This window comes from Xanthomonas melonis (assembly GCF_020783655.1).
In the GTDB taxonomy this organism is placed as follows: domain Bacteria; phylum Pseudomonadota; class Gammaproteobacteria; order Xanthomonadales; family Xanthomonadaceae; genus Xanthomonas; species Xanthomonas melonis.
Genome location: NZ_JAJGQH010000017.1, coordinates 1 through 115,343 on the forward strand (window position 1 = coordinate 1; position 115,343 = coordinate 115,343).

89 protein-coding genes, 2 other RNA genes and 1 riboswitch (1 of these 92 running past the window's edge) are annotated in these 115,343 nt (G+C 65.7%); of the genes, 59 read left to right on the forward strand and 32 right to left on the reverse strand.

Going from position 1 to position 115,343, the window contains the following annotated elements; genetic code table 11:
• The first annotated feature begins 269 nt into the window (after positions 1–269).
• The 3 genes from mutM to LL964_RS16595 all read left to right on the forward strand — a co-directional run bounded on the left by mutM (position 270) and on the right by LL964_RS16595 (position 4,208).
• Complete coding sequence (gene mutM / locus LL964_RS16585) at positions 270–1,085, forward strand: bifunctional DNA-formamidopyrimidine glycosylase/DNA-(apurinic or apyrimidinic site) lyase (protein ID WP_104588449.1); 816 nt, start codon at positions 270–272, stop codon at positions 1,083–1,085.
• Between the two features lie 348 nt (positions 1,086–1,433).
• The gene (locus LL964_RS16590) at positions 1,434–2,537 is read left to right on the forward strand and encodes a DUF4380 domain-containing protein (protein ID WP_425478193.1); all 1,104 of its coding nucleotides are present in this window, start codon (positions 1,434–1,436) and stop codon (positions 2,535–2,537) included.
• Between the two features lie 69 nt (positions 2,538–2,606).
• Positions 2,607–4,208, forward strand: coding sequence for an OpgD/OpgG family glucan biosynthesis protein (locus LL964_RS16595; RefSeq protein WP_104588468.1), 1,602 nt, complete (start codon positions 2,607–2,609; stop codon positions 4,206–4,208).
• Positions 4,209–4,268: 60 nt separating this feature from the next.
• Here LL964_RS16595 and LL964_RS16600 read toward each other — a convergent pair whose 3' ends face one another.
• Positions 4,269–5,513, reverse strand: coding sequence for a GAF domain-containing sensor histidine kinase (locus tag LL964_RS16600; protein ID WP_104588448.1), 1,245 nt, complete (start codon positions 5,511–5,513; stop codon positions 4,269–4,271).
• A gap of 349 nt (positions 5,514–5,862) precedes the next feature.
• Positions 5,863–6,498: a thymidine kinase gene (locus tag LL964_RS16605; RefSeq protein ID WP_104588447.1), complete on the reverse strand. Its 636-nt coding sequence runs from the start codon at positions 6,496–6,498 to the stop codon at positions 5,863–5,865.
• 166 nt (positions 6,499–6,664) lie between these two features.
• Here LL964_RS16605 and LL964_RS16610 point away from each other — a divergent pair, with 166 nt between their 5' ends.
• From LL964_RS16610 to LL964_RS16640, 7 genes are all read left to right on the forward strand, one after another.
• A complete protein-coding gene (locus LL964_RS16610) occupies positions 6,665–8,641 on the forward strand; it encodes a UvrD-helicase domain-containing protein (protein ID WP_104588446.1) in 1,977 nt (658 codons plus the stop codon).
• A gap of 310 nt (positions 8,642–8,951) precedes the next feature.
• Complete coding sequence (locus tag LL964_RS16615; protein WP_104588445.1) at positions 8,952–9,488, forward strand: GNAT family N-acetyltransferase; 537 nt, start codon at positions 8,952–8,954, stop codon at positions 9,486–9,488.
• Positions 9,489–9,654: 166 nt separating this feature from the next.
• Positions 9,655–10,566 carry an STM4015 family protein gene (locus tag LL964_RS16620; protein ID WP_104588444.1) on the forward strand — a complete coding sequence of 304 codons (912 nt, stop codon included), beginning with the start codon at positions 9,655–9,657 and terminating at the stop codon, positions 10,564–10,566.
• 19 nt (positions 10,567–10,585) lie between these two features.
• The gene (locus LL964_RS16625) at positions 10,586–11,692 is read left to right on the forward strand and encodes an STM4014 family protein (RefSeq protein ID WP_104588467.1); all 1,107 of its coding nucleotides are present in this window, start codon (positions 10,586–10,588) and stop codon (positions 11,690–11,692) included.
• Entirely contained in the window at positions 11,685–12,503 is an 819-nt protein-coding gene (locus LL964_RS16630; RefSeq protein WP_208621477.1) for an STM4013/SEN3800 family hydrolase, read from the forward strand. Before LL964_RS16625 ends, LL964_RS16630 begins: the two co-directional genes overlap by 8 nt.
• Entirely contained in the window at positions 12,500–13,861 is a 1,362-nt protein-coding gene (locus LL964_RS16635) for an STM4012 family radical SAM protein (protein ID WP_104588442.1), read from the forward strand. Before LL964_RS16630 ends, LL964_RS16635 begins: the two co-directional genes overlap by 4 nt.
• A gap of 7 nt (positions 13,862–13,868) precedes the next feature.
• Complete coding sequence (locus LL964_RS16640) at positions 13,869–14,720, forward strand: STM4011 family radical SAM protein (RefSeq protein ID WP_104588441.1); 852 nt, start codon at positions 13,869–13,871, stop codon at positions 14,718–14,720.
• A 13-nt stretch (positions 14,721–14,733) separates the two neighbouring features.
• Here the strand turns inward: LL964_RS16640 and LL964_RS16645 are convergent, their stop codons facing one another.
• Positions 14,734–15,393, reverse strand: a complete 660-nt coding sequence (locus tag LL964_RS16645) for a YceH family protein (RefSeq protein WP_104588440.1) — start codon at positions 15,391–15,393, stop codon at positions 14,734–14,736.
• A 186-nt stretch (positions 15,394–15,579) separates the two neighbouring features.
• Between LL964_RS16645 and LL964_RS16650 the strand changes: the two genes are divergently transcribed.
• Positions 15,580–16,545, forward strand: a complete 966-nt coding sequence (locus LL964_RS16650; protein ID WP_104588439.1) for a 5'-nucleotidase, lipoprotein e(P4) family — start codon at positions 15,580–15,582, stop codon at positions 16,543–16,545.
• Complete coding sequence (pyrF, locus tag LL964_RS16655) at positions 16,542–17,273, forward strand: orotidine-5'-phosphate decarboxylase (RefSeq protein WP_104588438.1); 732 nt, start codon at positions 16,542–16,544, stop codon at positions 17,271–17,273. The genes LL964_RS16650 and pyrF overlap by 4 nt, the downstream gene beginning before the upstream one ends.
• Positions 17,274–17,580: 307 nt before the next feature.
• Here the strand turns inward: pyrF and LL964_RS16660 are convergent, their stop codons facing one another.
• Together LL964_RS16660 and LL964_RS16665 are read right to left on the reverse strand one after the other, a co-directional pair.
• Positions 17,581–20,616, reverse strand: coding sequence for a TonB-dependent receptor (locus tag LL964_RS16660; protein ID WP_104588437.1), 3,036 nt, complete (start codon positions 20,614–20,616; stop codon positions 17,581–17,583).
• 168 nt (positions 20,617–20,784) lie between these two features.
• Positions 20,785–21,837 (reverse strand): LacI family DNA-binding transcriptional regulator, encoded by a 1,053-nt coding sequence (locus LL964_RS16665; RefSeq protein WP_104588436.1) that lies wholly within the window; start codon positions 21,835–21,837, stop codon positions 20,785–20,787.
• 404 nt (positions 21,838–22,241) lie between these two features.
• Between LL964_RS16665 and LL964_RS16670 the strand changes: the two genes are divergently transcribed.
• From LL964_RS16670 to LL964_RS16680, 3 genes are all read left to right on the forward strand, one after another.
• The gene (locus tag LL964_RS16670; RefSeq protein ID WP_104588466.1) at positions 22,242–23,207 is read left to right on the forward strand and encodes a hypothetical protein; all 966 of its coding nucleotides are present in this window, start codon (positions 22,242–22,244) and stop codon (positions 23,205–23,207) included.
• Positions 23,207–25,885 carry a glycerol-3-phosphate 1-O-acyltransferase PlsB gene (gene plsB, locus LL964_RS16675; RefSeq protein ID WP_104588435.1) on the forward strand — a complete coding sequence of 893 codons (2,679 nt, stop codon included), beginning with the start codon at positions 23,207–23,209 and terminating at the stop codon, positions 25,883–25,885. Before LL964_RS16670 ends, plsB begins: the two co-directional genes overlap by 1 nt.
• Positions 25,886–26,187: 302 nt before the next feature.
• Entirely contained in the window at positions 26,188–27,168 is a 981-nt protein-coding gene (locus tag LL964_RS16680; RefSeq protein ID WP_104588434.1) for a zinc-binding dehydrogenase, read from the forward strand.
• A 99-nt stretch (positions 27,169–27,267) separates the two neighbouring features.
• On the opposite strand, the gene LL964_RS16685 is transcribed toward LL964_RS16680, so the two are convergent.
• Both LL964_RS16685 and LL964_RS16690 read right to left on the reverse strand, forming a co-directional pair.
• Positions 27,268–28,170: an IS110 family transposase gene (locus tag LL964_RS16685; RefSeq protein WP_104588465.1), complete on the reverse strand. Its 903-nt coding sequence runs from the start codon at positions 28,168–28,170 to the stop codon at positions 27,268–27,270.
• 777 nt (positions 28,171–28,947) lie between these two features.
• Entirely contained in the window at positions 28,948–29,151 is a 204-nt protein-coding gene (locus tag LL964_RS16690) for a YdcH family protein (RefSeq protein ID WP_167395412.1), read from the reverse strand.
• A gap of 156 nt (positions 29,152–29,307) precedes the next feature.
• Between LL964_RS16690 and LL964_RS16695 the strand changes: the two genes are divergently transcribed.
• The 5 genes from LL964_RS16695 (at position 29,308) to LL964_RS16715 (ending at position 31,992) form a co-directional block, all read left to right on the forward strand.
• Positions 29,308–29,880: a hypothetical protein gene (locus LL964_RS16695; protein WP_104588464.1), complete on the forward strand. Its 573-nt coding sequence runs from the start codon at positions 29,308–29,310 to the stop codon at positions 29,878–29,880.
• Positions 29,881–30,012: 132 nt separating this feature from the next.
• Positions 30,013–30,297: a DUF5076 domain-containing protein gene (locus tag LL964_RS16700; RefSeq protein ID WP_244181110.1), complete on the forward strand. Its 285-nt coding sequence runs from the start codon at positions 30,013–30,015 to the stop codon at positions 30,295–30,297.
• A 210-nt stretch (positions 30,298–30,507) separates the two neighbouring features.
• Positions 30,508–30,846 (forward strand): ribonuclease E inhibitor RraB, encoded by a 339-nt coding sequence (locus LL964_RS16705; protein ID WP_104588463.1) that lies wholly within the window; start codon positions 30,508–30,510, stop codon positions 30,844–30,846.
• 306 nt (positions 30,847–31,152) lie between these two features.
• Positions 31,153–31,536, forward strand: coding sequence for a YbjQ family protein (locus tag LL964_RS16710; protein ID WP_104588431.1), 384 nt, complete (start codon positions 31,153–31,155; stop codon positions 31,534–31,536).
• A gap of 87 nt (positions 31,537–31,623) precedes the next feature.
• Positions 31,624–31,992, forward strand: a complete 369-nt coding sequence (locus tag LL964_RS16715) for a hypothetical protein (RefSeq protein WP_146092420.1) — start codon at positions 31,624–31,626, stop codon at positions 31,990–31,992.
• Between the two features lie 18 nt (positions 31,993–32,010).
• On the opposite strand, the gene LL964_RS16720 is transcribed toward LL964_RS16715, so the two are convergent.
• The 4 genes from LL964_RS16720 to LL964_RS16735 form a co-directional block, all read right to left on the reverse strand.
• Positions 32,011–33,045 carry a glycoside hydrolase family 43 protein gene (locus LL964_RS16720; protein WP_104588429.1) on the reverse strand — a complete coding sequence of 345 codons (1,035 nt, stop codon included), beginning with the start codon at positions 33,043–33,045 and terminating at the stop codon, positions 32,011–32,013.
• A gap of 30 nt (positions 33,046–33,075) precedes the next feature.
• Positions 33,076–34,566, reverse strand: coding sequence for an MFS transporter (locus LL964_RS16725; protein WP_104588428.1), 1,491 nt, complete (start codon positions 34,564–34,566; stop codon positions 33,076–33,078).
• A gap of 102 nt (positions 34,567–34,668) precedes the next feature.
• A non-coding RNA gene (locus LL964_RS16730) (sX9 sRNA) lies at positions 34,669–34,745 on the reverse strand.
• A gap of 62 nt (positions 34,746–34,807) precedes the next feature.
• Positions 34,808–37,735, reverse strand: coding sequence for a TonB-dependent receptor (locus tag LL964_RS16735; RefSeq protein ID WP_167395411.1), 2,928 nt, complete (start codon positions 37,733–37,735; stop codon positions 34,808–34,810).
• Between the two features lie 459 nt (positions 37,736–38,194).
• Between LL964_RS16735 and LL964_RS16740 the strand changes: the two genes are divergently transcribed.
• The 6 genes from LL964_RS16740 to LL964_RS16765 all read left to right on the forward strand — a co-directional run bounded on the left by LL964_RS16740 (position 38,195) and on the right by LL964_RS16765 (position 47,422).
• Entirely contained in the window at positions 38,195–39,511 is a 1,317-nt protein-coding gene (locus tag LL964_RS16740; RefSeq protein WP_104588461.1) for an MFS transporter, read from the forward strand.
• A gap of 10 nt (positions 39,512–39,521) precedes the next feature.
• Positions 39,522–40,514: an endo-1,4-beta-xylanase gene (locus LL964_RS16745; protein ID WP_104588427.1), complete on the forward strand. Its 993-nt coding sequence runs from the start codon at positions 39,522–39,524 to the stop codon at positions 40,512–40,514.
• A 51-nt stretch (positions 40,515–40,565) separates the two neighbouring features.
• Entirely contained in the window at positions 40,566–41,987 is a 1,422-nt protein-coding gene (uxaC, locus tag LL964_RS16750) for a glucuronate isomerase (RefSeq protein WP_104588426.1), read from the forward strand.
• Positions 41,988–42,129: 142 nt separating this feature from the next.
• The gene (gene galB / locus LL964_RS16755) at positions 42,130–44,844 is read left to right on the forward strand and encodes a beta-galactosidase GalB (RefSeq protein ID WP_104588425.1); all 2,715 of its coding nucleotides are present in this window, start codon (positions 42,130–42,132) and stop codon (positions 44,842–44,844) included.
• 288 nt (positions 44,845–45,132) lie between these two features.
• Positions 45,133–46,305: an endo-1,4-beta-xylanase gene (locus LL964_RS16760; RefSeq protein ID WP_167395410.1), complete on the forward strand. Its 1,173-nt coding sequence runs from the start codon at positions 45,133–45,135 to the stop codon at positions 46,303–46,305.
• 79 nt (positions 46,306–46,384) lie between these two features.
• Positions 46,385–47,422, forward strand: coding sequence for an SMP-30/gluconolactonase/LRE family protein (locus tag LL964_RS16765; protein ID WP_104588423.1), 1,038 nt, complete (start codon positions 46,385–46,387; stop codon positions 47,420–47,422).
• Positions 47,423–47,526: 104 nt separating this feature from the next.
• Here LL964_RS16765 and LL964_RS16770 read toward each other — a convergent pair whose 3' ends face one another.
• Both LL964_RS16770 and LL964_RS16775 read right to left on the reverse strand, forming a co-directional pair.
• Complete coding sequence (locus tag LL964_RS16770; RefSeq protein ID WP_104588422.1) at positions 47,527–47,898, reverse strand: hypothetical protein; 372 nt, start codon at positions 47,896–47,898, stop codon at positions 47,527–47,529.
• A gap of 91 nt (positions 47,899–47,989) precedes the next feature.
• On the reverse strand, positions 47,990–49,036 hold the full coding sequence (locus LL964_RS16775; protein WP_104588421.1) for a Kelch repeat-containing protein: 1,047 nt from the start codon (positions 49,034–49,036) through the stop codon (positions 47,990–47,992).
• A 230-nt stretch (positions 49,037–49,266) separates the two neighbouring features.
• On the opposite strand from LL964_RS16775, the gene LL964_RS16780 reads away from it, so the two are divergent.
• A complete protein-coding gene (locus LL964_RS16780) occupies positions 49,267–50,235 on the forward strand; it encodes a DNA-binding protein (protein ID WP_228329471.1) in 969 nt (322 codons plus the stop codon).
• 87 nt (positions 50,236–50,322) lie between these two features.
• On the opposite strand, the gene LL964_RS16785 is transcribed toward LL964_RS16780, so the two are convergent.
• A complete protein-coding gene (locus LL964_RS16785) occupies positions 50,323–50,481 on the reverse strand; it encodes a DUF2256 domain-containing protein (RefSeq protein WP_104588420.1) in 159 nt (52 codons plus the stop codon).
• Between the two features lie 229 nt (positions 50,482–50,710).
• On the opposite strand from LL964_RS16785, the gene LL964_RS16790 reads away from it, so the two are divergent.
• The 3 genes from LL964_RS16790 to LL964_RS16800 all read left to right on the forward strand — a co-directional run bounded on the left by LL964_RS16790 (position 50,711) and on the right by LL964_RS16800 (position 51,714).
• Complete coding sequence (locus LL964_RS16790) at positions 50,711–51,112, forward strand: hypothetical protein (RefSeq protein WP_208621479.1); 402 nt, start codon at positions 50,711–50,713, stop codon at positions 51,110–51,112.
• A 52-nt stretch (positions 51,113–51,164) separates the two neighbouring features.
• A non-coding RNA gene (locus tag LL964_RS16795) (sX9 sRNA) lies at positions 51,165–51,240 on the forward strand.
• A gap of 87 nt (positions 51,241–51,327) precedes the next feature.
• A complete protein-coding gene (locus LL964_RS16800; protein WP_104588418.1) occupies positions 51,328–51,714 on the forward strand; it encodes a bleomycin resistance protein in 387 nt (128 codons plus the stop codon).
• A gap of 176 nt (positions 51,715–51,890) precedes the next feature.
• Here the strand turns inward: LL964_RS16800 and LL964_RS16805 are convergent, their stop codons facing one another.
• The 6 genes from LL964_RS16805 to LL964_RS16830 all read right to left on the reverse strand — a co-directional run bounded on the left by LL964_RS16805 (position 51,891) and on the right by LL964_RS16830 (position 63,237).
• Complete coding sequence (locus LL964_RS16805; protein ID WP_104588417.1) at positions 51,891–53,363, reverse strand: mannitol dehydrogenase family protein; 1,473 nt, start codon at positions 53,361–53,363, stop codon at positions 51,891–51,893.
• Positions 53,364–53,485: 122 nt separating this feature from the next.
• A complete protein-coding gene (locus LL964_RS16810) occupies positions 53,486–56,161 on the reverse strand; it encodes a glycoside hydrolase family 3 protein (RefSeq protein ID WP_104588416.1) in 2,676 nt (891 codons plus the stop codon).
• Between the two features lie 2 nt (positions 56,162–56,163).
• A complete protein-coding gene (locus tag LL964_RS16815) occupies positions 56,164–57,822 on the reverse strand; it encodes a glycoside hydrolase family 43 protein (RefSeq protein ID WP_146092422.1) in 1,659 nt (552 codons plus the stop codon).
• A gap of 29 nt (positions 57,823–57,851) precedes the next feature.
• Positions 57,852–59,111, reverse strand: coding sequence for a D-mannonate dehydratase ManD (gene manD / locus LL964_RS16820; protein ID WP_104588414.1), 1,260 nt, complete (start codon positions 59,109–59,111; stop codon positions 57,852–57,854).
• A gap of 11 nt (positions 59,112–59,122) precedes the next feature.
• Complete coding sequence (locus LL964_RS16825; RefSeq protein WP_104588413.1) at positions 59,123–61,075, reverse strand: sialate O-acetylesterase; 1,953 nt, start codon at positions 61,073–61,075, stop codon at positions 59,123–59,125.
• Complete coding sequence (locus LL964_RS16830; protein WP_146092423.1) at positions 61,072–63,237, reverse strand: alpha-glucuronidase family glycosyl hydrolase; 2,166 nt, start codon at positions 63,235–63,237, stop codon at positions 61,072–61,074. The genes LL964_RS16825 and LL964_RS16830 overlap by 4 nt, the downstream gene beginning before the upstream one ends.
• 197 nt (positions 63,238–63,434) lie before the next feature.
• Between LL964_RS16830 and LL964_RS16835 the strand changes: the two genes are divergently transcribed.
• On the forward strand, positions 63,435–64,502 hold the full coding sequence (locus tag LL964_RS16835) for a LacI family DNA-binding transcriptional regulator (protein ID WP_146092419.1): 1,068 nt from the start codon (positions 63,435–63,437) through the stop codon (positions 64,500–64,502).
• Positions 64,503–64,712: 210 nt separating this feature from the next.
• Here the strand turns inward: LL964_RS16835 and xylA are convergent, their stop codons facing one another.
• Positions 64,713–66,050: a xylose isomerase gene (xylA, locus tag LL964_RS16840; RefSeq protein WP_228329472.1), complete on the reverse strand. Its 1,338-nt coding sequence runs from the start codon at positions 66,048–66,050 to the stop codon at positions 64,713–64,715.
• A gap of 747 nt (positions 66,051–66,797) precedes the next feature.
• On the opposite strand from xylA, the gene ttcA reads away from it, so the two are divergent.
• From ttcA to LL964_RS16855, 3 genes are all read left to right on the forward strand, one after another.
• Positions 66,798–67,694, forward strand: a complete 897-nt coding sequence (ttcA, locus tag LL964_RS16845; RefSeq protein ID WP_104588410.1) for a tRNA 2-thiocytidine(32) synthetase TtcA — start codon at positions 66,798–66,800, stop codon at positions 67,692–67,694.
• Between the two features lie 60 nt (positions 67,695–67,754).
• On the forward strand, positions 67,755–68,660 hold the full coding sequence (locus LL964_RS16850) for a recombination-associated protein RdgC (protein ID WP_104588409.1): 906 nt from the start codon (positions 67,755–67,757) through the stop codon (positions 68,658–68,660).
• Between the two features lie 334 nt (positions 68,661–68,994).
• Entirely contained in the window at positions 68,995–69,780 is a 786-nt protein-coding gene (locus LL964_RS16855; RefSeq protein WP_167395409.1) for a YgjP family zinc-dependent metalloprotease, read from the forward strand.
• A 38-nt stretch (positions 69,781–69,818) separates the two neighbouring features.
• Here LL964_RS16855 and LL964_RS16860 read toward each other — a convergent pair whose 3' ends face one another.
• Positions 69,819–70,685, reverse strand: coding sequence for an alpha/beta fold hydrolase (locus tag LL964_RS16860; protein WP_167395415.1), 867 nt, complete (start codon positions 70,683–70,685; stop codon positions 69,819–69,821).
• Between the two features lie 2 nt (positions 70,686–70,687).
• On the reverse strand, positions 70,688–71,653 hold the full coding sequence (gene hemH / locus LL964_RS16865; protein ID WP_104588406.1) for a ferrochelatase: 966 nt from the start codon (positions 71,651–71,653) through the stop codon (positions 70,688–70,690).
• 144 nt (positions 71,654–71,797) lie between these two features.
• Between hemH and LL964_RS16870 the strand changes: the two genes are divergently transcribed.
• The 5 genes from LL964_RS16870 (at position 71,798) to LL964_RS16890 (ending at position 74,991) form a co-directional block, all read left to right on the forward strand.
• Positions 71,798–72,703, forward strand: a complete 906-nt coding sequence (locus tag LL964_RS16870; protein WP_167395408.1) for a lipid-binding SYLF domain-containing protein — start codon at positions 71,798–71,800, stop codon at positions 72,701–72,703.
• 72 nt (positions 72,704–72,775) lie between these two features.
• Positions 72,776–73,003 (forward strand): Sec-independent protein translocase subunit TatA, encoded by a 228-nt coding sequence (gene tatA, locus LL964_RS16875; RefSeq protein ID WP_104588404.1) that lies wholly within the window; start codon positions 72,776–72,778, stop codon positions 73,001–73,003.
• Positions 73,004–73,018: 15 nt separating this feature from the next.
• A complete protein-coding gene (tatB, locus tag LL964_RS16880; RefSeq protein ID WP_104588403.1) occupies positions 73,019–73,633 on the forward strand; it encodes a Sec-independent protein translocase protein TatB in 615 nt (204 codons plus the stop codon).
• Positions 73,630–74,367, forward strand: a complete 738-nt coding sequence (gene tatC / locus LL964_RS16885; RefSeq protein ID WP_104588402.1) for a twin-arginine translocase subunit TatC — start codon at positions 73,630–73,632, stop codon at positions 74,365–74,367. Before tatB ends, tatC begins: the two co-directional genes overlap by 4 nt.
• 30 nt (positions 74,368–74,397) lie before the next feature.
• Positions 74,398–74,991: a hypothetical protein gene (locus LL964_RS16890; protein ID WP_228329473.1), complete on the forward strand. Its 594-nt coding sequence runs from the start codon at positions 74,398–74,400 to the stop codon at positions 74,989–74,991.
• 102 nt (positions 74,992–75,093) lie between these two features.
• On the opposite strand, the gene LL964_RS16895 is transcribed toward LL964_RS16890, so the two are convergent.
• From LL964_RS16895 to LL964_RS16905, 3 genes are all read right to left on the reverse strand, one after another.
• On the reverse strand, positions 75,094–75,993 hold the full coding sequence (locus LL964_RS16895) for a BPSS1780 family membrane protein (protein WP_104588401.1): 900 nt from the start codon (positions 75,991–75,993) through the stop codon (positions 75,094–75,096).
• Between the two features lie 59 nt (positions 75,994–76,052).
• Entirely contained in the window at positions 76,053–76,805 is a 753-nt protein-coding gene (locus LL964_RS16900) for a glutamine amidotransferase (protein WP_104588400.1), read from the reverse strand.
• Between the two features lie 311 nt (positions 76,806–77,116).
• Complete coding sequence (locus LL964_RS16905; protein ID WP_104588399.1) at positions 77,117–78,931, reverse strand: GspE/PulE family protein; 1,815 nt, start codon at positions 78,929–78,931, stop codon at positions 77,117–77,119.
• Between the two features lie 89 nt (positions 78,932–79,020).
• Between LL964_RS16905 and glyQ the strand changes: the two genes are divergently transcribed.
• From glyQ to LL964_RS16960, 11 genes are all read left to right on the forward strand, one after another.
• The gene (gene glyQ / locus LL964_RS16910) at positions 79,021–79,929 is read left to right on the forward strand and encodes a glycine--tRNA ligase subunit alpha (RefSeq protein WP_104588398.1); all 909 of its coding nucleotides are present in this window, start codon (positions 79,021–79,023) and stop codon (positions 79,927–79,929) included.
• 293 nt (positions 79,930–80,222) lie between these two features.
• Positions 80,223–82,439, forward strand: a complete 2,217-nt coding sequence (gene glyS, locus LL964_RS16915) for a glycine--tRNA ligase subunit beta (RefSeq protein ID WP_104588397.1) — start codon at positions 80,223–80,225, stop codon at positions 82,437–82,439.
• 342 nt (positions 82,440–82,781) lie between these two features.
• Complete coding sequence (locus LL964_RS16920; protein WP_104588396.1) at positions 82,782–84,566, forward strand: autotransporter assembly complex protein TamA; 1,785 nt, start codon at positions 82,782–82,784, stop codon at positions 84,564–84,566.
• The gene (locus LL964_RS16925) at positions 84,563–88,417 is read left to right on the forward strand and encodes a translocation/assembly module TamB domain-containing protein (RefSeq protein WP_104588395.1); all 3,855 of its coding nucleotides are present in this window, start codon (positions 84,563–84,565) and stop codon (positions 88,415–88,417) included. The genes LL964_RS16920 and LL964_RS16925 overlap by 4 nt, the downstream gene beginning before the upstream one ends.
• Positions 88,418–88,636: 219 nt before the next feature.
• Positions 88,637–88,906: a hypothetical protein gene (locus tag LL964_RS16930; protein ID WP_146092418.1), complete on the forward strand. Its 270-nt coding sequence runs from the start codon at positions 88,637–88,639 to the stop codon at positions 88,904–88,906.
• A 260-nt stretch (positions 88,907–89,166) separates the two neighbouring features.
• Positions 89,167–89,490, forward strand: coding sequence for a hypothetical protein (locus tag LL964_RS16935; protein WP_104588393.1), 324 nt, complete (start codon positions 89,167–89,169; stop codon positions 89,488–89,490).
• Between the two features lie 195 nt (positions 89,491–89,685).
• Complete coding sequence (locus tag LL964_RS16940) at positions 89,686–92,214, forward strand: RHS repeat domain-containing protein (RefSeq protein WP_104588392.1); 2,529 nt, start codon at positions 89,686–89,688, stop codon at positions 92,212–92,214.
• A 6-nt stretch (positions 92,215–92,220) separates the two neighbouring features.
• Positions 92,221–92,619: a hypothetical protein gene (locus LL964_RS16945; RefSeq protein WP_146092417.1), complete on the forward strand. Its 399-nt coding sequence runs from the start codon at positions 92,221–92,223 to the stop codon at positions 92,617–92,619.
• A 419-nt stretch (positions 92,620–93,038) separates the two neighbouring features.
• Positions 93,039–93,947, forward strand: coding sequence for an RHS repeat-associated core domain-containing protein (locus tag LL964_RS16950; RefSeq protein ID WP_104588391.1), 909 nt, complete (start codon positions 93,039–93,041; stop codon positions 93,945–93,947).
• Entirely contained in the window at positions 93,944–94,531 is a 588-nt protein-coding gene (locus LL964_RS16955; RefSeq protein ID WP_146092416.1) for a hypothetical protein, read from the forward strand. The genes LL964_RS16950 and LL964_RS16955 overlap by 4 nt, the downstream gene beginning before the upstream one ends.
• Positions 94,532–94,630: 99 nt before the next feature.
• Complete coding sequence (locus tag LL964_RS16960) at positions 94,631–96,559, forward strand: hypothetical protein (protein ID WP_146092415.1); 1,929 nt, start codon at positions 94,631–94,633, stop codon at positions 96,557–96,559.
• A 1,196-nt stretch (positions 96,560–97,755) separates the two neighbouring features.
• On the opposite strand, the gene LL964_RS16965 is transcribed toward LL964_RS16960, so the two are convergent.
• The gene (locus tag LL964_RS16965; RefSeq protein WP_146092414.1) at positions 97,756–98,082 is read right to left on the reverse strand and encodes a hypothetical protein; all 327 of its coding nucleotides are present in this window, start codon (positions 98,080–98,082) and stop codon (positions 97,756–97,758) included.
• A 323-nt stretch (positions 98,083–98,405) separates the two neighbouring features.
• Between LL964_RS16965 and LL964_RS16970 the strand changes: the two genes are divergently transcribed.
• From LL964_RS16970 to LL964_RS16980, 3 genes are read left to right on the forward strand one after another with little or no spacing between them, the layout of a single operon-like run.
• Complete coding sequence (locus LL964_RS16970) at positions 98,406–98,831, forward strand: hypothetical protein (protein ID WP_104588390.1); 426 nt, start codon at positions 98,406–98,408, stop codon at positions 98,829–98,831.
• A 10-nt stretch (positions 98,832–98,841) separates the two neighbouring features.
• On the forward strand, positions 98,842–99,291 hold the full coding sequence (locus LL964_RS16975; protein ID WP_167395407.1) for a 3-dehydroquinate dehydratase: 450 nt from the start codon (positions 98,842–98,844) through the stop codon (positions 99,289–99,291).
• Complete coding sequence (locus LL964_RS16980; protein WP_167395406.1) at positions 99,272–99,496, forward strand: hypothetical protein; 225 nt, start codon at positions 99,272–99,274, stop codon at positions 99,494–99,496. Before LL964_RS16975 ends, LL964_RS16980 begins: the two co-directional genes overlap by 20 nt.
• 190 nt (positions 99,497–99,686) lie before the next feature.
• Here LL964_RS16980 and LL964_RS16985 read toward each other — a convergent pair whose 3' ends face one another.
• Positions 99,687–101,426 carry an outer membrane protein assembly factor BamB family protein gene (locus tag LL964_RS16985; protein WP_146092413.1) on the reverse strand — a complete coding sequence of 580 codons (1,740 nt, stop codon included), beginning with the start codon at positions 101,424–101,426 and terminating at the stop codon, positions 99,687–99,689.
• Positions 101,427–101,498: 72 nt separating this feature from the next.
• Between LL964_RS16985 and LL964_RS16990 the strand changes: the two genes are divergently transcribed.
• On the forward strand, positions 101,499–101,702 hold the full coding sequence (locus tag LL964_RS16990; protein ID WP_208621476.1) for a hypothetical protein: 204 nt from the start codon (positions 101,499–101,501) through the stop codon (positions 101,700–101,702).
• 283 nt (positions 101,703–101,985) lie between these two features.
• On the opposite strand, the gene LL964_RS16995 is transcribed toward LL964_RS16990, so the two are convergent.
• On the reverse strand, positions 101,986–102,570 hold the full coding sequence (locus LL964_RS16995) for a gluconokinase (RefSeq protein WP_104588388.1): 585 nt from the start codon (positions 102,568–102,570) through the stop codon (positions 101,986–101,988).
• 157 nt (positions 102,571–102,727) lie between these two features.
• Between LL964_RS16995 and LL964_RS17000 the strand changes: the two genes are divergently transcribed.
• The 3 genes from LL964_RS17000 to LL964_RS17010 all read left to right on the forward strand — a co-directional run bounded on the left by LL964_RS17000 (position 102,728) and on the right by LL964_RS17010 (position 110,222).
• Positions 102,728–104,110: an MFS transporter gene (locus LL964_RS17000; RefSeq protein WP_104588387.1), complete on the forward strand. Its 1,383-nt coding sequence runs from the start codon at positions 102,728–102,730 to the stop codon at positions 104,108–104,110.
• A gap of 2 nt (positions 104,111–104,112) precedes the next feature.
• Positions 104,113–106,512 carry a GH36-type glycosyl hydrolase domain-containing protein gene (locus tag LL964_RS17005; RefSeq protein ID WP_104588386.1) on the forward strand — a complete coding sequence of 800 codons (2,400 nt, stop codon included), beginning with the start codon at positions 104,113–104,115 and terminating at the stop codon, positions 106,510–106,512.
• 260 nt (positions 106,513–106,772) lie between these two features.
• Positions 106,773–110,222 (forward strand): hybrid sensor histidine kinase/response regulator, encoded by a 3,450-nt coding sequence (locus LL964_RS17010; RefSeq protein ID WP_104588385.1) that lies wholly within the window; start codon positions 106,773–106,775, stop codon positions 110,220–110,222.
• Positions 110,223–110,319: 97 nt separating this feature from the next.
• Here the strand turns inward: LL964_RS17010 and LL964_RS17015 are convergent, their stop codons facing one another.
• Together LL964_RS17015 and LL964_RS17020 are read right to left on the reverse strand one after the other, a co-directional pair.
• Positions 110,320–110,901, reverse strand: a complete 582-nt coding sequence (locus LL964_RS17015; protein WP_104588384.1) for a manganese efflux pump MntP — start codon at positions 110,899–110,901, stop codon at positions 110,320–110,322.
• A 6-nt stretch (positions 110,902–110,907) separates the two neighbouring features.
• Positions 110,908–111,076: riboswitch (yybP-ykoY riboswitch) on the reverse strand.
• A gap of 297 nt (positions 111,077–111,373) precedes the next feature.
• Positions 111,374–112,150, reverse strand: coding sequence for an IclR family transcriptional regulator (locus LL964_RS17020; protein ID WP_104588383.1), 777 nt, complete (start codon positions 112,148–112,150; stop codon positions 111,374–111,376).
• 178 nt (positions 112,151–112,328) lie between these two features.
• On the opposite strand from LL964_RS17020, the gene fucP reads away from it, so the two are divergent.
• The gene (gene fucP / locus LL964_RS17025; RefSeq protein ID WP_104588382.1) at positions 112,329–113,630 is read left to right on the forward strand and encodes an L-fucose:H+ symporter permease; all 1,302 of its coding nucleotides are present in this window, start codon (positions 112,329–112,331) and stop codon (positions 113,628–113,630) included.
• A 2-nt stretch (positions 113,631–113,632) separates the two neighbouring features.
• Entirely contained in the window at positions 113,633–113,992 is a 360-nt protein-coding gene (locus LL964_RS17030) for an L-fucose mutarotase (RefSeq protein WP_167395405.1), read from the forward strand.
• A 228-nt stretch (positions 113,993–114,220) separates the two neighbouring features.
• On the opposite strand, the gene LL964_RS17035 is transcribed toward LL964_RS17030, so the two are convergent.
• Positions 114,221–115,343, reverse strand: the 3' portion of a protein-coding gene (locus tag LL964_RS17035; RefSeq protein ID WP_104588381.1) for an L-fuconate dehydratase. The gene runs 200 nt beyond the window's last position; only the last 1,123 of its 1,323 coding nucleotides appear in the window; the start codon falls outside the window, past its right edge; its stop codon occupies positions 114,221–114,223.

The following is a 115,343-nucleotide window of genomic DNA, read 5'->3' on the forward strand; positions in this document are numbered from 1 at the left end:
GCCATGATGCGGACCTGGCGCAGGTAACGGCACGCAGCGACCACAAGCCGGCTCACTGCCGCACTCACACCTCTACGCGCGCCACGCACACACAGCCGCGCACTCCAGCCGCGCGGCCGAGCTCTCGTCACGGCAGGAGTGTCCGCAGGGCATGCCGCCGGACGATCGAGCCTGCGACAGTGCGGTAACACCGTGCGGATTGTTTTTGTCCGTCAGGTCTCCATCTTGATGGTTTGCCGGTGCACGACCGGCGCTATTGGATACCCCCAGTGCCGGAGTTGCCTGAAGTCGAAACCACCATGCGTGGCCTGGCCCCGCATCTGATCGGACAGCGTATCCATGGCGTGATCCTGCGCCGTCCCGATCTGCGTTGGCCGATTGCCGAGCAGATCGAAGGCCTGTTGCCCGGGGCGACCATCACGCAGGTGCGCCGCCGTGCCAAGTATCTGCTGATCGACACCGACGTCGGTGGCAGCGCCCTGCTCCACCTTGGAATGTCCGGCAGCCTGCGCGTGTTGCCCGGCGACACACCGCCACGTGCACACGATCATGTGGACATCAGCCTGCAGAATGGCCGCGTTCTGCGTTTCAACGATCCGCGTCGGTTCGGGTGCCTGCTGTGGCAATCGGATACGCAGATGCACGAATTACTTGCAGCGCTCGGCCCGGAACCCCTGTCGGATGCATTTACCGGCAACTATCTGCATGCGCTGTCGCGTGGTCGCCGCGCAGCGGTCAAGACGTTCCTGATGGATCAGGCAGTGGTTGTCGGTGTCGGCAACATCTACGCGGCCGAGAGTCTGCATCGTGCGGGACTCAGCCCGTTGCGCGAAGCCGGCAAGGTTTCGCTGGACCGGTATCGGCGGCTGGCCGAGGCGGTGAAGGAGATACTCGGCTATGCGATACAGCGTGGCGGCACCACATTGCGCGACTTCATCAGCCCGGACGGCGCACCCGGTTATTTCGAGCAGGAGCTGATGGTGTACGGCCGCGAAGGCGAGGCGTGCAAGCAATGCGGACGCGTGCTCAAACACGCCACGATCGGCCAGCGTGCCACCGTCTGGTGTGCCGCCTGTCAGCGTTGATCGATGCTGTCGGATGCGCGCGCAGTGTCGCGTGGGTCATGGGCAGGGCGGTACGACATGCGACAGGGCAACGACAGAGCCCGTACCGGCGCCTGGGTTGGATGACGTTCGCTGCCGCCAATAGCGGCCCTGCGGATGGCGTCAGGCATCCACGAGCGTTCTCGCCAAGCCAGGGCGCCGCGCGTGCGTGGAATCTGCATTCCGGTCGCGCCCGATTCGCCATACGGTTGGCGCTGCGTCCGGGCCTGCCTGCGCAGAGGACGGCGGTGGTGTCTTCTGCGCTATACCTGGTGACTTGCGTGCTGGCGAGCCACAATCGCCCGACCCCGTAGAGCGGAACCGTGCATGATGGATGTTTCACGTTGGTTGCTGCCCATGGCCATGATCGGCGTGCTGGGCCTGCCGATGCCGGCAATGTGCGCACAAACGCAGACGGCACCCCGCGCCGTGCCCGACGCCGTCGAGCGGGTCAGGCTTTCCAACGACGTGATCGCGTTGACCGCCACGCCCGCGTTTGGCGGTCGGATCCTGGCGTTCCAGCTGGCGGGTCAGCCCAGCGTACTCAAGGTTGGCACAGCGGTCGATCGGCAACCGGATCCGCAGGTATCGGCCAGTGCCGGCGATATCCCTTATCTCGGTCACGATGTGTGGGTTGGACCACAAAGCCAGTGGTGGCTGCATCAGACCGTCAATCCGCAACGCAAGGCGGATGGCGCAGTGTGGCCGCCCGATCCCTATCTGTCGCTGGCAGCCACGCGTATCGAAGCGCGCACTGCACGGGAGTTGAGCCTGGATGGCGTGCCCAGCCCGGTGAGCGGCGTGCAACTCCGCAAGCGCATCGCGCTGTCCTCCGTGCGAGCGGATAGCGTCGATGTGCACGCCAGTGCGCGCAATATCCGTGATCGACCGGTGGCCTGGGACCTGTGGTTCAACACGCGGGTCGCGGCGGATACGCGCGTCTTCGTGCCGGTGGCGCAGGCAACGGATATTCGCGTGCAGCCGCCCAGCGACGCTGGCACCGAAGCGCCGCGCTATCTGCTGCACGATGGCCTGTTCGCCTTGCGCGCCGAGCCGCGCGCCGACGGCGCGACTCAGCGCGGCAAGCTGCTGTTGCAGCCGTCGGCCGGCTGGATGGCGGGTTTTGCAGGGGCGCAGGTGCTGGTGATCCGCTTCGAGCATCAGCCACAGGCGCGCATCCATCCCGAGCAAGGGCAGGTGGAATTGTATCTGGATGCTCCCTTCCCCTCTCCGGAGCGTGGCTTGCTGGAGATGGAAGTCCATGCGCCCTATCGAACGCTTGCGCCCGGTGCGCAGATGCAGGCGCAGGAGCGGTGGACCTTGTTGCGCTACGACGGTGCGGATACGCTCCAGGCGCAACGGGACTTCCTGTGCAGCAAGGCGAGCGAGCTGGAGTTGGAACACGCCTGCATGGCTTCGCCCGCGTCGCGCTGAGTTCCGCATTCACGCGCATACCGGGGTGTGGCTATGATGTCGCCCACTCCACCAATCAGATCGATGCGCATGCAACGACGCCACTTCCTGAAGAATGCCGCCGCCGCCCTGGCCGCGATCGGTCTGCCGGCGCTGCCGCAATGGGCATTGGCAGCCAAGGCGGTGGGGCTGCGGCGGCTCGGTCAGCCGCAGCCCTTCGACTACGGATGGCTCAAAGGCCAGGCACGGGCGTTGGCGGCTGCGCCGTACAAGAGCCACAAGCAGACGCTGCCGGGCCCGCTGGAATCGTTGAACTGGGATCAGTACCAGTCGATCCGCTATCGCCAGGACCACGCGCTGTGGGCCGATGGTAACGGGAAGTTCCAGGCCAAGTTCTTCCATCTGGGGCTGTATTTCCATACGCCGGTACACATCTACGACATCGTCGACGGCAAGGCGCAGCAGCTGGCCTACGACCCGGCCGCGTTCGACTACGGCAGCAGCGGACTGGGCGGCAAGCAGCTGCCCAAGGACCTGGGGTTTGCGGGCTTCCGGCTCAATACGCGCAAGGACACCGAGCGCGATTTCTCGGCGTTCCTGGGAGCGAGCTACTTTCGCGCGGTGGGCAAGGAAGGCCAGTACGGGCAGTCTGCGCGCGGCCTGGCCATCGATACCGGTACCGGTGGGCCGGAAGAGTTTCCGGATTTCATTGCCTACTACCTGGAACAGCCGGCTGACGATTCGGACACGGTGGTGGTCTATGGCCTGCTGGATTCACCCAGCGTCGCCGGCGCCTATCGCTTCGCCATCACCAATGGCGAGGTGCTGGTGATGGAGATCGACAGTGCGCTGTATCCGCGCAAGACGATCGAACGGCTGGGGATCGGCCCGTGCACCAGCATGTACCAGGTCGGCGAAAACGACCGCCGCATGGACTGGGACTGGCGACCGGAAATCCACGACACCGACGGCCTGGCGATGTGGACCGGCGGCGGCGAATGGATCTGGCGGCCGTTGTGCAACCCGCCGCAACTGCGCTTCAACATGTTCGTGGACGAGAACCCACGCGGGTTCGGACTGCTGCAGCGGGATCGCAACTTCGACCATTACCAGGACGACGGCGTGTTCTACGAGAAGCGGCCCTGCCTGTGGGTGGAACCGAAAGGCAGTTGGGGCAAAGGCTCGGTGCAGCTGGTCGAGATTCCGACCGTCGACGAAACCTTCGACAACATCGTGGCGTTCTGGAATCCGCAGGCCAAGCCGCAGCCGGGCCAGGAGCTGCTGATGGGATATCGCCTGTACTGGGGCGCGCGCCCGCCGGCAAGTTCGCCGCTGGCGCACTGCGTGGCGACCCGTACCGGGTTGGGCGGTATCGTGGGGCAGAAGCGCAAGCATTTCTCGTGGCGTTTCGCAGTGGATTTCGCCGGGGGGCCGCTGGCGGCATTGAGCAAGGACCCCAAGACGAAGGTGGAAGCGGTGCTGCAGGTCTCGCGCGGCACCACCGAGATCGTGTCGGCGCGGCCCTTGCACGAACTCCAGGGCTACCGGGCGATGTTCGACCTGGTGCCGCCGGACGAGGGCACCCAACAGATCGACATTCGCCTGTATCTGCGCGCCAACGGCAAGCCACTGACCGAGACCTGGCTGTACCAGTGGACGCCGCCGCCGGGCAGCGAACGCAAGCTGTATTGAGGCCGGTCGTGCTGGCGGCCGCTACGGCCGGCCAGCACCACACCCGCGCAACGGCCGGCGTCAGTGCGAGGCGGCTTCCTTGACCAGCTGCATCCGCGCGCGCGGACGCTGGCAGGCCAGCTCGACGCGAAAGCAGGTACCGCTGGTGCCGCTGGTGATGCGCAGCTCGCCCTGATGGGCGTGCGCGATCTGCGCGGCCATGTGCAGCCCGAGGTCGACTTCCGGCAGGGCCTGCCCGGGCGTGTGGACGTGGGTGGAGGCCTGCAGCACGTCCAGCCGACGCGGATCGATGCCATCCAGGTTGCAGACTTCCAGCCGCAGGTGGCCTTGTTCGGTGACGGCGACCGCCTTGATCAGCGAACTCTGCTGGCCCTGCACCACCGCGTTGATCAGCATGCTGCCGAACATCTGCGCCAGCCGTACCGCATCGCCATGCACCGGCTCGTCGATGTCCACGTGAGTAGACAGCACCTGGTTCGGATAGGCGGCGCGCGTCTCGTCGACGACCTGGGAAAGCGCATCGGATAGATCGCTGCCGTTGCCGTAGTCCAGCTGCAGCCAGTCGCGTTCGATACCGCGGGCGAAATCGCAGGCGAAATCGATCAGTTCTTCCATGCGCTGCAGGCTGCGCTGCAAGGAGCGGATGGCCCCGCCATGGCGTTGGCTGAGCTGGTCGATGGACAGCATGTCCACCACCGCATGCATGGACTGCAGCGGGTTGCGCAGATCGTGGCCGAGAATGCCGATGAATTCCTCGCGCAAGCGCGCCGATGCGCCCGCCCGCCCGAGTTCGCTGCGTGCGCGGCGCGACTCCTGCGCGCTTTCTTCGGCGCGCTGTTCTGCCTGGATCTGTGCAGCCAGCAGCTGGGCGAGCAATTCGACCTTCTCCACCAGTTGGTGGTCCATCACCCGCGGCAGCGGATCCAGCGCGCACAGGGTGCCGAACACGCTGCCGTCCTCGAAGCGGATCGGCACCGAGACATAGCTCTCGAAGCCATACAGCTGCGGCACGGGATGGTCGCGGTAGACCGGGTCTTCCGAAGCGTGGCCGAACCACACCGCAGTGCCGCGAAGCCGGACGCTGTCGCAAAAAGTGGTGGCCAGCGGCAGCTCGTCGCCGGGTTGCAGGCCGAAGGACAGGTCGTCGCGGACCTGGCAGGTGACCCAGCGGCTATCGGTCACGCGCGCGACGGCGGCAAAGCCCATGCCGGTCAGACGGGTCAGGATGCGCAGTACATCGGGAACCGACGAGAGTCGGCCAACCCGCGCCACGTCGGCGCGGAGTTCAACAGGCAGCGGACCCATGAGTTGCCCCGTCCATTGGATGATCGTCAGTTTACAGGAGCCTTGTCGGGTCTGGTTGCAGGCCTTGCAGGCGTACCCGCGCTTGCGCGCCGCCGCAGGCATGGCAGCGTCTGCATCAGGCATAGGTGACCATCGGAGAGCTGGATGCCCGAGATCGATGAAGCTGAGGCGACAGCCCGCACTTACCGGGTCGACCCGTGCACACAGCACCGCTGCCGGCGTACCGTCAGGCAGACGCGCGTGCGGTGGATTGCAGTTGCGTTACAACCGCGCATTCGCACAGCCATCTCACGGCTGGCCTGCCTGCCGCGGCGCGATGGCGATGCTTGCGGCGACCGCGATGGCCGCCTCAGCTCTGCGCCGATGGCAACGGCAAGGCAATCTGCAGCGGGTCGATCCGACCCTCGCCACGCATGATCTTCTTGAACTCGGCGCGGCTGACCGACACGTAGCGCTCGTTGCCGCCGATCTCCACCTGCGGGCCGTCCTGCACCGCGTGGCCGTGCGCATCCACGCGCACCGTCATGGTGGCCTTGCTGCCGCTGTGGCAGATGGTCTTGATCTCTTCCAGTTCGTCGGCCCAGGCCAGCAGGAACTGGCTGCCCTCGAAAAGCTCGCCGCGAAAATCGGTGCGCAGGCCATAGCACAGCACCGGGATACGCAACCGGTCGACCACCTCGCTCAACTGCCAGACCTGCGCGCGACCGAGAAACTGCGCCTCATCGACCAGCACGCAATGCAGCGGCCCGTTGGTGGCGATGTCGCGTTCGACCAGCTGCTGCAGTTCGGTGCTGCGATCGAAGGTGCACCCGTCTGCCCGCAGGCCGATCCGCGAGGCGACCACGCCGCTGCCGGCGCGATGGTCGAGCTTGGGGGTCAGGATCAGCGTGCGCATGCCGCGCTCGCGGTAGTTGTGCGCCGACTGCAGCAAGGTGGTGGTCTTGCCGGCATTCATCGCCGAATAATAGAAATAGAGCTTGGCCATGGCGCGATTTTACCGGGCCGGGCGGCGGGATGCGGCGTACGCGCGGCTGGGCCGGCCGACAAAGCGGCGCGGCGGATGCAGGTGCGGGCGCTGTGCCACATGAACCTGCTGCGCCGGCCAGCGGCCGGCCGCCCCGGTACAATGGCGCGCTCTGTCGGAAGCCTCTATGCACGGTCTCAATCCCCCGCAAAGCGCGGCAGTGCTGCACTGCGAAGGTCCCTTGTTGGTGCTGGCCGGCGCCGGCAGCGGCAAGACGCGCGTGATCGTGGAGAAGATCGCGCATCTGATCGCCACCGGGCGCTACCCGGCCAAGCGCATCGCCGCGATCACCTTCACCAACAAGTCGGCCAAGGAAATGCGCGAGCGTGTGGCCAAACGCATCCGTGGCGATGGCGCCGACGGCCTGACCATCTGCACCTTCCATGCGCTGGGATTGAAGTTCCTGCAGATCGAGCATGCCGCGGCCGGCCTGAAGCGCGGATTTTCGATCTTCGATTCCGACGATGCCGCCGCGCAGATCAAGGACCTGATGCATGGCGCCAAGCCCGATGCGATCGAGGACGCCAAGAACCTGATCTCGCGCGCCAAGAATGCCGGGCTGTCGCCGGAGCAGGCCATGGCCGCAGCACGCAGCAATCGCGAGAAAGAGGCCGCCAGCCTGTACGAGCGCTATCAGGCGCGGCTGACCACCTTCAACGCGGTGGACTTCGATGACCTGATCCGCCTGCCGGTGCAGATCCTGGAAGCCAACGAAGAGATCGTGCTGGGCTGGCGCGAGCGCATCGGCTATCTGCTGGTGGACGAATGCCAGGACACCAACGATGCGCAGTACCGGCTGCTGAAGATGCTGGCCGGGCCACGCGGCAACTTCACCTGCGTGGGTGACGACGACCAGAGCATCTACGCCTGGCGCGGTGCCAACCCGGAAAACCTGCAGCAGATGGGGCGCGACTACCCGGCGCTGGAAATCATCAAGCTGGAGCAGAACTACCGCTGTTCCAACCGAGTGCTGCGTGCGGCCAATGCGTTGATCGCGCACAACCCGCACGAACACCTGAAGACCTTGTGGAGCGACCAGGCCGACGGCGAGCGGATTCGTGTGTGGGAATGCCGCGATAGCGAACACGAAGCGGAGAAAGTGGCCGCCGAGATCTCGTTTCTGGGTACCGCCAAGCAGGTGCCGTGGAGCGATTTCTGCATCCTGTTCCGCGGCAATTTCCAATCGCGGCCGCTGGAAAAGGCGCTACAACTGCTGCGCGTGCCATACCACCTGACCGGTGGTACCGCGTTTCTGGAGCGGCAGGAGGTCAAGGATGTGTTGTCGTGGCTGCGGCTGATCGTCAACCCGGACGACGATGCGGCATTTCTGCGTGCGGTGCAGTCGCCCAAGCGTGAAGTGGGCGCGACCTCGCTGGCGCGGCTGGCCGAACTGGCCAGCGGCAAGTCGGTGCCGATGTCGCGTGCGGCCGAGTCGATGGGTGCATTGCAGCAGCTACCGCCGCGTGCAGCCAATGGACTGAGCGCGTTCACCGACATCCTGCGCGAAATGCGTCAGCACGCGATGAGCATGCCGGCGGGCGAGCTGGTGCGCATGCTGGCCGACAAGTCCGGCCTGCTCAACGATCTGCGCAACCAGTCCAAGGACGAAGCCGGCTTTCAGCGGCGCAAGCGCAACCTGGACGAGCTGGCCGAATGGTTCGAAGGCGGCCCGCGCGGCGCCAGCGCCAGCGATCTGGCCGCGCAGCTGGCGCTGCTGTCGCGCAACGACAAGGACGATGGTGGCAACCAGGTGCGCATGATGACCATGCACGCCTCCAAGGGGCTGGAATTCCGCTACGTGTTCATCGTCGGCTGCGAGGATGGCGTGCTGCCGCACGAAGTGAGCCTGGAAGAGGGCAATCTGCAGGAAGAACGCCGCCTGCTGTATGTCGGCATCACCCGCGCCAAGCAGCAGCTGTGGATGAGCTACAGCAAGCTGACGCGCAAGTTCGGCGAGCACGTGCGGCTCAAGCCGAGCCGGTTCTTCGACGAGATCCCGGCGGCGGAACTGCAGCGCGATGGCGCCGACCCGGTGGCCGATGCCGAGCGCAAGAAGGAACGTGCAAGCGCGGGATTGGCGGCGATCCAGGCCTTGTTCGACTGAGTTCCCCTGAGCCGCGCGGGCAGCGTTGTGCCACGTGCATCAAGAGGCGAGCTTGGCATGCAGGCCCGGTATCATCGCTTGCGCCGTCGTTGGCACGGCCCAAGCCCGGAGCGCCGCTGGCCAGCCAAGCCAGCCGGTGACACGCCGATGGCCGGAAAGACGCACCGGTGGTGCGCGCCAGTTGCACTATCCCAACCGAAGTGACATCGCCAACCGTGCGCGTCATGCAGCGTGGCCATGCCTGCTGTCGTCAGGCTTGTCAGTGCCACTGCCGCACGGCAGTCTGAGGTTCCCGCCAACGGAGTGCGCCGTGACCGTCATCCTCGAAACCGCACGGGTGCGCTTGCGTCTGCTCGATCCCGAGCGCGATGCCGAGGCGATGCTGGCGCTGGTCAACGATCCTGCGTTCATCGCCGGCATCAACGACCGCGGTATCCGCACCCGCGAGCAGGCACGCGAGCATGTGCGCGAATGGGCGCAGGCGCATCAGCAACAACACGGTTTCGCGCACTGGGCGCTGGAAACGCGCGACGGGAGCACCTTCATGGGCACCTTGGGCCTGTTGTGCCGCGAGACCTTGCCGGTGCCGCATATCGGCTTTGCGCTGTTGCCCGCGTATCGCGGCAAGGGCTATGTGACCGAAGCCGGGCGTGCGGTGCTGGAGCATGCACGCCAGGGACTTGGGTTGACGCAGGTGTGCGCGATCGTTTCGCCAGGCAATGCGGAGTCGATCCGCGCGCTGGAAGCGCTGGGGCTGCGCTATGAGGGCCTGCGGGTGCTGAGTCCCGGCACCGAGGCCGTGGCGTATTACACGATCGACCTCGGCCCTGGCGGCGTGGACCGCTGAGCGCAGCCCTGCGGTCCTGCGCAGGCGGCCGTCGGTCCTTCGAGAAAACGCGCGACTTGCCGGTGAGTGCGGTCGATCGGTGGCAATGGAACGGCAGCCGCGATTAACGAGGCTGCCATGGACTTGCGGGTATCCTGCTCGCTCACAGGGCCAGGGAGGCAATGCAATGACGATCAGTCAGTATTCGGAATTCTATCGTGGCAAGCGGGTGGTGGACTTCAGTGTCGATCAGCCGGCCAGCGGCGGCGATGTGGTGTACCGGCTGCGCCAGGAGTACGAAGGCGAGGACACCCAGGCGGCGCTGCTCGACAGCCTGCTGGCGCAGGTGGATCCGGCCAGCATCCAGGCGCTGATCATCGGCCCGTGGCGCGAATCGCACGAGGACGGCCCCAGCGGTTATCTGCAGCGGTTGGTCGAACGCCGCGACGAATTGCCGGCGCTGCGCGCGCTGTTCGTCGGCGACATGACCTACGAAGACTGCGAGATCTCCTGGATCATCCAGACCGACTACACCCCGCTGCTGGCAGCGTTCCCGGCGCTGGAATCGCTGCGCATCCGCGGTTCCTCGAACCTGGTGCTCACTCCGTTCACGCATGCGCGGCTGCAGGAACTGGCGATCGAATGCGGCGGCCTGCCGTCGGCGCTCGTGCAGGCCATCGCCGCCTCCACGCTGCCGGCCCTGCAGCATCTGGAACTGTGGCTGGGCGTGGAGGATTACGGCTACGACGGCGATCTGGGCACCTACCAGCACCTGCTGGCGGCGATCGGCCCGGAGCGGCTGCGGTACTTGGGCCTGCGTAACGCGGCCAACACCGATGAACTGGCCAGCTGGCTGGCCACCCAGCCGTGGCTGGGTAGCCTGGACACGCTGGACCTGTCGCTGGGCACCATCGGCGATGCCGGTGCGCGCGCGCTGGTCGAAAGCACCCAGCTGGGCCAGCTGCAGCGGATCGATCTCAGCCATCACTACATCTCTGCCGATTGGCAGGCCCGCCTGGCGACCCTGTCGGCGACGGTGGTGCTGGACGATCCCGAAGAGGAAGACGAAGGCGAACGCTACGTCGCCGTGTCCGAATGACGTGAGCGTGTCTTGGGTGCTGGTGGGGCCGCGGGACAGCCGCAGGATCGCTGCCCTGCAGCAGGCGCTGCAGGCGCAGGGGCAGCCTGCGGCGACGGTGTTCGATTACCTGCAGGTATTGGAAACCCAGGCCCCGCTGCAGGACTGGCTGGCCCGCCACCCGGCTGCGCGGGTCAAGCTCGAATCGCCTGGCGAGGCGCCCGAGCTGCACCGGGCGCTCATCCTGCGCGGCTGGCGCACGCTGGGGGCGCGCGGCCCGGTGCCGGCGCCGCTGGCACACGGCGAACTGGCGCATCAGCAGCTGTGGTTCGCCGGCTTTGCCGACCTGCTCGCAGGCCTGCCGGCGGCGCAGTATCTGAACTCACCCGCCGGCCTGCTGGCGATGACCGACAAGCTCGTCTGCCAGCAGCGCCTGGCTGCCGCGGGCGTGGCGGTGCCGGCAATGCTGGGCAGCGTGGGCAGTTACGCCGAGCTGCGCGCCTGCCTGCAGGCCTCGGGTTGCACCCAGGCGTTCCTCAAGCCGCGCTACGGGTCCTCCGGTGCCGGCGTGCTGGCGTATCGCTGGCACCGCGACGGGCGCGAAGTCGCCAGCGGCTCGGCCGAGCTGGTGCTGCACGCAGGCGGCACACGCGTGTTCAATGCGCTGCGCCAGCGCCGCTACACCCGCCGCGACGAGATCGCGCCGCTGGTGGATGCGATCGCCGCGCAGGGCGCGTATCTGGAGCGTTGGATTCCCAAGCCGCGCGCCCCCGGGCTGCCCGGCCATCACTACGACCTGCGCGTGGTCGCGCTGGATGGCGTGGCGCGGCAACGCGTGGCACGCGCCAGCCGCGGGGCGCTGACCAATCTGCATCTGGGCAATCGGCGCCTGCCGGCGCAGGCGTGGCAGAACACGGCGGTGGACGCGCTGGTGTCCGGCACGGTGGCGCAGGCCGCGCGCGTGTTCGCCGACTGCCGCATGATCGGTTTCGATCTGATCCAGCGCGACGGGCGTTGCCACGTGCTCGAAGCCAACGGCTTCGGCGACCTGCTGCCGGAGCTGCGCTGGCAGGGGCGCACGACGTATGAAGATCAGGCGGCGCTGGACAGTGTTGCCCACATCGACGAGGGACGCCGGCATGGCTGAGCAATTGCCGGACATGCACACCATCGTCGGTACCCGCGACATCGTGCTGATCACCCTGGACACCTTGCGTTACGACGCTGCGCAACGCTGTTTCGCGCGCGGCGAATTGCCGGTGCTGGCGCCGTATCTGCCGGCCGGAGGCTGGGAACGGCGACACACGCCGGGCAGCTTCACCTATGCGGCGCATATGGCGTTCTTTGCCGGTTTCCTGCCGACGCCGGCGCGGCAGGGCCCGCATCCGCGCCTGTTCGCGCTGGCCTTCGATGGCAGCGAGACCATCGTGGCGCAGACCCGGGTCTTTGCCGACAGCGGCGACATCGTCGACGGGCTGGCGCGCTGCGGTTACCACACGCTGTGCATCGGCGGCACCGGCTTCTTCAACAAGCGCAATGCGCTCGGCGCGCAGTTGCCCGGGCTGTTCCGCGAAAGCCACTGGACGCCGGCGTTCGGGGTCACTGCGCCCGACTCCACCGAGCAGCAGGTTGCGCTGGCCTGCGCGCGCCTGGGCGACCCTGCGCTACGCGACACGCGCTGCTTCTTGTTCATCAACGTCTCGGCGCTGCATCAGCCCAATCGCCACTATGTGCCGGGTGCCACCGGCGACGATTTCGACAGCCACTGCGCCGCGTTGCGCTATGTCGATGCGGCACTGGCGCCGCTGTTGGCCGCGCTACGCGCGCGCGGTGGTGCGTTCGCCATCGTCTGTTCCGATCACGGCACCGCCTACGGCGAGGATGGCTACCATGGCCATCGCCTGGCCCACGAGGTGGTGATGACCGTGCCTTACGCCCACTTTCTGGTGACCCCATGAGCCTGCCCGCGCTGGCCGACCTGCTGGCCCTGCCGCCGTATCAGGCCTATTCGTACTCGTATCCGCACAAGACCAGCTACCGGCCGCTGCAGCCGGCCGTGCCGTTGCAACAGGTCTGGGCCGAGGAACCGCGGCAGGCATTGTTCCTGTACCTGCATATCCCGTTCTGCTCGTACCGTTGCGGGTTCTGCAATCTGTTCGCGCTGGCACGCCCGGCGCCGGCGCAAGTGGAGGCGTACCTGGCGCAGATGGAACGGCAACTGCAGGCCACCGTGCAGGCGCTGGGCGAGCACCGTTTCGTGCGCTTTGCCATGGGCGGCGGGACGCCGAGCTATCTGGATGCGGCGCAGTTGCAGCGCGTGTTCGACATGCTGGCGCGCCACGCGAACATTGCGCTGGATGCGATCCCGGCCGGCATCGAGGTCTCGCCGGAAACCGTGGATGCCGACCGGCTGCGCGTCTGCCGGAAGGCCGGCATCGACCGCGTCAGCATGGGCATCCAGAGTTTCAGCGCCGCCGAGGTGAGCGCGCTGGTGCGGCCGCAGCAGCGCGAGACGGTGGAGCGGGCGATCGCCATCATTCGCGAGCAGGGCATCGCCACGCTGAATCTGGACCTGATCTACGGCATCGCCGGGCAGAGCGTGGACAGCTTCCTGGCATCGATCGACAGCGCGCTGGCCTTCGCGCCGGAGGAGCTGTATCTGTACCCGCTGTACGTGCGGCCGATGACCGGGTTGGGCCGGATCCAGGCCAGGCCGGATGGACGCCGCAGCTTCGTGCTGCAGCCCGAACCACTGGACGAACGCCTGGCGTTGTACCGGGCCGGCCGCGACCGGCTGCTGGCGGCCGGCTACACCCAGGTCTCGATGCGCATGTTCCGCGCCCCGCACGCAGTCGATGCCGAGGCACCGGTGTACTGCTGCCAGAGCGACGGCATGGTCGGCATCGGGTGCGGTGCGCGTTCGTATACCCGCGGCCTGCATTATTCCAGCGAATACGGGGTGAGCCGGCGTTCGGTGGCGGAGATACTCGAACACTATCTGCAGCGCGATCCGGCCAGTTTCGCGTTCGCCGATTACGGCATCGCGCTGGACGCCGACGATGCGCGCAGGCGGCATGCGATCCAGTCGCTGCTGGTGGTGCCGGGGCTGGATGGCGAGGACTTCCGGCAGCGGTTCGGCATGGACTGCCTGCAGGCCTTGCCGCAGTTGCACGAATTGCTGGCGCTGGGACTGGCGCAGCACCAGGGCAGCCTGCTGTCGCTCACCGCCGCGGGCATGGAGCGCGCCGACACCATCGGCCCATGGCTGACCTCGGCGCCGATCGCCGAACGCATGCAGCAGTACCAGGTCGGGTAAGCCGCCGATGCATCTGTCCTTGCTCTATCGCGGCCGGCTCAGCAGCTGCAACTACAGCTGCGATTACTGCCCGTTCGCCAAGACCTACGACAGTGCCGCCGCATTGCGCCGTGACGCGCAGGATCTGGCGCGTTTCGTCGCCTGGGCGCGGGTACAGACGCGGCCGTTGTCGATCCTGTTCACGCCCTGGGGCGAAGGCCTGGTGCGGCGGCATTACCGCGAGGCGATGGTGCAGCTGAGCCAGCTGCCGCAGCTGCGCCGCGTGGCGATCCAGACCAACCTGTGCGTGGGCCTGCGCTGGCTGGAGCACGCCAATCTCGATCGCCTGGCGCTGTGGTGCACCTACCATCCCGGCCAGGTCACGCGCGCGGCCTTCCTGCAGCGGTGCCAGGCACTGCACCAGCGCGGCGTGCGCCACAGCGTGGGCATGGTGGCCGCGCATGCGCATCTGGACGAGATCGACGCGCTGCGCGCCGCGTTGCCGGACACGACGCCGATGTGGCTCAACGCCTTCGATCCGCGCCCGGCGGACTACTACACGCCCGAGCAGGTGCGCCGCCTGACCCGGATCGATCCGCACTTCGTCTACAACCTCGACCCGCCGCCCAGTTTCGGCCAGCCCTGCCTGACCGGCGAATCGGTGGTGTCGGTGGATGGCGACGGCAACGTGCGGCGCTGCCATTTCGTCGCCACGCCGCTGGGCAATCTCTATGACGGCAGCTTCGCCGCGCAGTTGCGCCCACGCAGTTGCCCGAACGCCCGCTGCGACTGTTACATCGGCTACGCGCATCGCCCGGACCTGCCGATCCAGGCCGACTTCGCCGGCGGCGTGCTGGAGCGGGTTCCGGCGCTCTACTGAGCCACCTGCACGCTCACTCGCCCAGGCGCGTGTGCAATTCGGCCACTTGCGTGCGCAGTTCCTGCAACTGCTCTTCCAGGCTCTGCACCCGCGCTTCCAGTTCGCTGGTGTCGCTGCCCGTGCGCGCGCTCGGCGCGGCGCGCGCTACAGCGGCCTGCAAGGCTTCCACATCGAGCGCGCCGCTGAGCAGGTGCGCATAGCGATCCTCGCGCTGGCCGCTGGCGCGGGGCAGCTGCGCGGCCAGGCCGCGCTGGATCAACCGTTCCAGATGATGGCGCACATCGTCGGCGTCGTTGAAGCGCGCCAGCCGCTCGCTGCGCGCGTACAGCTCGCCCAGCGTCTGCGGGCCGCGCAATAGCAGCAGGCCGAGCAACGCCACCTGTTGACGGGTCAGGTCCAGGGCGCTGCCCAGCTTGTGTTCGTAACGCTCGGCGCGCGAAGAGAACTGCTGGCGCACCAGGCCCAGGGTTTCCAGCTGGCGCAGCGCGTGATGCACCACGCCGGTCTGCAGGGTCAGCACCGGCTCGCGCGCGGTCTTCTGGTTGGCGGCCACCTGCGCTGCGTTGACGGTGAGCGGGTAGGCATCCGGGGTGGTGGCCTCCTTCTCGATCAGGCAGCCGAGCACGCGGGCCTGGGCGGCGTCGAGGACGGGCGGGGGCGAGGTCTCTGTCATGGATGGCTCCGGGGCAATCGGCGCACAAGGATATGCCGATCCGCCGCCCGGGTTGTGCCGTTGCGGCGATCACGCAGAGGGGCTGGCGGTACGCGCTCGCCACATCCAGCGGTGCTGCCATCAGCCGCGCGGGCGGCGCGGCGCGAACCCGCTAAAATCGCGGTCTTCATTGCCGCTCCTGCTCTGGTGGATGCCATGCGCCCCTCGCTTCACGCACCCTTGTCCTTGTTCGTCTGCACTGCGCTGGCCCTGGGCGGCTGCAAACCCGGCGACCCGCCGCCAGCCGCGCAGGCGCAGGATGCCGCCATGAAGGCCGCTGCCGATGCCAGCGCCGCGGTCACCAAGGCGGCGACGTCCACGAACACGGCCGCTGCACCGGCCGGCGACGACAACCTCAATGCGGTGCTGTGGATGCAGCGTTCGCAGGAATACCGCGCCGTGGCCGAACAGACCTACCGCGCCGCGGCCGCCACGCTCGATGGCGCGCTCAAGCAAGCCAACTGGGACGCCTTGGTGCCGGAAGAACGCGGCAACGCCGCCACCGGCCTGAAGCCGGCCGTGGTGCTGGATGTGGACGAGACCGTGCTGGACAACTCGCCGTACCAGGCGCGCCTGCTGCGCGACGGCAAGGAGTACGACGAGCGGAGTTGGGACCAATGGGTGGCCGAAAAGAAGGCCAGGCCGATTCCTGGCGTGGTGGACTTCGCCAAGGCGGCCACCGCCCGCGGCGTCACCCTGATCTACATCTCCAACCGCGCCGTGCACCTGAAGGACGCCACCCTGGCCAATCTGCGCAGCGCAGGGCTGCCGGTCGCCGACGACAGCGTGTTCCTGGGCCTGGGCACGGTGGTGCCCGGCTGCGAGCAGCACGGCAGCGAGAAGAACTGCCGCCGCCAGCTGGCGGGGCAGAAGTACCGCGTGCTGATGCAGTTCGGCGACCAGCTGGGCGACTTCGTGCAGGTCAGCGCCAACACCGGCCAGGCCCGCGATGCGTTGTTGCAGCAGTACCACGACTGGTTCGGCGAGCGCTGGTGGATGCTGCCCAACCCCAGCTACGGCGGTTGGGAGCCGGCGCAGTTCAACAACGATTATGCGCAACCCTGGCAGGCCCGCCACGACGCCAAGCGCGCCGCACTGGAACTGGCACGATGAGCCGCCCGCCGCTGCCGCTGGCCGCGCACGAGCGGCTGATCTTCGCGCTGGATGTGCCGGGCCACGACGAGGCCATCGCCTGGGTGGACCGCCTGGGCGAGTCGGTGTCCTTCTACAAGATCGGCATGGAACTGCTGGCCTCCGGCGAGTACTTCCATGTCCTCGATGCGCTGGCCAAGCGCGACAAGCGCGTATTCGTGGACCTGAAGTTCTTCGACATTCCCGCCACCGTGGCCGGCACCATCCGCCGCCTGGCGCAGTGGCCGGTGAGTTATTGCACCGTGCACGGCTGGCACGCCGGCATGCTGCAGGCCGCCGCCGAGGCCAACCAGGGCGATATGCGCCTGCTTGCAGTGACCGTGCTGACCTCGATGGGGCGGCCGGACCTGGCCGCGATGGGCATCGACCGCGAACCGGTCGAGGTGGTGGTGGAGCGCGCGCTGGCCGCGCAGGCCGCCGGCATCGACGGAGTGATCGCCTCCGGCCAGGAAGCCGGCCCGATCCGTCGCGCCACCGGCCCGGCGTTTTCGATCGTCTGCCCCGGTATCCGCCCCGGCGGCCCGGTCGGTGACGACCAGCAACGCACCGTGGGCGTGGCCGAGGCCTTTGCCGACGGCGCCGATGCGATCGTGGTCGGTCGCCCGATCCGTCTGGCCAGCGATCCCGCCGCCGCCGCCGCCGCCATCCAGGCCGAGATCCGCGCTGCGGTCGTGCAGCACCGCGACTGACGCGACAGCGCCTCGCGCTTCAATAAAATCAAACAGTTAAATCGGAATAATTAAAGTGTTGCCTTAAAGTTAAAGTCTGGTTAGGATGCCGCGTCCGATGTCAGTCGGACGCTGTGCCACACAGTGTCTACCGGGTTGTCCCGGTTTTTGTTGGGATCGGTCCTGGTGGCCGATCCTTTTTTTTTCACGCCCAAATGCCGCCGCTCGAAGCCTGGGCGGTGCCTGCCGTTGCTTGGCTTGCCGGCCCCACCGGCCGGCCACCCCGGGCGGACCCGGGATGGCGGACCGTCGAAGGGCCCGGCGCCGGTTACCAGATGATGCGCGCGCTCAGGAACAGGCTGCGCGGCGGGGTGGACATGGCCCCGTACTGGTTGATGCTCACGCGCGGGTTGTAGACGCCGCCCTGGCCCCAGTCGATCGCGTACTGGTCGTAGTTGCGGAAGTTCAGCGCATTGATCAGGTCGCCACGCACCTGCACGGTCACCGCATCGGTGACCTGCATGTCCTTGGACAGCGACAGATCCAGCTGGCGGGTACCGAAGATGTCGCCGCCGGCCAGGAACTTGCCGCCGGGGGCATCCACCGACACCACACGGATGTTGTTCGACGGCGAGGCGCCATACAGGTCGTAGGACACCGCTTCGTTGCGCGGCGGCACCGTGGCCAGGGTCAGCTTGGCCGAGGCGCTGATGCCCCAGAACAGATCGTAGATGCCGGTGACCACCAGGCGGTGGCGCGGGACCGAGTTCAGATCCAGGAACGGGTAGTCGGCGATGGTGGCCGCGTCGAAGCCGTACTGCTCGTCGTTGCCGCGGTTGCCGCGTGCGCGCGAGAACGTATAGGCCGCCGTCAGGCCCCAGCCGCTTTCCTTGGTGTAGGCCTTGTCGGTGGACAGCAGCAGCTGCGTGGTCTTGGTCTCCACCCCGTTGTTGCCGATGATCAGCGCACCGAAGCCGGGCGGGGTCTGGCCCCACGGCTGGCCGCCGTTCTGGAAGAAGTCGCCATTCGGGTAGCGGTTGCCCAGGGTCAGGATCAGGCCGTCCTTGCTGTGGATGTAGGACACCGTGGCCGAATTGCTCCACTCGCCCACGCGGGTACGCAGGCCCAGCGAATACTGGTCCGAGTAGGGCGTCTTCAGGTCGTTGTTGAGCAGGTCGACCTCGCCGTTGCGCACGCGCGCATCGACCAGCCCGGACAGGCTGTCCGGGTTGCTGAGATAGGCTGGATTGAAGCTGGTGCAGGTGCCCGGTGCCGGCGTGCAGCCTGAGGATTCGGCGAAGCGGATGGTGTACTGCGCCAGCGCCGACTTGACCTGCTCAAGGCCCATCACATCGAACAGGTTGCGGTCGAAGCTGCGCCCGGCGCCGCCGAACAGCACCAGTGATTCGTCGCCGCGGAAGTCGTAGGAGAAGCCCAGGCGCGGGGCGAAGTTGTTGTTGTCCTGCTTGCGATTGCGCCCGTTGCTGATGTAGTCGTTGATGTCCACGCCGCCCTTGGCCAGCTGCTCGGCATAGGTGGCGCTGACCGCCGGATTGGTGCCGGGGCCGTTCAACGCCGCCACCACTTCCGGCGGCGTCACGTTGTCCAGGTAGGACGGAATCTTCTCCCCGTCCCAGCGCACGCCCAGGTTCAACTGCAGCTTGTCGTTGACGTCCCAATCGTCCTGGATGTACAGGCCCAGTTGCTTGCTGGTGGTGGTCACCGACGGGGCGGCGCCGGCGAACGGCAGGTTGAAGCGCACCTGATACGGAATCGCGCCCGTGCCCTGGCCATCGTTGACCGCGTAGAAGAACGACGGATTGACGGTGGAATTCTCGCTCTGCGTCAGCTCCACCTCCTTGTACTTCACGCCCATCTTGATCACGTGGCTGCCGTGCCAGTCGATGCTGTTGAAGGTCAGATCGTTCTGGAAACTGGGACCTTTCTGGCCCTTGCGCTGGATCGCCAGCCCGCTGGTGGCGCCGTCGTTGATCAGCACGTCGTTCTCGGCGATGCCGCGCGTATACACGCTCTGGCTGCCGATGGTGTAGGCGCTGGGATTGAACAGCACGTCCTCGTAGGAGATGCGCGCCTCGTTGACGTAGGTTTCGCCGAAATGTTGCCAGCGCAGGTCGTAGCGCTCTTCGGAATTGAGATTGATCTTGGCGGCGATGGCGGTGTTGCGGTCGCCCACGCTGTCGCGGCTTTCCTCGTCGCGGACCTTGGCGGTCAGCTCGAGGCGATCGTTCTCGCCGATATCCCAATCGATCTTGCCGAAATACAGGTCTTCGTTGAACGGGCGCGTCACCGAGCCCAGGCGGCTCTGCACACCGACCGGCAGATCGTCGCTCAGCACGCTGAAGTTGTCCGGCACCGAGACCGGGTTGGCCGAGACCTCGAAGCCCTTGCCTTCATAGCTCAAGAAGAAGTGCGCCTTGTCCTTGACGATCGGGCCGCTGAGCGCGAAGCCGTATTCGTCCTGGTGGGTCTTGCGCTTGCTGCCGTCGGCATTGGGCGCGCCGGCGCGCTCGTCGGCCTGGCGTGCGCGAAAATCGGTATTGGTGGTGCGCCCGAAGATCTCGCCGTGGAACTCGTTGCCGCCGGACTTGGTGGAGGCCACGATCGCCGCCGAACCGACCTGGTCGAACTCGGCCTTGTAGTTGGAGGTGATGACCTTGTATTCGCCGATCGCCAGCTGCGGGAACGGGTTGCCCGCGCTCTGCTGCTGGCCGGAAACGCCGCCGAACAGATAGCTCTTCTGGCCCACGCCGTCGATGTACACATTGACCGCCGAGCTGGCCTGCGCGCCGCCGCGGATCCGGCTATTGCCGTTGGCATCGGTCTCGAACTGCATACCCGGCACGGTGTCGGCGAACTCCAGGAAGTTGCGCGTCAGCTGCGGCACGGTGCTGATCTGCTTGAGCGAGATGTTGGTGCCCACCTCGGAGGTCTTGACCTCCTGCAAGGCGGTGGCGGTGACCCGCACCGCGTCCAGGGTGGTGGCATCGCCCGCGGGCGCGGTGGCCGGCGCTGCGCCGCCGCCCAGGTCCAGGCTGACCGACGAGGCCACCGACAGGGTCACGGTCTTCTCGGTGCCCGGGCCGGCATCGACCTTGTAAGTGCCCGGCGGCAGGCCGACCAGCGCATAGGTGCCATCCGCGCCGGTAGCGACCCGCCGCACCGCGCCGCTGGCGACATTGGTGGCGGTCACGGTGGTACCGGCCTGCGCGGCGGCGACCTGGCCGCGCAGGGTGGCGTTGCTGGACTGAGCCATGGCCGGAGCCGATGCCAGTAGCGAGGCGGCCAGGGCGCAGCACAGCAGGCTGCGCGCCGGCAGGGTGGACACGGTGCGATAGGTCTTCATGACAATCCCCCTCCCAGGGGTAAGGCGCGTACCGGCGAAGGGGTCGGCATGGCGCAGGTGGTGCGTTGCTTCAAAGGCGATACAACGACGGCAGGCAGGCAAATAGGAGTTATAAAAAACACAAGAAACCGCAAAGAATCCGTGAAGATGCGACGCCGCGCATGGTCTTCAACCGCTGGGCGCCGCGCGCGGCCCACTGGATGCGCGCACGATCAGCTCCGGAACCATCTCCGACAACGCCGGCGGCGCAGCAGCGGCCGGCGGTGGCGGCGCATCGATCAGTTGCTGGCCCAGCAACAGCCGCATCGCTCGCGCGCCCAGCCCGGCGATGTCCACCCGCATGGTGGTCAACGCCGGCAGCACGTAGCGCGCCATTGGCACATCGTCGAAACCGGCCAGCGCGATGTCCTGCGGCACCTGCAGCCCGGCGTGGCCAAGTGCGAACAGACAGCCCAGCGCCATCATGTCGTTGGCGGCGAACACCGCATCCGGGCGGTCGTGCTGCGCCAGCGCCTGGCCGGCGCGGTAGCCGGATTCCTCGTCGAAGTTGCCTGGCAGCACCCATGGCTGGGCGTGCGCATCCAGCGCCAGTTCGTCGCGATAGCCGCGCAGGCGCTCGTGCGCATCGAAGTTGTCGTCCGGGCCGGCGATAAAGGCGATGCGGCGGTGGCCGCTGTCGCGCAGATGGCGGGTCATCACCCGCGCGCCGCCGTAATTGTCCACATTGAGCACCGGCCGCTGGCTGCCGCTGCCGGCGCAGTTGAGCAGCACCGCCGGCAGCCCGCCGGGCAGGGCCTCGTCGTGCACGTCCGACTCGCCCAGCGACGGCGACATCACCACCACGCCATCCACGCGCCCGGGCAGGCGTTCCAGCGCCCGGCGCTGCGCCTGCGGGTCGCCGTGCGAGCTGGAGACCAGCAGGTGGTAGCCCTGCTCGCGCGCCACCTGATCGATGCCGCGAATCAATTCGGAAAAGAACTCGCCATGCAGATCCGGCAATACCACCCCGATGGTGTGGGTACGCCGGCTGCTCAGACTGCGCGCGGCATGGTGCGGGATGTAGTTCAGGCTGCGCGCCACCTGCAGCACGCGCTCGCGCACCGACTCGGCCACGTGCTGGTGGCCGTTCATGGTGCGCGACACCGTGGCGACCGACACCTGCGCCTGGCGTGCGACGTCCTTGATGGTGACGCTGGTGCTCTCCGAACGTGGTCGGCTCATGGCATGACCTTGTGCAAGACAACGCGCATCCTGCCGGGTGCCGGGGCAGGGCGCACGCGGCGCAGTCGCGGGACGTTCGTAGCGGACATGCGCATCAATGACATCGGCCCCGTCCAATGGCGACCTCGAAGCGAGATGGCGCGCACGCTAGCAGGAACTGCAAGCGCTTACATGATGCGTTGCACAAACGGCGGGACCACGCCGCGCAAGGCCTGCGCCGGTCGCGGCCGGACAATTTTGTCCGAACTGGACAGCAACAGACAGGGGTGGACATGGATGCGTCGCCACAATGGCCTGTGCATGTCGCCATTGCCGAACCGAGCCCGTTCTCACCGGCCGCGCGCCTTGCCGCCGGTGGCGCCAGCCAGCAAGATGCCCCGATCGCTCAGGGGAACATCGTGCGCATGCCGCCATTCACTGTCCGCGCAGGCCGGTTCCAGTCCACCGCCTGGGTGTCGCTCCTGGCCCTGTGCCTGGGTGGCTGCCAGCGCCAGGAAACGGCCATGGCGCTGCCTGGCGCCAAGGCCGAACCGGCTGCGGCGATGCAGTCGATGACCGTCCCGTTGCGGCGCAACGATCTGGTGGCCTATACCCGGATCCGGGTCACGCCCGCGCAGTACACCCAGCTGGAAGCGGCCTGGCGCAGCGGTGCCAGCCGGTGGCCGCTGACCGAGTTGCCATTGCCCAACGAGACGGGCGCCCTGCTGGGGTCGTTGTCGGCGCCGGATGCCGAACGCCGCCTGCAGCAGGCCTTCGACGCGCAACTGGCCGGGCAGGCACAGGGCATCGCGCAGGCCGCCCAGTCGCTGGGTCGCTTCGGCGTGCAGTACCTGCGCAGTCGCAACGACTATCAGCCCGAGCAGCGCGCCCACTACATGCAGCTGGTCGATGCCCTGAGCGCTTGGGCCGCCCGCGCGCCGCTGGCCGATCGCCCGCGCGCCAGGGCCAGTATCGCCGACCTGGTGGCGGCCGCCCGCGCCACCGGCATCACCTCCGACGCGGACCTGCAGCGCCTGGGCATGGAAGAGAGCCTGCGCCGGCTCGGGCCGTTCTGGGCGGCGTGCAAGAAGGTGCTGGAACGCTACGCGCTGTCGATCGATGGCAGCCTGGATGCGCTGCGCACCGGATTGATCTCGCAGGACGGCGACCGTGCCCAGGTGCGGCTGCGCTATCCGCTCGCTGCGCGCGACATCGATCTGACCGTGGCGCTGATCAAGCGCGACGGTCACTGGTACCAGCAGCAGACCCAGGAGGAAGTGACGGCACTGCTGCGCGCGCAGCCGCTGCCGGACCTACCCGCGGCGGCGGCAAGCCCCGACGCCACGCCGGCGCCGCCGGCAGACGCCGGGCAGCGCCCGGCTGGGCGATAATGACGGCGATGCCAGAACAGAATCCCCTGCCGTTCCCCAACGGCCAGCCCGCCCCGACCGCTGCCGACGCCGCCACCCCTGGCACGCCGACCGCCGCCTCGCCGTTGCCGACCGCCAGCCCCGTCCCGCCGGAGGCACCTGCCGCCACGCCGCCGTTGCCGCCGGCCAGCCCGCGGCCGAGCAAGCGCCCGTTGTGGGCGCGCCTGCTCGGGCGCCTGGCCGACCCCTGGTTGAGCCTGACCATCGAACCGGACCAGCCCGGCCGCTACGACGACGGCCGGCCGGTGGTATATGTGCTGGAAGACTACGGGCTGTCGAGCGCCCTGATCCTGGACAAGGCCTGCCGCGAGGCCGGGCTGCCATCGCCGCTGGTACCGCTGCCGGGCGATCCGCTGGAGCGCAAGCGCGCCTATCTGGCGCTGTCGCGGCGTAGCAGCAGCAATTCCCTGATCCCCGAGCAACGCGGCGGCAAGACCCATTCCGATTCGCTGGCCAAGCTGCTGCAGGCGCACCGCGTGCGCGCGGACCTGGACGTGCACCTGGTGCCGGTGTCGATCTTCGTGGGCCGTGCGCCGGACAAGCAGAGCGGCTGGTTCGCGGTGCTGTTCTCGGAGAACTGGGCGCTGGTGGGCCGTTTCCGCCGCCTGCTGTCGGTGCTGCTAAACGGCCGTACCACCATCGTGCGTTTCGCCCCGCCGATTTCGCTGCGCCAGACCATGGCCGAAGGGCTGCCGCCCGAGCGCACCCTGCGCAAGCTGCAACGCGTGCTGCGCACGCACTTCCGGCGCATCCGCGAAGCGGTGATCGGCCCGGACCTGTCCACCCGCCGCCTGCTGGTGGATCAGGTGCTGGCGGCCGACCCGGTGCGCGAGGCCATTGCCACCCAGGCCAAGCGCGACAACTCCAAGCCGGTCGATGCCTGGCGCAAGGCGCATGCCTATGCCTGGGAAATCGCCGCCGACTATTCCAGCCCGGTGGTGCGTTCGGCCAGCTTCCTGCTCACCCACGTATGGAACCGCATCTACGCCGGCGTGCTGGTGCACCATCTGGACAAGCTCAAGCAGGCGGCGCCCGGGCATGAAGTGGTCTACGTGCCCAGCCACCGCAGCCACATGGACTACCTGCTGCTGAGCTACCTGCTGTACGAGCGCGGCATCGTGCCGCCGCACATCGTGGCCGGCATCAACCTCAATCTGCCGGTGGTCGGCACGCTGCTGCGCAAGGGCGGCGCGTTCTTCATCCGCCGCTCGATCAAGGGCAACGCGCTGTATTCGGCGGTGCTGAGCGAATACGTCGCACAGCTGGTGGCCGGTGGGTATTCCATCGAGTACTTCGTCGAAGGCGGGCGCTCGCGTACCGGGCGCCTGCTGCAGCCCAAGGGCGGCATGATCGCGATGACACTGCGCGCCTACCTGCGTCAGCCGCGCAAGCCGGTGCTGTTCCAGCCGGTGTACATCGGTTACGAGAAGCTGATGGAAGGCAACAGCTACCTCGACGAACTCACCGGCCGGCCCAAGGAAAAGGAATCCATCTGGGGCCTGCTGTGGTCCATTCCCAAGGTGCTCAAGCAGAACTACGGCCAGGTGGTGGTGAACTTCGGCGAGCCGATCGCGCTCAACGATGTGCTGGCCAAGCACGCGCCCGATTGGGACGGCCAACCGGTGCCCGAGGACGAAAAGCCCACCTGGCTGGCGCCGGCGGTGGACACCTTGTCCATCCAGATCCAGACCCGCATCAACTGCGCCGCCGACGTCAATCCGATCAATCTGCTGGCGCTGGCGCTGCTATCCACGCCCAAGCACGCCATGGGCGAGGCCGATCTGATCGCGCAGATCGAGCTGTGCAAGAAACTGCTGGCGGAAATGCCGTATTCGGACCGTGTCACCGTCACCCCGCACACCCCGGCGCGCATCATCACCCACGCCGAAGAGATCAACGTGCTCACGCGCGTATCGCATCCGCTGGGCGACGTGCTCAGCGTCAGCGGCGATACCGCGGTGTTGCTGAGCTACTTCCGCAACAACGTGCTGCATCTGTTCACCGCTTCCTCGTGGGTGGCCTGCTGTTTCCAGAACAACCGCCGCATGAGCCGCGCCGGGCTGATCCGCCTGGGCCGCACGGTGTACCCGTTCCTGCAGGCCGAGCTGTTCCTGCCATGGAGCGAAGACCGCTTTGCCGAACGCATCGAACAGACCATCGAGATGTTCGTGCGCGAGGGCCTGCTGCTCAACGTCACCGACGACGATGGCGGCATCCTGGCGCGCAATACCGGGCAGACCGATGAGGTATTCCGCCTGCGCGCCATCGGCCATTCGTTGCAGCAGGCGTTCGAGCGCTACTACATCGCCATTTCGGTGCTGGTGAAGAATGGTCCCGGCGTACTCGGCGCTGGCGAACTGGAAAGCCTGTGCCAGCAGGCCGCGCAGCGTCTGAGCCTGCTGTACGCCCCGGCGGCGCCGGAGTTCTTCGACAAGACCCTGTTCCGTGGCTTCATCCAGAAGCTGCGCGAGCTGCGCCTGGTGTGGCCGGACGAGAACAGCAAACTGGTATTCGACGAACGCCTGGATGCGTGGGCCAAGGATGCCAAGTTCATTCTCGGCCGCGAGCTGCGCCACACCATCGAACGGGTGAGCCCCGAAGCGGTCAAGCCGGATGTGGTGCTGCCACCGGCTGAGTAACGCGGTTGCAGCGGGGCGGCAGCAGGGCAGCGGCGCAGCAAAGCGGCGCTTCCCGATGCGACGACGCTCCCTTCTCCCTTCGGGAGAAGGTGCCCGAAGGGTGGATGAGGGTCGGTCAGCATGCATGACCCAGCATTACGCTCAACCAGATCCACCGCCGGAGCGCTGCGCAAGTCTCACGAACTTCACACAATAGTTCTGCCCGCTTCATCCCCCTCTTGCAGCCCTGCCGCTAGCATCGCGCTACCTTTCATAGTGATCGGGCGCGTCGCACTGATGGGCGTGCCCGGCAGGAGACCTTCATGCGCGCAGCCATCCACACTCAGTTCGGCGACCCGGCCAAGGTGCTCGAACTCGCAGAACGCCCCACACCGCAGCCTGGCAAGGGCCAGGTCCGCATCGCGATGCGACGCTCGCCGATCCACAACCACGACCTGTGGACCGTGCGCGGCAACTACGGCTACAAGCCGGAGCTGCCGGCGATCGGCGGTAGCGAAGGCTCCGGCGTGATCGACGCACTGGGCGAGGGCGTGGAAGGCCTGCAGGTGGGGCAGCGCGTGGTCGCCGCCGGCGTGCACGAGAGCTGGGCCGAGTACTTCCTCGCTTCCGCCTCCGGCGTGGTGCCGCTTCCCGATGCGCTGGACGACGACCGCGGCTGCCAGCTGATCGCCATGCCGTTGAGCGCGCTGATGCTGATCGAATTCCTGCGCGTGGGTAAGGGCGACTGGATCGTGCAGAACACCGCCAATGGCGCCGTCGGCAAGACCGTCGCCATGCTGGCCGCCACACGCGGTATCAACGTGATCAATCTGGTGCGCCGCGACGCCGGCGTCGAAGAACTGAAGGCATTGGGCATCGGCAATGCCGTGTCCACCGCGAAGGAGGGCTGGCAGGAGCAGGCGCGCGCGCTGGCCGGCACTGCGCCGATCGTCCGCGGCATCGACTCGGTGGCCGGTACCGCCGCCGGCGACCTGCTCGGTTTGCTGGCCGAAGGCGGCGAGTTGGTGTCGTTCGGCTCGATGACTGGCGAGCCGCTGCAGATTTCCAGCGGCGATGTCATCTTCAAGCAGGCCACGGTGCGCGGCTTCTGGGGCAGCAAGGTGATGCAGGCCACCCCGCCCGAGGACAAGCGCCGCATGATCGGCGAACTGCTCAAGGCGGCCCTGGATGGCAGCCTGGCCCTGCCGGTGGAAGCGGTCTACGACCTTCAGGACGCCGCCAAGGCAGCCGCCGCCAGCGCCGAACCGGGACGTCGCGGCAAGATCCTGTTGCGCGCAGGCTGAGCCGCCGCCGCCGGGCTGACGGCCACAATCACACGCGGTATCAGGCAGGCAGCATCGTCGAAAGCCCGGCAGTCAACCCGATGTAGGAGCAACTGTCTTCTACCCGGCAACTTCGCGCCATGGAGTGCCGTCTCTGACCATGGCATTGAGGCGAACCAGGAGCACGCGCATGCAGGCGGTGATCGCGACCTTGGCGGGCTTTCCACGCGCGCGCAGCTGTTGATAGCGCTGTTTGAAGCAGGCCTGTGTGCGGACGGCACTCCAACAGGCCATGTACAGCACTCGCCGCATTGCTGCCCGCCCGCGGCGGATGCGGCGTTTGCCCTGATGCCGCCCGCTGTCCATGTTGTAGGGCGCCAGGCCGACCAGGGCAGCGATCTGGCGGCGGTCCAGGGTTCCCAACTCAGGCAGGTAGGCCATCAGGCTGGCGGTGGTGACCTCACCGATGCCGGGGACGGCGCTGAGCGAGCGCGCCAGCGCATCGTCGAGCTGGTGCTGGGTTTGTTTGATCGCCTGACTCATCCGTTGGATGCGGCGGCGCAGCTCGCCGATCTGCTCGATCAGGCACTGGCGCACCAAGGCCAGGGTTGTTTGAGACAGGCGTCGACGCTCGTCGTCGCGCTGCTGGACCAGTTGCTCACGACGTTGGACCAGCATGCGCAATTGCTCGCGCAGCGGGTCGGGAACTGCGGCAGGGGCTTGCACCAGTTCGGCCATGCGCGCCAGCAAGGCGGCATCCAGTGGATCGGTCTTGGCGGTGGTCCCCAAGGCGGTGGCAAAAGCCCGTGCCCGACGCGGATTGATCCGTGTCACCGGGATGCCGGCCGTGGCCAGGGCGATCATGACCGCCCGTTCGTAGCCGCCGGTGGCTTCCAGCGGGACATTGCCGACCTGCTGGCCGGCCAGGTGATCGCACAAGCGCTGGTGCCCCTGCGCGGTGTTGGGAAAGGACAGCAACTGGTCCATGGGGCGCACATGAACGGCCAAGGTGTCCTTGGCCACGTCCAAACCGATCCAAAGAGGCATAAGCGTTAGGCAACTCGGTAGACTGGGGGCAGGAGAGAGCCGCCTCGTCGCTGCCCACGCTTGTGAAGTTCGAGCGCAAGCTCGTTCAACTGTTCGGGCTGGGCGACGAGGTCGATGTGCGGCCGCCCTGGCTCCTACACGTGCTCCAACACTGCGACCGGTCGGCGTGCCGCACATCGCTCTCCACCCAAACTTTAGAGCAATGCGCAGACACAAGCGCGCCCGAGCGCGACGAAGCTTTCCCGAGACGGCCCGTCGCGCTAGGGCGCGCTCCTACGGAAGCCAGGACGCCAGCTACTCAAACGCCGCCAACCCACTCCCTTCCCCCGCGTGCGGGGGAAGGTGCCCGAAGGGCGGATGGGGGGGGAGCGCCGCGCCGGCTATGCGTGGCTTTTCCGAGACGGCCCGTCGCGCTCGGGCGTGCTCCTACGGGAGCCAGGACGCCAACTGCTCGAATGCCGCCAACCCACTTCCTTCCCCCGCATGCGGGGAAGGTGCCCGAAGGGCGGAAGGGGGGGGAGCGCCGCGCCGGCTATGCGTGGCTTACGAGACGGCCCGTCACGCTAGGGCGCGCTCCTACGGAAGCCAGGACGCCAGCTGCTCGAATGCCGCCAACCCACTTCCTTCCCCCGCATGCGGGGGAAGGTGCCCGAAGGGCGGATGGGGGGCGCGCCGCGCCGGCTATGCGTGGACCGCGCCGCCGCAACGAGTGCCCGCGCACCACAAAAAAGCAAACCCAACCGCAGGCGCGCGCTACGCCGGCTCGTCGGGCACAAGCTCCATCTCCAGTCGGATGATGTTGTCCTTGATCTGCAACTTGCGCTTCTTCAGGCGCTTCATCTGCAGCTCGTCTTCCGGATTGGCTGGCATGCGCTGGATCTCTTCGTCCAACGCGCGGTGCGCGCGTCGCAACGCGGCGATCTGCAGGGCGATCTCGGCGGGTGAGAGGGTATCCACGCCCCGAGCATACACAACCCCGGGCGACACGCGTCACCCGCGCTTGCCAAGCCAGCCCGGGCTGCCACAATGGCGCGCGCCGCCGCCGCAACCGGCCGCGTGCGCTATCCCATCATTGCCGCGCGGCCTTCGGCCGTCGAGAAAGGAGTCTTCCCGATGCGTTTGCGTTCTTCCCTGCTCGTCCTGAGCCTGATGGCAGCCCCCGGACTGGCCGCCGCGGCCGATGTCACCAAATACGACGGCTTTCTGTGCTGCAACCTGCGCACCGACGGCAGCTGGATCAGCGACAGCAACTACGCCGAAGACGGCAAGCGCATGCTTCCCGTAGGCACCCCGGTCAGCGTCACCGGTTTCGGCCGCAACCGCGTCAACCTGAAGATCGCCGGCGAAAAGCAGTCCATCGGCAACGACTACAGCCGCGACCTGGACAACACCGCGTTCGCTGCGCGCTATGTCGTGACTGCCGACCCCAAGCTCAAGCTGGCGACCTTTCCGCCCAAGATCCGCCAGGCCATCGCCGACGGCAAGCTCACCGGCGGCATGACGCGCGAACAGGTCCTCATGGCGGTCGGCTACCCGATCAGCAGCGAAAATCCGAACCTGGAAGCATCCCTGTGGCGCTACTGGCGCGACAGCTTCTCCGAATACCAGGTGCAGTTCGGTCCCAGCGGCAAGCTGGTCAAGGTCACTGCGGATCCGCAGCTGATGAATCTGGTCTGGGCACCCTGAGATACGAAGCGGACACTTAGCCCAGCCTAGCTGGCGTCCATCCGCGACACCGCAGGGGCAAGGCCATGGTGGGCAGCGTCTGCAGCGCTTCCCATCCACCACATGACGAGGTAGGCGATGCACGATGGAGAATTGATTGTTCCGCCCGATGCTTTGGCCGATCCGGATGCGTTCGAGTTGTTGCGCCTGTGGGCTGCGCACGAGCAGCTGCACGTGAGCATCAACAGCGATCTGGGCGGCGGGGCAGAGGACCTCGGCGAGCTGCTCGCCGATCTGTTCGAGCATGCCTCGCGGATGTTCGCCCAGCGCGATCGCATGCCACTGGCCCAATGCCGCACCTTGATGCTGGACGACTTCATGCGGCGCGTGGCCGACCCGAGCGGCGATCGGGAGGGCGGGCTGCCGGTGGAGCATTAGCGATAGCGCCGCGCGTCCACCCCTGGCAACCGATAGCGTCGGGCTCGCCGTCTCCGGCAGATTCCCACGCCCGTGCCGCGGTCGGCTGCAGACCGGATCCGAAGACCTCACTGTGATGCAATGGAGCGCCTGCCGGCACTGGCTTGCCGCCCCGGCAGCGTAGATCCGGGCACTACCGACCGTGCTGGCCGCCACCTTGAAGAGAGCGCCATGCAACGCGACCCAGTGCTATATCCGAACGACGACAACGGCGACACGCTGTGGCACATCGCCCGGCAAGGGGTGGATCTGACCAAGCCCCGCGAGATCGATTTCTCGGTGGTGTTTCCCACCAAGGAATCGGCACTGGAATTCTGCGTGGCCATGCTGCGCTGCGAGCAGAAGGTGCGTTGCCGTTACTACGAACAGAACACCGCTTTTCCGATGGACGTGACGGTGTACCCGACAATGGTGCCCAGCTACCGCGCGATCGTGGCCTTCGAACAGGAGCTGGCGCTGCATGCCACGCCGTTGGCTGGACATAATGATGGCTGGGAGTTCTCCGACTAGCGCGAAGGAACGCGCGGCCTTTGCGTGCAGTGGCCGATGCGTGTTCGGAATACGACATGGCCTGTACGGCATCCTGGCCTGCCGTTGCGTTGCGGCGCGGAGAGATTCAATCTGGGGCTCGGCGTCGTGCTGGGTGGCCTGTTCGTCGCTTACGGCCTCTACGCGGCGATCGCCATCCGGCATGCATTCGGAACCACGCGCTGACCGTGCAGCAGGCACACGATTCCTATCGGAGACCGCTCTGCATGGTGCGGTGTCCAGGCAACACGGTCGTCCTGTCGTTGCCTTATCCGGAGCAAGCGATCAATGAACAACCCCTACAACTCCTCGCCGGTTCCTGCGGTGATGCAGCATCTCAATGACACCATGGTGACCACGGCCCTGGAACTGCCGGGCCACCGCATCGTCCGCAGCCTGGGCCTGGTGCGCGGCATCACGGTGAGATCGCGTTCGATCGTGGGCAACTTCTTCGGCGGACTACAGACACTGCTGGGCGGCAACATCACCATTTACACACAGCTCTGCGAGCAGGCGCGCTCTGAAACCTATCGCGACATGGTGCAGCATGCCCGGCAGTTGGGCGCGAACGGGATCATCGCGGTGCGCTACGACGCCACCGAATTGATGGCCGGCCTCACCGAAGTGCTGTGCTATGGCACTGCGGTGGTGGTGGAGCCGCGTATCGCCTGAAGAGGCTGGCGGGCGATCGAGCGCTACATAGCAGATCTGAAGACTGACACGCCCTGTCTGGGCCCATCGCTGACTTGAAGGCGCTACATGATGGAGATCGTAATTCCCTTGGCGTTTGTCGCTGCGCTCTGTGGTGTACACGCCTACTTTCATTCCAGACGTGACAAACCGCCAAGCATGTGGGAACGGCTATTCGCAGGAATCTGGCTTGTCGTGCGGCGCGTCCTCTGCTTTGGCATGGCACTCTGCTTTTGGAGTGGAAGTTGCGCCTTGATCTACCAGATTGCCATCAAGGCAACGCCGCTTTCATCGCTGCTCTGGTTGGGATTTCTGGTGCCGCTGGGCTATCTCTTCGTGCATTGGGGACTGTACGGACGAGGCTACAAGAAAAACGATTTTACTGACGACCGGCGCGTCCACGAAGCGCGAAAGAAGCGCTATGGATGGCGCTGGTAAGGCCATACTTCAGCTCACTCACCAAGGCGACGCCGCGTCCTGCCCATACGGATAAATCGTTGCGATCCCGCCATCGGCGTCGTGCTGCAGCGGTGTCATCTTGATGCTGCGCAGATGCGTCTGGCCCTGGGACAGGCTGGCGTCGTGGTAGAACAGGTACCACTGGCCATCGACTGCACAGATGGAGTGGTGGGTGGTCCAGCCGATCACCGGTGCCAGAAGTACGCCTTGATAGGTGTACGGGCCGTAGGGCGAGTCGCTGGTGGCGTAGCAGATCAGGTGGGTGTCGCCGGTGGAATAGGACAGGTAATAGCGCCCGGCGTGTTGATGGACCCAGGGGCCTTCGAAGAAGCGGCGGGTGTGGTCGTCGGCGCGTAGTGGGGCACCGTGTTCGTCGAGGATCACCACTTCGCGGGTGGGTTCGGCCAGATGCAGCATGTCTGCGTGCAGGCGCCCGACCCGCGGGCCGAGCGCCGGTGCCGCGCCTTCGGGTTCCTGGTGGGTGTGCGCATAGACGTTGTCGCGATAGTGCTGCAGCTGGCCGCCCCAGATGCCGCCGAAGAACAGGTAGTGCTCGCCGTCGGTATCGGCGAACACCGCAGGGTCGATGGAGTAGCTGCCGGCGATCGGCTGCGGTTCTGCGGTGAACGGGCCTTGCGGGCCTTCGCTGACCGCGACCCCGATCTGGAAGATGCCGTCGGCACGCTTGGCCGGAAAATACAGATAGGTCTTGCCGTTGCGTTGCGCGGCATCCGGTGCCCACATCTGCCGTTGCGCCCAGGGCACATCGCGCACGTGCAGCACTTCGCCCAGGTCTTCGGCCGGCGCATCCGGGTGCGCCATGCGAAAGACGTGGTAGTCCTCCATGCAGAAGTGCGAGCCGTCGTCGCTGAACGCCACGCCGGCATCGATGTCGTGCGAGGGATAGATGTAGAGCGCGCCGTCGAACACGTGTGCGGAAGGGTCGGCGGTGTAGAGGTGGGTCACCAGCGGTGCGCAAATGGCGGTGCGCGCCAGCGCCTGCAGTGTGGCGGCTTGCAGTTCATCGGACATGCGCGTACCTGTGCATGAGGGGGAGGGAGGTCATTGGCCTGCAACCGCGAGTGCCGCCTGGCGACGTGCGCCAAGCTCGCGTTCGATGCGCGATTCCAGCGCCTTGTCGATCTCGTACAAGGCCAGCAGCGCGGTGCCGAGCAGGAACGGGAGCGAGGCGTAGACGCTGATGGCCAGGCGGATGCCGTCGCTCACTGCGGTGCTTTGCTGCGCCAGTGCGGCGTTGTAGCCATAGAACGCCAGGATGCCCGCGACCAGCGCGCCGCCGATGCTCAGGCCGATCTTCAGCCCGCACAACATCGCAGAGAAGATGATCGCGGTGGCGCGGCGGTGGTTCTTCCACTCCGAGTAGTCGGCTACGTCGGCGATCATCGCCCACAGCAATGGAATGGTGATGCCGTAGAAAAAGCCGTGCAGCACGTAGGAGGCGAACACCCACGCGATGGCGTTGGGCGGATACACGTAGAAGGCGAGCAGGAACAACGTGGAGACCAGCAGCGCGCCGCCGAAGACATTGCGCTTGCCATAACGGTCGGCCAGACGCTTGGAAAAGCCGATACCCACGATCATCGCCAGAATGCCGCCGGCACTGAATACGCTGAAGGCCGAGGTCGGCGCATCCTGCGGCCACTGCAGCGCCGTCATGCCGGCACCGGTGAGCATGGCGTTGATGCCGCCGATGAAACGGTTGAAACCTGCGCTGTCGAGAAACTGCGCCAGCGCGCCGGCGTCCAGGTAGTACTTGAAGTAGTAGATGTACATCCCGCCCTTCATGGCGAGATTGATGAAGACCAGGATGGTCAACGCCAACATCACCAGCCAGGGCTTGTTGCGGACCAGGTCGGCCAGGTCCTGGCGTACGCTGCTGCGTTGTTCGCTGATCGGCAGTACGCGCTCGCGGGTGGTGAGAAAGGTGATCAGGAAGCACAGCGTGCCGACTGCCGCGAACAGCGCCATGGTGTTGCGAAAACCCTGCGCCTTGTCGCCGTTGCCCAGGATCAGCACCAGCGGCAGCAACAGCACCTGGATCACGAACTGCGCCAGCGTCACCGCCAGGAAGCGATACGCCGACAGGCTGTTGCGCTGCTCCATGCTGCCGGTGAGCACCCCGCTCAGAGCCGAGTACGGCAGGTTGTTGGCCACGTACACCAGCATCAGCAAGGTATAGGTGGCGAACGCATAGGCGATCTTGCCCTGCTCGCCGAGCGCTGGCGTATTGAAGGTAGCCAGCGACAACGCACCGAACGGCAGCGCCGTCCAAAGGATCCAAGGGCGGAACTTGCCCCAGCGCGTGCGGGTGCGGTCGGCCAGGATGCCGATGATGGGAGTGAACACGAAGGCACCCAGCAGGCCGACCACGAAGATCAGTGTGGCCGCCGCGCTGGCAGGAATGCGGAACACATCGGTATAGAAGAACGCCAGAAACGTCACCAGCGTCTGGAAGATCAGGTTGGCGGCCAGGTCGCCCAGGCTGTAGCCGATCTTCTCGCGCAGGGACAGCGGATGGGACGCATCGTTCATGAGGTCGGGCGGGCTCGATGAGTGCTGCGGAAAACGCCGCGGCGCGCGCTGCTTCGCGCGCCGTGACGGGTGATCGCAGCGGGCAAGGACAGCACCTGGAGTGGCTTGCAAGACGTCGCGAGCAATCGCCAGGCGGGCACGGACGGCGCACTCTGGACCGGCGTGTACGAGGAGTACATGCCGGTCCAGAGTAGCGGCCGCGCCCGCCTGGCGGTGAGCGCAGTTGTTTCGATAGCCACTCCTAGAAGGTACCGCGGATGCCGAGCATGACGGTGCGCCCGGGTTGATACAGATCGTAGGTGGCGTTGGGCCAGGCGTAGGTCGTGCGCAAGGGCTCGTCGGTGATGTTGGTGACGTTGAGGGTGAGCTGCGGCTTGGACGGCAGCCAGTCCAGCGCATAGCTGGCCGACAGATCCAGCTGGCCGCGCGCATCGGCATTCAGGCGTGCGTACGGAATGCCGTTCTGGTTGGCGCCGGAGATCACCATGTCGTCGTTCCAGGTGTAGGACACGCGCACCGAGGCGGCGTTTTTCTCCCAGTACACCGTCCCGTTCCACAGGTTCGGCGCCACGCCCACCGCCACCGCCGGTACGCCCTCGCCTTCAGAAGACTGGGTGACGTGGGTGTAGTTGAGGCTGAAGCCCAGGCCATCGACCAGCCTGTCCAGCGGCTGCACCCAGATGGCTTCGGTACCGCGGATGTCGAGCACGCCATCGGCATTGACCTGGGTCTGCACGTCGACCGTGGCCGCATCCGGCCCACCGCGCTGCTGCAGGCCAGCCTGCTGGATCGGCAGCAGGCTGTCGTACGGCACGCCCAGCTGATTGAAGGGAATGCGCCGCACGCCATTGACGGTGAAGCCGCTGATGCGCTTGTTGAACAGGGTCAGGCCCACATACCCTTCGCCGCCGGTATACCACTCGCCGCCGAAATCGACATTGGTGGACAGGTACGGCGCCAGGTTGGGATTGCCTTGCGTTGCGGTCTGCGCGGAGGGATCGCTGAAATTGGTGTTGGGCAACATCGCGCTCGGGTCCGGGCGGGTGAGCGTGCGCGAGCTGGACAGCCGCAGTACCACATTGTCGGCCACGTCCCAGGCCGCATTGAACGAGGGCAGGGCTTCCTTGTAGTCGGAATCGAGCACCTGCACGCGGCGGATGCCGTTGATGGTGACCGGCCCGGTGATGGTCTGGTCGGTGGTGACGTAACGTACGCCGGCGTTGAGCCGAAGCGTGCGATTCCACACCTCGGTTTCCGCGTTGGTTTCGATGTAGAAGCCGAGGTTCTTCTCGCGGATGCCGCCGGTCGAGGCGCCGGTGTTGGCCGAGTTGGATTCCGGCGCTGCATCGCGCAGTGGGTAATAGTTGGTGTCGCGCAGGAAGCGATCGAAATCGGCGGTAATGAAGCCGTCCGGGCCGGGCCGCAGATATGTCGCCAGCACCGCGCTCGGCACGGCCGAGCCGGGCCCGCCGTTGCAGACGTTGCCGCCGCCGCCGCGGCAGACCACCTGTTCCCACGCCACGCTGTTGTCGAAGCCGCGAATGGTGCGCTCGGCCTGGTCGTAGGCCGCACCGATCTTGATGTTGCGTTTGTCTTCGCCGAACTGCAGGTCGGCGCGCGCGCCACGGGTTTGCGTCACGCGCTTTTCGTTCTGGATGTTGACCCGGCCACCGCTCCAGCCCCAGCCCAGGTTGGGATCGTTCAGATCCAGCGGGCTGCTGATGCTGGGACGATCACCGCCGGTGTTGCGGTAGTCCACGGTGGTGAAAGGCGAGGTCACCAGGATGCTGGGCGATTCGCGTGCCAGCCAGCTGCGCGTGGCATTGGCCTGCACGTTGAGCTTGATGTCCTGCTCGGCGCCGAACAGCAGCTCGGCACCGGGATTGACGCTCCAGAACTTGACGTTCTCCCGGTACGGGCGCGCTTCCAGAAAGTACTGCGCATTGGCGAAGGTGGCGCTGGTGACCACGTTGTTCTGATCCAGCTGCATGCCCAGCGGGATCATGTTGCCGTTGCGGCCGATCAGATTCATGCTGATGCGTTCGGTGGTGCGCTCGGCTTCGGAGTACAGCGTGTCCAGGTAGAAATGCAGGCTGTCGGAAGGCCGCCATTCCAGCGCCATCACCGCCGCGTCGCGGTCGCGATCGCCGCTCATGTGCACGCTGCGGCCCAGCCGCGGGATCAGCGCATCGCTGATCTGGGCGATGCTCAGGCCCGGATTGCGCGCCAGCAGCCAGGCCGCATCGATGGTTTCGCCGGTGGTCAGGCCGCTGCCGGCAGTGGCCGGCACCCGATCGGGAATGCGCCAGTTGCCGCCGCCGTTGACGTTGCAGGCGGCCGGCTGATTGGTCGCCGGCGTGCCTGCGGGCGGGGCGAGGCCGCATTGGGTGTAGGTGAGGCCGGGATTGGTCCAGCCCACGCTCTCGAAGCCGCGCACGCCCAGCTTGCTGCGCACCGAGGCCAGCCCGAACAATGCGCCGAAGGTGCCTTCCTCATTGGTCCAGCTGCCCATGAAGGCGCCACGCGGGGTGGTCTTCTCGCTGGTGCTGTTCCAGTCGGCCTGGGCCTGATAGGTGAAATGCACGCCGGCGCGGTCGAACGGGCGCGCGCTGCGCATGTCCACCACGCCGGAGACGCCGCCCTCGAGCATGCTCGCGGTGGGAGTCTTGCTGACGGTGAGCTGGGTGAAGAACTCGGTGGGGAACAGGTTCAGATCGACTTCGCGGTTCTGATTCTGCGCATTCAGGCCGATCGAGGCGGTGGCGATGCTGGAGCCGTTGAGCGTGGTCTTGGTGAAGCTGGTGCCCAGGCCGCGGATGGCGATATTCAGGCCCTCGCCGTTGACATCGCGCGCCAGCTGCACGCCGGGGATGCGGTTGAGCGACTCGGCGATATTCATGTCCGGAAACTTGCCGATGTCTTCGGCGAACACGGTGTCGGCGAAGCCGACCGCATCGCGCTTGGCATCGGTGGAGAACTGGATGCTGCGGCGGTAGCCGGAGACGGTGACGGTATCGAGCTGGGTCACTGCATCGTTGCCGCCCGCCGGATCCGGCGGGGATTGCGACGTAGTGGTGTCGGACTGGGCCCAGGCGACCGTGCTGGCCATGCCCAGCAGGACCGAGCCCAACGCGCAGGACAACGCGGTTCGTGCGTAGCTGTTCTTCACCGTAATCCCTTCCCTAACAGGTGAGCGGGTATCCCACGCATCGCCCCGGCGCAGGGAATGCCGCCGCCGGAATCGGCGCGGCGATGGTGCGGTGGGGAAGACGGGCGATCAGTGCCGTTGGATGTTAGCGCTACCAAATTCGCAACATCACGCTGCAGGGCAGCATAGGCCTGCGGGACCGGCAGGACCGCAGCATGCGAGCGGATCTCAGCATGGACGCAGCGTCCCGCGTGGCGTTCTCGTGCTGCACTGCGCGATGGATTCATCGCCACGGCGTGGTAATGGTAGCGCTATCACCCGTGGCGCAAGGCCACCTCCTGCAGGTGCGGCGGTCGATGAACTCCAGCGAAGAACGCGGCAGCGACACGCGTGACCGGCACCGGAGCCGTACGCGCTGCGGCTATGCCGCCAGGTCGGTTCGGGACCTGCGCGATGCGCTGCTCCACGCAGGCCATGCGCATGAGTGACACGCCCGCAGGCGTACCCGTCGCTGCGCCGGCGGGGCTGGGCCGCGTGCGCTGGCGCGTCTGCGCGCTGCTGCTGGCGGCCACCACCATCAACTACGTCGACCGCCAGGTGCTGGGCGTGCTGGCACCGTTCCTGCAGACCCGGATCGGCTGGAACGAGATCCAGTACGGCTATATCGTCACCGCCTTCCAGGCGGCGTACGCGGTGGGGCTGTTGTGCAGCGGTGCGGTGATCGACCGCTTCGGCACGCGCATCGGCTATGCGCTGGCGATCGGCGTCTGGAGCCTGGCGGCAATGGGGCATGCACTGGCGAGCAGCGTGGTCGGTTTTGCGATTGCGCGCTTTTTCCTGGGATTGGGCGAATCGGGCAATTTTCCTGCTGCGCTCAAGACGGTGGCCGAATGGTTTCCGCGCCGCGAGCGCGCGCTGGCCACCGGCATCTTCAATTCCGGATCCAACATCGGTGCCATCGTCGCGCCGTTGCTGGTGCCGGTGATCGCCACCGCCTGGGGCTGGCAGGCGGCGTTCCTGTTCACCGGCGTGCTCAGCGCCACCTGGCTTGGGGTGTGGTGGGTCAGTTACCACCCGCCCGAGCAACAGCCCGGCTTATCGGCGGCGGAACTGGCGCATATCCGCAGCGATGCGCACGAACCGGTACAGCGCCGGCTGTCGTGGGCGCAGGTGTTGCGGCACCGGCAGGCCTGGGCGTTCGTGCTGGGCAAGTTCATCACCGATCCGATCTGGTGGTTCTTTTTGTTCTGGCTGCCGAAGTTCCTGCATGCCCAATATGGTTTGAGCCTGCTGCAGCTTGGTGCGCCGTTGATCGTGATCTTCGTGCTGGCCGATGTCGGCAGTATTGCCGGGGGCTGGATCGCCGGGCGCTTCATCGCGCGCGGCTGGAGCGTCAACCGCGCGCGCAAGACCGCCATGCTGATCTGCGCCGTCTGCGTGGTGCCGATCGTGTTCGCCGCGCGGGCGGACCACCTGTGGCTGGCGGTGACGCTGATCGGGTTGGCGACCGCGGCGCATCAGGGCTGGTCGGCCAACCTGTTCACGCTGCCCTCGGACATGTTCCCACGCCATGCAGTGGCCACGGTGGTGGGCATCGGCGGATTCGCCGGCGCGGTGGGCGGGATGTTGATCGCCACCTTCATCGGGTTTTTGCTACAGGCGACCGGAAGTTATGTGCCGGTGTTCCTGATGGCCGGTTCTGCATATCTGCTGGCGTTGGCCGTCGTGCATCATTTAGTGCCGCGGCTGGAACCGGCGCACCTGCCTGCGGCCGATCCGGCGCCGCCATCTTCCTGAGGGACGCATCATGCATCTGCACAGAGTGGGACTGGGCGTGTTGCTCGCCGCAAGCATCGTTTCGGCCGCACAGGGCACGCCATTGGCAGCGGGCGCGTCCAAGTTTCTTGGCAGTGCCTACAGCCCGCAACAGGCACCGGAGTTCGCGCAGTACTGGAACAAGCTCACGCCGGAGAATGCCGGTAAGTGGGGCACGGTGGAAGCGGTACGCGACCGGATGGACTGGAGCGGGCTGGACACGGCCTACCGGTTCGCCAAGGCGAACGGCATGCCGTTCCAGATGCATGTGATGGTCTGGGGTAACCAGCAGCCGGAATGGATCAAATCGCTCCCGCCGGCCGAACAACGCCGCGAGATCGAACAATGGTTCGCTGCCGTCGCGCAGCGCTATCCGGACATCGACCTGCTGGAAGTGGTCAACGAACCGCTCAACGATCCGCCCAGCAAGGACGATGCCGGCGGCGGCAACTATCTGCAGGCACTCGGCGGCAGCGGCGCCAGCGGCTGGGAATGGGTGCTGCAGTCGTTCCGGCTGGCTCGCCAGCACTTTCCGCGCGCCCGGCTGATGATCAACGACTACAGCATCACCAACACTGCCAATGCCACGCAGCGCTATCTGCAGATCGTGCAGCTATTGCAACGCGAGCGTCTGCTGGATGCGATCGGCATCCAGGAGCATGCCTTCGAGACCACGCCGAATGTGGCGATGTCGGTGCACCGCGCCAATCTGGACGCACTGGCGGCCACCGGCCTGCCGATCTACATCACCGAGTTCGATCTGGATGGCCCCAGCGATGCGCAGCAACTGGCCGATTATCAACGGGTGTTCCCGACCTTCTGGGAGCATCCGGCGGTGCGCGGCATCACCCTGTGGGGATTCCGCCCCGGACTGTGGCGCGACAAGCAGGCGGCGTATCTGGTGCGCAGCGATGGCAGCGAGCGCCCCGCCCTGACCTGGTTGCGCGATTACGTGGCGACCCATCCCGGAACGCCCGCGCCATGACGCGGGCGGCCAACGGCATCCGCTTCCCGCATTCTTCGGCGTTCTGATTCCATGCCCACGTCCTTGCCATTGACCCTGCACGACGACCGCCTGCTGCCGGCAGATCCCGGCACCCGCGCCATCGCGCGCCGGCTGTATGCGCAGATTGCGCAGCTGCCGATCATCAGCCCGCACGGCCACACCGACCCGGCCTGGTTTGCGACCGATGCCGCCTTCGCCAACGCCACCGAACTGCTGCTGGTACCCGACCATTACGTGTTCCGCATGCTCTACAGCCAGGGCGTCGACCTGGATGCGCTGGGCATTCCGCGCGCCGATGGCACGCGCGCGGCGGTCGACCCGCGTGCGGCGTGGCGCGTATTTGCCGCCCACTTCGCGCTGCTGCGCGGCACGCCGTCGGCGTTGTGGCTCAACCATGTCTTCCATGACGTGTTCGATCTGCGTCTCCGGCTGGATGCCGGCACCGCCGATCACTACTACGAACACATCACCGCCGCGCTGCAGACGCCGGCATTCGCGCCACGTGCGCTGTTCGAGCGCTTCAACATCGAGGTGATCGCCACCACCGAATCGCCGCTGGACACGCTGCAGCACCACACGGCCATCGCCGGCAGCGGATGGAAGGGACGCGTGCTGACCGCCTATCGCCCGGACCCGGTGGTGGATCCGGAGCACGAACAGTTCGCCGATGCACTGCAGCGCTTCGGCGAACTCACCGGCGAAGACGTCTACACCTGGCCAGGCTATCTGCGTGCGCACCGCCAGCGCCGCGCCTTCTTCGCAGCGCACGGTGCCACCTCCACCGATCACGGCCACCCCAGTGCCGCTACCGCGGACCTGGCGCCGGCCGAGGCGCAACGCCTGTTCGAGACCGTGGTGCGCGGCGCGGCGACCCCGGCGCAGGCCGAATTGTTCCGCGCGCAGGTGCTGACCGAGATGGCGGGCATGAGCCTGGACGACGGCCTGGTGATGCAGCTGCATCCGGGCTGCTTCCGCAATCACAACCGGCCACTGTTCCAGCGCTATGGACGCGACAAGGGTGCCGACATTCCGATGCGCACCGACTACGTGCACGCGCTCAGGCCCTTGCTGGATCGCCATGGCAACGACCCGCGGCTGCGCCTGATCGTGTTCACCCTGGACGAGACCAGCTATAGCCGCGAACTGGCGCCATTGGCCGGGCATTACCCGGCGCTGCTGCTGGGCCCGGCATGGTGGTTCCATGACGCGCCCGAAGGCATGTGGCGCTTCCGCGAGCAGACCCTGGCCAGTGCCGGCTTCTACAATACGGTGGGCTTCAACGACGACACCCGCGCATTCCTGTCGATTCCCGCGCGGCACGATGTGGCACGGCGCGTGGACAGCGCGTTCCTGGCCACGCTGGTGGCCGAGCATCGGCTCGACGAAGACGAAGCTGCGCAGATCGCGGTGGACCTGGCCTACCGGCTGCCCAAGCAGGCCTACAAGCTGTGAGGCGATGGGGCGACGGACCCGTGCCGGCTGCCGTTTTGCCGTACGCGATATGCTGCCCGCATATGCAGGATCCGGTGCCATGACCCCGGGGTCGTGGGCATCGGCTGCGGCGGGCGGCCTGCGCCATCGCTGCGCGCGCTGGATGCCCTTGATCCTGCTCGTGATCTACGCGGCCCTGCCTGCACTGGGCGTCTCGGCGGAGCAGGCGGGTGATGCGCCGCGCGAGCGTGTAGTGCTCGACGCGCAATGGCGCTTCCAGCGCGGCGATCCGCCGGGCAACACCGTGGTGCTAGATTACGACGTGCGCCCGCAGGTGAGCGGCAGCGAGGATGGCAAGGCGGCCGATGCACGTCCGGAGCAGGCGCAGCGACTGCGTGCGTCGGCGACGAACGTCCTCAAGCCATGGATCCTGCCGACCGGCAATGCCTTGATCGCCAATCCCGCCCAGCGTCATCGGCGCCCACCCGGCCATCCCGGCAGCGATGTGGCCTATGTGCAGGCGGACTTCGACGACAGCCGCTGGCAACAGGTGGAGCTGCCGCACGACTGGGCCATCGCCGGGCCGTTCCTGGCCGATGGGCCTTATGGCGGCATGGGCCGTCTGCCGAGCTGGGGTGTGGGTTGGTATCGCAGGACGTTGGATATCCCCGCCAGCGACCGCGGCCGCTCGCTGTTTCTTGATCTCGATGGTGCGATGGCGTATGCCACGGTCTGGCTCAACGGCAAGCTGGTCGGCGGCTGGCCCTACGGTTACGGCTCCTGGAGGCTGGACCTGACCCCGTACGCGATCGTCGGCGGACGCAATCAGCTGGCGATCCGCCTGGACAATCCGCCCGACTCGGCGCGCTGGTATCCCGGTGGCGGGTTGTATCGCCACGTGTGGTTGACCAAGACCGCGCCGCTGCATGTCGCGCACTGGGGTACGCAGCTCACCACGCCGCAGGTCTCGGCGGCGTCGGCGCGGGTGGAGCTGTCCGTCACCCTGGACAACGCCGCGCACACGGCTGCGCAGGCGCAGGTCGACACCGCGATCTACCCGCTCGATGCCGACAGCGGCGCGCCCCGTGGTGCGGCGGTGGCGCAGATCGCACCGCTGCAGGTTTCGGTACCGGCCGGTGGCAGCGCCCGCGTGCAGGGCGCGGTGCGCATCGATCATCCCCAGTTGTGGGGTCCGCCACCGACCCAGCGTCCGCACCGCTATGTGGCAGTGACCGAGGTCCGCCAGAACGGGCGGGTGGTGGACCGCTACCACACCCCGTTCGGCATCCGCAGCATCGTGTTCACTGCCGACCGGGGCCTGCTGGTCAATGGCGAGCGCGTGCCCATTCGCGGTGTGAACAACCACCACGACCTCGGTGCATTGGGCGCCGCCTTCAACGCGCGCGCCGCCGAGCGCCAGCTGCAGTTGCTGCAGCAGATGGGCGCCAATGCGATCCGCATGAGCCACAACCCGCCCGCACCGGAACTGCTGGAACTCACCGACCGCATGGGCCTGCTGGTGGTGGACGAAATCTTCGACAGTTGGGAGATGAAGAAGACCCCGCTGGATTTCCACCTGGTGTTCCCGCAATGGCATGAGCCGGACCTGCGCGCGATGCTGCGCCGCGACCGCAACCATCCGTCGGTGATGCTGTGGAGCGTGGGCAACGAGGTCGGCGAGCAGTACACCGGCGAGCAGGGTGCCGCGATTGCGCGCGCCCTGCATGCCATCGTGCACGACGAAGATCCCAGCCGTCCGGCCACGGTGGCGATGAACTACGCTTCGCCGGACATGCCGCTGCCAGCCGCGCTGGATGTCATCAGCCTCAACTATCAGGGAGAAGGCATTCGCGATGCGCCTGAATTTGCGGGCACCGAGCGCATCCGCAAGCAACCGCAATACCCTGCATTCCATGCGCAGTTTCCGCACAAGGCGATCCTCAGCAGCGAAACCGCCTCGGCATTGAGCAGCCGCGGCGTGTACCTGTTCCCGGTGACGCCGCAGACCAGCGCACCGGTCCGCGAGGGACGCGGCGGCGATGCGGAGGCGCACCAGGTCAGTGCCTACGAACTGCATGCCGTGGACTTCGGTTCCAGTGCGGACAAGGTGTTCGCCGCGCTGGACCGGCACCCGTACGTCGCCGGTGAATTCGTCTGGACCGGTTTCGATTACCTGGGCGAACCCACGCCGTACTACAGCGCGCGCAGCGCGTACTCGGGCATCCTGGACCTGGCGGGATTTCCCAAGGACCGCTATTGGCTGTACCAATCGCGCTGGCGCCCGGAGCTGCCGATGGCGCATCTGCTGCCGCACTGGAGCTGGCCGGGGCGCGAGGGCCAGGTCACTCCGGTGCACGTGTTCACCTCCGGCGACGAGGCCGAACTGTTCGTCAACGGCGTCTCGCAGGGAAGCAAGCGCAAGGGCCCGCTGCAGTATCGCCTGCGTTGGGATGCGGTGGTGTACCAGCCTGGCGAGCTGCGTGTGCAGGCCTACCGTCATGGCAAACCGTGGGCGAGCGACCGCCTGCAGACCGCAGGCCGCGCCACACGCATACAGGCCATACCCGACCGCAGCCGCATCCGCGGCGATGGCAAGGATCTGAGCTTCATCACCGTGCGCCTGCTCGATCGCCAGGGACGCGCTGCACCGACTGCAGGCGACCGCCTGCGCTTCCGCATCGAGGGACCGGGTGAACTGGTGGCCACCGACAATGGCGACCCGACCAACCTGGAGTCGTTCGTCTCGACACAACGCAATGCCTTCAATGGCCTGTGCCTGGCCATCGTGCGTGCGCGCAACGGTGCGCGCGGTCCGATCACCCTGCATGTGGAATCAGACACGCTGCAGCCCACCAGCGTGCAGGTGCGGGCCGAATGAGCGGCCTGTTGCGCACCAGCGCTGTGGGTTGCTTGCACGGTGCGTTGCGGCCCTCGTCAGCCAGGGTTCGCCCAAGAAGAGGCACGCCCACATGTCGCAGGTGCATCGAACGCATGCAAGGCCGCATGTGTACCGGCGCTGCGGAGCACGTGCTCATGGCTGCGCATGCCGGACATCGTGGCGGTCCTGTCCAGCAATCGCGTGAAGTACAGCTACTGCATTCCTGCGCTCACCGGTATGCACACGCCGCATTCCCACCACACGCCCCTTTTGACTTGTGAGAACGCCATGCATCACCGACCCTGGCTGTTACGCTGCGGCTTGCTGCTCGGGCTGAGCGCAATCGCGGCATCCGCCACGGCAGCGCCGGCGTGCGCGCCCGGAGCGGTGACGCTCAAGTCGGCCTATTCCAAGGGGTTTTTGCTGGGGACGGCAGTCAATGCCGAGATCGTCTCCGGCAAGGACGCCGCCTCGGCGGCGCTGGTGGCCTGCCATTTCAATGCGGTCACGCCGGAGAACGTGATGAAGGCCGAGATCGTCGCCCCACGGCCGGGTGTGTTCGATTTCGCCGCCGCCGATGCATTCGTGGCCTACGCGCAGCGCCAGCACCTGTTCGTGGTCGGGCACACCCTGGTCTGGCACAACCAGACGCCGGACTGGTTCTTCGTGGATGCGCAGGGCGCGCCCAATACCTCGGCCGCGCAGATCGAGCGCATGCGCGCGCACATCGAACGGGTCGCAGGGCGCTATGTCGGCAAGGTGCAGGCCTGGGACGTGGTCAACGAGATCGTCGACGAAGACGGCAGCTACCGCGCCACCAACTGGGTACAACGCGTCGGCGATGGTGACACCGTGGTGCGCAATGCCTTCGCCTTCGCGCAGCGCTACGCACCAGATGCCGAGCTCTACTACAACGACTTCAATGCCTGGCGACCGGCCAAGCGCGACGGCATCGTGCGCATGGTCCGGATGCTGCAGCAGGCCGGAATCCGTATCGATGGGGTGGGCATGCAGGGACATTGGGGGCTGAACTACCCTAGCGTGCAGGACATCGAAGCGGCGATCGATGCCTATGCCGCGCTCGGCATCAAGGTGATGATCACCGAGCTGGACGTGGACGTGTTGCCGGTCACCAAGGAAGGGCAGGTGATCGGCACCGGACTGGCGCACAAGCAGTTTCAACTGCCGGAATTCAAGCGTTTTCTCGACCCGTATCGCGATGGCCTGCCACCGCAGGTACAGGCGCAGTTGCGCGAGCGCTATGCCGAGCTGTTCGCGCTGTTCTGGCGCAAGCGCGACAAGCTGGCGCGCGTCAGTGTCTGGGGCGTCAGCGACGGCATGTCGTGGAAGAACGATTACCCGGTGCCCGGCCGCACCAACCATCCGCTGCTGTTCGACCGTGAGCATCGGCCCAAGCCCGCCCTGGAGGCGGTACTGGCAGTGCCCGCGTCCGGGCGATAGTGCGCACTGCACGCCGTGTGCAAGGCGCCTGCATCGGCATGATGGCATGATGGGGCCACCTGGATCCCTGGATTTCCCGATGCGCGTGCCGCCCTACCTGCTGTTGGCCGTTCCGTTGCTGGCCATCGTTGCTGCCTGCACCAAGAAGGATCCGCCGCCGCCGCGGTTTTCTGCGGTCGGGCAGGTGGAAGCGTTCGCTCCCGGATTCGGCGAGGTGATTGCGGCCGATGCACGCATCGAAAAGCTCACCGAAGGCTTTATCTGGTCCGAGGGCCCCACCTGGGTGCGTGCCGGCGGCTATCTGTTGTTTACCGACGTGCCGGAGAACAAGCTGTATCGCTGGTCCGAAGACGCAGGACTTTCCGTGCTGCTGTCGCCGTCGGGCTATACGGGTCCGGAACTGCCCACGTTGCGCGAGGCGGGCGCCAACGGCCTGTATGCCGAACCCGATGGCACCGTGTTGCTGGCCGATTCCGGCACCCGCATCGTCGCCCGGCTCGATCCGGCCACGCGCAAGAAGACGCCACTGGCCACCAGCTTCGAAGGCAAGCGCTTCAACAGTCCCAACGACGTGGTCCGTCGCAAGGACGGCGTGGTGTTCTTCACCGATCCCCCCTACGGACTGAAGGATCTGAACGATTCTCCAGTCAAGGAACTGCGCTTCAATGGCGTGTATCGGTTGGATACCGACGGCAGCGTGCATCTGCTGGACGATAGCCTGAGCTTCCCGAACGGCATCGCCTTGTCGCCGGATCAGCGCACGCTGTACGTGGCCAACTCCGATCCGAAGCGGCCGATCTGGATGGCGTACGCGCTCGATGCCCAGGGTGCAGTGACCGGCAAGCGCGTCTTCGCCGATGCCTCGGATCTGCTCGCCAAGCAGGCGCCCGGTCTTCCCGACGGCATGGCGGTTTCGTCGGATGGCCATGTGTTCGCCACCGGCCCCGGCGGCGTCATCGTGTTCGATCCGGCCGGACAACGCCTTGGCCGCATCGCCACCGGCGAGGCCATTTCCAATTGTGCGTTCGGCAACGATGGCCGCACCCTGTACATGACCTCGCACGCGATGCTGGCGCGGGTGCGTGTCAAGACGCTGGGGCTGGAGTTCGCGCCCTGACGCGGCTTGCCCGGTTGGCGTGAGTATCGATGGCGCAGGCAGGTCGAGAAGGCCTGCCCCGACGCGCTTCGCACGCGCTGCCGGTCACCGGCAGATCGCTGCGGTCAGCTCGAGCGATCCGGCCCTGCAACGCGCTCGGGCTTGGCGGTCGCCGCGAGCAAGCCGGTGAAGAAGAACACGCAGACCACCATCAGGACGATCACGCGCAGCCAGTAGTTCGCCGGGTCGCTCGCGACATCGAAGCTCACCCCGGCACACCGACGGCCCAGGCATCTGACTTCGCCGGTCGACAGCGCTTCGCGTAGGAACAGCGCAGGAACGCTCATGAATACCAGGGCCATCGTGCCGCGCAACACGGCGTCCGCACGGCTTGCAGGGCGTGCGTAGCGCCTCCAGAAGTAGCGCCAGCAAAGCCAGTGCACGATCAAGGCGGCCAGCCCAAGCAGCAGCAACGACGAGATGGGCACTGCTGTCATCGCGACAAAGCCTCCTGCTTCACGCATGATGTAACCGGCGATGTCGGTGCCACGCAGACCGACACGGTGCGAGCATCGCTACGGACGATGGCTAGTCCATCGCCCGTTCGCCGCCCAGCATCAGCACATCATCCAGCTCCGGGCCACCGCCGCGATCGGCGCTGCCGGCGGCCAGATAGAGGGTTCCGTCGACCGTGACGACCTGGGTGCCATGCCGGCCTTGCGGCAGCGCTGCGAGCGTGCTCCAGGTGGCGGCGTGCGGATCGTAGGCTTCCACTTCGTCGTGTGCCTTGACCTGCCGCATGCTCTCCCCGCCGATGATCAGCAGCTGCCCATTGCGTGCGACAGCGGCCGTGCCGGCGCGCTGGGTGGGCAGGGCGGCCGGGGCCACCGACCAGGTGCCGCGCTGGATATCGTAGACATCCACCTCCGAAATGGTTTGCGCCAGGGTGTTGCCGCTTTCGTGTGCCGAGCGGCGCCCACCGGCGGCATACAGCTTTCCGTCGATCACTGCCGCATGGAAATGGTCGCGCGCGCGCGGCGCATCGGCCAGCTGGGTCCACTGCTGTGTCCGGGTATCGAAGGCATCCAGCCATGGCACGTAGCCGCTCATATGGCCGCGCGTATTGCCGCCGACCAGATACAGCACGCCGTCGTGTTCCACCGTGCCGGCGGCACCGCGGCGCCGGTGCTTGGGAATTTCCGGCCCCTCCTGCCATCGATCGGTCTGCGGATCGTAGATCAGCATGTGGCTCAGCGACGCCTCCTCCGGGTAGTCGCCAGTGAAGCCGCCCACGAGGTAGAGCTTTCCGGATGAGACCACCGCCTGCGCATGGCTCACCATCAGCGGTGGCGCGCTGCCCTGCGACCAGCGACGCGTACGCGTATCGAAGATCTCCAATGGACGCTGATCGCGTCCACCGATCAGATACAGGCGATCGCCGATGGCGACCATGCTGTTCTCATGGCGCGCATGCGGTGTGTTGCGCGTGGTCAGCGTTTGCCACTTGGCCGGCTGTTTCGATGCCGCCGGGGTAGACGCTGGCGGCGCCTTGTCGGCGGCATGACCCGCTGCGGGGAATGTGCCGATCGCGGCAGCAAGCAGGCTCGCGCAGAACGAGGTCTTCAACAGGCGCATGCAGCACTCTTCCAGTCAGCGTGGCAGGCCAGTGTAGCGATACATGCACGATGATCCACCTGCGCAAGCAGACTGATCTGCAGCCAGGTCACGCACGGTGGATGCTATGTGTGCGATGCGTGGCTTGTGATGCGCTGCCTTGCCGACAGCCCGCTGCCAGCAGCATGCATGTGTCGCGACGCCGCCGATCGGCATGGCGCCTGCGTCGTGGTGGCTGCCAGCCTCTTCACATGCAGCAGCATCGCGCATGCGAACACTACGGCAACCCGATGCAACAGGAGAACGTGGTGGCACGCACACCAGCAAAGCAGGCAATTTCTACGACACCACCCAGTAACGTTGCCAGCGCCGCGGCGCGCGGACTGCGGCTGCGCGAGCAACATGGGCGCGGCGGCACCGCGATCGGCGTGGCGCGCGCACGCGACCTCTCCGCACAGAAATCGCTTTCCGTGCAGACCATCCGGCGCATGCATGCCTACTTCGCTCGCCATGGGGTGGACAAGAACGGCAAAGGCTGGGCCGATCGGAGCGCGCCTTCTGCGGGCTATATCGCCTGGCTGCTCTGGGGTGGCGACGCCGGACAGCGCTGGGCCGAAAAGCTGCTTCAGCGTCTGGACGCTGCCAATACCGGTGCCGGGACGGCTGCCCCCAAGGCCGCCGCGACAAAGCAGCGCACTGCAAAGAAGACCGCGGCAAAGAAGACATCCCGAACGTCTTCGGCGAAGAAGTCCTCGGCGGGGAAAACCGCGACCAGCAAGCGTGCGCCTGGTGGCGCATCCACCCGGAAGTCGGGGCCGACGTCCGCAACCCGGAAAGCGGCTGGCAAGACGGCGGCCAAGAAGGCTGCAACGAAGAAGACGGTCACAAAGAAGACCGCATCGGGGAAGACCGCAGCCAAGAAGACAACAGCCAAGAAAACAGCCACCCGCCGGGCCGTAGCCGGCAAACGCAGCTCTCCACGCAGTACAGCGAACAAACGTGCGGCCAAGACGTCGGCGCCGTGGAAGAAGCCCAATCCCAAGCCTGCATCGCGCTCAGGGTCGCTTTCCCCCGCGCAGAAAGCACGTGCCAAGCAGCGCGCCAAGGCGGCAGGCCGCCCCTATCCCAACCTGGTCGACAACATGGCGGTGGCACGCAAAGGCAATGCTTCCAAACGTGCCAGCGGATCGGGCGCTGCGAAAAACACAGGCGGGCACTAGCCGGCGACCGGATGTGCCAGGGTGCACGCATCAGGCGGCCCGGGCGCTACAGCGCATGCGCGCGGCCCGGGTCTTCGCGACAGCCGGCTAGCGTGCCGGAAGGTGCCGCTTGCTGTCGCTGCGGCATCGATCCGAACAGTACTTCACCTGGTCCCACACCTTCTCCCATTTCTTGCGCCAGCGAAATGGCCGCCCGCAGTGAACGCAGACCTTTTCCGACAAGTGCTGCTTCTTGTGGGGTGCCATAGTCAGGTTCCGGAGCCGTGCGGTGGTGGTTCCAGCATGTCATGGACGTAGCACGCCGAAGTTCCGCTGCTGCGCTCACCGGTGAGGCCCACCTACACCCCGGACGTGGTTTGGGCCAACGGACGCGCGCATTGTCTATAGTGGGCGTCCGCTGGCCTGTGCAGCTGCGAACCGGCACTGCGCAGGCATGCAGTTGCCTCATCGTCGGACAAGGAGATCCATGAAGCTGTTGCTACTCGTGTCGTCGGCCCTGCTGTACGCCGCTGCGCTGTGTCTGCCTGCCTTGCATGGCGGCGACACCAGCCTTGGTGGGTTGGCCATCCTGCTGTTCGGCTGGATGCAGGTGATCGATGGCCAGTGCGTGGCCTGGATGAGTAATCCATTGTTCCTGCTGGCATGGCTAGGTTACTTTCTCAAGGCAGACAGGATGGCGGCGGTCCTGCTCGTGGCGGCCTGCCTGATCGGCCTGGATACCTTCCGCGCAACCCGCTTCGACAGGAACGAGGCGGGCCATCAGGTCATGATCGATCATGTGGGTGTGGCGTTCTATCTCTGGGAACTGAGCTTTGTGGTACTGCTGGTGTTGGTGCTGATGCGCATCTTCACCACATCCGCCGCCAAGAGCGGCTAATAAAAACGACTGCGCGCCTGCCAGGCGGGCGCGGCCGGTGCTCGGAATCGGCATGTACCAAACGTACACTCCGGTTCCTCCGCGCCGTCCACACCCACCTGACGACCGCTCGCGACGTTCTGTTAGCCGCTCTAAGTTGGGTACCCGGGCATCGTGATCGCGTAGCTGGCCGAGGGTGCCTGGACGATACTGATTCCACGACAGACGAGTTGACGATGAACGCCAAGGCCTCCGCTGACCAAACCATCCCGATCCTGCCCAGCCGTGCGATCGCGCAGACGCTGGCCTTTTATCGCCGGCTTGGCTTCGAAGGCGATGCGCATCCGCATGATGCGGGCTACGCCATCCTGCGCCGCGGCGATGTGGAGTTGCACTTCTTCGCGCATCCGGACCTGGATCCGGCAACCTGCTATGCGGGCTGCTATCTGCGCGTGGGCGATGTCGACGCCCTGCATGCGGCGATGCAGGCAGCGGCGCTACCGGCCAAGGGAATCCCGCGCATCGACCCGGTTGGCGACAAGCCCTGGGGCATGCGTGAGTTCGCCATCGTAGACGAAAGCGGCAACCTGCTGCGGATCGGGCAGGTCATTGCCGGTCACTGACAGACAGGACGGCGGCCGAGGTGTGTCGCCGCAGGTCCATGCCGCCACGCATTGCGCGTGCGAAACGGCAGGATGGCACGCGCGTCCGGTCGCCTGTCGGTCGTGATCCGGCCTGATGCCGAGGCAGCAATGCAGGTCCAGCGTGGCCGGCGGCCATCGTCGCGCCGCTGCATGGCTCAGGTGGACGCCACCGCTGCGAGTGCACGCTCCACCTGGGTTGGCGTGGCATCGCCCAGTGCGGCATAGGCGCTGGTCAGCGCATCGGTGAAGCGCGGCTCTGCAGCCAGCGCACCGAACACGGTATCCACCGCCATGAACCGGGCGACATCGGCGGCTGCATCGCCAGTGGCTGCGCGCCCGAGCGCGCTCAGCGCGTCGCTCAACGGGTCGACCAGCGCTGCACCGCGGTGCGCCTGTCGGCGGACGAAATGCAGCCACGCGGCGACCGGAAGGCACAGGCGCTGGATGGGCCGTCCTGCGGCAAGCGCGTCGCCGATGCTGGCCAGCAGCCGCACCGGAATCTTCTGTGAACCATCCCAAGCGATCTGCGCGAGCAGATGGCGAATGGCGGGATTGCGGAAGCGGGCCAGGATGGCGTCGCTGTACTGCTGCGCGTCGAAGCCCGGCATGGGCTGCAGGGTGGGGGCGATGTCCTCGCGCATCAGGGTTTCGACGAAGGCGGCCAGTGGCTGGTGGCGCATGGCCTCGGCGACGGTCTCCAGACCGAGAAGGCTGCCGAGATAGGCCAGTGCGGAGTGCGGTGCATTGAGCAGGCGCAGCTTCGCGCGCGCATAGCCGGCGATGTCGTCGCTGAGCACTACGCCCACGCGCGCAAGGTCCGGGCGGCCGTTGCAGAAATCGTCTTCGATCACCCATTGGCTGTATCGCTCGCGCTGGATCGGCCAGGCGTCGAGCAGGTGGGTTTGTGCTTGCACGTTTGCGCGTAGTGCGTCGTCGGTGGCCGGGGTGATGCTGTCGACCATGGAACGTGGGAAGCTGACGTGTTGCTCGATCCAGCCCGCAAGCGCTGGATCGTGTTGCTCGGCAAGCTGCAACACCGCGCGGCGCAGCAGGCTGCCGTTGTCGGGCAGGTTGTCGCAGCTGAGCACGGTGAACGGCGCAATACCTTGCTGCCTGCGCTGGTGCAGGCCGGCGACGAGATAGCCAACGGCGCTGCGCGGTGTGCCGGGGTGGGCGATGTCGTGCCCGATATCGGGGTGGGTGAGGTCGAGCGTGTCGCCGGCCAGGCAATAGCCTTTTTCAGTGATGGTGAGGGTGACTAGCCGCACGGTGGGATCGGCCAGGCGCGCGAGCACGGCGGCTTGTTCGTCGGCGGCGCACAGCACCTGGCGGATGGCGCCGATGATGCGCAGTTGCGGATGCTCGTCGAGCAGGGCGAGGGTGTAGAGGCCATCTTGCGGACGCAGAGCGTCGCGCACGCTTGGGTTATGCAGGGAGACGGCGCAGATGGCCCAACTGGGGTCGTGCGCGAGCAGGTCATCGATGTAGACGGCCTGGTGGGCGCGGTGGAAGGCGCCTGCGCCTAGATGGACGATGCCGATGGTGGTGTGTTTGGGGTCGTAGTCGGGTTTTAGGATTGCTTGGGGCAGGTGGACAAGTGTGGCTGGGGAGAGTTGTGGGATTGGCATGGTCTTGTCTGGAATAGTGGGGGGGTGCTGCATGTTTGCTTGCGGACCGTACCCTCACCCAACCCCTCTGCCGTCGGGAGAGGGGCTCTTTTCCGGCGGCTTCTGAGGTCGCGATTACTTGATTACTTGTCGGTGACGGTGAAGCGTCGTGTGCTGCGGATATCGGCGCTGGAGGCACCGATCTGCACCTCGTAGACGCCCGGATCCACGGTGTAGGCCTTGCGCTGCTCGTCGTAGATGCGCAGTGCATCGGCCGCCTTCACCGTGAATGCGACTTCGCGCTGTTCGCCGGGTTGCAGGGTCATGCGCTGAAAGCCACGCAATTCCTTGCCGGCGCGCTCGCGCCTGGGCGCGAGCGGATGCAGGTAGAGCTGTACCACTTCATCGCCCGTGCGCTTGCCGGTGTTGCGCACCTTGACGGTGGCGCGCAGCGTACCGTCGGCGGCCACGGTGTTGCGATCCAGCTGCAGATCCGAATAGGCGAACTGCGTGTACGACAGGCCATGGCCGAATGGATACAGCGGGGTACCGGTGAAATAGCGATAGGTTCGGCCGCGCATGGCGTAGTCGTCGAAGGCGGGCAGGCGCTCGGCTTCCTTGTAGAAGGTGATCGGCAGGCGGCCACCGGGGCTGGCCTGGCCGAACAGCACATCGCCTACCGCGCTGCCGCCGCGCTGGCCGGGATACCAGGCCAGCAGGATCGCCGGTACATGCTGCTGCGCCCAATCCACCGCCAACGCCGAGCCGGTGGTCAGCACCGCCACCACTGGCGTGCCGGTGGCCTGCACCGCTTGCAGCAATTCGCGCTGCGGTCGGGGCAGGCGGGTATCGGTGCGGTCGCCACCGGCAAAACCGGGGTAGTTGACGTCCATCTCCTCGCCTTCGACATCGCCGGTGAGGCCGCCGACGAACACCACCACGTCCGCATTGCGCGCGGCATCCACCGCTTCCTGCAACGGCGGCTTGGCGCCAGGCATGCGCCAGGCCAGGCGCACCCCGGCATCGCGGGTGGCTTCGTAGTACTCCACGCGCAGGTCGTAGGCCTTGCCGCCCTGCAGCGCCACGCTGGCAGTGCCACCGCGCATGCGGGGCGCGTCGCTCCAGTGGTCGATGAGCAGCTTGCCGTCCAGGTACAGACGCACGCCGTCATCGGCGGCGATCTGCAACTCGTAGCTGCCCGAGACCGGTGGCAGCAGCTGGCCCTGCCAGCGCACGCTGAAGTCGTCCTTGTCCAGGGCGCGTTCGGGTTGCAGCTCGCCGCGGCCCACGGCGTCTTCGGTCGGGGCATTGCGATCCCAGCGGAACGCGATGCGCGGATCGATGCGGGTCAGCACCGGCTGGCCGGACAAGGTGCGGCCACGGAAGTACTCGCCGGTGAGGCCGTTCTGTCTGGCATCGGCGGCCGGGCGCAGGTAGACCGCATCGATGGGCGCGGCGGCGTTGGGGTCTTCGCGTCCTTCCACCAGATCGCTGCCGCGTGCATACACCACCTGCGCCTGCGGTGCGGCCTCACGGATGCCCTGCAGGATGGTGACCGGCGCGGCGGGTGTGCCGTAATAGTTGCCCAGCAGCGACATCGGATCGTCGGCAGTGGGGCCGACCACGGCGATGCGCTTGAGCGTGGGCTTGAGTGGCAGCAGGCCGTCGTTCTTCAGCAACACCAGCGATTCGCGCGCGGTGCGCCGCGCCAGCGCGTCGTGCTGCGGCGATTGATTGGCCGAGGCGGGAATCTTCGCCCACGGCACCTGGGATGGCGGGTCGAACATGCCCAGGCGCAGACGCGCGGCCATCAGCCGCTTGAGCGAGATGTCGATGACGGCCTCGTCGATCAAGCCGGCGCGCACCGCGGCAGGCAGCGCGGCATAGGTGTTGCCGCAATCCAGGTCGGTGCCGTGGCGGACGCCGAGTGCGGCGGCTGCCTCGGGCGTGGGGACGATCTTGTGGTTCTGCCAGATGTCGCGGATGGCGGCGCAGTCGCTGACGATGTAGCCATCGAATCCCCAATCCTTACGCAGGATGCCCTCCAGCCGCTGGCTGGCCGAGGCGGATTCGCCGTTGACGCGGTTGTAGGCGCCCATGACCGCCGCGACATGGCCCTCCTGCACCAGGGCCTGGAAGGCGGGCAGGTAGGTGTCGTACAGATCGGCCTCGCTGGGGTGCACGTCGAAGTGGTGGCGATCGGCTTCGGGGCCGCTGTGCACAGCGAAATGCTTGGCGGTGGCATCGAGCTTGCGGTACCGCCCCTGCTGCGCCTGCAGCCCCTGGACGAAGGTCACCCCCATGCGCGCGGTCAGAAACGGATCCTCGCCGTAGGTTTCCTGCCCGCGGCCCCAGCGCGGGTCGCGGAAGATGTTGATGTTCGGCGACCAGAACGTGAGCCCCTGATAGCGCTTGCGCTCGCCGCGCGCCACGAACGCATGGTGCTTGGCACGCGCCTCGTCGCCGATGGCGGTGGCCACCTCGGCCATCAGCGGGGTGTCGAAGGTGGCTGCCAATCCGATCGCCTGCGGAAACACCGTGGCACCGCCGGCACGCGCCACGCCATGCAGCGCTTCGTTCCACCAGTCGTAGGCGGGCACCTGCAGGCGCGGGATCGCCGGGGTGGCGTTCTGCATCTGTGCGGCCTTTTCCTCCAGCGTCATGCGCGATACCAGGTCGGCAGCACGCGCATCGAACGCAACCTGCGTGTCCAGGTACGGCGGCGGTGCTGCGGCATGGGCGGTGCCTGCGGTGCACGCCAGCGCGAGCAGGACGCCGTGCGCGAGCGAACGAAAACGGGCGATCGGGTACGAAGCCATGGTCAGTCCTGTTGAGGGCGGTCGAATTGCGATTGGGCGAACGGCCCGATCATGCTGCCGACGAAGCCGCCGGCCTGTGCGGTGCTGAGCATGCCGGCGTCGTCGTCGCGAACAAGCGATTGCCAGCCGCCACCGGTGGCATCGAAGTCGAAACTGTAGCGGCCGCCGTCGCCACGGATCTGCAGGCGCAGCTGGGCGCTGGCCGGGATGGAGGTCTGCGCCAGCGTGATGGTGGTGGCACCGTCGCGCTTGTCCACGAACACCTGCAGCCTGTCGCCGTCGCGGCGCACGCCCAGTGCGTACCACGCGTTGGCGTTCTGGAATGCGGCCAGCCCCGCGCGTACCCCGGCCTGGCTGGGCACCGCCAGCAAGGTGCTGGCGCGAAAGCGCGTGTGCTGCTGGCGGCGTGCGATGAACGCCGGCGTGCCGCCGCCTTCCAGACCCTGTATGTCGGCATGCAGCGTCAACCAGCCCGCGCGCGAGTGCAGCTCGGCCAGCGTGCGCTTGGGTACGCGCAGCGACAGCCACTCGCGTTGCAGGCTGGCAGCGTCGAAGGCGTCATGCCAGCGGAAGTTGCCCGAGAGCGGTGCCTGTTCGGCCGGCAGCCTGGTGCCGGCCGGTACCTTGGCCGTGTAAGGAATCGCCGCGCCGCCCGGCAGCAGCGACGGCCAGCCATCGCGCCACTGCACCGGCAGCAGGAACGTCTCGCGCCCGGTGTTGTAGCGATCACCGGAATACGGCCGGCTGGCCAGGAACACCGCCCACCATTGCCCGTCCGGTGCTTCGACAAAATCCGCGTGGCCGGCGTTGCTGACCGGGTGCGCACGGTCGGCAGGCAGATCGCGCTGGGTCAGGATCGGGTTGTGCGGTGCGGGCGTATACGGCCCCCAGACATGGCGGCTGCGCAACACCACCTGCGAGTGCTGCGGCCCGGTGCCGCCTTCGGCGCACGACAGGTAGTACCAGCCCTCGCGCTGATACAGGTGCGGGCCTTCGATCCAGATCGGTTTGCTGGCCGGGTCCACGCCGCCGTCGAGCAGTACCTTGCGCGGGCCGACTGGTTGCCGGGTGGCCAGATCGAAGCGCTGCATCCAGATCGCGCGATGTCCTTCGTACCGCGCAGTGCCTTCCGGTGGGCCGTTGTTGAGCAGATATGCGCTGCCGTCGGTGTCGAAGAACAATGACGGGTCGATGCCGTCGATGGTCGGCAGCCAGGTCAACGCCGACCACGGGCCTGCGGGGTTGCTGGCACTGGCGATGAAATTGCCACCACTGTCGACCGAGGTGCCCACCACATGGAACATGCCGGCATGGTGACGAATGCTGGCGGCGAACATGCCGCGCGACACACCCAGGCCGTCGTAGTCGAGCTGGTCGGTGCGCTCGACCACATTGCCGATCTGCGTCCAGTGCACCAGATCGCGGCTTTCGAACACCGGAATCGCCGGGAAGTACGCGAAGGTGGAGTTGACCAGGTAATAGCGTTCGCCCACGCGGGTGACACTGGGGTCCGGATAGAACCCGGCCAGCACCGGGTTGCGATAGTGGCCGGCCGGCAGCGGCGTGGCGAACACCGCGTCGTCGCCGCGATACTCGAACCAGTCGAATGCCACCGCGACCGGTGGCTGCGCACGCGCCGGCGCACCGCCCAGGGCGGCCATGACCAGCGCAGCGGCGCATGCACGCAGCATCACCAGTCCCACATCGCGCCGTCTTCCAGGCGGGCGATGGGCAGCTGCTTGGGCACGTACGGATATTTGGCCGCCAGTTCCTCGTCGATATCCACGCCATGCCCCGGCGTTTCGCCGCAATGCAGGCGCCCATCGGCAAACACGTAGTCGTGCGGGAACACCGCATTGGCCTCGTCGGAATGGAACATGTACTCCTGGATACCGAAGTTGGGCACCCAGGTGTCGAAGTGCAGCGCCGCGCCCATGCACACCGGCGACAGATCGGTGGCGCCGTGGAAGCCGGTGCGCACCTGATGCAGGGCCGCAAAATCGGCCAGCCGGCGCACATGGGTGATGCCGCCGGCATGCACGATCGTGGTACGGATGTAATCGATCAGCTGCTGTTCGATCAGGTGCTTGCAGTCCCAGATCGAATTGAACACCTCGCCCACCGCCAATGGCGTCACCGTGTGTTTGCGGATCAGCTCGAACGCACGCTGGTTGTCGGCCGGCGTGGCGTCTTCCAGCCAGAACAACCGGTAGGGCTCCAGGTCGCGACCCAGCCGGGCGGCTTCGATCGGGGTCAGCCGATGATGCGCGTCGTGCAGCAGCTCGATCGCGTCGCCGTGGTCGTTGCGCAGCTGTTCGAACAGCTTCGGCACCACGCCCAGATAGCGCGGCGTGGACCACACGGTTTCGGTGGGCAGCTCGCTTTCGGCCGGCTCGTACGGCTTGCCGCCGACAGAAATGCCATAGGTCTTCTTGATGCCGGGCACGCCGCATTGCGCACGAATCGCGATGAAGCCCATCTCGCGGAAGCGGCCCACCTCGTCGCTGGTTTCGGCGATATCGCGGCCGTTGGCATGGCCATACACCAACGCACCCTCGCGCGAGCGCCCGCCCAGCAGCTGGTACAACGGCATGCCGGCCATCTTGCCCAGGATGTCCCACAACGCCACGTCCACCGCGGCGATCGCGCTCATCGTCACCGGTCCACGCCGCCAGTACGCACCGCGGTAGAAGAACTGCCAGATGTCCTCGATGCGCCCGGCATCGCGGCCGATCAGGTTCGGCACCAGGTGTTCCTGCAGATACGCCGCCACCGCCAGCTCGCGGCCGTTGAGGGTGGCATCGCCCAGCCCGGTGATGCCCGAGCGGGTGCGGATCTTCAAGGTGACGAAGTTGCGGCCCGGGCAGGTGACGATGACGCGCGCCTCGACGATCTCGCGATCGCGGGCCGAACCTTGCAGCGGGGCGGGGGACTCGGGGGTCTGTGACATCGCAGTCTCTTTCAGGGGGAAGTGGTGGCGGTGACGGGAGCTTCGAACGGGCCAGCCGGCAGGCCGCTGCGGTCGTACAGCGTGCACACCGGGCTGTCGGCCCAGCAGTAGCGCACACGCGCCGCATCCATGCCCGAGGGAATACGCAGGCTGACGACGTGCTCGCGCACGCTGGCGCTGGCATACCGGCAGCTGCCGGCCGCCGCGCCGCAGACCTCGAAGCCGATCGGCGCATCGTTGCCGTAACTCAGCAGCGCGCCATCCACCTCGTCGAAGGCGATGCGCACGCTGTCGCCCACGCGCTGCGCCACCCGCGGCACCGGGCCCGACGGCGCGAGCGCCTCGCCATACACCACGCGCCGGGCCGCACGTGCCAGGCGCCGGCCCAGCTCCTGCTTGTTGGCCGGATGGATGTCGTAGCGGTCGCCGATATCGATCGCCACTGCCAGGCCGGCATGCGCGTCCCCGGCCACGAAGCGGCGTTGTGCCTCGCGCAGCTGCGCCCAGCCGCTCTCCGCCGGTTGCGTGGGCGGCGTGCCGTAGTTGGCCAGCTGCACGACGAGTAACGGCAACTGCGCCCCGAAGCGCCCGCGCCAGTCGTGGCGCCATGCCTCCAGCAGGGCCGGGTAATGCGCCGCATCGCCGGCATTGGATTCGCCCTGGTACCACAGCACCCCGCGCAGGCCCAGGTGACCGAGCGGGGCGATCATGCCGTTGTACAAGGTGGTCAGTCCTGCAGCCGATGACCACGGCGCACGGGGCGGCGAGCCCAGCTGCGGCGGCACGATGCGGTACTGCCAGGGCGCGCTCAGCGGCAGCGTGCTGCCGTCGGCGAACTGCAGCGCACGCGAGGAGGCATCGCCGAGCAGGCCGCCGCGTCGATAGGTATTGAGCACGTTGAGCACGATACTGTTGCGCCCGGCATGCAGGTGACCGCGTGGGAGCGTGTAGCGGCGCGGCTGGTCGGCGCCGTAGCTGCTACCCACGCCGACGCCGTTGACCCAGGTCTGGTCCAGCTCGTCCACCGGCCCAAGCACCAGCGTTGCCTGCTGCGCGGCTTGCGCGGGCGTCAGCTCCACGCTGGTGCGGTACCAGAGCATGCCGTTGAAGCCCACCAGCTGCGGCACGCCCCAGTCGTCCCACGCGCCCAGCCCGGCAGGTGCCGCTTGCCACGCGCCCGGCGCATCCGGCTGCCACGGCTCGCCTTCGCCATGCGCGCGCCACCAGGTTTCCCACAGCCTCGCCCAGCGTGGCGCCGCCTCCACCGGGCTGCCGGCATACCGCGCCAGCACATCCAGTGCCGGACCATCGTCGCCGGCCGCACGCAGCGCCGCCTCGCCGATCCAGGCCTGCAGTTGCGAGCCACCCCAGGAGGCGTTGATCAGCCCCATCGGAACGGCGACGCTCTTGCGCAACTCGCGTGCGAAGTAATAGCACGCGGCGGAGAAGTCCTTCACCGCCTCCGGCGTGGTGCGCTGCCATTGCGCCGGGCCGCCGAAGCTGCGCTGCGGGGTAGGGCTGGACTGCGCCGGCACCTTGAACATGCGGATGTCCGGTTGATCGGCATCGGCGATCGCGCTGCGCGCATCCAGCGTGCGATGCACCTGCAGTTCCATGTTCGACTGGCCCGAACACAGCCAGACATCGCCGATCAGCACATCGGTCACCTGTTGCGTGGTGCCGTCGGCACTGCTGGCGGTCAGCGTGTACGGCCCGCCCGCCGTCTGCGCAGGCAGCTGCACCTGCCAGTGGCCCTGGCGATCCGCGCGCACCTGTCGCTGCTGGGCCTGCAACCGCACCCGCACGCGCGCACCGGGCGCCGCATCGCCCCACACCCGGATCGGCGCATCGCGTTGCAGCACCATATGGTCCTGGAACAGCGGATGCAGCAGCGGTGCATCCGCTGCGCAGGCCGCATCGGCTGCCAGCGCGGCCAGCAGCAGGCTGAGGCTGCGCAGGTTCATTTCGGATTTCCCGGTGCGTACGGAAAGGTCAGGCTCTGGTAGTACGCCAGCGGATGCGCGGGTGCGGCCGCGCCCGGCGGCAATGCGCGCCCGGACACGCTCTGGAAATAGGCGATGCTGGCATCGCGCCACCACTGCGCCTCGCGCTGCTGGATGGCCAGGAAATCGGCCACCTGCTGGTAGCGCGGCGGATCGATCCTGCCGGCCAGGCCTTGCCAGGTCCTGCGCATGGCAGCCACCTCGGCCACGCCATGGTCGTAATGCCAGACCAGCTCGTCCCACAGCGTCCTGCCGGACGCCATGCGGTGATCCCACGGCAGATGATGGAACCACAGCAGGTACTGCTCGGGGGCCCGCCGCGCATCGCCGAACACCCGCGCCACCGGCGCTGCGTACTGCGCCACCGCGTTGCTGCCGCTGGCGCTGCGGTCGAAGCCAATCCCGTGACGGTCGGCGCGGTGGTAATACACCGGGTCCCAATCCGGACGCTCGCTGCCGGCATCCCAGGGCGCCGGGCCGTAATGGTGGCCGCGGCCCATCAGGTGATGCAAGCCCAGCGGCGTCATGTAGTCCACCACGGCCTCGCGCGAGCGCAGCAGCATGCCGACCACCGGCGCGACCACCGCCGGATCGTTGGAAAAGGTCATGCGCACCCAGTCCTGCGCGATCGCCTGCGGCGACAGCTGCGGGTCCCATGCCAGCCGCCCATACGCATACCAGTTGGCCTGATCGAAGATCGAGCCGCTCCAGTTGCGATCGGCGCCGATATTGGCCACGCCGGCCATGCCGGTCAGCCGCTTGCGCTTGGCATCATCGAACAGGCTGCCATCCACCGTCCTGGCGACCGTCGAGCCCTTGCCGCGCGCATAGGTATCGGCCTGCAGGGTCTCGGAGAACAGCGTGCCCAGATAGGCCAGATGCGTGGAAAAACCCAGATACTCCTTGGTGATCTGGAATTCGGGCATCAACGGCGTCCGGCGCATCGCACCGAACAACGGGTGGAATGGCTCGCGCGGCTGGAAGTCGATGGCGCCGTTCTTCACCTGCACGATCACGTTGTCGGCAAATGCGCCGTCCAGCGGCATGAACTCGCTATAGGCCTGCTTGGCGCGGTCGTCGGGCTGCTCGTGCGAATACACGAACGCCCGCCACATCACCACGCCACCGCGTGGCGCCAGCGCAGCGGCCAGCAGGTTCGCGCCATCGGCATGGGTGCGTCCGTAATCCTGCGGCCCAGGCTGTCCTTCGGAATTGGCCTTGACCAGGAACCCACCGAAATCCGGAATGCGCGCATAGATCTCGTCGGCCTTGTCGCGCCACCACTGCCGCACCCGCGGGTCGAGCGGATCGGCCGTGGGCAGGCCACCGATCTCGATCGGCGCACTGAAGCGCGCGCTGAGAAACACCCGGATGCCATACGGACGAAACACATTTGCCAGTGCCGCTGCCTTGTCCAGATACTGCGGCGTCAGGCTCCAGGCCTTGGCATTGACATTGTTGAGCACGGTGCCATTGATGCCCAGCGAGGCGTTGGCGCGTGCGTAATCGGTGTAACGCGGATCCAGGTAACCCGGCAAGGTCTGCCAGTTCCATAGCGAGGCGCCGGCATAGCCGCGCTCCACCACGCCATCGAGATTGTCCCAATGGTTGAGCATGCGCAGTTGCAGGCGCGGCGAGCCACGCACGTTCAACGCGGCGATCGATTGGCCGGTCTGCAGCAGGCGCAGGAAGTGGAATGCGCCGTACAACGCACCGATATCGCTACCGCCCACGATCGCAACAGTGTGGCGATCGTTCACGGTGACCGACTGGATCAGGTAGCCCTCGCGGTCCAGATCCGCGGTGTCCAGCTGCAGGGCTGCCAGTTGCGGCGCGCTGGCCGTCCCCAGCAACAGCGTGCCATCGCGCACGATCGCATCGGCCAGCGGCGGCGCGGCGCCCAGCAGGCCTTGCAGACCGCGCTGCAGCTCCTGGCGCGCAGCCCGCAGGGTCGGTGAATCGCCTGCGACCACCAGTGCCCGGGTGTATTCGCGCAATGCGGTGGCGTCATCCACCTGTTGGTAGCGCAACCACAACGCATAGCCATCCTCGGCACGTGCCTGGGCAATGGGCAGGAACGCGCCGCATAGCAGCATCAGCCCCATCAGTAAGCAGGCACCCATTGAAGCGCGATTGTTGCCGTTGGCCTGCCCGCTCATGACATCTGCTCCACGGCGCTTGGCGCATCGTCGCCGGTTTCCCCGCTCTGTCTGCTTCCCGGTACCATGGCGCGCATCGTCGTGTATGCCCTGGGTGCGGACGTCATTGCCGCTGTCGGTATGCATCGTGCAGCTTTCGCACTCACCTGAAGAGGCCACACTTGGAGAAGGTCAGGAAATCGGTCCGCCGCACCAGCCGCGCGACCACCATCGACGAGGTGGCGACGCTGGCGAAAGTGTCGCCGATGACGGTCTCGCGCGTGGTCAACAACAACGGCAGCGTGCGCGAGGCCACCCGCGAGCGCGTCATGCGCGCGGTGAACAAGCTCGGCTACACGCCCAATCTGGCTGCCAGCGCCCTGGCCGCCGCGCAGAGCACGCGCATCGCCTTGATCTACAGCGACCCCAGCGGCGCGTACCTGCGCGAATTGCTGCTGGGCGTGCTGCGGGTCGCCTCGCGCACTTCGATCCAGTTGGTCATCGATTGCTGGGACGACCTGGATACCGACGCCGAGCGCCGTGCCGCACGCAAACTCGCCAAGGGCGTGGCCGGCGTGATCCTGCCGCCGCCGCTGTGCGAATCCAGGGCAGCGGTGCTGGAACTGGTGCGCGCCAAGGTGCCGGTGGTGGCGATCGCTTCCAATCACTTCAGCCCCGATGTCGCCTGCGTGCGCATCGACGAATTCGCTGCCGCCAAGGAAATCACCGAGCATCTGATCGCGCAGGGACACACGCGCATCGGCTACATCGCCGGGCATCCGAACCTGTCGGCCAGCACGCGCCGTTTCGAAGGATTCCAGGCTGCCTTGTCCGATGCCGGTCTGCGCCTGGACCGGCATCTGGTGCAATCGGGCGACTACACCTACCGCTCCGGTCTGCTGGCCGCCGAGCGACTGCTTGCGCGCAAGCGCCGCCCCAGCGCCATCTTTGCCAGCAATGACGACATGGCCGCCGCCGCCATCTCGGTGGCGCATCGGCGCGGGATGGACGTGCCGCGCGATCTGTCGGTGGTGGGATTCGACGACACTTCCGCCGCCACCGCCGTCTGGCCGGAACTCACCACCGTGCAGCAGCCCATCGCCGCCATGGCCGATGCCGCCCTGGATATCCTGCTCAAGACGATTCGCGCCAAGGAACGCAGCTCGAAGATGGTCGATCATGTGGTCGCGCACCTGCTGGTCAAGCGGGATTCGGTGGCCGCACCGACATCGGTCGATCCGGCCGAATAGAAGACGCTGGTCGCGCGCCGCGCAGCACCCGGCCGATACTGCCGGGCCAGTGGACTGTGCAACCCGCTGGTGCGCATGCCGTCTACGGATATACGCACGGTGTGGGCTGTCGACGGCTTTCGTTGCAACGCCGCCTGCATACGCGGCACTCGCAGCGCATGCAGGTGACGCGCACCCATGTGGATGCTGCACGCACATGTGCGTGCTGGATCACCGCGTCAGATACTGATTGATCAGGTTCTCGTAGGCTTCCTGACGGCCGCTGATCTGCGTGGGCGCATTGCCGGCAGCATGCTTGGCCAGATCCGCCAAGGTGGTCTTGCCTGCCGCGAAGTCGGCGCCTGCGCCGCTGTCGAAGCTGGCATAGCGCTCGGCGCGCCAGCGTTCCAGCGGCGAAGACGTCAGCAGCGCGTTGGCCACTTCCAGCCCACGCGCGAACGCGTCCATGCCGCCGATGTGGGCCAGGAACAGGTCCTGCGGGTCGGACGATTCGCGGCGCACCTTGGCGTCGAAGTTCAGCCCGCCCCGCGCCAGCCCACCCTGGCGCAGCACCACCAGCATCGCGCCGACGGTGTCGTACAGGTCGGTCGGGAACTGGTCGGTGTCCCAGCCGTTCTGCGGGTTGCCGCGGTTGGCATCGATGCTGCCCAGCAGGCCGGCATCGGAAGCCACCTGCAGATCGTGCTCGAAGCTGTGCCCGGAAAGCGTGGCGTGGTTGGCTTCGATATTGAGCTTGAAATCCTGGTCCAGGCCATGCTGGCGCAGGAAACCGATCACCGTGGCGCTGTCGAAGTCGTACTGGTGCTTCATCGGCTCCATGGGCTTGGGCTCGATCAGGAAATTGCCCTTGAAGCCGATGCTGCGGCCATAGTCGCGCGCCAGGGTGAGGAAGCGCGCCATGTTGTCCTGCTCGCGCTTCATCTGGGTGTTGTGCAGGCAGGCATAGCCTTCGCGGCCACCCCAGAACACGTAGTTCTCCCCGCCCAACTCCACGGTGGCATCGATCGCGGCCTTGACCTGCACGGCCGCACGCGCCACCACGTTGAAGTCCGGGTTGGTGGAGGCACCATTCATGTAGCGCGCATGCGAGAACAGGTTGGCGGTGCCCCACAGCAGCTTGATGCCGGTGTCGGCCTGGCGCTGCTTGGCGATACCGACCATGTGGCTGAGGTTGTGCTCGTACTCGCCGATGTCGTCCGCATCCGGTGCCAGATCCACGTCGTGGAAGCAGTAGTACGGCACGCCGAGCTTGGTGAAGAACTCGAACGCCGCATCGGACTTGGCTTCGGCGCGCGCCAGCGCGGTGTTGCCCGCATCCCAGGGATAGGCGCGCGTGCCCGGGCCGAACGGATCGGCGCCGTTGCCGCAGAAGCTGTGCCAGTAGGCCACGGCAAAGCGCAGGTGCTCGGCCATGGTCTTGTCGCCGATTTTCTTGTTGGCGTCGTAGACCTTGAACGCCAGCGGGTTGTCCGAGTCGCGGCCTTCGAAGCCGATCCTGCCGATGCCGGGGAAGTATTCCTTGGCGCCGATGTACACGGTGTTGCTCATGGGGTGACTCCTGCACGAACGAAGAGGGTGTTGGCGCGGATGCGAGGGGCGCTGCAGCGTGGATGCGGGATGGCTGGATGCATGGTCACGACCGTGCCGCGTCGCAGGTTTTGCCGGATCGCGACGCCGTTGGCGTGAATGTTAGCGCTACCACAATCGCGACCGAAAAAAGCCGCGCCTTGTAGCGAAGCTGAAAGTGGCATGCCCATCCCAGGCCGAGCGTTGCTGCCGACTTTACCCAGCCGGCCATCGAAAGGCTTGCTGCGCTGCGAGATGCGGGCGTGCCAGCGGGCCCTCACCCGCCCTTCGGGCACCCTCTCCCGCAGGCGGGAGAGGGACGAGCAACAGCGGGAGAGGGCTTGCTCCCTTCCCCGTTCACGGGGGAAGGTGCCCGAAGGGCGGATGGGGGCAGCCACCGCTGACCTCACGACCCAATCCCACTCCGATCCAAATCCAACCGGCACCTACAGTGGGCGGCTAACGACCAGGGCTTGCTCCCTTCCCCCGTTCACGGGGGAAGGTGCCCGAAGGGCGGATGGGGGCAGCCACCGCTGACCTCACGACCCAATCCCACTCCCAATCCAAATCCCCCGGCAGCTACGATGGGCAGCTCACGACCAGGGCTTGCTCGCTTCCCCCGTTCACGGGGGAAGGTGCCCGAAGGGCGGATGGGGGCAGCCACCGCTGACCTCACGACCCAATCCCACTCCCAATCCAAATCCCCCCGGCAGCTACAATGGGCGGCTCATGACCGCCGTCCTGCCGCTGCCGCAACCCCTGGCCGATCCCGCGCCGCGCGACCCGCGCCAGCGGCGACTGCGCCTGGGCAAGCGCCTGCAACGCCAGGTCGGCCAGGCGATCGCCGATTTCGGCATGATCGCCGCCGGCGACAAGGTGATGGTGTGCCTGTCCGGCGGCAAGGACAGCTACACCTTGCTGGACATGCTGCTGCAGCTGCAGCGCAAGGCGCCGGTGCCGTTCACGCTGGTGGCGATGAATCTGGACCAGAAACAGCCGGACTTTCCCGCCGACGTGCTGCCCACCTATCTGCGCACACTGGGCGTGCCTTACGACATCGTCGAGCAGGACACCTATTCGGTGGTCAGCCGGGTGATTCCGGCCGGCAAGACCATGTGTTCGCTGTGCTCGCGTCTGCGGCGCGGCGCCCTGTACGCCTACGCGCAGGCGCACGGGGTGACCAAGATCGCGCTTGGCCACCACTGCGACGACATCGTGGCCACGTTCTTCATGAACCTGTTTCACCACGCGCGCCTGGCGGCGATGGCGCCCAAGCTGCGCAGCGACGATGGTGCGCACGTGGTCATCCGCCCGCTGGCCTATGTGCGCGAGGCCGATATCGCCGCCTACGCACGGGCGCGGCAGTTTCCGATCATTCCCTGCAACCTGTGCGGCAGCCAGGAAAACCTGCAGCGCCAGCAGATCGGCCGCATGCTGCAGCAATGGGATCGGGAGCAGCCCGGGCGCGTCGAGCAGATCGCGCGTGCGCTGGGCGACGTGCGCCCCGAGCAGCTGGCCGACCGCGCCCTGTTCGATTTCCTGGCGCTTGGCCGCCGCCCCGATGCCGGCGCGCCCGATCCCACTGACTGGCACGCTGCCGCCGACGGCAGCCACGATAGCGACTGACGCGCCCGCCAGGTCACCGTCGGTCTTCCACCTCCACGTTTCCCCTCTTTGGTCTTATCCATGTTCTTTCGCAATCTCACGCTGTTCCGTTTTCCCACCACGCTGGATTTCTCCGAGATCGAGACGCTGCTGCCACAGGTGCAGCTCAAGCCGGTCGGCCCGCTGGAAATGAGTTCGCGCGGCTTCATCTCGCCGTTCGGACGCGACGAGCAGGAAGTGCTCTCGCACCGTCTGGAAGATTTCCTGTGGCTCACCGTCGGTGGCGAGGACAAGATCCTGCCCGGCGCGGTGGTCAACGACCTGCTCGAGCGCAAGGTGGCCGAGATCGAGGAAAAGGAAGGCCGCCGCCCGGGTGGCAAGGCGCGCAAGCGGCTCAAGGACGACCTGATTCATGAGCTGCTGCCGCGCGCCTTCGTCAAGAGCTCGCGCACCGACGCCATCCTGGATCTGCAGCACGGCTATATCGCGGTCAACACCTCCAGCCGCAAGAGCGGCGAGAATGTGATGAGCGAGATCCGCGGTGCGCTCGGCAGCTTCCCGGCATTGCCGCTCAACGCCGAGGTCGCCCCGCGCGCCATCCTCACCGGCTGGATCGCTGGCGAACCGCTGCCCGATGGCCTGAGCCTGGGCGAAGAATGCGAGATGAAGGATCCCATCGAAGGCGGCGCGGTGGTCAAGTGCCAGCATCAGGAGCTGCGCGGCGACGAGATCGACAAGCATCTGGAAGCCGGCAAGCAGGTCACCAAGCTGGCGCTGGTGCTGGACGACAATCTCTCGTTCGTGCTCGGCGACGATCTGGTGATCCGCAAGCTCAAGTTCCTGGACGGGGCGTTGGACCAGCTCGAACATAGCGAAGACGACGGCGCGCGTGCCGAACTCGATGCGCGTTTCGCGCTGATGAGCGCCGAAGTGCGCCGGCTGTTCGTACTGCTGGAAAGCGCATTGAAGCTCAGCAAGGCCGAGTGATCCGGTTGGCGACCGGGCGCATGCACGCCCGGTCGCCCGCCGGCCGTGGCGCAACGCGTGAGGTTGGCGCCTGCTCCCAGCCAGGGTGCGGACAGGCCGCTGCGGTCGATGCTGGCAGACACTCCATGCAAGCGCGATCGCGCCTTGCCGACATCGTCAGCGCCGCTGTCTGCCGCGCGCTGCTGCTCATCGGCCCTGTCGCAATGCGTACCGGCAGCGCCGTCGGTCGCAGGACATCGTCGGCGTCGGTCGGCTCCGCACGCGTCGCTGGCTGCGCCAGCACATCGCGCACAAGCTCTCACCACCTGACACATCGCAGCGCTATCCTGTGCCCATGTTCAAGCCCGTCCGCCGTCTGATTGCACCCGCTCCGCAGGTCGTCGAACGCGACTGCCTGCGCGTGCAGCTGGATGGTGCCGAGATCGAGGTGCTGCGCGTACGCGACCCACGCGCGCGCCGTATCAAGCTCAGCGTGGACGAGCGCGGCGCGCGGCTCACCCTGCCGCTGCGTGCGAGCCTGGTGGCCGGCGAGCGCTTCGTGCACGCGCATCTGGATTGGCTGGGCACCCAGCTGTCGCGTTACCAGCAGGTCGATGCGTTTCCCGCGCTGCAACGCGGCGTGCCGGGGGTGTTGCCATTGCGCGGCGCGCTGCTGCCGCTGGCCTGGCACGAAGCGCGCTACGCGCGCATCGACCTCGATGACACGGGCGCGCATTTCCATGTGCCGGCGCGTTTGGGCGAAGCGGGCCTGCGCCGCACATTGAAGGAATTCTACGAGGCGCAGGCACGCGCCGATGTCGGCCGCTGGTTGCCCACCTATCTGCCGGGGCTGCCGCGCCCACCGGCGCGCGTGCGGCTGAAGGTGATGTCCTCGCAATGGGGCTCGCTCGCGCCGGATGGCTCGATGGCGCTGGATCTGGCGCTGGTGCTGGGCCGCTCATCGGCGTTCGAATACGTGCTGGTGCACGAGCTCTGCCATCTGCTGCAGGCCAACCACTCGCCGGCGTTCTGGGCCGAAGTGGAGCGGCGGTTTCCCGCCTGGCGCGACGAGCGCAGCTACTTCCACGAACACGGCCGCCAGCTCAAGGCGCAGCTGCGGCGGTTGCTGCAGCCAAGCTGACGCGGCGACCAAAACATGGCCGGCCGTCGTCAGGTGGGTCATGCATGCGGTGCTGGCAACGACGCCAGAAACGCATCGATCACCGCCGCTACCGGCTGCGGTGTTTCCATATGCACATGGTGCGTGCCCGGCAGCAGCACCAGGCGTGCATCTGGCACCAGCGCCACGCGGTGATCGCGCAAGGTATCGGAAAAATACGGCTGCGCCGGTGTGGCGAAGATCGCCTGGGTCGGGCACACGATCGACGTCAGCAGCGCGTCGATCTGCGCCTCGGTCATGCGGATGGCGGTGGGCAGGGTCAGGCGTGGATCGGTGCACCAGCTATAGCCACCCTCGACCGCGCGCAGGCCGCGTTCCACCAGCAGCCGTGCGGCCGGCTCGGTGAGCTGATTGGCCATCATGCGCGCGCGGATCGGCGCTTCCATCGTGCCGAACACCCGCAGCGGCCGCTGCGGCAGGCTGCGCGTCGAACGCACCGAATCGCGCAGGCGCTCGGCGGTGTTTTCGGCCGGTTCGGCCAGGGCGCCCAGCGCCTCGATGACCATCAGCGCCTCGATGCGTTCGGGCGCAGCCGCCGCCATCAGGCTGGCCACGCCGCCACCCAGCGAATGGCCGAGCAGGGTGAAGCGGTCCCAACCCAGCGCATCGGCCACCTGCAGCAGATTGTGGATGGCACTGCTGAGGGTGTATTCGGCGCCCACCGGCAGCCACGCGCTGTGACCGTGACCGGGCAGGTCAAGCAGCACCAGGTCCAGATCCGGCGCCTGCAGATGTGCGCTCAACGGCAGGAAACTGGCTGCGTTATCGAGCCAGCCATGCAGCGCCAGCACTCGCCGCCGACCGCGTTCGGCGCTGCGCAACCCGGTGACGCGGCCGATCGCCAGCGTGCAGTCGAACGGTTCCAGCCTCACGCGCGCCGCGCCAGTGCGGCCAATGCCTGCACGTGTGCCGCTTCGGCATTGAGGCAGGGGATGTAGCTGAGCGTGGCGCCGCGTTCGGCCAGCGTTTCGGCAAAACCCAGCGCCACCTCTTCCAGGGTTTCCAGGCAGTCGGTGGCAAAGCCCGGGCACACCAGGTCGAAACTGCGCACGCCACCTTCGGCCAGTTTCCATAGGGTGGGCTCTGCGTACGGCTGCAACCAGCGCTCGGAGCCGAAGCGCGACTGGTAGCCCATCTGCCAGTCGTCCGCGCCCAGGCCGAGCGCGGACGCGATCGCCTGCGCGCTGCGCTCGCATTGCTGCGGATACGGATCGCCCGCATTGGCCACGCGTTGCGGCAGGCCGTGGAAGGAGAACATCAACGTCTCGCTGCGCCCATGTACCTGCCAGTGCGCGCGAATCGAATCGGCGATCGCCGCCACCCAGCCGGCGTCTTCGCAATAGTCGCCGATCACCTGCAACGCGATCTCCGGCGCGTCGCGGTGCCAGGCATCCACCACGTCCTGGATCGAGGCGGTGGTGGTGGTCGAATACTGCGGATACAGCGGCAGCACCACGATGCGTTTGATCCCGCGTGCGCGCAGGTCATCGAGCGTCTTGCGCAAGGGCGGCGCGCCGTAGCGCATCGCCCAATCCACCTGCCAGTCGGGCATGGCCTGCTGCAGGCCTTCGGCAAGGCGGCGGGTGTATACCGCCAGCGGCGAGCCATCGGGCAACCACACCTTGGCGTACTTCTCCGCCGACTTGGGCCCGCGGATCGGCAGGATCACACCGTACAGCAGCGGCTTCCAGAACAGCGGCGGGATCGCGACCACGCGGCGGTCGCTGAGAAATTCGGCCAGGTAGCGGCGCACGGCCGGCGCGGTGGGCGCATCGGGCGTGCCCAGGTTGACGACCAGCAGGGCGGAATCGGGGGGCATGTTCATGCGGGCCATTCTGGCAGAGCCGGGCGGCGCTGCCGACCACGGCGCGCCGATCCGCTGCGTCCTGCACGTCGGCTGCGCTCACCACCGATTCATTGCTCCACCACTAACGTCGCGCCATTGCTATCTTTGACCGATCGCCCCGTGGAGTTTGTCATGCCCCGTCTGTCGCGCCTGGCCCTGTTGTTGTCGCTGACCTTGGTTGCCGGCCATGCCGTCGCCGGTCCGGAAGAGGATCAGCGTGCGCGTAACGCGGTGCGGGTGCTGGACGAGATCATGAAGATTCCCGAGCAGGCTATCCCCGACAAGCTGCTCGACGAGGCACGTGCCATCGTGGTCATCCCCGATACGCTCAAGGCCGGGCTGGTGATCGGCGGCCGCCGTGGCCACGGCCTGATGTCGATGAAGAATCCGGACGGCAGCTGGTCGCAGCCGGTGTTCGTCAAGCTCACCGGCGGCAGCATCGGCTTCCAGGCCGGCGTGCAGTCCTCCGATGTGGTGCTGGTGTTCCGCAACGACCGCAGCCTGGACAACATCGTCAACGGCAAGTTCACCCTGGGCGCCGACGCCGGCGTGGCCGCCGGCCCGGTCGGTCGCAATGCCGCCGCCGCCACCGACGGCCAGCTCAAGGCCGAGATCTGGTCGTGGTCGCGCGCGCGCGGCCTGTTCGCCGGCGTGGCGCTCGACGGCGCAGTCTTGCAGATCGACGATGCCGCCGACCTCAATGCCTACGGTGGCGGTGCCACGCCGCGCATGATCTTCGAAGGCCGCACCAACGAGCGGCCATCCACCGACGTGATTGCCTTCCGCGATCGCCTGGAGGAGGCCACCTATACCGCACGCACCAATCGCGACGGCGACGGCGACGGCGACAGTGCAGGCGCCGCGCCCGCACCGCGCGCGCGCAGCGCCACGCCGGCTCCAGCGCCGCTGGCGCCGCCGCCGGCCAACGAGGCCAGTACGGTGCCGATGCAACCCACCACCACACCGCCAGCGCAGCAGGGCTTCCAGCCGGTGTCGGAGGGCGAAATCCGCACCGAGTCGCTGGACGGCAACCGCTGACGGCCTGTCATCCCCCTGCGCGGTGCGCTGGGGTATCCTGCGCGTTCCTTCTTTTCAGCAAGCGAGCAGATCATGGGCGGTTTCAGCATTTGGCACTGGCTCATCGTGCTGGTGATCGTGCTGCTGGTGTTCGGTACCAAGCGGCTGACCAGTGGCGCCAAGGATCTCGGCAGCGCCGTCAAGGAATTCAAGAAGGGCATGCACGACGACGACAAGCCGGCCGGCAAGCTGGGCGACGACTCCCGTGCTGCCGAGCAGGCGCGTGAGGCGCAGGCCGAGCGCGACCGCGACGCGCGCTGATTCGGAGCAGCGTCGGTGTTTGACATAGGTGTTGGCGAACTGACGCTGATCGCGATCGTTGCGCTGGTTGTGCTTGGCCCCGAGCGCCTGCCCAAGGCGGCCCGTTTCGCTGGGCTGTGGGTGCGCCGCGCGCGTGCGCAATGGGATTCGGTCAAACAGGAACTGGAGCGCGAACTGGAGGCCGAGGAACTCAAGCGCAGCCTGCAGGACGTGCAGGCCTCGTTGCGCCAGGCGGAAACCGAGTTGCGCAGCACGCAGCAGCAGGTCGAACACGGCGCACGCGCGCTGCACGACGATGTGAGCCGCGATATCGACATCCGTGCCAGCGCCACGCCGCTGGAACGGGCGCATGCGGATCTGGCGCCGGGCACCGGTGCCGACGCTGCGACCAGCACCATGGATGCTGCTGAAGCCGCACCTGCCGCACCGCTCATCGCGCAAGCGCAGCCGATGGCGCCGGCGCCGCATCAGGCGCCGATTCCGGCCCCCCACGACAGCGTGGTGCCGGCACCTCACGCCGCGCACCTCACCCGCGCGCCGGTGCCGGCGACCAGCGCGCCCATCGATGCAACCGCACCGGCCGCGCCAATGCCGACCGAGCCGAGCAAGATCCAGGAGAACCAGCCGTGAGCCTGTTCGACGACGCACAGGCCGAAAGCAGTCTGATCGAGCACCTGGTGGAATTGCGCGCCCGCCTGGTGCGCGCGTTGATCGGCCTGGGCGTGGTGCTGCTGATCCTGCTGCCGTTCTCGCGGGCGATCTATTCCTGGCTGGCCGCGCCGCTGATCGCGCAGCTGCCGCTGGGGCAGACCATGATCGCGATGAATCCGGCCGGCGCGTTCTTCGCTCCGTTGAAGCTGACCTTCTTCCTGGCGGTGTTCATCAGCGTGCCGTGGCTGCTGTTCCAGGCCTGGGCCTTCGTGGCGCCGGGGTTGTACCAGCGCGAAAAGAAGCTCGCATTTCCGCTGCTGGCCTCGGCGGTGGCGTTGTTCTACATCGGCTGCGCGTTCGCCTATTTCCTGGTGCTGCCGGCGGTCTTCCACTTCCTGACCACGTTCAAGCCCGACGTGATCGCGATCACCCCGGACGCCAATTCCTACCTGGATTTCGTGCTGGCGATCTTCTTCGCCTTCGGCGCGAGTTTCGAGTTGCCGGTGGCGCTGGTGATCCTGGTGCTGCTGGGCTGGGTCAGCCCCAAGCAGCTCAGCGAAGGCCGCGGTTACGCCATCGTCGGCATCTTCGTGCTGGCCGCCGTGCTCACCCCGCCTGACGTGGTCTCGCAGCTGATGCTGGCCATCCCGATGTGCCTGCTCTACGAACTGGGCATCATCGCCTCGCGTGCGGTGGGGCCGAAGAGCGCCTGATTCGCGCTCGGTCTGCGAGCTGATCTGGGAATGCGAAGAACCACATCAGAGCAGTTGTTCGAAACATTCTGCGCGCATCATCGGCTGGACTGCCAGCGGATTGCTGAGACATCAACCTGCACGCCCGACTACCACGTATTGCTCGGCCGCAAGGTGGTGGCCGTCGAGATCAAGCAGATTGAAAGCATGCGCGGAATCGATCCGGATGGCGTGTGGTCCAGGACGATCGGTTGGCATGTGCGCCAGAAGATTGTTGAAGCGCGGGGGCAACTACGCGCGGCTGCCAGTGTCGGTATGCCGGCGGTATTGCTGATTTGCAACACAGTCGATCCGTTCCAGCTATTCGGCACCGAACAACACGACTTCATCAGCGCGATGTATGGCGAGCTGACGGTACACATCGATACGTGCGGTAACGCTGCGAGTGACCTCTTCCACGGCCGTAATGCCACCTTGAGAGAGAGTGCCAATACGTCCTTCAGCGGTGTGGGACACCTGCGCGAAACCAGCTCCGGTGCAGAGGTGATTATTTACGAGAACCTGTTTGCAGCGCATCCATTGCCGTTCGGCGACATACCCGACTGCATCACGGCCGTTCGCATGGAACTCAATCGGACGGACTGACACCATGCAGACAGATCGAATTGCGTAGGAGCGCACCCGAGCGCGACGGGCCTTCTCGGGAAAGCTTCGTCGCGTCCGGGTGCGCTCCTACGGCTCGCAAGATCAAGCTGCAAACACATCCGGCCGCGACGGCGGGGTGGGCCGTGCGGCGGCGCTGTCATGGGTGAACATCTGCTTCCAGGCCGCGTACACCGAACCGGCGAACACCGGCATCAGCACCGCCATCAGCAGCAGCTGGGCCAGCCACATCGCCACGGTCTGCCCGGCCACCAGGCCGACGATCAGCGCCACGATCATCACCGCGAAATAGATCGCGAAGATGGCGATGAACGCCAGCACGAAGAACACCAGCATTGCCGGCAGGTTGTGCAGACTGGCACGCAGGCTCTCGCGCAGCGCGTGGCCGCCGGTGCTGCGGTCGAACATCACCTGCGGCGGCATCACGAACAACGCCAACGTCATCGCCGCGAAGGTGGCGATGGTCAGCAGCAGCCACAGCAGGATGCGCCCGGCCGGCAGGCTGGCCGCCAGTTGCTCGATCTGCGCCGGGTCCGGCTGTGCGCCGGACTGGCTGATCTGGTTGATCTTGATCATCACCTCCGACAGCTGCTGCAGCCCGCTGGAGCCGATCATCACCAGCAGCAGCACGCCCAGCAGCAGGCCGGCGATCAGCTGGGGCAGCAGCGACACCAGCAGATGCGGCGCGCGGCCATCCTGCAGGCCGTGCAACAGGTGCGCGGGCCTGGCGATGCGGCCTTCGTCCACTTCGCGGATCGCCCACAGCAGGCCACCCATGAACAGCGGGCCGGCCAGCACCAGCAGGAACTGCAGTGCCGGGCCCAGCAGCGGCACCAGTACCGACAGCGATACCGCCAGCGAGGCGGCCACGCTCCAGATCACCCCCAGCGAGCCAAGCGCCAGCGGCGCCCGCTTGAGCAGTGAGAAACCGGTCAACAGCCATTCTGCGCCGGCAGACGCCGGCACCTTGCGAATTTCGCTCATTCCCATTCCGGATCGATACGCGCGCCGGACCACCCGGCGTCCCGCGATTATCGCCGCTTTTACGTGTGCGCGGCGGGACGAGCGTTCACTGTCTGCAGGCCGCGGGCATGGTGCACGAACCGGCGCAGCAGCTTGCGGGCGACCGGCGCAGCGGTGACCTCACGGGCCACGGTCCGGGCGCAGCGGCCGTGGCGGGCGATGCACTCCGCGCGCGCCTGCACGTAGCCGCGCATATGGTGGGTGGCGAACTCGGGATGGAATTGCACGCCCCAGGTGGCCTGGCCCCAGCGGAAGGCATGGCAGCGGTCCTGGCGCGAGTGCGCCAGCACGATGGCGCCGTCCGGAGCGCGTACCACCGTCTGCAGGTGGGTGGCATGCGCAGGGAACTGCCCCGGCAGGCCGGAAAACAACGGATCCTGCTCGGCCGGCGGATGCAGTTCCAGCGCCACCGTACCGGACTCGCGTCCGGCCGGGTTGTAGTCGACCTCGCCACCCAGTGCATGCGCCAGCAATTGGTGCCCGTAGCAGATGCCCAGCAAGGGCTTGCCCTGGTGCGCGGCCTGGCGTAGCCAAGCGGCGCTGCGCTCGCTCCATTCGGCGCGGTCGGTGACGAAGGCGGCCGAGCCGCTGACGATCGTGCCGGCAAAGCCGGCCGGGTCGGGCAGGGCGTCGCCGTTGGCAACATCGATGGCCACCGTCTCGTGTTCGGCCAGCCCGGCCGCCACGCGGATCCAGTGGCGAAAACGGCCGTATCGCTTCATCTCCGGCACGGGGCAACCGGTTTCGATGATCAGGAACGGCAGAGCGGACATGCGCAAGGATCCGGACACGACAGATGTCCTCGATTGTAGGCGGCAGTGGCCGGTTTTTTTCAAGCTGCGTGCCAACGCAGACGCTGTGGGTCATGGCCGATTGGCATGTGCTGATTCCCTCGAGACTGGAAGGCTGAAGGCGATGGCGACGGCCCATCGCGATGGCATGCCTGGATATCGGCCGACAGCCGCGCGACTGGACCATGGACGCATGCGCCGGGCCGTTGGCCTCGGACGGGCAGCTGGCCGTCCTGGCCAGCAGCGGGTGGAGCGGATGCTGCGGGCGCCCGCGGCACCGGACGACGTTGCGGTTACTCCCGCGGCGGCAACACCGACAGTACCTCTTCGATGGTGGTGAGCCCGGCGGCGACCTTCTCCAAGCCGGTGCGGCGCAGCGTGCGCAGGCCTTCGCCGCGGGCAGCCTGGCTGAAGCTGGCCAGCTCGGTGTCGGGGCGGATCAGCGTGCGCAGGCGTGGGGTGACCGGCAGCAGTTCGTACAGGCCCACCCGGCCCAGGTAGCCGGTGCGGCGGCATTCCAGGCAGCCGACCGGCGCGTGCACGTTCAGCGGTTCCGGCAGTGCTTCGCCCGGCTCGCGCAGGGCCGCCCAGTCGGCGTCGCTGAGCGTGTGCGGCCGCTTGCAGTGCACGCACAGGGTGCGCACCAGCCGCTGCGCCAGCACGCCGTTGAGCGTGGAAGCCACCAGATAGTGCGGCACGCCCAGGTCGAGCAGGCGGGTGATCGCCGAGGCGGCGTCGTTGGTGTGCAGCGTCGACAGCACCAGGTGGCCGGTGAGCGAGGCCTGCACCGCCATCTGCGCGGTTTCCAGGTCGCGGATTTCGCCGATCATGATGATGTCCGGGTCCTGCCGCAGCAGCGTGCGCACGCCGCTGGCAAAATCCAGGTCGATGTTCTGCTGCACCTGCATCTGGTTGAATTCCGGCGCGATCATCTCGATCGGGTCTTCCACGCTGCACACGTTCACGTCCGGCGTGGCCAGGCGCTTGAGCGTGGAATACAGCGTGGTGGTCTTGCCCGAACCGGTGGGGCCGGTGACCAGCACGATGCCGTGCGGGCGCTCGACCAGCGCGCTCCAGCCGGCGGCCTCTTCCGGGCTGAAGCCGAGCTGCTCGATGCTCTTGAACGCCGAATCCGGGTCGAAGATGCGCATCACGCACTTCTCGCCGAACGCGGTGGGCATGGTGGACAGGCGCATTTCCACTTCGCGCCCGCCCGGCGAGCGGGTCTTGATGCGGCCGTCCTGCGGGCGGCGGCGTTCGGCCAGGTCCATGCGGCCGAGCACCTTGATGCGGCTGACCACCGCGGTCATCACCGAGGGCGGCACTTCCAGCACCTTGTGCAGCACCCCATCGATGCGGAAGCGCATGCGCCCGGCCTCGCGGCGCGGCTCCAGGTGGATATCGCTGGCGCGTTGTTCGTAGGCGTACTGCAGCAGCCAGTCGACGATATGCACGATGTGGTGATCGTCGGCATTGACGTCGCCGGCGCGGCCCAGTTCCACCAGCTGTTCGAAGCTGGGCAGGCCCGCATTGGATTCGGTGCTGCGCGCATCGCCGCGCGCGCCACGCACCGACTGGGTGACGCCGAAGAACTCCATCGTGTAGCGATGCAGGTCCAGCGGGTTGATCAGCGCCAGCTCCACGCGGCGGCGGCTCAGGTGCTGCACGTCGGCCAGCCAGTCCAGCGCCAGCGGTTCGCTGGTGGCGATCAGCACGCGCTCGGCATCCAGCGCCAGCGGCAGGATGCGGTGGCGGCGCGCGTAGGCGTGCGAGACCACGCCAGTGACCGCGGCCACATCGATCCGGGTGGGGTCGATGCGCAGATAGCGCAGCCCGGTGCGGGTAGCCAGCCATTCGGTGAGCCGTTCCAGGCCCAGCTCGCCGGCCGGCGGCTGCGCAGCGTGAAGCTTGAGGTTGGCCAGCAGCACCAGCGGATGCACGTCGCTGGCGGTGCGCACGCCGGCACCGGAGAACTGCACGCGCTCGTGTTCGTGCGGCACCACCATGCCATCGGCGAGCAGGGCGGCCGCCACGGTGTCGAACATCAACCGGCCGCGCGGCAGGATCGCCGCTACGCTGTCCGGGTCGGCGCTACGCCGCTGTTCCATGCTGATCGTCCCTTGCGGCAATCGCCCGCGGCAAAGCGCCGCGGGTGGGCCGGTATACTAGCGCACCCCTTCCGCACGGCCCTTGCTGCATGTCCGATTCCCGGCGCGTTCCAATCACTTTCCAGGGCCTGATCCAGACCCTCAACCAGTACTGGGCCGAGCAGGGCTGCGTGCTGATCCAGCCCTTGGACCTGGAAGTGGGCGCGGGCACGTTCCACCCGGCCACCTTCCTGCGCGCGCTGGGACCGGAGCCGTGGAATGCGGCCTATGTGCAGCCCTCGCGCCGCCCCACCGACGGACGCTACGGCGACAATCCCAACCGCCTGCAGCGCTACTACCAGTATCAGGTGGCGATGAAGCCCAACCCGGACAACATCCAGGACCTGTACCTGGGCTCGTTGAAGGCGCTGGGCATCGACCCGCTGGTGCACGACCTGCGCTTCGTCGAAGACAACTGGGAATCGCCCACGCTCGGCGCCTGGGGTCTGGGCTGGGAAGTCTGGCTCAACGGCATGGAAGTCACCCAGTTCACCTATTTTCAGCAGGCCGGCGGGCTGGAGTGCAAGCCGGTGCTGGGCGAGATCACCTATGGGCTGGAGCGGCTGTGCATGTACCTGCAGAGCTGCGACAACGTCTACGACCTGGTGTGGACCTACGGCCCGGATGGCACGCCGGTGAGCTATGGCGATGTGTACCACCAGAACGAAGTGGAGCAGAGCGCCTACAACTTCGAACACGCCAACGTGGCCGAGTTGTTCCACCGTTTCGATGCCTGCGAAGCCGAAGCCAAGCATCTGGTCGAAGTAGACCTGCCGTTGCCCGCCTACGAGCAGGTCACCAAGGCCAGCCACGCCTTCAACCTGCTGGATGCGCGCCGCGCGATCAGCGTGACCGAGCGCCAGCGCTACATCCTGCGCGTGCGCGCGCTGGCCCAGGGCGTGGCGCAGGCCTACTACGCGCAGCGCGAGAAGCTGGGGTTTCCTGGAGTGAGGAAGTAACCGAGCCCCTCTCCCGCCGGGAGAGGGGTTGGGGTGAGGGTACGGAGGCGCAGCCCTCGTGCACCCAAACTCCATAGGCTTCGGCCGTACCCTCATCCGCCCCTTCGGGGCACCTATTCCCGCAGGGAGAAGGGACCAAAAGCCCCTCTCCCCTCGAGAGAGGGGTTGGGGTGAGGGTACGGGGCGCAGCCCTCATGCACCCAAACTCCACAGAGCTTCGCCCGTACCCTCATCCGCCCCTTCGGGGCACCTTCTCCCGACGGGAGAAGGGACTACGCAAAGGTCCACGTCATATGAGCGAACAACTTCCCCTGCTGATCGAACTGGGCACCGAAGAGCTGCCGGTCAAGGCGCTGCCGGGTCTGGCACAGGCCTTTTTCGATGGCGTGCTGAACGGCCTGGAAAAGCGCGGCGTCGCCGTCACCCGCGGCGATGCCAGGCCGCTGTCCACGCCGCGTCGCCTGGCGGTGCTGTTGCCGGGCGTGGCCACCGAGCAGCCGGAGCAGCGCTCGGAAGTGCTGGGGCCGTATCTCAACATCGCGCTGGATGCGCAGGGCCAGCCGACCAAGGCACTGGCCGGCTTCGCTGCCAAGGCCGGCATCGACTGGAGCGCGCTGGAGCGCACCAGCGACGCCAAGGGCGAGCGCTTCGTGCACCGCGCAGTGACGCCGGGCGCGCGCACCGCGGATCTGCTGCCGGAGATCCTGCGCGACGCCATTGCCGCGATGCCCATTCCCAAGCCGATGCGCTGGGGCGCGCACGAATACGCCTTCGCACGGCCGGTGCAGTGGCTGGTGCTGCTGTTCGGCAGCGAGGTGATTCCGGCCGAATTGCTGGGTGTGCGCGGCGATCGCGTGACGCGCGGTCACCGCTTCATGCATGAAGGCGCCGTGTCGCTGGCCGCTCCGGGCGACTACATCGACGCACTGCGCGCCGCGCACGTGCTGGTGGATGCCGACGCGCGCCGCGCCCGCATCGTCGAAGAAGTGGAAGCCGCCGCACAGCAGGCCGGCGGCAGCGCGCGCATCAGCGACGACAATCTGGAGCAGGTGGTCAACCTGGTCGAATGGCCATCGGCGGTGCTGTGCAGTTTCGAGCGCGATTTCCTGGCGGTGCCGCAGGAAGCGCTGATCGAAACCATGGAGATCAACCAGAAGTTCTTCCCGGTCCTCGATGCCGGCGGCAAGCTGACCGAGCAGTTCATCGGCATCGCCAATATCGTCTCCAGGGACGTTGCCGAAGTGGCCAAGGGCTACGAGCGCGTCATCCGCCCGCGTTTTGCCGACGCCAAGTTCTTCTTCGACGAAGACCTCAAGCAGGGGCTGGAGGCGATGGGCGACGGCCTGCGCACGGTGACCTACCAGGCAAAGCTGGGTACGGTGGCCGACAAGGTCGCGCGCGTGGCGGCACTGGCCGAAGCGATCGCGCCGCAGGTGGGCGCCGACCCCGCGCAGGCGCGTCGCGCAGCGGAACTGGCCAAGAACGACCTGCAATCGCGCATGGTCAACGAATTCCCGGAACTGCAGGGCATTGCCGGGCGCCATTACGCCACCGCCGCCGGCGAGCCCGGCGAAATCGCGCTGGCCATCGACGAGGCCTACCAACCGCGCTTTGCCGGCGACGACATCGCACTGTCGCCGCTGGGCAAGGTGCTGGCGATCGCCGAGCGGCTGGATACGTTGGCCGGTGGGTTTGCAGCTGGGTTGAAGCCGACCGGCAACAAGGATCCGTTCGCGTTGCGGCGTAATGCGTTGGGATTGGCGCGGACCATCATCGAGAGTGGGTTTGATCTGAACCTCGGGGAGTGGATCATGAAGGCACTGATCCTGCTCGCAGCTCAACCAGGCGCGGCACGGATCGAAAGCCTAGGCTTCTTCGCCAAGCTGGTCGAAGAGGAAGCGGACTATCTGAATCGACCCCAGTCCGTGGATATCGACCGACTGGAGCGCCTGCGGATTCGAGCACTCCGCATCCTGGGATCCGATGCGCCCGAGATCGATACGGAAATCTACAACTTCATCCTCGACCGCCTAAAAAGCTACTACGCCGACAAAGGCGTTCCCGCCTCCCACTTCAACGCGGTCGCAGAATTGCAACTCGGCTCCCTCTACGACTTCGACCGCCGCATCGACGCCATCGGCAATTTCGCCACCCTGCCCGAGGCCGAAGCGCTGGCTGCGGCCAACAAGCGCATCCGCAACATCCTGCGCAAGGTGGAAGGCGAGATCCCCGGCGACATCGATCCCACGCTGCTGCGCGAACCGGCTGAACAGGCCCTGGCCGAAGCGGTGGAAGCGGCCATCGGCGACACCGGCGATGCCTTGCATCGCCACGACTACGTCGCCGTGCTCGCACGCCTGGCGCGCCTGCGCCCGCAGGTGGATGCGTTCTTCGACGGCGTGATGGTCAATGCCGACGATCCGCAGCTGCGTGCCAACCGGCTCGCCCTGCTGAAGAAACTCGGCGACCGCCTCGGCAGCGTCGCCGCCATCGAGCATCTGTCCAGTTGAGGGCACGATGCATGCCGGGGCCAGGCACGGCACCTAGGCAGCGCGGCGGGTGGTGTGAGCCGAAGTGGCGGACACACCCACGGATCGCTCCAGGGTGGCGACCTGCGAAGCCGACCAGTTCATGCCGAGCGCGGCGATGCCAGTGGCATCGCTGCGGGGCCCCCGAGGCGGGGTCCGCAGCCGGTCAGTCCCGCGCGCGCGGTGATAGCGCTTCGTCGCGTCCTCTTCGCTCGCTGGATGTCGGATAGCCGCGTGCATGCGCGCGTGACAAGCGACATGGCACTCTCGCCTTCTAGACGTCCCATTAACAGACCCGAGCGGTCCTGCCGGTATCCTGCGCCGATGCGATTCATCTTCCGGGTCCGCCCCGTCCTGCTGCTCTTGTGCGTCCTGGCGGGCCCCGCCTTCGCACGCGCAACCATCGACAAGATCGAGATCAAGGGTCTGGACGAAGGCGACGATGCCGAGATGATCGAGAACATCGAGGTCTCGTTGTCCCTGTATGAGGCCGTCGGCAAGGAGCAGGGCGAGTCGCGGCTGGAATACCTGCTGGCGCAGGCCGAGCGGCAGACGCGCGAGGCGCTGGAGCCGTTCGGCTACTACTCGCCCACCATCGATCTGGCGGCCCCGCGCAACGGCGACCGGGTGACGGTGGTGATCACGGTGGAGCGCGGCGAACCGGTGCGGGTGCGCACCTCGCACATCTCCATCACCGGTTGGGCCGAACAGGACCGCTACCTGGGCCAGGACCTGAAGCAGTTCGAGCCGCGCCCGGGCCAGGTGTTCAGCCACCCGCAGTACGAATCCAGCAAGGTGCGCATCACCCGTCGCCTGGCCGAGCGCGGCTATTTTGACGCCGACCTCACCCGCCGCCGGGTCGCGGTGACGCGCGCCGAGCAGGCCGCCGACATCGATCTCAACTGGGACAGCGGCCGGCGCTACGACATGGGCAAGGTGCGCTTCGACTACGACTACTTCCGCCCGGGACTGTTCGAGCCGTTGGTGTACTGGGAAGAAGGCAGCTACTACCACGAAGGCAAACTGGATCGGCTGCGCGAGTCGCTGACCAAGCTGGATTACTTCAGCACCATCGATATCCAGCCCAAGCCCGAGGAAGCCGATGCCGATGGCCGCGTGCCGGTGGACGTCAAGCTCACCCGCGCCAAGCGCACCATCTACACCTCCGGCCTGAGCTACGGCAGCGAGAGCGGGGCCGGCGTGCGCGGCGGGGTGGAGCGGCGCTATGTGAATTCGCGCGGCCACAAGATGGACACGCAGCTGGACTATGCGCAGAACCGCAAGAGCCTGACCTCCAGCTATCGGGTGCCCGCCTTCCGTTGGCTGGACGGCTGGTACACCGCCTCGGTGCGGCTGTACGACGAGCAGACCGAATACATCGACCTGCGCAACATCAAGCTTACCGGCAGCCGCAGTGGCCAGATCAACGAGCGCTGGAGCGCCATTGCCTCGATCAACGCCTTGCGCGAGCGGTGGCGTTTCAGCAGCGGCGACGACTTCGAAGGCGCGGTGTACGAGACCTCCACGCTGATCTATCCGCAGCTGCAGGCCAACTACGTCAATGTCGACGACCGCCTGTTCCCGCGCAGCGGCGTGTCGGGGCAGATGTTCATCCGCGGCGGCGCCGAGGGGGCCGGTTCGGACACCAATTTCGGCCAGCTGTACGGGCAGTTGCGCTGGTTCCTGGGCGCCGGCGACAACGGCCGGCTGATCCTGCGCGGCGAAGGCGGCACCACCTGGACCAGCGACTTGGTCGCGATGCCGCCGAGCCTGCGCTTCTTCGCCGGCGGCGCCAACAGCATTCGCGGCTATGCCTTTCGCGAAGTCGGCCCGCGCACGCCCAGGCCGGACGAATTCGCGCTCGGTGCCAAGAACGTGGTGACCGCCAGCGCCGAATACGAGCATTACCTCAAGGGTGGCCCATGGGGCGGGGCAGTGTTCGTCGATGGCGGCAGCGCCTTCGACGACCGGCCTGACTGGCACACGGGCATCGGCTTCGGCCTGCGCTGGCGCTCGCCGGTCGGCCCGGTGCGAGTGGATATCGCGCATGGCCTGAACGATCCCGACTCGCAGTTCCAGCTCTATATCGATATCGGGGCCAACCTGTGAGCACACCCACTCCGCCCGCCGCACCGCGCCGCGCGCGTTTCTATCGCCGGCGCCGCTTCTGGGTGGGCTCGGGGCTGACCGTGCTGGGGTTGGTGCTGCTGGCCCTGATCGCGCTCTATTGGCTGCTGCAGACCGTGGCCGGGCGCGATGTATTGCTGGCGCAAGTGGTGGCGCGGTTGCCGGTGGGCGCCAGCTTCACCTATGCCAGCGTCGAAGGCCCGGTGGCCGGCCCGCTGACCTTGCGCAATGTCGACTTCAAGTATCAGGACATCCACTTCACCGCCGAGCGCGTGTATCTGGAGCCGGACCTGCGCCCGCTGCTGGGGCGCAAGCTGCAGTTGGATGCGGTGCAGGTCAGCAACGCCTCATTGAATCTGGGCAAGAGCGACGAACCGTTCAAGCTCCCCAGCTGGCCCGAATCGCTGCCGCAGATCACCGTGCCACTGGCGATCCAGGCCGACAGGATCGATGTGCAGAACCTGCGCATCACCCAGCTGCAGCAACCGATGGTCGTCCTGCACAGGGTGCAGGGCGGGCTGGAAGTGGCCACCGGCGAACTGCGTACGCGCGCGCTGGTGATCGATACCGACAAGGGCGATTTCCGCCTGCACGGCGATTACGTGCCCAACGACGACTACCGCGCCGATCTCACCGCCACCGCCGTGCTGCCGGCTCCACGCGGGCGCACCCCGGCCAGCCTGGGGCTGGTGGCGCGCGGGGATCTGGCCAAGATGGAAGTGGCCATTGCCGGCCGCGCGCCGGCACCGTTGCAGGCCAGCCTGGTATTCACCGGCCGCGACGACCCCAGCTGGGCGTTCAAGGCGGTGACCGAGGCGTTGGACACGGCGCTGTTGATTCCCGCCGCCGAGGGGCAGACCGCTCCCCCCGCCACGCCGATCGCACTGAGCCTGCAGGCCTCCGGCAAGGGCGGCAACGCCGATCTGCAGGGCAGCATCCGCCAAGGGGAACTGAGCGCTACCCTGCAGCCTTCGCATCTCCGCCTGGCCGACCAGGTCCTCACGGTCGAACCGTTGGTGATCGAGACCTTCGAAGGCCGCACGCAATTGCGCGGCTCCGCCGATTTCCGCGATCCCCAGAATCCGAGCTTCCGGTTCGCGGTCAATGCCGGCGGCCTGCGCTTCACCCCGGCCCCGGACCCCGCCACACCCGATGCGCCGGTGGTCCCGGTGGAGCTGAGCGAAGCGCGCCTGGGCGTGGCCGGTACCCTGAAGGCATGGGCGGCGATCGGCCGCGCCACCGTGGAGCGCGACGGGCAGCAGGCCAAGCTGGTGTTCGACACGCGCGGCAACGACCAGCGCGCCCAGCTCAAGCAGGTGCAGGCCGCCACCCCGGGTGGCGCGCTGGATCTGACCGGCGAGGTGGGCTGGACGCCGGAGCTGCACTGGGACCTCGCCGCGCAACTGTCCAAGTTCGATCCGGGCTATTTCGCGCCGGGCTGGAACGGCAACCTGTCCGGCACGATCGCCTCCAAGGGCCGCCAGCTGCCGGCCCCCGCGGGCGGGGTATCGCCGGGCCTGGAAGCCACCGCACAGGTGTCCAGTCTGCGTGGGCAGCTGCGCCAGCGCGCGCTATCGGCCGACGGCAAGTTCGCGCTGCGCGGCGAACAGGGCGAGGGCGAGCTGCAACTGGCGCTGGGCGCCAGCCGCATCACCGCCAAGGGCAAGGTCGGCGATCAATTGGATATCGCCGCGCAACTGCAGCCGCTGCAGCTGGACGATGTGCTGCCCGGCGCCACCGGCGTGGTGCGTGGACAGTTGCAGATCGGCGGTAAGCGCAATGCGCCGGACATCACCGCCGATATCGCCGGCAACGGCCTGCGCTGGAACAGCTACAGCGCGCAGAGCATCAGCCTGCGTGGCCGGCTGCCGTGGCGCGGCAGCGATGGGCAACTCGCATTGCAAGGCACCGCCATCGAAGCCGGCGTGGTGCTGGACAGCGTGCGCGTGCAGGCACGCGGTGCGGTGGAGGCGCTGCGCCTGGAGGCCGACATCGCCAATGCCATGGCCAGCCTCGCCCTGCAGGGCGATGTGCGTCGCAACGGCGCGCGCTGGCAGGGCCAGCTGGCCACGCTGCGCATCGCGCCGGTCAAAGGCGATGCCTGGGCGCTGCGGCAGCCGGCGCAGTTCAGTACCGACGGCGCCGCCTTCACCCTGTCCGATACCTGCCTGGGCGCCGCCACCGGCGGTGCGCTGTGCGCCAGCGCCAACTGGCCGCGCGACGGCATGGTGGTGCATGGCGATGCCTTGCCGCTGTCGCTGGTGCAGCCGTGGCTGCCCAAGCAGGAAGGCCGGCAGATCTATCTCCGTGGCGAGCTCACCGTCGATGGCAGCTTCAAGCCACGCGGCAATGCCTGGGAGGGCAGCTTCCGGGTCGCCTCGCCGGAGGGCGGCATCCGCCTCGGCGAAACCCGTTACGCCGCGGTGGCCGGCAACCCCAATCGTGGCGAGTTGCTGCGCTACGACCAGTTCAGCATGCAGGCCGATTTCACCCAGCAGCAGATCCAGGCCAAGCTGGGCATCGGCTTCCAGGGCGCCGGTTTCGTCGATGCCAAGTTCAACACCGGCTGGGATGCGTACGCGCCGCTCAACGGCGAGCTGTATCTCAACATGTCGCGGCTGTATTGGCTGGAGCTGGTGGTGGCCGACGTCGTGCGGCCCAAGGGCCTGGTCGAAGGCCATGTGAGCCTGCGCGGTACCCGCGACAAACCGCTGCTGGGCGGCGATGCCACCTTGAGCGATTTCACCGCCGAGTACCCGTCGATGGGCCTGACCCTGAGCGAGGGCAAGGGCCGCTTCGACGCGTTGCCGGATGGCTCGGCCAAGATCACCGCCTCGGCCAAGTCCGGTCCCGGCACGCTCACCATCGACGGCGGGCTGTCGTGGTTCGGCAGCAGCACGCCGCTGCTGCTCAATATCCGCGGCGAGAACGTGCTGGCCTACAACACCAGCGAACTGCGCATCATCGCCAACCCGGACATGCAGTTCGGCATCGCCGACAACACCATGCAGCTACGCGGCAAGGTCACCGTGCCCGAAGCGGATATCGACCTGGAACGCCTGGACCGTGGCACTTCGGTGTCCGAAGACGTGGTGGTACTGGACCCGGTGGATCCGGAAGAAACCCCGGCCTCGCCGCTGGACATGGACCTGGCCATCGTGCTCGGCGACAAGGTCAACATGAGCGGCTTCGGCCTCAAGGGCGGGCTGAGCGGGCAGATGCAGATCCGCGCCCGCCCCGGCCGCGAGATGACCGCCAACGGCGGGCTGGATGTGCGCGGCCGCTACAAGGCCTATGGCCAGGACCTGACCATCAGCCGCGGCCAGCTGACCTGGAACAACAACATCGTCTCCGATCCACGCGTGAGCCTGCGTGCCGAACGCAAGGTGGGCGACGTCACCGCCGGCATCGACGTCAGCGGCCGCGCCGAATCGCCACGTGCCGATGTGTGGTCCGAGCCGGCAATGTCGCAATCGGAGGCGCTGTCGTACCTGGTACTCGGCCGCGGCCTGTCCACCGCCAGCAGCGACGAGACCCAGCAGGTCAGTGCCGCCTCGGCTGCCCTGTCGGCCGGCAGCAGCCTGATCGCCTCGCAGATCGGCGCCAAGCTCGGCCTGGACGACGCCGGCGTCAGCCAATCCAGCACCCTGGGCTCGGTGGTGGGCTTCGGCAAGTATCTCTCGCCCAAACTCTACGTCGGCTACGGCGTCTCGATGATCGGCAGCGGCTCGGTGCTCACCCTCAAATACCTGCTCAGCCGCGGCTTCGACATCGAAGCCGAATCCAGCACGGTGGAGACCAAGGGCTCGATCAATTGGCGGCGGGAGAAGTAGGCGGCGGCCGACTTCTTGCCACGGATTGACAAAGCTGACCCGGCTGTTCATGCTGGTTGGAAGATGTATTCGCCATCACACAAGTATCTCCCGGGGGGATTCAAGGGGGCTGCCGTGGCCGTAAATCAACTCAGGGGAAGGCAAGTGTCTCATCGAGGACGCTGGGGTTTGCGGTACCTGTTGGTAATAGCGCTATTGCTCAGTGGCGGCGCCCACGCCGTGGAAGTGACCGCCAACGGCAAACTCTCTTTCGTAGAAAACGGTTGGTATGGAGAGGGGCTTTCCTTCGCACACTCCGCGCCCGTAGCGGGCTGCACCGGTGGCGCAAACAATTACGTTATCGATAAGAACCATCCGTCCTACCAGGAATTGCTTGCGATCGCATTGACCGCATACACCCGCGAACTCGATGTCAAGTTGATCGTGGAGCCGGGCGTCTGCGGATTTGGCGTCCGCACAAAGATATTGGCGATGCGGTTGGCAAAATAACAGTTGCTCCGATAGCGGGTAACCCCCTGCAGTTGGTGAGGTTATCTGCTGGACTGCAAGTGTTCGCTCTTTCGATGCGGATGTTTGGACAGTCCCGATGGAGAGCGAATTTCTGCCAGCCCTTCGAAGCAAGCCATCATAGAATGCAGCTCGCTCGTAGCTTTGCTGTTTCAGGTCGATTTCACTAAACATTTGGCGCACTCATGCCAAGCCACCGGTCGCCATGCATGTAGATGCGGCGCACCAAATCGCGAGGGAATATGAGAGTTCTTGCAGGATTGATCGTAATTTTGAGTTTGCTTGCGATGTCGGGCCCGGCGTATGCATTGCAGTCATTTACCGGACGAGTAGTCCGGGTCGAAGCGACCTATATGCCAACCCAAATTCCATTCATCCTGAGCGAAGGTAATACAACATGCCCGGCTGGTAAACCGATCTACTGGTCCAGCCAAAATGTTGAAAATAACAAAGCAATCTACGCAACCTTAATCGCGGCGATGACTTCCGGAAAGAAAATAACGTTCATCGTTGATGACGGTGATCAGTCTTGCAGGGGTAAATTTTTGTATCTTGAAGACGCATGATTTATGAAGGCGTCCTCGATGCACAGTACGGCGGAGCATCGTGCAGATGTTCTATTGAAGAACAAGGGTTGCGGATCGCTTGGTTATCCGAGTGCGCTAAGGAAGGTGATCGATTTCACCACACCTGTCGGCTCCCGGACCAGCGGAAAATGAAAGTCGAGCTGAGAAAAGTGAAAGTGAATCCACGAGGAAAAGATGAGTAAGAAACATCAAGAACTACTGAAGCTTTCATCATCCTTGGCTTCACTGCTGTGCCTATCAACAGCGCAGGCGCAGAACTACACCAAGACGGAGACATTATCCTACTATGATGACACCTCCAAATGGGTACTCGGCCAAACATCGCGGGTAGTTGTCGATGGCATCACCACATCGGAAGTGGCCTACGGTGCGAATGCCCAGCCGGTGGCCACGCGAAACTTCGGAAAACTACAGCAGACATTGACCTATAACGGGGACGGCACGATCGCGACCGTTACCGATGGAAACGGCAATACGACCGTACTGTCTGGCTGGATGCGCGGCATTCCACAGTCGATTCGTCACGCTGACGGCAGTAGTGAATCAGCAATCGTCAATGACAATGGATGGCTCACTTCCGTCACCGACGAGAACGGATACTCCACATCGTATGGTTACGATGCGATGGGAAGGATTTCGAGCATTTCATATCCGCAAGGCGATAGCACTGCCTGGAATTCCACTGCACAGGCATTCGAACTTGTAATGGTGCCGGAGTACGGTATAGGGGCCGGACACTGGCGGCAGACAATCGCGACCGGAAACTATCGCAAGCTCACATATTTCGATGCGCTTTGGCGTCCCCTACTCACGCGTGAGTTTGATGCGGCCAACGAAGCCGCTACACAACGGTTCCAGAGATTCACATACGACCACGAAGGTCGTGTGACCTTTGCTTCCTATCCTGGCAGTAGCGATGCGCTGACGACAGGAACCTGGACGGAGTATGACGCTCTAGGCCGGACGATATCTGTTGGCCAAGACACGGAGCTGGATACGAAGGCACTATTGACGTTTACCGAGTATTTGCCAGGTAATAAGACACGGGTGAGAAGTCCCAACGAGCAAGCCACTGTGACTGGCTATCAAGTCTTCGATCAACCGGCGTACGACAAGCCCGTCTTGATCCAACATCCAGAAGGCGCCGTCACCGAGATCTCGCGCGACGTCTTCGGCAAGCCCACTGCAATCACACGGCACAGCAATGATTGGAGTCAGGTACTTACCCGGACATACGCGTACAACAGCAATCAGGAACTGTGCCGCACAGTTGAGCCAGAAACAGGCGCCACGCTGACTGGATACGATGGCGCGGGCAATATCAGATGGTCAGCCGCAGGCTTGCCGATGGATATCGGCTGCGATGCGAGCGGCACATCCGCGACCATAGCTGCTCGCAGAGTCGATCGCGGTTACGACGCACGGAACCGCGTCGTGTCCATGAGTTTTCCAGATAGCAACGGCAACCAGCGCTTCAGCTACTGGCCGGATGGCCTGACCAAACAGATCACGACCCAGAATAATGGTGTCGCGACCTACAACAGCTATGCCTACAACAAGCGACGTCTTCTTACCGGAGAAAGCCAGGGCCAGGCGGACGGCGAAACTTGGGCAATGAGTTCGATCTACGATGCAAACGCAAGTCTGGCGGCGCATCGCTACCCGACAGGCCAGACAATTGACTACGCGCCCAACGCTCTAGGCCAGCCGACTCGCGCTGGAGCTTATGCCAGTACGGTCAGCTACTACCCCAATGGCGCAATTCGCCAGTTCACATACGGCAACGGCATTTTGCACACGATGACCCAGAATCGTCGCCAACTTCCCGCCACAAGCCAGGACACCCATAGTGGGATCGCAGTTCTGAGTGATAGCTACACCTACGACAAGAATGGCAACGTAAAGGCAATCGCCGACAATGCTTCATGGCGTAATGGGCGTGGAAATCGCAGCATGGAGTACGACGGGCTGGACCGTTTGAAGTCGGCATCTTCTCCGATGTTCGGTAATGCAGTCTATGCATACGATGCGCTGGATAATTTGACGAAGGTGGCTGTCTCGGGACGCGATCATTGGTATTGCTACGACCCGTACTGGCATTTGACGAATATCAAGACCGGGGGCAGCTGCAGTGGGGGCACCGTCATTGGCCTTGCATACGATCTGCAGGGAAACCTTGTCAACAAGAATGGTCAGACATACGCATTCGACTTCGGTAACCGACTACGTTCTGCAACCAACAAGGAAACGTATCGGTACGATGGTAACGGCAGACGGACGCTGGCAACCCAGTCAGGGGGGGGCGTCGCCTCCATGTACGACCAAGGTGGTGTTCTACGCTTTCAAAAGAACCAGCGCAGCTCAAAAACCATCGAGTACGTGGTGCTTGGTGGTAGCAATATCGCTGAAGTGGAATGGCCGCTCGGCTACTTGCCTGCCATGAAGGACACTTTGACGTGGGGGGCAAATCCCGGAGCCGTGCGTTACATAGTTGAAGAGAGTATCGACCGCCTAACATGGACATCGGTCTACGAGGGCGATCAAACGGGTTGGACATCCTTATCCCGTCCTTCGGGAACCTACTCATATCGCGTGCTTGGCTGTACGCAGAACGGTGTTTGTAGCGAGGTCTTTGGGGTTTCCCACGTCAAGCGGTCCGCAATGAATATCGTGCCGCTGCTTTATCAGCTTTTACTCAACTGATTTTACATGGTAATTCAAATATTCAATATGGCCGTCGGAGCTAGTATGCGTAAACTAAACAAGGGAATCAGGACTGCGCTCTTGCTGAGCTGCGTAGGATTGTCGCTCCTGGGCAACGAAGCAAGCGCCGCACCCTACGTCATAACAGGACAACTCATCACTCGTATGAGTACCGGCTGGGGCGCTGAAGGCCTGTACATTGAGACTTCTGGTGCCCCGCAAGCTGGATCAGCGTGCGGGGCAAACAACAACTTTCTCATCGAGGCAGGTGGCGGAATGAATAAAGAGATGACGTCCTTGCTGATGATTGCCATGCAGAATGATTTTCCCGTTGATATGTATGTAGACGGATGCGTGAATGGTGCAATCAAATTGAAGGCTATTTATGTCAACAAGAGGCGTTAATGCAGAGCCTTTCCGCTTGGACTACTACTTAATAAAAATATCATATTTATCCTGCAGCTCCATGCAATTTTGGCAATGAGTTGGTTTGAGATGTGGCGGGAACTCGAATCCGGGCGTAAGAGCAGGAGCAATACGGTAGTATGGTTTGGATCCGTTGCACAGAAGCCTCAAAGTGCACCAACAAGTTCTTCAGATGGGTCCAGCCCGGGGAGCAAGGCGTTGGTGCCAATGTTACTAATAGCGCTAGTCGATAAAGTGGAAGGATTGCCAGCAGTAGGCTGCGGTATTTTTGAGATCTTTCTTAAGTACGTCATTGAATTCTAAAGATTTAACACCGATGGCGTTCAAGTTTTTGCTTATGCCCTTACCACACGAAGAGATCAGGGTCTGATCTGCTGTTTTTCTAATGGACAACGATAATGATTGAAGAAACAGAATTTCCGTTTCGGCGGCTGTTTGCGCTGATACTGGGATTTTTCTTGGTCGCGTCTTCCTCAGCTGCCTCGGCGCAGGTCGTTCGTTACGTGCATACGGACGGCTTGGGCTCAGTCTCCGCGATAACGGATGCAAATCGTAATACGACTGAGCGTCGTGAGTACGAGCCATATGGGACAAGTCTTAGCGCATCCGTAGATGGTGTCGGCTATGCAGGACATGTTATGGATGCTGCTACCACACTTACTTACATGCAGCAGCGATACTACGACCCCAAAATTGGAATATTCCTCAGCATTGATCCGGTGACGGCATACGAGAATTCAGTTAGCCAATTCCATCGGTACAGGTATTCAAACAATAATCCTTATACGTTCACTGATCCAGACGGTAGGCAAGCAGTACCTGATCGGCCGCTGGTTTTCTATCAGATCACAACACGTACGGCTACTGATAGCGGGGCGGTGAATGTCGCGAGAACAAATGTTTCGAATTACGGAATCGCTCACGGCACACGAACAGAATCTCGTGGCACGTTGACGTTACTACCCCAGCGGTCTCTAGGTGGCACGCCGGCCAATCCGGGGACAGCCGTGACAACCCGATTGCTTAATTTCAGCGACAAGTCTGGACAGAATATTGAAGTGACCAGCGGTCAAAGAACCGTGGAGCAAAACCGGGCGGTGGGCGGTGCGAGCCGTAGTCAGCATCTGCAGGACAACGCTGCGGATATTCGAATTAGTGGGAACACACCTAAGCAGACCGCCGATGCAGCTCACAGTTCTGGCGAGTTCAATCGTGTCAATCAGTACACCGATGGCCGCGGCGTACATGTAGACCTTAGGCAGGACGGTACGCAGGGACGATTCACCGACTGGAAACCCCAAAAATGAAAATCGTTGTCTATACCGCTTGGTTCCTGATGCTCTTGGCACGCAGTCCCTCTCCCTTTGGCGTGCCGGCAGACGAGGTGCACTCATCTCAGAAAGGTGTAGGACCAGCGGTATTGGGTCTTGACACCATTCATGGCTCCATTGCGGATCTACGTGTGAGTATGACCAGAGAGCAACTTGTTGCGACGGGACATCCCATTATCGAACGCTCAGTAATGCAGGAAGGGGACGAATACATAGTCATCGAAGTTTTGCTACACAAAGACCTAGTTATCGAATGCTGGTTTGATGGAGGCGGGATAGAGAGGCTGCGAACTACTGCCAAAGGCATTAGCGACGAAAGAGGAATCAGTGTCGGTTCAACCCTAGCTATGTTGAAGACTTCGTACCCAGGTGGCCGTTTGATTACAGGTAACGAAGACGGGCGACGTTATGCCAATTTTATCAACAACTCCAGGGTGGTTTTCGAGATGGAGCTGGGTGCACTTCCGCAGGCATGTTTCAGTGAAGAGCATCTCGAGTGCGAGGCGCCGCCGGAACTACGTGTACGCGGCATTACTGTACATGCCGGCCCTGCTGGTTGATGATAAAACTGTCCACGGATTGTAATTAGGTCGATTTAGCTTTGTGGTTATATTTTCACTTTTGATTCTGATTAAGTTCGTCAAGTTATAGGGAGTTGTATGAAGTCCGTCCGATTTATTCTTGCTGGCGCAATTATTATTCATCCTTGGGCGTCCTATGCGCAGCAGACCCCATGGGACGACTACTCAAAGCACATTAAAAAGTCTTCCTCGCCAGCTCGGTGGGGCGATAGTCAATTCGGTGATGCTGTTGATTTGTACACTGGAAGGCTTTCGTTTCGTCAAGTGGATCTCTCAATAGAGGGTAACTCGCCTTTACCCATGTTGGTGGCCCGCAAGTTATCTGTAAAGGACCCGGTAGTATCCGCTGCATGGTCAAACGTAGAATTTCCTGTCAATGATGAGCCTTTTGCCGATTGGGCGCTTGATATCCCTAATATTAGCGGTGTGTTTGCGCAGAAGCTCATGGGACCCATGCTTGGGCCTCAAGGATTAGTTCTTAACCCTGGTCAGCTTCATAACTGGAGCAATCAGCGCTGCTCCGGACTGCGAGTGCCGCCTTGGATTGGCGAGTTCGCTCCGATGGATTATTGGTATGGTTTACAGGCTGAGATGCCCAATGGAGGGGAGATGCTGGCGCCCACGTCTGGGCTGCCTGCTCCAACAAATGGCGGCGCTTACCGATGGGTTACCAATGCCCGTACTTGGTTTTCCTGCTTACCATCGATCCGAAACGCAAGTGGTGAAGGGTTTCTAGCAATAGCGCCTGACGGCACAAAATATTGGTTTGATTGGATGGCGCAGTTTCACGAGCCTACAATTCGTAAGTCTTTTGCTTACTCCATAAGTACACCCAGTGTCGGTTTTTCAGACGTCTATGAACAAGAGATGCATCGCAGACGCTACGCTCTCTATGTGTCGAAAGTAGAAGATAAAAATGGCAACTGGGTTTCATATCGATATAGCAACGCGTATGACCAGCCAGTTCGTCTAGATGCTATGGAAAGTAGTGATGGACGCTTTATTACACTGTCTTACAATAACAGCGGAAAGATCATAGCCGCTTCAGCGAATGGAAAGACCTGGGTGTACACATATTCCTCGGATGGCCAAGCACTGTCGAGAGTTACGTTGCCTGATGGAAGTGCTTGGTCATACGATTTTAACGGCTATCTCAAAGCCTTTAACGTCAGTGAAATGGATCCATCAAGTTGCAACTATCCCGGTTCGATTAGCGGGGGGGATGATACTATCTTCCGGGGACGAACCGTGTACGTAAGACATCCCTCGGGTGCACTAGGAGAGTTTGAAGTTCGTCCTTTGCTGCGCGGGAGATCGAATGTCCCGCAGCAGTGCATCCCCAGCCCAAGTAACGACGGTCCCGAGTTGGGAGTTGCTTCTGATTATGTTCGATTTTATTGGACAAACAGCTTGACACGAAAAAAAATCAGTGGCCCGGGGATGGCTGACACTCAGTGGACATACCGTTACAGCGGGGTACAAAATACCTCGGAAGTAGCTGGGCTTTGGGGTAAGTCTGCCAACTACGAGCCGCCCGGAAGCTGGGCTGTTCGGCCCTATACCTACAGTAGACTTGCCGACGAAGGGAAACCTTTGACAGACATAAGTACCTATATTCTTATTGAGCCAGTTTGCTTGGCCGACAGCTGTGCGGGTTCTGTGTCGACTGAAGTCGCCGGGCCAGGAGAATGGGCGCGTTATACCTTTGGAAATAGCTATCGCTACAATGAGCGAAAACTGCTGAAAAAGGAGGTTGGAGCAAGACCGGAGTCGATCTCGCGAGTGGAGAATTTCACTTATGAGTTGGCAAGATCGAGTCTTCCATACATACCGGTTATAGGGGCAACACGCCAGTACCAGGGAGACGGCTTTGCAGAGGCGGCGCTTCGTCCCCTCAAGACAGAATCAATACGGCAAGATGGGGTCAACTACTCGCGTGAGATTCTATCGTTCGATGCATTCGCAAGGCCGACAAGCGTGAGAAGGTCAAGTTCTACGGCTCCGTAGGTGAATTGTCTGGGATGTCCTAAGCAGGGCCAGGCCCCCGCAGATCTATGAGTAATGAGGGTGGATCGATTTAGGTCCATCCTCAAAAGAACCGTCCCCTAGGAAGAGCTCTGCCTGCGTGGCGTCTAGCCATTGAGGTGGCAATGATAATTGTTCAGATTTGCAAAAATTTACTTGACGTACTTATGTTTGAGATGGCTAAGCAGACATGGTGTGCTGAAGATAGGATGGGCAGTCGAGAAAATTTGTAAAGCATGGGTCGCAAGGGAGTCATCTGTCGCAGTTACAAAACTATCTTTCGATTTTTCGCTACATTAGCGTTTTAAATAATATTGGCATCCAATTAATTTAAAGATATGGAGTTCTTATGTCAGCAAGGGCGGCGGTACTGTCATTAATATTTCTAGTGTGCTTTCCACTTCACGCGGGAAATGGAAGCGGGAAGGTTACCCAGTTATTACCCCACACAGGTGATGTGGTCTTCTTTTCATTGAGTGGGGAACACGCAGCTCCTCCAACGTGCTCATCAACTGCCTGGTCGATATCGCTAGCCACCAACTCGGGCAGAGCTATGTATGCGCTGCTACTAAGCGCACACACACAGGGTACTACAGTGCATGTGCAGGGAACTGGAGATTGCTCGGCTTGGCCAGATCGCGAGACCGTGCGTTACGTTTTAAGTGAAAGTTCCAGCTCGTCTTGAACGGAATTTAGCCCTGGTTGGAAGTCTGCAGGCACATGAATCATCGAGGAAGAATAGTGCGCAAGAAGCAACTTCACCGAAGGTCGGGTTGTCGCGACGCTGAGTGGGCCAAAGTGGCTGCCAGGTCAAAGATCTGTAGCATGAGCCTGGCAACACATCCGAAATTCGATCATTTTTAACGTCCAATACAGGGGCGCATTCTCGTGGTTTGCACAACGGCTTTGGTTTGGCGTAGCAGCTGAATTTGCTCCTCAGGCATCGCTTATTCGCGTTAGATTTACCTGAAATAGAATTTAGTAATAATCGAGCCGGTTTCATATTCAAGCTTGAAGCGTCGAGCGGTCGCATCAAATCGAGTAACACTGCAGCGAGAATGAATTAACGCTCGCTGCGTTATGCGATTTCCATCAACCGCTACCCGCCAGTTCTTTGCGGCACCGAACTTTATAGGTCGAGCACGTTGGGTCGGCCTGACGGAGACGAGCGCCGTCCGTCACCCAGATATAGTGATGGACTTGATTTGCATTGATGTGCTGTTACATCCGTCAACGTATAAATCCACCGTATTTTTGTTCTGTACAGAGGTCAACAGCATAGACAGTATTTCTTTATACATCGGCGTGTTAGGCGTAATGAGAAAGCGATTGCCTCCGCCGCAATCGGCTCCGGCGGGGAGCGCGCCTTCAGTGATCACATAAACAGCTTCGCCTCCCCATCCAGTGGAGACACTTTTTATTTTCTGTCCGTTAACCGAAAAAGGTGAGGCAAGACCATAATTTGTTGCCAGGATCAAGGCGAGGAAGGTAAATTTTCGAACCATTGGAGTCTCAAGGTTAATTGGGTTGTACTAAGCGTTTTCTTATCTTGTGAATTTACTGAAGAGCTGAGTGGCGCACTTCTCGCCCCACTCTTCAACCTAGACGGTTGAATTCGGCACCACGGTTGCCGCGTAGTACCGATGGGCCGCTCAACGTTACCGCTTCAGGTTGCCACAAGACCAAGGCGACTTCCAGGCGTATCTGTTAGTAAACTTCAAGGCACTTATGCAAGTTTTACAGCAGGGCCTTGGTGCGTGCATAGCCTCTTTATGCCCACCAGCCCTATCTTGGCATTCCCGCATCTCAGTGCGTCGAGCCAATCACGATGTGTATCTTGATTTTGCAGGGCCCCCAGGCAGAAGCTGCACCGCAGCAGGCCGTTACGGCAGAATGCGCCGGTCGTAAACTGCGAACCGTTGCCTGCGACGATATCGCAACCCTCATTGCCGGGCTGCACGCAGCCGGCCGCGATACCGAGGTGGAGCTGGTGCTGCTGGACTCTGGCGATCTGCCGTTGTCCGAGCGCAGCTGTGCCAGCGCCTTGCGCGCGGCGGTGGATGCGTTGCCCACGCCTTACATCGAACTGCATGCCGATGCAGGGCAGGAGCTGGAGCCGTGGCTGCATCCGCAGCACGCGCCGTTGGCGGTGGTGATCGCGCCGCACGATGCGCCGCGCGCGTATGCGATGTCGCTGGGAATCGCGGCGCGTTGCCTGCCGTCGTTGCACGCGCCGCTGCGCGTGGCGGCTTGAGGGCGCCGCCATGTCGATCATGATCATACGTGGGCCGGAGGCATCGTCGCCGCTGGTGCGTGGGCCGCAGCCGTTGCCGCGGGCAGTGATCCGCCAGCTGGTGCAATGCGCCGGCGATGCGGGCAAGACCGTGGCCCTGCGTGCCTGCGGGTCGGAGCAGGAACTGCTGGATGCCCTGCGCGTGGCCGGGCAGGCGCGGATGGAGATCGCATTGATCGATCCGGGCAGTTGCGTGGAGAGTCCGCGCCTGCACCGTCTTCTCGGCGCACTGCCGTACCCCTTCGTGGAGGCCCACGACGACAGTGTGGACCGGCCCGAACGTTGCCTGCCGGACGGTTTTACCCAGCGGGTGGCCACGGTGCGCGGTTATTGCGCGCAGAGCTATCTGCTCGGGCTGGAGATCGCGCTGGAACATCTGGGCTGCACGGAGATCCAGGGCGATGTCCACGTCGGAACCTGAGTCGCGCCAGCTGCATTACTTCGTCGACTACGAAGGCTATTGCGACGGTCGGCCGGTGCTGTGGGGGCAGCTGGCCCACAGTGTGGACGTGCGCGGCGGCGAGCTGGACGCGGCAGGGCTGGTGTACGCCTTGCGCCGTCGTGCCGCGGAGGTGCACGGACTGGAAGCCGGGCAGATCCGGCTGTGCCAGGTGACGCGCTTGTAGGGGCATGCCGCTACCGCTGCGTGGCCGGTACGTGCCACTGTCGCCGTTGCCGATCAGCACGCAGCTACCCGTCATCCACCGCATCGTGCACGGCCGCCCCGACGACCGCGGACACGACGACGCCACCCGAAGGTGGCGTCGTCGTGCTGGGCGAACTGCGCATCGTTGCGCAGATCAGCGGTGTTGAGGCTTACCTGCCCGCACTGCCGTTCGGCACGAACTTGATCAGCTGGTTGCTGGTGGCCGGAGTGCCGAAGTTGAAGCGGCCGTAGCCGGCGCCCCAGTACAGCGCACCGTCGACGGCGGCCGGGGAGCTGATCACCGAGCCCGCGGCGTCGTAGTTCCACAGCGTCGCGCCGGTGTCGGTGTCCAGGGCGACCATGTTGCCCGCCATCGAGCCGGCATAGAGCAGGTTCGGCGACACCGTCAGCGAGCCCTGGCCACCGGCCGGTACGTTGGGGTTGACGCGGTTGATGCCGGGCACCTTGACCTGCCACTTGATCTTGCCGGTGGCCGCGTCCAGCGCCGCCCACGAACCGCCATTGTGGCTCTGGACATTGGCAGGCCCCAACGTATAGGTGGCGTTGGAGCTGTTGTTGATGGCCACATACACCTGCGACTTGTACGGGTCCACCGCGGTGCCCCATTCGACGCCGCCGGTGGTGCCGCCCGGGCCCACCTGGGTGGACCACACGGTGGCGCCGGTCTTGGCATCCAGTGCGAAGTAGATGCCGCTCTTCTGCCCGGCGCCGACCAGCTGCTGCAATTTGCCGTTGCGGCGGGCGGAGAACAGATTGACGCCGGCGCCGCCGAAGTCGTAATCCGGGCCGGTGAGGTTGCTGGCCTGGGTGTTCGGGCACAGGCCGTTGGTGGGAGCGACGATGCACGACAGGTTCCAGGCATCATAGCCCTGCAGGCGGTGCGCCCAGGCCAGCTTGCCGCTGTCCAGGTTCAGGGCGATCACCGAATCGACGTAGTTGTCTGGCGCCATGCAATCCAGTTCGTCCTGCACGGTGAGCTGGCCGCCGCGATAGGAGCGCGCATTGGAGACGCAGTTACCCACCCCTTGCGGGATGTTGTAGTTGTTGCCGGTGCCGAAGTACAGGCGGCGGCTGATCGGGTCGATGGCGACCTGCCCCCAGACCGCAGCGCCGGTATAGCCTTCCGGCACGGTGTAGAACTGCCACAGCTTCTTGCCGGTGTTCAGATCCACCGCCACCACGCTGCCGCGGAAGCTGAAGGTGTGGTTCGGCTGCAGATTGCCCCAGTCGCCGGACGAGACGCCGACGTAGATGCGGTTGCCGTAGATGACCGGCGAGGAGGTGATGCGTGCCTGCGGGTTGGCCTCCACCGTGGTCTTCCACAGCAGCTTGCCGGTCTTCTTGTCGATCGCCAGCAGGGTGCCGGCAGCCTGGTCGCCGACGATGATGCTCCTGGCACTGATGGCCGGGGTATTGCGCGTGACCGAATTGGTATTGCCGGTGTAGTCGGACAGCTTGGCCTGCCAGTTCGGCTTGCCGGTCTGCGTATCCACGCTGTAGAGGCTGCCGCCCCAGTCGGGAACGTACAGGGTGCCGCCCTCGACGCTGGGCGTGGCCGAGATGTCGCCGGTGGTGGTCAGGGTCCATGCCGGCTTGAGCGAGCCGACAGTGCTGCGGTTGATCTTCCATTCGCCGGGCGCGAAACGCGTGTTGAAGTAGCCGCCACCGGCAGTGGTCCAGTTGGTGGGGCTTGCGAACGGAAGGTCCTTGCCGAAACTGCGCCAGACCTGGCCGGAGCGTGCGAACGCCTCGGTGTCCAGTGACGACACCGGCGGCTGGGCGGCAGTGGCGGTCGTGGCGGCGGACTGGGCAAAGGCCATTGCGCTGGCGAGCAGGCAGGGAGCGAGCGTCAAACTGCAAAACCACATGCGGCGATTGGAGTTGGTCATCACGGCGTGTCCATTGATGGAAGGAAGCGCTGGATCCCCCCGGATCTGCGCCCATGAAGATCGCCGATTGCGGTGACCGAGCAAGCGATGCGCGATGCGCGCGTTCACGAAACGGTCGGGTCTGCCTGCATCTGGTTGAACCAGCTCGGAAAATTTTTGTTCAGCTCGTTCGTTAATCGCACAAATGGTGATGATTCATCACTATCTGCAGCCATTGCGATAGGAAAAATGATTGGCCGCGATGCACGCGTATCTGCCCGCAAATCAATGGTATGAAAAAAGTAACCAGGAAATTTTGCGCCACCTTGTGGGGTTGGCCACTGTGTCGGACAACCCCTCTCCAGCGGGGCGAGAAGGCACGGTTTGCGCGCCACCGGCGCGCATGCCTTGGAGCGCCCGCGTCGCAAACGCGGGCCGGGGGGTGGGGTGAGGGTAGGGGGCGAAGCTTCTGTGTCGTCAAAATGCACGAGGCTTCGTACGTACCCTCATCCGCCCCTTTGGGGCACCTTCTCCCGGAGGGAGAAGGAAACAGCCGCATAGGGCTGCGTTATCTGGCGCGTTATGCGCGTTGAGGCGAAGGCACGGCGGTGCGCACTGCAGCGGGAGCGATCAGCGCCAACTGCGCGATCGCATCCTGCACCACCTCCGCCACCGTGGCATCCACATCCACCGAGACCACATCGGCTTCGTCCAGCGGCAATTCCAGCGTCTGCAGCTGACTGTCGAGCAAGGTCGCGGGCATGAAGTGGCCGGCGCGCGCGCTCAGTCGCGCGGCGATCACCTGCGGGGCGGCATGCAGGAACACGAAGCGCATCTGCACACCGCTGCCGCGCAGCAATTGCCGGTGCGAGCTGCGCAGGCCGGAAAACGCCAGCACCACCGATTCGCCGGCCTGCACGCAATCGCGCAAGGTGGCCGACAGCAGTTCCACCCATGGCACGCGCATGGCGTCGGTAAGCGGCTGGCCGGCAGCCATCTGCGCGCGTGCGGCCACGCTGTGATAGTCGTCGGCATCCAGGAAGCGGAAGCGGTAATGCGCCGCCAGGGCCTGCGCGATGGTGGTCTTGCCGCTGCCCGACACGCCCATCACCACGATGGCCAGGGGCGAAGCGGACGCGGGTGTGGCGAGTGCGGCGGTGTCCATCACGTCAGGTTATATCTCCGGATCGATTCGGCATTTGAGCGGATTTCACGTTGGCGGCAGCGGATGCGTGGTGTAGCGTCGGCGCTCCTTGCCAGGTGAGCGGGCACCCAGCGTAACGGCGTGCCCGGCCGGGTACAACGCATCCGAAGGTCTGTCGATGACGTCATCACCCGCACCGTCTCCCGCATCCGCACGCCTGCGCTGGCGCGAAAAACTGGGCTACGGCGCCGGCGACCTGGGCCTGAACCTGTACTGGGCCAACATCGGCTCGTTCCTGCTGATCTTCTATACCGACACCATGCATCTGCCGGCCGCGGCCGTGGGCACGATGATCCTGCTGACCAAGATCGCCGATGCGATCGCCGATCCGGCCATGGGCGCGCTGGCCGATCGCACGCGCAGCCGTTGGGGTAAGTTCCGTCCGTATCTGCTGTGGGGCGCAGTGCCGATGGCGCTGACCGGCGTACTGGCCTACACCACGCCCGACCTGGACCAGCATGGGCGCATGTGGTGGGCGACGCTCAGCTTCCTGGTGATGATGCTGGCCTATACGGTGGTGAGCATTCCGTACTCGGCGTTGTCGGGCGTGATCACCGCCGACAGTGGCCAGCGGACGAGCCTGATCAGCCTGCGTTTCATCGGGGCCTTCGCCGGCACCACGCTGGTCAACTACTGCACGCTGGACCTGGTGGCCTGGTTCGGCGGTGGCAACGATGCGCTGGGCTGGCAGCGCACGATGATGCTGTACGGCGCGGTGGCGGTGGCCTTGTTCGTCACCGTGGCGCTGACCACGCGCGAACGCGTGCAGCCGCCGCCGCAACAGCGCACGCCGATCGGCCGCGACATCGCCGACCTGGTGCAGAACAAGCCATGGTGCGTGCTGTTCGTGCTGTCGCTGATCATCATGATCACCATCGTCATGCGCGGCGGCGCCGGCGTGTACTACCTCAAGTACTACGTGCAGCGGCCCGATCTCACCGGCCTGTTCCTGGGCAGCTATTCGGTGTCGCTGGCGGTGGGTGCGGCGATCACCCCGCTGCTGACCCGGCATTGGGACAAACGCCGCCTGATGGCCGTGCTGATGGCCGTGGTCGGCGTGTTGAGCTGCCTGATGTTCTTCGTGCCCGCCGATGCGGTGTGGGCGATCTTCGTGCTCAACGCGCTGATCGGCGTGGCACTGGGGCCGAAATCACCGCTGGCATTCTCGATGTACGCCGACAGCGCCGACTACACCGAATGGCGCACCGGGCGGCGCGCGACCGCCATGACCTTCGCAGCGGCGACGTTTTCGCAGAAGCTCGGCGGCGCGCTGGCATCGGCCGGCATCGCCTGGGTGCTGGCCGGCATGGGCTATGTCGCCAACAGCGCGCAGTCGAACGTCTCGCTGACCGGCATCGTGCTGTTGCTGACCGTGATTCCCGGGGCGGTCGCGCTGCTGGCCGCATGGACCATGCGTTTCTATCCGCTGGACGACGGCCTCCTGTACCGCATCCAGCAAGAACTTGCCGCGCGCAAGCGCGATGAACCGGAGCATTCCTGATCGTGTCCGCAACGCCTTCCGCCGAGTCCGACGACCTGTCCACCCTGCTGGCGCCCAGCGCCGATGGCGCGCGCTACGCGCTGTACAGCCCCACCGCCATGCCCAATGCCGGCGGCTTTCTGTGGAACCGGCGCATGATGCTGCAGCTGACCTGCCGCGGGTATGCCACCGGGCAGTTCATGCAGCCGGAACCGGCCAAATACGCGCATGCGCCGATCCTGGAAGCGCGCAATTTCATGATGCCGGAGCAGCCGTACTATGCGCATCATCCCGGCCGCTTCTTCTATCTCAAGGACGAAGACAGCGGTGCGCTGTATTCGGTGCCGCACGAACCGGTGCGCGCGCCGCCGCAGGCGTTCGAGTTCTCTGCCGGCAAGCACGATGTGCGCTGGACGGTGCGCCATGACGACATCGTGGTGGAGCTGTGCGTGGCCCTGCCCACCGACGATGCGGTGGAGCTGTGGGAATGCCGCGTGCACAACCGCTCCGGACGCGCGCGCCGGCTCAGCCTGTATGTGTATTTTCCGGTCGGCTACATGTCGTGGATGCATCAGGCCGGCGGTTACGAGCCGGCACTGGGCGGCATCGTGTGCCGCAGCGTGGCGCCTTACCAGAAGATCGAAGACTACTTCCGCCAACGCGATTTCAAGGACTGCACCTTCCTGTTGCACGAGCAGCCGCCGGTGGCCTGGGAGGCGCAGCAACTGGCCTTCGAAGGCGAGGGTGGGTTGCATGCGCCGTCGGCGATCCAGGCCGAGCAGCTTGGCAATCACGAGGCGCACTACGAAACCCCGGCCGCCGCGTTGCAGTATCGCCTGAGCCTGCAGGCCGACGACGCCAGCGTGTACCGCTTCGCGTTCGGGCCGGCCAAGGACGATGCCGAGATCGCTGCGCTGCGTGCGCGCTATCTGTCGCAGGAGGGCTTCGCCGTGGCCGCACGCGATTACGCGCTGTATCTGCAGGGTGGACGTGGTTGCGTGCAGATCGCCACTCCGGACCCGGCGCTGGACAACCTGGTCAACCACTGGTTGCCGCGGCAGGTGTTCTACCACGGCGACGTCAACCGCCTGACCACCGACCCGCAGACCCGCAACTACCTGCAGGATCACATGGGCATGGCCTACCTGCAGCCGGCCACCGCGCGCGCGGCGCTGCTGCACGCGCTGTCGCAGCAGGAGCCCAGTGGCGCGATGCCGGACGGTATCCTGCTGGTGGAAGGCGCCGAGCTGAAGTACATCAATCAGGTGCCGCACACCGATCACTGCGTGTGGTTGCCGATGTTCCTGAGTGCTTACCTCGCCGAAACCGGCGATGCCGGCATCCTGGATGCGATCGTGCAGACCCACGACGGGCAGCGCCTGCGTGTGGCCGAACGCCTGGATGCGGCCATGCAGTGGTTGCTGGACGCACGCGATGCGCGTGGCTTGAGTTTCATCGCCCAGGGCGACTGGAACGATCCGATGAACATGGTCGGCTGGCGCGGCAAGGGCGTGTCCGGCTGGCTCACCGTGGCCACCGCGTATGCGCTGCGGCTGTGGTCGGACATCTGTGCTGCGCAGGGACGCAGCACCCAGGCGCAGCGCTTCGGCGAGGCGGTCGGGACCATCAATGCCGATGCCAATCGCGAGTTGTGGGACGGCAACTGGTATGCGCGCGGCATCACCGACGACGGCGTGCGCTTCGGCATCGCCGACGATGTGGAGGGTCGCATCTATCTCAATCCGCAGAGTTTCGCGTTGCTGGCCGGCACTGCCGATACGCAGCAGCGTGCGGCGCTGCTGGAGGCGGTGCGCGAGCAGCTGCATACGCCGTACGGCCCGGTGATGCTGGCGCCGGCGTATACGCACATGCGCGACGACGTGGGTCGGTTGACCCAGAAATGGCCTGGCGCGGCGGAGAACGGCGCGGTGTACAACCACGCGGCCGCGTTCTATCTGTACAGCCTCTACCAGATCGGCGAGGCCGACCGTGCCTGGGAGGTCCTGCGTTCGCTGCTGCCTGGCCCGAGCCGCGAAGACGTGCTGCAGCGCGGCCATCTGCCGGTGTCGCTGCCCAACTATTACCGCGGTGCCTGGCATCAGTATCCGCGCACGGCCGGGCGTTCGAGCCAGTTGTTCAATACCGGCACGGTGGCCTGGGTGTATCGCTGCGTGCTGGAAGGTCTGTTCGGCCTGGTCGGTGAAGGCGATGCCCTGGCGATCCGTCCGCAGCTGCCCTCGCACTGGCCTCGGGCCCAGGCGACGCGGCAGTTCCGCGGTGCGCAGTTCGAGGTACAGCTGCAGCGCGAGGCCGGACGCGTGGCGACCGAGGTATTGGTGGACGGCGTGGTCAGCGCGGATCAACGCGTGCACGCGGTGACTGCCGGGCGGGTGTACCGGGTGCAGGTGCGGCTGCCGGGCTGAGCGGCCCTCACCCGCCCTGCGAGCACCCTCTCCCGCGGGCGGGAGAGGGGAGCTTGCTGACATCGGGTTGGCTGTCGCCTTCCAGCGCTGCGCCAGCTGTGGTGCCGCTTCCCGGCGATCCATTCTGTCCGGCGTCACGCCCTTCCCCCGCCTGCGGGGGAAGGTGCCCGCAGGGCGGATGGGGGGCAGCCTGCTGCATGCTCCATTCCCCTGCCGCCACTGCGTACACTCGCACGCTGGCATTGCCCGAGGGAGCGCCGTTGGTTTCGAGCTGGATCCTGCTGCTGGTGTCCGTGGGCTATGCCGCGCTGCTGTTCGGTGTGGCGTGGTGGGGTGATCGCCGGCCCATGTACACGCAGCGACCGTGGCTGCGGCCTGCGGTCTACAGCCTGGCGCTGGCGGTGTACTGCTCGTCGTGGACCTTCTACGGCGCGGTGGGCTCGGCGGTGCGCAATGGCATCGGCTACCTGCCGATCTACCTCGGCCCGCTGCTGTTGCTGCTGTTCGGCTGGCGCATCATCGAACGCCTGGCGCTGATCGCGCGTGCCGAGAACACGGTGTCGATCGCCGACTTCATTTCCTCGCGCTACGGCCGTTCGCGGCGGCTGGCCGCACTGGTGGCGGTGATCGCGCTGGTCGGCATCGTGCCTTACCTGGCACTGCAGTACAAAGCGGTGGCAATGAGCCTGGAGGTGTTGACCGGGCATAGCAGCGCCGGGCGCGGCATCCTCGCCGATCCGGCGCTGTACGTGGCGCTGTTGATGGCGCTGTTCGCCACCTTGTTCGGCACCCGCCAGGTCGATGCCACCGAACACCATCACGGCATGATGCTGGCGGTCGCGCTGGAGTCGGTGATCAAGCTGGTCGCCATCGTGGCGGTCGGCCTGTTCGCATGGCTGTGGTTGAGCGATCACCAGCTGCACATCGCCGATTCGGCGCGCACCCTGTTCGAACATACGCCGTCGGTGGGCTTCATCTCGCAGACGCTGCTGAGCTTTCTGGCGGTGATCTGTCTGCCGCGCCAGTTCCATGTGGCCGTGGTGGAATGCAGCGATGTGGGCGATATCCGTCGCGCCCGCTGGTTGTTCGGCGCGTACCTGGTGGTCATCTCGGCGATGGTGGTGCCGATCGCCTCGGCCGGTATCGCCCTGTTCGGGCAGGGCAGCACGGTGGTCGACGATGCGGTGGTGCTGGCACTGCCGCTGAGCCAGGGCAATAGCGTCCTTGCGCTGGTGGCCTACGTCGGCGGATTCTCCGCAGCCACCGGCATGGTGATCGTGGCCAGCATCGCCCTGGCCACGATGGTCAGCAACGATCTGGTGGTGCCGGTGCTGCTGCGCCGCCGCGTCAGCGCCGATGCGCGCGCAGCGGTGGCCTCGCGGGTGCTGTGGATCCGGCGCGTGGCGATCCTGCTGCTGGCCCTGATCGCCTATGGCTATCACCGCAGCGTGGCCAACGACACCACCTTGGCGACCTACGGGCTGATGGCGTTCGCGGCGGTGGCGCAATTCGCGCCGGGACTGATCGGCGGGCTGTACTGGCGTGGTGCCAGCCGCAAGGGCGTGGAGACCGGCATGGTGCTCGGCTTCATGACCTGGATCTACACGCTGCTGCTGCCGGCGGCCACGCGCGCCGGCTGGCTGCAGCCGGAGTGGCTGGTGGATGGGCCGTTCGGTATCGCATGGCTGCAGCCGCAGCAGTTGTTCGGCATGCGCGGCTGGGATCCGCTGGCGCATGGCACGTTCTGGTCGCTGCTGATCAATGTCGGGGCGATGATGCTGGTCTCGGCGCGCTGGCGCCCGGGCGTGGACGAACGGCTGCGCGCCGCGCCGTTCCTGGATCCGTATGCGCAGCGCCCGGCAGTGGCCGGCGAATGGCCCGGGCACGTGCGTGTCGGCGATCTGCAGGCGCTGGCCGAGCGCGTGGTGGGCGAGCGGCATGCGCGTCGCGCGTTCGTGGAGCAGGCGCAGTTGCTGGAGCGCGAGCTGCAACCGGCGGCGGTGGCCGACCGTGCCTGGGTGCAGTTCACCGAGCGCCTGCTGGCGGCCTCCATCGGTGCAGCCTCGGCGCGGCTGGTGCTGACCAGCCTGTTGCGCGGCTCGGGCATGGAGCTGGGCGAAGTGGTGGCGGTGCTGGACGAGGCTGGGCAGGAGCTGCGCTTCAATCGCGAAATCCTGTCCACCACGCTGGAAAACATCAGCGCCGCAGTCAGCGTGGTCGATCCGGAGATGCGCCTGACCGCGTGGAACCGGCGCTATCAGCAACTGTTCGGTTACCCGGACGGCATGTTGTACGTCGGCCGCCCGGTGGCCGACCTGATCCGCTACAACGCCGAGCGCGGCGAGCTGGGCGAGGGCGACATCGAGGACCAGATCGACCGCCGGATCCGGCATATGCGCGCCGGCTCGCCGCATGTGTTCGAGCGCACCCGCAGCGATGGCAAGGTGATCGAGATGCGTGGCCAGGCGCTGCCCGGCGGCGGCTATGTCACCAGCTATAACGACATCACCGACTACAAGCGTGCCGAGCGCGCGTTGCTGGACGCCAACGAGAACCTGGAGCAGCGCGTGGCCGATCGCTCGCGCGAAGCCGAGCTGGCGCAGCAGTCCAAGACGCGCTTTCTGGCCGCGATCAGCCACGACGTGCTGCAGCCGCTCAACGCCGCACGCCTGTTCGCCTCGGCACTGCGCGAAAGCCACCGCAACAACGAAGAACAGCGCCATCTCGCCGAGCGTGTGGATGCCTCGCTGCGTGCGGCCGAGGAACTGCTCGATGGCCTGCTCGATGTGTCGCGCCTGGATGCGGGCGGGCTGCGCCCCACGGTCGAGGATTTCGATGCCAGCGCGCTGATGCACGAGCTGGCCGCGCAGTATGCGCCGGTGGCGGCCAGCCGCGGCCTGCGGCTGCAGGTGCACACCCGGCCGATCTGGGTGCGCAGCGACCGCCGTCTGTTGCGCCGGGTGATGCAGAATTTCCTGGCCAATGCGCTGCGCTACACGCGCCAGGGCCGTATCGTGCTTGGGATGCGCGGGCGCGGCACGCAGGTGGAACTGCAGGTCTGGGACACCGGCCCGGGCATTCCCGAACACCACATGCGGCAGATCTTCGAAGAATTCCGTCGTTACCAGCAGCCGTTCGACTGGGGCGAACAGGGGCTGGGGCTGGGGCTGTCGATCTGCCAACGCATCTCGCGCCTGCTCGATCACGATTTGAGCGCGCGCAGCCAGGTTGGCCGCGGCAGCATGTTCTCGATCCTGCTGCCGCGCGTCGCGCCGGTGCCAGTGGCGCCCCTGCTGCCTGCGCCGGCCGCGCGCGCGGTGTCCAGCGGCGAATCGCTGGCCGGCCTGCGTGTGCTGTGCGTGGACAACGACCGCGAGATTCTCGACGGCATGCGCGCGCTGCTGGGCCGTTGGCAGGTGGAGGTGATCACCGCCAGTACCGTGGACCAGGCACTGGACTGCGCGCGCCAGCAACCGGATCTGATGCTGGTGGATTACCACCTGCACGATCGCCTGGATGGCCTGGACACGCTGGACGCGCTGCAGGCCGCCGCGCCGTCGCCGATCGCCGGCGCGCTGCTGACCGCCGACGGCCGCGACGAACTCAAGCAACTCGCGCGTGATCGCGGCTATCGGTTGCTGACCAAGCCGGTCAAGCCGGCCTCGTTGCGCGCATTCCTGAGCGCGTATCACGATGCGAAAACGCGCTGAAGGTGTCACCCGACGACAGCGTCGGACATGCCTGCGCGCGGGGAAGCATTATCTTTAACGCCCGGTCGCGCAGGCACGCTCCTGCCAGGGGAGGCGCTTACGCGACGCCGCTGAGGTGTTCGTAGAGGATCACGCTGCCGACGATCACCAGGATCAAACCACCGAGGATTTCGGCGCGCTTGCCGATCAGCCTGCCGAGCGCGCGGCCCAGCATGATGCCGGCGGTGACCATGCTGAAGGTGCACAGGCCCACCACGATCGCCACCACGCCGATGTGCACGTCCAGGAACGCCAGGCTCACGCCCACCGCCATTGCGTCGATGCTGGTGGCGAACCCGGTGGCGGCCAGCGCGAGCAGGCCAGTCTTGTTCGTGCCGCTGCCCGGTTCGTCGGTCAGATCGGGATCGGCGCGCAGGCCGGCGACGATCATGTGCACGCCCAGCGCGCCCAGCAGGCCGAAGGCGATCCAGTGGTCGAAGGATCGCAGGTGGCTGGAAGCGGCGCGGCCCAGCAACCAGCCGATCACCGGCGTGACCGCTTCGATGCAGCCGAAGATCGCACCCGCGCGCAGCGCATCGCGCCACTGCGGCTTGCGCATGGCTGCACCCTTGCCGATCGCCGCGGCGAACGCATCGGTGGACATGGCAAAACCGATCAACACGATGGAAAGCGGAGACATCGACACGCTCGGGTTGGGCACGGACACAACGGCATGCGCCCGCGCCAACCGTCGTCGTACGCGCATGCCGCTGGTCTCGCCAAACCACGCAAGGTTGCCTGCACCACGGCGCAACGGCCGAGTATGTTGATGCAGGCGCGTCCGACGATGCGGACGCAGGCTACTCCCCAAGGGGCGCGCAGTGTAACAACGCAATACCGGTTTTCGAGCGATCTGCCTGCACGCGAAGGTCGGTCTGATCTTCATAGCCTTGGCTATTGCGGTGCCTTGTCCGCGCCATGCATCGAATGCCGTGGCGATTGCGGTGCAGCGTCACGCCGGGGGTCGGTGCTTGGGCGCGCCTTGCCCCCGTCCGCCCTGCGGGCACCTTCACCCGTGAGCGGGGAAAGGGATGTGCTGACGCGCGATCGCTGCACGCCGTGGCAGTCGACCGCCAGTGCCAGCCAAGGACCACCAACAGGCGATGGCCGGATCAGCTTCCCAGCGCGCGTGGTGGGTGATACATCAAGGCGTCAGAGATCTCGGCGGTGGCGGCGCACAACGCCTGCAAGGCGGCCTGGGGACTCACCAGTTCGGGGCGGCGTTCGATGAAGGGCACCGTGAGCGTATAGGTGGCGCTGCCGTGCTGCAGGATCGGTGCGGTCAGGTCGACCACGCCGACCACCGCCTCGCTGGCGTGCATCGCATACCCATCGCGGCGGGTCTGCTGCGCATCCTTCAGGAACCGGGCACGGTCGTAGGGCACGACGCTGGCATCGAGCGCCTCCAGCCAGCGCGCCTGCACATCCGGTTGCTGGAAGGCGAACAGCACCAGACCGGAAGTGGAGTGGGCCAGCGGGCGGCGGTGGCCGGGGCGCACCACCAGGCCCAGGTCGCTGGGCACGTCCATCTGCGCGATCACCACGATCTGATCGCCCGACGGTGCCACCAGATGGCAGGGCTGGCAGATCGCATCGGCCAGCCGCCGCATCACCGGCAGTGCGGCTTCGGTGACGTTCTGCACCTGCGGCTGCTGCATGCCGAGCATGAACAAGCGATTGGTCAGCACATAGTCGCCATCGGCATCGCGCATCAGGTAACCGCGTTCTTCCAGGACCTGGAGCATGCGGAAGATTTCTCCGCGCGAGCGCCCCACGCCCTGCGAGATCGCACCCATGCTCAGCGCGCGCGCATCGCGTGCCAGCAGCTCCAGGATGTCCAGCCCCTTGTCCAGGGCCGGCGCGCGGTACTTGGCGGGTTCGGTGCTCATCCGTTTGCGGTTCCGGGCAGGGGCGGCGCGCCAGGGTACAGGCAACGCGGGCAGGGGTCAGGCGGGGAGTGTGAGTGCAAATATAAACAAAGATTTTATATTTGCATGGCATGGGCGCGCGCAGTACGCTCGCTCGATTGCAACGCAAGCGCCACAGCCTTGGGAGGGGAACGGTCGCATGCATCACAGTGACATTGCCGCGTCACCGCGTGGCAACCTGGCGCGCACCGCCATGGTCCCCCTGGTGTTGATCGTCAGCCTGTTCTTTTTGTGGGGCATGGCCAACAACCTCAACGATATCCTGATCAAGCAGTTCAAGAAGGCGTTCGAACTGACCGACCTGCAGGCCGGTTTGGTGCAGAGCGCGTTCTACATGGGTTATTTCGTCTTCGCGATGCCGGCAGCGATGTTCATGCGCCGCTACAGCTACAAGGCCGCCGTGGTGCTGGGCCTGCTGCTGTATGCGTGCGGCGCGTTCCTGTTCTACCCGGCCGCGCAGGTACACACCTATTGGCTGTTCCTGCTGGCGCTGTTCGTGATCGCCAGCGGCCTGGCGTTCCTGGAAACCACCGCCAACCCGCTGGTGACCGTGCTCGGACCGGCCGATGGCGCGGCGCGGCGCCTGAACCTGGCGCAGGCGTTCAACCCGCTGGGCTCGATCACCGGCGTGCTGGTGGGCCAGCACTTCATCTTCTCCGGTGTGGAGCACAGCCCGGCGGAGCTGGCGGCGATGACGCCAACCGCGCGCGAGGCGTTCTTCGCTGCCGAATCGGCGGCAGTGCAGACGCCGTACCTGATCATCGGCGCGGTGGTGGTGCTGTGGGCGCTGCTGATCGCGCTGGTGCGCTTTCCCGCCGGTGCGCCGGACGCGGTGGCGGGCGAAGCGCCCAAGCGTGCGCGCTTCGGCGAGCTGCTGCGCAATCGCTCGTTCGTGTTCTCGGTGGTGGCGCAGTTCTTCTACGTGGGCGCGCAGGTCGGGATCTGGAGCTATCTGATCCGTTATCTGCAGGACGCGGTGCCAGGCACGCCGGAAAAGACTGCCGCCACGTACCTGACCATCTCGCTGGTGTTGTTCATGGCCGGGCGCTTCATCGGCACCGCGCTGCTGCGCTATCTGGCGCCGGCCAAGCTGCTGGCGAGTTTCGCCACGATCAATCTGCTGTTGTGCGCTGTCGCGATCGCGTTGCCGGGATGGACGGGGTCGTACGCGCTGGTGGCCGCCAGCGTGTTCATGTCGGTGATGTTCCCGACCATCTTCGCGCTGGGCCTGGACGGCATGCATGACGATGCCCGCAAGCTGGGCTCGTCGCTGCTGGTGATGTCCATCATCGGTGGCGCGTTGCTCACTGCGCTGATGGGCGCGGTCTCGGACATGGCCGGCATCCACTGGGCCATGGCGGTGCCGGGTGCGTGTTTTGCGGTGATCCTGGTATTTGCCTTGCGCGCGCCGCGTGCGGCGCCTGTCGTGACGGGAGCCTGAGCATGCCGCGTCTTTGCTATGTGCTGGACCTGCACGACGATCCCGCGCTGATCGCCGAATACGAGCGTTGGCATCAACCCACCGAGGTGTGGCCGGAAGTGGTGGCCTCGCTGCAGCAGGCCGGCATCCAGGAACTGGAGATCTTTCGCAGCGGCGATCGGTTGGTGATGCTGATGGATGTGAGCGAGGACTACGATCCGGCCGCCAAGGCCGCGCGCGATGCGGCCGATCCGCGCATCCAGGCGTGGGAAGAGTTGATGTGGAGGTTCCAGAAGCCGCTGCCGGGAAGTGCGCCCGGCGAGAAGTGGCGTGCAGCTGGGCAGATCTTCGCGCTGAGCGAGGCGATCCGGGCGCAACGCTAGAGCCCCCTCATCCGCCCTTCGGGCACCTTCTCCCGCAGGCGGGAGAAGGGCGTGTTCGGTGTTGGCGGTGGCCGGGCGGATGCATGCGCTGCGGTGTCCTGCGCGTGCCGCCTGGCTCCTGTGACGTGTGGTCTGACCAGCCGCCTGTCCTTCTTGGAATGCGGCAGGAGACTCCCTTCTCCCGCAAGCGGGAGAAGGTGCCCGCAGGGCGGATGAGGGAACGCGGGCTCAGGTCTTCGCGCTGGCCGCCAGATCCTTGACCCAGAAACGCCCGCCCGGATAGCTGAACTCCGCAATCGAGGCGGCATGCATCTGTGCGGAGAAGCCCGCGGCGTCCGGGGCGAGGTAGCGGCCGTGGCGGATGCGCACCGGATCCAGGAAGTGCTGATGCAGGTGGTCGACGAACTCGATCGCGCGGTCTTCCATCTTGCCGGTGATGGCGACGAAGTCGGCCATGGCCAGATGCTGTACCAGCTCGCACAGGCCCACGCCGCCGGCATGCGGGAACACGCGCACGCCGAATTTGGCGGCCAGCAGCAGGATGGCCAGGTTTTCGTTGACCCCGCCCACGCGCGCGGCATCGATCTGGATCAGATCCACCGCGCCGGCCTGCAACAGCTGCTTGAACACCACGCGGTTCTGGGTGTGTTCGCCGGTAGACACCGGCACCGGGGTAATGCCCTTGCGGATCGCGGCGTGGCCCAGTACATCGTCCGGGCTGGTGGGTTCCTCGATCCAGGCGATGTCGAATTCGGCCAGCTGGCGCATCCAGTCGATCGCCGGGCCCACGTCCCAGCGCTGGTTGGCGTCCACCGCCATCGCGATATCCGGGCCGATGGCTTCGCGCGCCAGGCGGCAGCGGCGGATATCGTCCTGCACGTTGGCGCCCACCTTGAGCTTGATGGTACGGAAGCCGTCGGCCACGGCTTCTTTTGCCAGCCGCACCAGTTTCTCGTCCGAGTAACCGAGCCAGCCGGGCGAGGTGGTGTAGGCGGGGTAGCCCTGCTCGATCAACTGCGCGATACGCTGCGCGCGGTGCGGCTGCGCGTCACGCAACATCGCCAATGCCTCGTCGCGGGTGAGCGCGTCGGTGAGGTAGCGGAAGTCGATGGTGTCGACCAGTTGCTCGGGACTGAGTTCGGCGATGTAGCGCCACAGCGGCTTGTTGGCCGCGCGTGCGGCCAGATCCCAGGCAGCGTTGATCACCGCGCCGATCGCCATGTGCATCACGCCCTTCTCCGGGCCCAGCCAGCGGAGTTGCGAGTCGTTGTTGAGCCGGCGCGCGAAGGCGCCCAGGTCCACGATGATCTCTTCCACCTGCAAGCCGATCACATGCTCGGCCAGCGCGGCC

Bases quoted from the DNA above. Each gene is read 5' to 3' on its own strand.
- LL964_RS16590 (WP_425478193.1), top strand. From the start codon at position 1,434: ATGGATGTTTCACGTTGGTTGCTGCCCATGGCCATGATCGGCGTGCTG.
- LL964_RS16595 (WP_104588468.1), top strand. From the start codon at position 2,607: ATGCAACGACGCCACTTCCTGAAGAATGCCGCCGCCGCCCTGGCCGCG.
- LL964_RS16600 (WP_104588448.1), bottom strand. From the start codon at position 5,513: ATGGGTCCGCTGCCTGTTGAACTCCGCGCCGACGTGGCGCGGGTTGGC.
- LL964_RS16605 (WP_104588447.1), bottom strand. From the start codon at position 6,498: ATGGCCAAGCTCTATTTCTATTATTCGGCGATGAATGCCGGCAAGACC.
- LL964_RS16610 (WP_104588446.1), top strand. From the start codon at position 6,665: ATGCACGGTCTCAATCCCCCGCAAAGCGCGGCAGTGCTGCACTGCGAA.
- LL964_RS16620 (WP_104588444.1), top strand. From the start codon at position 9,655: ATGACGATCAGTCAGTATTCGGAATTCTATCGTGGCAAGCGGGTGGTG.
- LL964_RS16630 (WP_208621477.1), top strand. From the start codon at position 11,685: ATGGCTGAGCAATTGCCGGACATGCACACCATCGTCGGTACCCGCGAC.
- LL964_RS16635 (WP_104588442.1), top strand. From the start codon at position 12,500: ATGAGCCTGCCCGCGCTGGCCGACCTGCTGGCCCTGCCGCCGTATCAG.
- LL964_RS16640 (WP_104588441.1), top strand. From the start codon at position 13,869: ATGCATCTGTCCTTGCTCTATCGCGGCCGGCTCAGCAGCTGCAACTAC.
- LL964_RS16645 (WP_104588440.1), bottom strand. From the start codon at position 15,393: ATGACAGAGACCTCGCCCCCGCCCGTCCTCGACGCCGCCCAGGCCCGC.
- pyrF (WP_104588438.1), top strand. From the start codon at position 16,542: ATGAGCCGCCCGCCGCTGCCGCTGGCCGCGCACGAGCGGCTGATCTTC.
- LL964_RS16660 (WP_104588437.1), bottom strand. From the start codon at position 20,616: ATGAAGACCTATCGCACCGTGTCCACCCTGCCGGCGCGCAGCCTGCTG.
- LL964_RS16665 (WP_104588436.1), bottom strand. From the start codon at position 21,837: ATGAGCCGACCACGTTCGGAGAGCACCAGCGTCACCATCAAGGACGTC.
- LL964_RS16670 (WP_104588466.1), top strand. From the start codon at position 22,242: ATGCCGCCATTCACTGTCCGCGCAGGCCGGTTCCAGTCCACCGCCTGG.
- plsB (WP_104588435.1), top strand. From the start codon at position 23,207: ATGACGGCGATGCCAGAACAGAATCCCCTGCCGTTCCCCAACGGCCAG.
- LL964_RS16680 (WP_104588434.1), top strand. From the start codon at position 26,188: ATGCGCGCAGCCATCCACACTCAGTTCGGCGACCCGGCCAAGGTGCTC.
- LL964_RS16695 (WP_104588464.1), top strand. From the start codon at position 29,308: ATGCGTTTGCGTTCTTCCCTGCTCGTCCTGAGCCTGATGGCAGCCCCC.
- LL964_RS16705 (WP_104588463.1), top strand. From the start codon at position 30,508: ATGCAACGCGACCCAGTGCTATATCCGAACGACGACAACGGCGACACG.
- LL964_RS16710 (WP_104588431.1), top strand. From the start codon at position 31,153: ATGAACAACCCCTACAACTCCTCGCCGGTTCCTGCGGTGATGCAGCAT.
- LL964_RS16715 (WP_146092420.1), top strand. From the start codon at position 31,624: ATGATGGAGATCGTAATTCCCTTGGCGTTTGTCGCTGCGCTCTGTGGT.
- LL964_RS16720 (WP_104588429.1), bottom strand. From the start codon at position 33,045: ATGTCCGATGAACTGCAAGCCGCCACACTGCAGGCGCTGGCGCGCACC.
- LL964_RS16725 (WP_104588428.1), bottom strand. From the start codon at position 34,566: ATGAACGATGCGTCCCATCCGCTGTCCCTGCGCGAGAAGATCGGCTAC.
- LL964_RS16740 (WP_104588461.1), top strand. From the start codon at position 38,195: ATGAGTGACACGCCCGCAGGCGTACCCGTCGCTGCGCCGGCGGGGCTG.
- LL964_RS16745 (WP_104588427.1), top strand. From the start codon at position 39,522: ATGCATCTGCACAGAGTGGGACTGGGCGTGTTGCTCGCCGCAAGCATC.
- uxaC (WP_104588426.1), top strand. From the start codon at position 40,566: ATGCCCACGTCCTTGCCATTGACCCTGCACGACGACCGCCTGCTGCCG.
- galB (WP_104588425.1), top strand. From the start codon at position 42,130: ATGCCCTTGATCCTGCTCGTGATCTACGCGGCCCTGCCTGCACTGGGC.
- LL964_RS16760 (WP_167395410.1), top strand. From the start codon at position 45,133: ATGCATCACCGACCCTGGCTGTTACGCTGCGGCTTGCTGCTCGGGCTG.
- LL964_RS16765 (WP_104588423.1), top strand. From the start codon at position 46,385: ATGCGCGTGCCGCCCTACCTGCTGTTGGCCGTTCCGTTGCTGGCCATC.
- LL964_RS16770 (WP_104588422.1), bottom strand. From the start codon at position 47,898: ATGACAGCAGTGCCCATCTCGTCGTTGCTGCTGCTTGGGCTGGCCGCC.
- LL964_RS16775 (WP_104588421.1), bottom strand. From the start codon at position 49,036: ATGCGCCTGTTGAAGACCTCGTTCTGCGCGAGCCTGCTTGCTGCCGCG.
- LL964_RS16780 (WP_228329471.1), top strand. From the start codon at position 49,267: ATGCAGCAGCATCGCGCATGCGAACACTACGGCAACCCGATGCAACAG.
- LL964_RS16785 (WP_104588420.1), bottom strand. From the start codon at position 50,481: ATGGCACCCCACAAGAAGCAGCACTTGTCGGAAAAGGTCTGCGTTCAC.
- LL964_RS16800 (WP_104588418.1), top strand. From the start codon at position 51,328: ATGAACGCCAAGGCCTCCGCTGACCAAACCATCCCGATCCTGCCCAGC.
- LL964_RS16805 (WP_104588417.1), bottom strand. From the start codon at position 53,363: ATGCCAATCCCACAACTCTCCCCAGCCACACTTGTCCACCTGCCCCAA.
- LL964_RS16810 (WP_104588416.1), bottom strand. From the start codon at position 56,161: ATGGCTTCGTACCCGATCGCCCGTTTTCGTTCGCTCGCGCACGGCGTC.
- LL964_RS16815 (WP_146092422.1), bottom strand. From the start codon at position 57,822: ATGGCCGCCCTGGGCGGTGCGCCGGCGCGTGCGCAGCCACCGGTCGCG.
- manD (WP_104588414.1), bottom strand. From the start codon at position 59,111: ATGTCACAGACCCCCGAGTCCCCCGCCCCGCTGCAAGGTTCGGCCCGC.
- LL964_RS16825 (WP_104588413.1), bottom strand. From the start codon at position 61,075: ATGAACCTGCGCAGCCTCAGCCTGCTGCTGGCCGCGCTGGCAGCCGAT.
- LL964_RS16830 (WP_146092423.1), bottom strand. From the start codon at position 63,237: ATGGGTGCCTGCTTACTGATGGGGCTGATGCTGCTATGCGGCGCGTTC.
- xylA (WP_228329472.1), bottom strand. From the start codon at position 66,050: ATGAGCAACACCGTGTACATCGGCGCCAAGGAATACTTCCCCGGCATC.
- ttcA (WP_104588410.1), top strand. From the start codon at position 66,798: ATGACCGCCGTCCTGCCGCTGCCGCAACCCCTGGCCGATCCCGCGCCG.
- LL964_RS16850 (WP_104588409.1), top strand. From the start codon at position 67,755: ATGTTCTTTCGCAATCTCACGCTGTTCCGTTTTCCCACCACGCTGGAT.
- LL964_RS16855 (WP_167395409.1), top strand. From the start codon at position 68,995: ATGTTCAAGCCCGTCCGCCGTCTGATTGCACCCGCTCCGCAGGTCGTC.
- hemH (WP_104588406.1), bottom strand. From the start codon at position 71,653: ATGGCCCGCATGAACATGCCCCCCGATTCCGCCCTGCTGGTCGTCAAC.
- LL964_RS16870 (WP_167395408.1), top strand. From the start codon at position 71,798: ATGCCCCGTCTGTCGCGCCTGGCCCTGTTGTTGTCGCTGACCTTGGTT.
- tatA (WP_104588404.1), top strand. From the start codon at position 72,776: ATGGGCGGTTTCAGCATTTGGCACTGGCTCATCGTGCTGGTGATCGTG.
- LL964_RS16890 (WP_228329473.1), top strand. From the start codon at position 74,398: ATGCGAAGAACCACATCAGAGCAGTTGTTCGAAACATTCTGCGCGCAT.
- LL964_RS16895 (WP_104588401.1), bottom strand. From the start codon at position 75,993: ATGAGCGAAATTCGCAAGGTGCCGGCGTCTGCCGGCGCAGAATGGCTG.
- LL964_RS16900 (WP_104588400.1), bottom strand. From the start codon at position 76,805: ATGTCCGCTCTGCCGTTCCTGATCATCGAAACCGGTTGCCCCGTGCCG.
- LL964_RS16905 (WP_104588399.1), bottom strand. From the start codon at position 78,931: ATGGAACAGCGGCGTAGCGCCGACCCGGACAGCGTAGCGGCGATCCTG.
- glyQ (WP_104588398.1), top strand. From the start codon at position 79,021: ATGTCCGATTCCCGGCGCGTTCCAATCACTTTCCAGGGCCTGATCCAG.
- glyS (WP_104588397.1), top strand. From the start codon at position 80,223: ATGAGCGAACAACTTCCCCTGCTGATCGAACTGGGCACCGAAGAGCTG.
- LL964_RS16920 (WP_104588396.1), top strand. From the start codon at position 82,782: ATGCGATTCATCTTCCGGGTCCGCCCCGTCCTGCTGCTCTTGTGCGTC.
- LL964_RS16935 (WP_104588393.1), top strand. From the start codon at position 89,167: ATGAGAGTTCTTGCAGGATTGATCGTAATTTTGAGTTTGCTTGCGATG.
- LL964_RS16940 (WP_104588392.1), top strand. From the start codon at position 89,686: ATGAGTAAGAAACATCAAGAACTACTGAAGCTTTCATCATCCTTGGCT.
- LL964_RS16945 (WP_146092417.1), top strand. From the start codon at position 92,221: ATGGTAATTCAAATATTCAATATGGCCGTCGGAGCTAGTATGCGTAAA.
- LL964_RS16950 (WP_104588391.1), top strand. From the start codon at position 93,039: ATGATTGAAGAAACAGAATTTCCGTTTCGGCGGCTGTTTGCGCTGATA.
- LL964_RS16955 (WP_146092416.1), top strand. From the start codon at position 93,944: ATGAAAATCGTTGTCTATACCGCTTGGTTCCTGATGCTCTTGGCACGC.
- LL964_RS16960 (WP_146092415.1), top strand. From the start codon at position 94,631: ATGAAGTCCGTCCGATTTATTCTTGCTGGCGCAATTATTATTCATCCT.
- LL964_RS16965 (WP_146092414.1), bottom strand. From the start codon at position 98,082: ATGGTTCGAAAATTTACCTTCCTCGCCTTGATCCTGGCAACAAATTAT.
- LL964_RS16970 (WP_104588390.1), top strand. From the start codon at position 98,406: ATGTGTATCTTGATTTTGCAGGGCCCCCAGGCAGAAGCTGCACCGCAG.
- LL964_RS16975 (WP_167395407.1), top strand. From the start codon at position 98,842: ATGTCGATCATGATCATACGTGGGCCGGAGGCATCGTCGCCGCTGGTG.
- LL964_RS16980 (WP_167395406.1), top strand. From the start codon at position 99,272: ATGTCCACGTCGGAACCTGAGTCGCGCCAGCTGCATTACTTCGTCGAC.
- LL964_RS16985 (WP_146092413.1), bottom strand. From the start codon at position 101,426: ATGACCAACTCCAATCGCCGCATGTGGTTTTGCAGTTTGACGCTCGCT.
- LL964_RS16995 (WP_104588388.1), bottom strand. From the start codon at position 102,570: ATGGACACCGCCGCACTCGCCACACCCGCGTCCGCTTCGCCCCTGGCC.
- LL964_RS17000 (WP_104588387.1), top strand. From the start codon at position 102,728: ATGACGTCATCACCCGCACCGTCTCCCGCATCCGCACGCCTGCGCTGG.
- LL964_RS17015 (WP_104588384.1), bottom strand. From the start codon at position 110,901: ATGTCTCCGCTTTCCATCGTGTTGATCGGTTTTGCCATGTCCACCGAT.
- LL964_RS17020 (WP_104588383.1), bottom strand. From the start codon at position 112,150: ATGAGCACCGAACCCGCCAAGTACCGCGCGCCGGCCCTGGACAAGGGG.
- fucP (WP_104588382.1), top strand. From the start codon at position 112,329: ATGCATCACAGTGACATTGCCGCGTCACCGCGTGGCAACCTGGCGCGC.
- LL964_RS17030 (WP_167395405.1), top strand. From the start codon at position 113,633: ATGCCGCGTCTTTGCTATGTGCTGGACCTGCACGACGATCCCGCGCTG.